The following is a 114,217-nucleotide window of genomic DNA, read 5'->3' as shown; positions in this document are numbered from 1 at the left end:
GGATCGTGTGGTGCCTACCGGGGTAGAACTCAAACACGCCAGGTCTGCGGCCGATGTTGCTGCTTTAGGATTGGCCATCCCAAAATCACAGCCACGGATTTTTAAATCGCTCGGGCCTTGTGGCCCATTGGCGTTGGGGTCAATGGAAACGTATCCGGCGCTTTGAATATTTCTCGCGAGCAGGTTCAGCGCAAATCGGCCGCTTTCCTCCATTTGCGAGTTTTCGGTGACTGCGTTGAAGGCCTGCTTGGAATACAGATAGGTTGACGAGGCAACGATGGCCAGGACAAGTCCGATGACCAGACCAACCATCAACTCGATCAATGTCAAGCCCGAGTTTTGTCTCGGCCGGGAGCTCCGTAAAGCTTGAATGGGGCGCATGGTCGTGCTCATGGAATGATGTCGGTTCTAAAGCACCGGACCCCTGCAGGCACTGCTGCCGCTGCCGGGCAACAATTTCGCCAGGCGATGCCGCTGGTTGTGCTGGTACAAGCGGTGGACGATTGAAGGACGCCTGAGGCGTTAACAAACTCCTTGTCCATGTACATGGCTGTAACGATAAAGCCGGTATTGCTGGCACCCTCAAGATTGACGGCGCCTCCGGGAAGGGCTGCTTGCGCTTTTGCCAGCCACGATGCCAAGTCGTCACCGGCAATCTGCGCTGTTGTGCAGGCAGCGCCCGAGGTGCGGCAGTTATTGCTGGTGATGTTTGCCGCCTTGGCGGTTGTGTAGTTGGCCGTGTAGGTGTAGTAGTTATTGGTGGCGCCAAGAGGGTTCGCCCTGATGCGCTCGGCGATGTCGCCGGTCAGCTCGGCAATTCGGTGTATTGCCCAGGAGGATTTTTGGTAGGCCAGCGCATTCGCCTGCAAACTGGCCATACCTAACAAGCCCAGCGACAAGACCAGAATCGAGACGAGAGCCTCAATCAGTGTGGCGCCGCGCTCGTGACGATGGAATAACTGGATTTTTTGTTTCTGTTTCATGGTGAGGTCATGGTCAAAATGCATCACATTGGTTGGCGGAAAATGGGATAACCCGGACGCGTCCTGGCTTGCTTATGCAAACAGATCTTCCATACTTGAATTCGTATTCGGTGTCTGATGCCGCCACGGCGTGGATATCGAAACGGTGAGCAGTTTGCGACATACCCACCGCGCCAAACTTGATGTTTCCAACACCTGCGGGCCTGACGAAAGCAGTTTCGATCCCATTTACATCCATCGCAGGTACGGTTTTGAGCAGGATGTCACCGGCGTTTCGGGTATCGCTACCATCTACGTCCACGAACACCTGGATTTCGTATTCATTCCAGAGTTGGGAAGAGGCACAGGTATTGGCGCCGTTACTTTTTGGGCAAATGATCACCGATTGATTCCGTACAAGGGCTTCACTGCGAGCGTAGTTAATCAGCCCTACAAATCCGTTGACGTTGGAGGACAGCCGGTTGCTAACAATGAACGACCTCAGGTTTGGCAGCGCCACGGCCATTAAAACGCCCAGAACGGTCACGGTGATCAATAGTTCGATCAACGTGAAACCCTTTTGAAGGCGATCAGTGCGCAATGTGTGAAGACTCATTTACGCAGTGTAAGCAAGCCCTACAAAAAGAACGCTGCCGCCCATCGCGACCAGTGCGCCACCTGTCGGCGCCAGGGTTTTCCCTTAGCGCCGGACCTCGTCCACCAGCGTCTTGAACTCGTCAATATCCTCAAAGCTGCGGTAGACGCTCGCAAAGCGGACATAAGCGACCTTGTCGAGCTTGCGGAGTTCACGCATGACGAGCTCGCCGATGCGGTTGGACGGCACTTCGCGCAGCCCCAGGCTCAGGAGCTTTTCCTCGATGCGTTCAACCGCCGAATCGACCTGCTCGGTGCTGACGGGCCGCTTGCGCAGCGCCAGGTTCAGGGACGCCAGGACTTTGCTGCGCTTGTACTCGATGCGCCTGCCGTCCTTCTTGACGATGGACGGGAAGGTGACATCGGGCCGCTCATAGGTTGTGAAGCGCTTTTCACACGCACCGCACTGGCGGCGGCGGCGTATGAATTCGGCGTCTTCGCCCACCCGCGTTTCCACGACCTGGGTTTCAAGGTGGCCGCAGAACGGGCATTTCATGAGAGGTAGCCCGAATTTGAAGGTATAAATTGGCCTCCAGCCCAATCAGGACGAGCGCAAGCAGCTATCAAAATCATAGTGCCTGCGCTGTCCGTCATGATCAGCGGTAGACCGGGAAACGGCTGGTCAGGGCGTGGACCTTGGCACGGACCGCTTCAATGTTGGCCGCGTCGCGCGGGTTGTCCAGCACGTCGGCGATCAGGTTGGCCGTGGCGCGGGCTTCTTCGTCCTTGAAGCCGCGGGTCGTCATGGCCGGGGTGCCGATGCGCACGCCGCTGGTGACCATCGGCTTTTCAGGGTCGTTCGGGATGGCGTTCTTGTTGATCGTCATGTGGGCGCTGCCCAGCACGGCTTCGGCTTCCTTGCCGGTGATGCCCTTGGCGCGCAGGTCAACCAGCATGACGTGGCTTTCAGTACGGCCGCTGACGATACGCAGGCCGCGCTGCGTCAGGGTGTCGGCCACGATCTGCGCGTTTTTCACGACCTGCTGCTGGTAAGCCTTGAACTCGGGCGCCATGGCTTCCTTGAAGGCCACGGCCTTGGCTGCGATCACGTGCATCAGCGGGCCGCCCTGCAGGCCTGGGAAGATGGCGCTATTGATGGCTTTTTCGTGCTCGGCCTTCATCAGGATGATGCCGCCGCGCGGGCCGCGCAGGCTCTTGTGTGTGGTCGACGTCACGATGTCGGCGTGCGGCACCGGGTTGGGATACACGCCCGCAGCCACCAGGCCGGCGTAGTGGGCGATGTCGACCATGAAGATCGCGCCGACGGCCTTGGCCACCTTGGCGAAGCGCTCGAAGTCGATGCGCAGGCTGTAAGCCGACGCGCCCGCGATGATCAGCTTGGGCTTGGTCTCGTGAGCCTTGCGCTCCATTGCGTCGTAGTCGATCTCTTCCTTGTCGTTGAGGCCGTAAGAGACGACGTTGAACCACTTGCCGCTCATATTCAGGGCCATGCCGTGCGTCAGGTGGCCGCCTTCGGCCAGGCTCATGCCCATGATGGTGTCGCCGGGCTTGAGGAAAGCCAGGAACACGGCCTCATTGGCTGAAGCACCGCAATGCGGCTGCACGTTGGCGGCCTCGGCGCCGAAGATGGCCTTGATGCGGTCGATGGCCAGCTGCTCCGCCACGTCAACGTGCTCGCAGCCGCCGTAGTAGCGGCGGCCGGGGTAGCCTTCGGCGTATTTGTTGGTGAGCTGCGAGCCCTGCGCGGCCATGACGGCGGGCGAGGCGTAGTTTTCGCTGGCAATCAGCTCGATGTGGTGTTCTTGCCGGGCATTTTCAGCCTGGATGGCGGCGAAGATTTCGGGATCGGTTTGTTCGACCAGGATGTTGCGGTGGTACATGGCAGTCCTTAAAGACGTGGTCCCTGCTATTGAAACAAGGGCTGCCCAGGCGAACGGCTGAACGCTTCGGCCCAACGGCTTTCAGCGGTGCGCTTCCCAGTGGTGTCCCACGTCAGCTCCAATGGTTGCGAAAACCTTGAGCCTATCGCCAGTCGCGCACCTCGCTAGTGTAACTGAGCGCGCCCAAAACCTGCCGCCTCCGGGGTTCTTCACCTGCAGCCCGAAAAGCAAAAAGCCGGGGCGCTGGCAGCGGCCCGGCTTTTTGGCAGTGCATGGGGTGAAAAGGCCCCCACAAAGCGGCCGAATCAGGACTGGTTCAGCAGCGCCACCTTGTCAGGCGTCTTGCCTTCAGCGTCGGGTGTGGCCGGCAGGGAGGCCGGTACCGGGCGCGACGTGCCACCGGGTGTGGTGAAGAAAGGCGAGGGCGCACCGCGCTTGGAGGCAGACGCCACCACGGCCAGCAGGCGGGCATGTTCGCCCATCACCTTGCCGGCGTACCCGCCGTCGTCGTCCATGTTGGCTGCGCCCACATAGTATTTGAGGCCGCCCTCGACAGAGCCGGCGCGGGCGATGCATTCCTGCAGCACCTTGACGCCTACGCGCAGGTTGGTCACCGGGTCAAACGCCGCCAGCTTGCCGCCGAAGTTGTCGTACTTGTCGTGGTGCACCTTGGTCATGACCTGCATCAGGCCCTGGGCGCCGACCGGGCTCTGCGCAAACGGGTTGAAACCGGACTCGATCGCCATGATGGCCAGGATCAGGGTGGGGTCGAGCTTGGCTTTCTGGCCGATCTCGAAGGCCTCGGCCACCAGCACGCTCAGCGGCTCGGGCGCGACGCCGTACTTCTTGCTCAGCCAATAGGCCACTGCCGCCTGTTGGGCGGGCAGGTCTTTCGGGTTGGACGCCGTGGCGCGCTCAATGGCGGCCGGCTCGGTAAAACCGATGGCAGCCTCCTGGCGCTGCTGCAGCCAGGTCATGAGCTTGAATTCACCGGCCTGACGCAAGTCGGGCCGGGCTGTCAGGGTGATCACCGCAAACACGACCGCCAGGCCCAGAAGGGCGAAGCTGTTGTGGGTAATCTCGAAAAAGCCTTGGGAGATGTCGTCAACAATGTTTGAAACACTGCTTCGCACATTCTTGATGTGTGCGTTGACATTCAGGTTAAGGCCGAATTGTCCTAGCGCTGTCATAGCACTCCTTTCTACGCTTGCAGGCCCTTTGGGGGCCAGGCAGGCTTTGATTGGGTCGCCATCAAACCAAGGCAAGCCTTGTGGGTGTTGACCCTTGTTTGACGTTGCCGGCTTCTTTGAGGAATAGGGCAGCGGGTTCGGGTTGTCCCTAGGATTCGTGGGACTGGCGGGATTCTATGGGGTTGGTTAATAACCTGTCAATAATAACAAATCAATTCTTTATATCAAAAAGTCAAATAAAAACCTTGATTTCCGGCAAAACCGGCCTGAATCAAGGTGTTTACGGGCTTTATTTGAGATGGAGCTCTAAGTTAAGTTTTGCCTCTAAAAAGCGCGATCAGCCTTTCGCGGCTGCGGTTGTAGGCCGTTTTCCATGTTGCATGTAGTCGCCGGATCGGCGCCTGCGGCCGGCCTGGGTTGCCTGGGAGCACACAAAAAGGCAGCGGCAATCACATCCTGCGCTGTGATTGAAAAGATGGTCTTGCTTGCGGGACGGCAGGGGTTTAACCTGCAATTGCGTGTTCACTCACGCATCAACCGGGTAACCAACCCCGGAAAATCTGGAAGCAATCACTTGCTTTCATCGCACTGGAGACGATAACTCTCTTCTTTGCGGAACCCCGACGGCATGAGCATAAACGCCCGCCGTCAACCCCGGTCGGTCTAACTGCCCGGGGTTTTTTCTTTTGAGGCGCCGCTTTTCACAGGCTTCAATGCCCTTCGATTGACCGTCTTTTTCAAATAAATCATTGACCTGGCGGCCCCGGCGCTAAAAACTCGACGGCTATGGCAATCAAAGATTTGAAGAAAAAATGGCAGGAATTCAACTGGCGCGAGACCAATTGGCGGGAAATCGGCAAAACCCTGCCGGCACGGGCGGCCGCTGTGGGCCGGTCGCCGCTCTGGCAGCGTCGCGCGGCCTGGGCGGTGGGCAGCTTGGTGGTGTTGTGGGTGGTGGCCTATGCGGCCGTGCCGCCCATCCTCAAATCGCAGCTGGAGAAGATCGCCTCTGAAAAGCTGGGCCGGCAGGTCACTGTGGGCGAGGTCGACTTCAAGCCCTGGTCGCTCGAACTGACTCTTCGCGACCTGGCCGTCGCCCGTGCCGGCCCTGTGGGTGGCGCTTCGGCAGCTTCTCCCCAGGCAACGCCCCAGTTTTCCGTCAAGCGCCTATATATAGATGCAGAGCTGGAGTCCCTGCTTCGCCTCGCCCCAGTGGCCGACGCTGTTCAGGTGGACGAACCCATCGCGTTTCTTACCCATCAAGGTGAGGGTCGTTACGACATCGACGACATCCTGGAGCGCTTCAAAACACCCGCAGATGCCCCTGCCGGCGACCCGCCGAAGTTCGCGGTCTACAACATCGTCGTCAGCGGCGGGCGCATGGACTTCACCGACCAGTCCGTCGGCAAGACCCATGAACTGCGGGAGCTGGGCCTGTCGGTGCCTTTCCTGAGCAACCTCAAATCGCAGCGTGAGGTCAAAACCTCGCCGCACCTGGCCTTCAAGCTCAATGGCAGCAGCTTTGACACCGCTGCCGAAGGCACGCCCTTTGCCCAGACCCACAAAACCGACGCCACCTTCACGCTGCGCGGTTTTGACCTGAACCCTTACCTGGCCTACTGGCCGGCGAGCCTGCCCGTCAGGCTGCAAAGCGCGGTGCTGCATGCCGACGCCAAAGTCGCGTTTGAGCAGACACCCGCCACGGTGGTGCGAATTTCCGGAACCGTGACGGCGGAAAAGGTTCGTGTGCTGGCTGCGCAAACGGTCGGGCAGTCGCCGGCTGTGGCGCCGGCGCGGGCTGCAAAACCCGGTGCATCCGGCAAGCGCGCTGCAGACGGCGAAGCCCAGCCACCGGCCCGCGCCGACTTGCTGGCCTTTGAGCGCCTGCAGATCACGATGGACGACGTGCGCCCGCTGGAGCAGTTCGTCAAACTGTCTGCGGTGGAGCTCACGGCCCCCACGTTGTCCCTCGCCCGGGACCGGGCAGGGCGGCTGAATCTGCTGTCGCCTGCGCCGGATGCTATTAAAAAAGGAGCTGGTGGCGCACAGCCAGAAAGGGCTACAGGCCAAAACTCTTCCGATATTCAAGCCCAGGCACCTGCCGGTGCGGCTTCGGCTGGCGCCCCGGCGTCTGCACCTTCAACTAAAACCACGCCTTCGTCCGCCCCCTGGAAAGTGCAGATCGCCCGCGTGGCGGTGCGTGCCGGCCATGTGAACTGGCTGGACGAATCACTGGCCTCACCCGCTGACATCCGCCTGGCTGGGCTGACGCTCGATGCCTCCGGCATCGCCATGCCTTTTGCGGCTAACGCGCCCCTGCGGTTCAATGGTTCGCTGGGACTGGAGCCAGCAGCCATAGCGCCGGCACCCGCGCCGGCAAAAACCGGCGCCAAACAACCGGCCAAAACATCGGCCTCATCTGCGGCATCCACTGCGCAAGCGATTGCAACACCGGCGCTGCTCACCTTTAGCGGCACAGCCACCGACCAGGCCGCCCAGGCTACGGCCACCGTGGCCGCCTGGCCCTTGGGCATGGCCGCCAAATACGTCGGCCAGTTCCTGCTGCCGGCGCTGAACGGGCAACTGGACGCCCAGCTCGGCGTGAACTGGCAGGCGCCCAGCGGTGACAAGCCGCAGCAATTGCAGGTCACCGCCCCGCAACTGGCTGTCAGCGACATCCTGCTGGCGCAGGGCAAGGTGTCGCTGGTGTCCGTCAAGCGTGTCGAACTCGCGCAGGTTGACATCGACGTGACAGGCCAGTCCTTCAAGGCCGCCAAAATGCAGCTGGACCAGCCCAAAGCCAAAGTCGACCGCGACACCGACAAGCGCTGGATGTACCAGCGCTGGATGGCGAGCCCGGGCACCGCAACGCCGGCGCCGCCCCCTACCGACGCGGCAACACGCGCGGCGGCGCCTTCATGGGCCGTGGCCATTGCCGATGTGCAGCTGGACGGCGGCGCCATGTCGTTTTCCGACCAGTCGGGTAGCAAGCCGGTGGCGTTTGAAGTGACCGCCGCCAAAGCCCAGCTGGGCGGACTGGTGCTGGACGACAGGCCGGACGCCAAAGCGCAAGCCGCCAAACCCATGCCGCTGACCGCCTCCCTGCGCCTGGCCACCGGCCGGTTTGAACCCGGCAAGGTCGACTTCAACGGCAATCTCGGCTTGAGTCCGGTGCAGGCGCAGGGCCGGCTGGTGGTCGACAGGCTGCCGGTGCAGGCCTTCGAGCCCTACCTTGCCGATGTACTCAACATCGAACTGCTGCGCGCAGATGCCAGCTTCAAGGGGCGTGTGGCTTACCGGCAGACACCGGCCGGCCCGCAGGCGCAGGTGGCCGGTGATGTGTCGCTGGAGGAATTCAGGGCCAACACGCTGGCGCCCAGCGAAGACCTGCTGGCGTGGAAGGCCCTGAACCTGCGCGGCCTGAATGTGGCGCTGGACCCGGCCAAAGCCACCCGGGTGGACGTGCGGGAAACCGTGCTCACCGACTTCTTTGCGCGCGTGATCATCCTGCCCGATGGCCGCATCAATTTGCAGAACCTGGTGAAGCCCGGCAAAGACGCCGTGGCCGCTGGTGCGGAAGGCGGAACGGCCACCCTGGCCCTTTCGCCATCATCGGCGTCATCTTCACCGCAAGCTTCATCTGCTACTGAAACGATAGCTGCTGGCGCACAGCCATTGCCGTCTGGCGGCCAAAAAGGCTCAAAATTCGTGTCAACAGCGCCGGTCAGCCCGACGGCCCCCGCCGCGGCGGCTGGCGGCTCCCCGCCGCCCATCGTTAACTTCGGACCGATCAGCCTGATCAACGGCAAGGTGTTGTTCTCCGACCGTTTCGTCAAGCCCAACTACTCGGCCGACCTGAGCGACCTGACCGGCAAGCTCAGTGCTTTTTCATCGGTGGCGCCCACCGTGCCGGGTACCACGGCCACCGTGCCCAACATGGCCGACCTCGAGCTGCGCGGGCGCGCCGAAGGCACGGCTTCGCTGGAAATCCTCGGCAAGCTCAACCCGCTGGCCAAGCCGCTGGCGCTCGACATCAAGGGCAAGGTGCGCGACCTCGAACTGCCGCCGCTGTCGCCATATTCGGTCAAGTACTCGGGCTATGGCATCAACCGCGGCAAGCTCAGTGTGGACGTGGGCTATGTGGTGCAACCCGACGGGCGGCTCACCGCCACCAACAAGGTCATCCTGAACCAGCTCAGTTTTGGCGACAAGGTGGAGGGTTCCACCGCCAGCCTGCCGGTCAAGCTGGCGGTGGCGCTGCTGGCCGACCGCAACGGCGTGATCGACATCGACCTGCCCATCAGCGGTTCGCTCAATGACCCGCAGTTCAGCCTCGGGCCCATCATCGTCAAGGTCATCCTCAACGTGATCGTGAAAGCCATCACCGCGCCTTTCAGCCTGCTGGCGAATGCGCTGGGCGGCGGCGGGGAAGAACTCAGCACCGTGGGCTTTGCCGCCGGCAGCGCCGAGCTGGGCCCGGAAGCCAAAGCCGGCCTCGACAAGGTAGCCAAAGCGCTGGTTGACCGGCCATCGCTGCGGCTCACCGTGGTGGGCACCAGCAGTGTCGACGCCGAGCGCGACGGTTTCAAACGCGAGCGGCTCGACGCCCTGGTGCGCGCTGAAAAGCGCCGCGCCACGGCCAAAGAGGGCGGCACCGCCACAGCGGCGGTGAGCATCAGCCCGGCCGAATACTCGGCCTTGCTCAAGGAAGTCTATAAACGCGCCGACATGCCCAAGCCCCGCAACCTGGTCGGCCTGGCCAAAGACCTGCCCGTGCCCGAAATGGAAAAGCTGCTGCTGGCCGACATTAAAGTGAACGACGATGCCATGCGCGAACTCGCCGTGCAGCGCGGCGTGGCGGTGAAAGACTACCTGGCTTCGCGCGATTTACCGCCTGAAAGGCTCTTTCTGGGGGCAGCCAAAGCCGTGCCGCCGGAGGCCAAATGGACACCGCGCGCGGAGCTGAATTTGGCGATGCCGTAAAAACAGCGAAAATAGCGTCAGTGCTTTATTGATAAAGCTTTTATGGGCTTCAGGGCTCACGCGCGCAACAGGGGTTGCGCGGCGCGGCCCCCCATCCACTCCAACACCTGCCGTCACCCTGCAAAGCCCTCCATTCCCGAGGGCACCTTGTGCTTGGCGGCACCTTTTTTTTTGACCTTGCGTTCCCATGTTTAAATCTTCCAAACCTGAAACCCCCGCCGTGAAAACGCCCACCACCAAGCAGGCTGAAGCCCATCCGCTGGACGGCCTGACCGGCGGCGCTTTCTCCGCGCCCACATCCGGTGAACGCACGGCGCGCATCCGCACCTGGCTGGCCACCGAGCCCACCGCCGAGCAGATGGCCGAGGTCTACAAGGATCTGGCCAACCGCGACAAGGGCGCCGCCAAACCGCTGAAAGAAAAGCTCGACGAACTCAAGCGCAGCAAGGGCCAGGAAGCCGTGGCCGCCGAATGGGCCGAAAAAGCCCAGGCGCTGCTGGCCGTGCCCAAGCTCAACCTGGCCGACGCCCTGGCCTGGCAGCGTGACGCCGCCAAGGCCGGTGCGCCGCTGTCCAAAGAACCGCTGGCCGGTTTGAAAGTGCAGCTCGCCGACCGCGTCAAGACGATTGAAGACCTGCAGCACCGCACCCAGGTGCAGCGCGAAGCCGCCGTGCTGCTGGCCCAGCGCACCGAAGTGCTGTCGCTCAAGCCCTGGCGTGATGCCGAAGCTGCCCTCGAATCCCTGCGCGGTGACGTCACGCACTGGCAGTCGCAGGCCGATGACATCACGCATGACGCCAACTGGGCCAGCGTGGACGCCAAATTCCCGCCGCTGCTCGACGCATCTCGCGCGCAGTTACTGGCCGTGTGGGAGGCCTTTCAAGGTGCGCTCGCGCAGGCCCAGAAGGCTGCTGTAGACACGGCAGCGCCGCTGCCCGCCGTGCCGGTGTGGGCCGACGAGCTGCGCGCCGCGCGTGGCCTGCCCCCTGCAGCGGGTGAGCAGCCTGCACGTGCACCCAAAGCCAAAATCGATCCGGCCGTGCTCAAAGACATGCGCGAAAAATCTTCCGCCATCGTGCAGGAAGCCCTGAAGCGGCTTGAGCATGAAGTCGGTGAAGGCCATGGCAAGTCCACCCCCAAGGTAGCGGCCGACCTGCGCCATGCGCTCAAGGAACATATCCGCAACATCGACAGCAAGCTCGAAGCCGCCGCGCACGCCGCATTGACGGCCGCCGGCGAACTCGAAGGCTGGCAGCGCTGGCGCGCCGACCAGATCCGCGAGGAGCTCGTCGTGAAAGCAGAAGCCCTGGTGGCCAAGCCGCTGGGCGGGCGCAAGCAGCAGGAAGCCCTGCGCGCCATGCGCGAACAGTGGAAGACCAGTGACCAGGGCGGCACACCCAACCACGCGCTGTGGAAGCGTTTTGACGACGCTTGCAACGAAGCACACAAGGTTGTTGAAGCCTGGCTCGAGAAGGTGAAAGAACAAAGCGAAACCGTCAAGGCCGAACGCAAGCTGCTGATTGATGAAGTGCTGGCATGGGCCGAAGCCAACAAGGACAATACCGACTGGAAGCACCACATTCGCAGCCTGAACGGCTTTGTTGAAAAATGGCGTGAGGCCGGTCATCTGGGTGAAAAGGCGTTTGCCGAAATCCAGCCGCAGTGGAAAGCCGCGATGGATGCCGCAGACGCTCCGCTGACCGCTGCGCGCCACGACAGCATTGCACGCCGCAAGGCCATGATTGAAGAAGCCAATGTGCTGGGCGCCGAGCCGATGCTGCGCATCGATGCCGTCAAGTCGCTGCAACAGCGCTGGCAGCATGAAGCGCAGGCCGTGCCGATCGAGCGCAAGCAAGAGCAGAAGATGTGGGACGCTTTCCGCAAACCCATCGACGACGCCTTCCAGCGCAAGACCGCCGAACGCGAAAAAGCCGCCGCGGCGCTGGGCGAATACGACCGCATGGTGCTGGACGCCTCCAAGGCCGTTGAAGCCGCCACCGCCAGTGGCGACGTGCAGAAAATCCACGCGGCCGCCAAGGCGCTGGAAGCCATCGTGCGCGGGCAAGTGCCTGTGCCCGCACCGGCGTCAGCACCTGTTGCCGCACCGGCAGCGCCGTCGGTTGAAGCTGCACTGGCTGACACCAACGCTACCCCCGTTGCAAAGGAAAATGAGGCTGCAGCCCAAGCAGAACCTGCGCAGGCAGCTACAGAAAACGTAGCAGATGCGCCCGCTGCCACGGAAGCTGCCGCAGAAGCAGCGGCCACCGAATTTGCCGAAGCAGGTGAGCCGGCCAGCCCGCCCGCCGAGCCGCCACCCGCACCCAAGCCTGCGCCCAAACCGGTGGTGGCGCGGCGCGGCGACGACCGCCCGGGCATGAAGAAGCCCGAGCCGGCAGCCGCAGGGCGCGGCGGAAAGTTTGGCGACCGCAAGGACTCGCGCCCGGGCAGCAAGCCCGGCGGCCCGCGCCAAAGCACTGACAACAAGTTTGAGCCTTACCGTGAAGGCCGTGACGACCGTGGCTCGCGCGGTAATGATCGGGGAGACCGTGGGGACCGCAACGCACGCCCCGCCTTCGAAGAGCGCGGCCCACGCCTGGGCGATGCCGCTTTCCGTGCCCAGCGCGAAGCCTTTGAGGCCGCCAACCAGGCGCTCAAGAAACTCGCGATGCAGGCGCACGGTGAAGTGCTGACGCACTTGCTCACCGCTTGGGAAAAGCGCGACCCCGCGCAACTGCCGAGCGCGCAGGACCTCGGCAAAGCCGTGGCGCCGGCCGTGCGCAACCGCTGGGTGCAGGCCGTCAGCACACCGTCGGGCAAAGACGCATCCGAAGCGCTGCTGCGCCTGGAAATCGCCGCCGAGCTGCCCACGCCTGCCGAGCACATCAGTGCGCGCCGCATGCTGCAGCTGCAGCTGCTGACCAAACGCAATGCGCCCGCGCCGGCTGAAACCTGGGGTGAAGACACCGCCCAGGTGCTGGCCGCCGACTTTGACGCCGGCAACGCCAGGCGTGTGCAGAACGTGCTGAAGGCATTGCTCAAACGATGACCACAGCCGCCGCTGTGGCGTTGCCGCAAGACCGGCAACAGACGCTGGGCGAGGAAATCGCCAACAGCGTGAGCCACGGTCTCGCGCTGCTCGCTGCGCTGGTGTCGGCGCCTTTCCTGGTCATCGCCAGTGCGCGCGACGGTGATGCGCTCGATGTGGCGGCGGTCTGCGTTTTTGCCGCCACCATGGTGGTGCTGTATTTCACCTCGATGCTGTACCACGCCTTGCCCGCCATCCGGGCGATGCGTGCCAAGCGGGTGTTCCAGGTCCTGGACCATGGCGCCATCTACCTGCTGATTGCCGGCACCTACACGCCGTTCACGCTCGGCGTGTTGCGCGGGCCCTGGGGCTGGACGCTGTTCGGCCTGGTCTGGGCCATGGCGCTGGCTGGTGTGGCGGTCAAGGCCTTCGCGGGCGTGCGCTGGCCACGGCTGTCCACCATCCTCTACCTCGCCATGGGATGGATCGCCGTGATCGCCATCAAGCCGATGCTGGAGCTCATTCCGGGCTGGGGACTTTTCTGGCTGGTGGCCGGTGGGCTTTTTTACACGCTCGGTGTCGGCTTCTTCGCCACCGATTCACGGCTGCGCTACGGCCACTTTGTGTGGCATCTGTTTGTCGCGGCCGGTACCGCTTGCCATTTTGTGGCGGTGCTGTATTACGCCGGCTGAAATTTCCAGCCTGTAGCTGCTATTGAATACATAGCTGCTTGCGCCCGCCAGTACTGGGCTGGAAGCCGATCTGCTTTGTAAGTCCGCGGCGCAGTGCCGCTCCGGCGCTCAGGAAGCCGCTTCAATCAGGTGGGCAATCCCGTCAAAGCCCAGCCGCCGCGCGTGCTGCAGGGCGTTGAGCCCTTCCTGATCCACCAGCGCCGGGTTGGCCCCGGCTGCCAGCAGGCGCTGAACCACGGCGGTGTGGCCTTGCATGACGGCCAGGATCAGCGGCGTGCGGCCTGCCGTATCGGCTGCGTTGACGGGGGCTCCTTGCTGGAGCAGGCGTTCCAGCAGCTCCAGGCGTCCTGCACGGGCAGCGTCCTGCAGAGCCCCGGCCAGACGGTTGGGCCCGGCACCCGTTTCTGCACGCGGTGCGCGGTATTGCAGGGCGCCTTCCTGTTTTTGCAGTGGCGTTACGGCGCGTGCTGCAGGCGCGGCAGGCGCAGCTGCGGCAGCAGCAGCGGGCGCGGGTGCCTGACGCGCAGCCGGCGCCGCGGCTAACATGTCGGCCTGCGATGGTGTTGCCGACGGAGATCCGCTCCCTATGCCCGCCATGTGCGGCGCCTGCCCGGGCCAAGGCTGCGCATTTTCCTGGATGGGGGCGACAGGTGCAGGAGCGGGCATGGCAGCGGGCGCTGGAATGGCAAACGGCGCAGTTGAGGGCGCTGTGGTGTCCATTGGCGCCCTGGTTTCTTTTTTCCGCGTGGCTGGCTCATTCGCTGCGGGTGAGGCCACTGCTTTGTCCTGCGCCGAAGATGCCGGCGATTTCAACGCCGGCTTGGCAGTTTCGGCAGACCGCTTCCGGGCATCGGGTTCCGGTGCAGGCGTTTGCGGCGCTACAGGATCGGGAGTCGCGGCCATCGGTGGCGAAACCGGTGGTGCTGTTCCTGTTGCTGCCGAAGGCGCAGCTGCCGGCGACGACTGCGCCGCAGGACTGGGCTGGCCAAACGCCAGTTCTTTTTCCTCGTCGGTGCCGCGGTCAAATTGCAGCACCAGCAACCCGGTCAGGCCGGCCAGCGCAAAGCCCGCCAGCGCGGAGATTTTCCAGCGCGACTGGTTGGCTGCCGGGCGCTGCGCTGCATCGGTGTTGGCGACAGCTTGCGACGCACCGGCCTGCTTGCCGGCTTCGATCACCATCTGCGCGTGGGCGCGCACGGCGTCACGCACATGCGCGCCGGGGCGGCGTGTGTCGTCTGCGCTGGCCTCCCGGTAGCGCTGCAACAGCTCGTCGCCGTGCTGGCTGTGATCAGGCTCTGTCATGCAAACTCCTGTAGCTGCTGGCGCAGGCTGTTGCGGGCATAGCGCAGTCGGCTCTTGGCGGTTTCAAAGCTGACGCCGGTCGCGGTGGCGATGTCTTCCACGCTCATGCCGGCTTCGGCTTGCAGCAGGAAGGCTTCGCGCTGTTCGTGGGGCAAGCGTTCGACCGCGGCAATCAGCGCGGCTGCCTGCTCGCGCGACTGCAGCTGCCGCACCGGGCCGAAGCCCGAGTCGGCCGCCAGCGTATCGCCAAGGCCCAGGCCTTCCTCATCGTCGCCGCGTCCATCGATGCTGACGTGCTGCTTTGCCGTGCGGAAGTAATCGACCATCCGGTTGTGCGCCATGGTGAACAGCCACGTTTTGAACTTCGCCGTCACCGTATAGGTGGCGGCGCTGCGCGCCACGGCAAACCAGACATCCTGCAGCAGGTCGTCGGCCACCGCCTGCACCCGCACGCTGCGAAACACATAGCGCCACACCCCCAGTTCATGCCGCGCATACAGCACGTCAAAAGCCGACATGTCACCGGCCGCATAACGCAGCATCAGCGATTCGTCGCTGTCTTCGGCTGCATGGTCGGTCGGCGTGGCGCTGGGCATGTACCAGATTATCACGGCGCAACGCGCGATCTTTCTCACGACAACAGACCACCGCGCAGGGGCTCTCCAGACCAGCAGGGGCCGCGGAACCGGCTTTGCCGGGCCGCAGGCGCAGCGCCCCCTCGGGGGGCAGAGAGTTACACGAAGTGAACGACCGTGGGGGCTCAATACCTTGGAGGGTCAGGTACATAAGACGGGTTTCCTGACTGCGGGAACGGATCCGGGATGGGGTTGCGCGCCACGGGTTCGCGGATCACGCCGCTGGCGATCAGGTTCTCGCGGCTGTCGTAGCGGATGCGGATGACCTCGTTGGGCTGTGTTTGCAGGCGCGCGAAGGTGGTCTGTGACACCAGTGAGTTTTCCCGTGCGCCGTGGCCCGTGCCGAGCCTGGCGGCAGGCAGGGGTGTAGACGGCAGCCTTCTGACCCGGTCTTCGGACAAGGCAGAAGCTTCCACGCCACCGCTGGCGCGGTCGGCCAGCGCGGATTTTCCGGCGGTGGATGATTCCGCCAAAGGTGCCGGTGAGGCTGATGAAGGCGAGGGGGCGTTTCGCAGGCCCAGCGATGCGTCGGCCTCGCGCTCCTTACGGCTGGAATAGGCGGGCGCCTGGGCGACCGGCTCGGGAGCTTGCTCCCTGAAGAGCGCCACACCGATCACGCCGACGTTGCCGGGCCTGCCGGTGCGGCCGGCGTACGAATCCCCGAGTGCGGAAAATTCAAATGCGGCGATCTCGCTGCTGCTTTTGCGCCAGCCGGTGACCTGGTACTGCTGCCAGGGCGAAAACACATAACCGGTCTGGTCCCAGGCGGCGGTTTCGCCGCTCAGCACGTTCACGCCGTCGACGGCGGTCACGGCCAGCACCCGTTCACCGAGCTTGTTGCGCACGGCGATGGCGTATTTGGCGCCGTATTGGCCGGCCACCCAGTATTCGCCGCGGTGGTGGTACAGCGGCAGCGTGGCGCCGGTGTTGCGGTCAATCACGGTCACGTCGGCCAGCCGGCCGATGGCCTGCGCGGGCAGGGCGGCCATGGTGAGGATGGCCAGCAGGATGGAAGAGGCAAGAAGGGGGGGTTTCACGTGAGCTCCAGAAAGTGGTGGAGCCCATTGAAACGAAGGGGCGGGGAAAATGGGGTTAAGCCGGCCTGAAAAGAGGCAAACCGGGCCGGCCTGTTGCTATGTATTTGATAGCTGCTTGCGCCCGTTCAGATTGGGTTAAGGGGCGATTTTCCTCTCGAAAATTGTCAGCGTGGCGCCGGAAAGCCGCTGTAGGCTCATTTCGGCATAAAAAACTTGTCGAACAGCACGGTCAGGGGCGCGAAGTCCTGTGTGAAGCGTGTGCGGTTCACAAAATAGGCTTCGCACGCCACGGCAAAAAATTCGGCCGGTGACCGGGCCCCATAGCTGTCCAGCCATGGCGGCTCGGCGCCGAAACGTGTGGCCATGGCGACTTTTTCGCAGAACCCGTCGTAAGCCGGCTGCATGACCGCATGCCACGAGGTGAGGGCACTGCGCGTGGGCAAGGGCGGGCAGCCGTCGGCGGCGCCATCGCGCATGTCGATCTTGTGGATGAATTCGTGAATTACCACGTTGTGGCCGTGCTCGGCCGAGTCGCCCGCGCCGGCCACGTCCTGCCAGCTCAGTGTGACGGGGCCGCCCTGCATGGCTTCGCCCAGCAGCTCTTCGCTGTAGTGGTGCACCACGCCGGCCTGGTCGGTGACCTGGCGGCGCGCCAGCATGGCGCCGGGGTGAACCACGATGCCCTTGAAGTCGTCGTACCAGCGCAGGCCCAGGTGCAACACCGGCAGGCAGGCTTGTGCGGCAATCGCGACCGCCATTTCATCGGTGACCTTCAGGCCGTGCGCACCGGTAAATTCCTTTTGCTTGAGGAATTTTTCTGTCAGGGTGTTCAGCTGTTGAAGCTCCGCAACCGGCCGCCGGCCCAGGAAAGGAAACCGCAGCAGGGTGTCTACCCACAGGGTTTCGGGGATGGTTTTTTCAGGGGCCTTGGCGCCGCCAAGTGTTCGTAACCAGTTCAGCATAAGGTGGAGGTGGTGGTTAAACGAAATGAAACAAGGGTCAGCACAGCGTAATCCGTTGCAGCCCGCCGGCCGTCAGGCGCAGCACTTCCGCGCGCGGCACCGGGGCGCCCAGGTCCCAGTCGCTGAGCACCACGCGCGACAGGCCGCCGCCCAGGTCATGCACGGCGGGCTTGTGCGTGTGGCCATGAATCAGCGTGCGGGAATTGGCCGCTTGCAGCCATTGGCGAGCGGCCTGGGTGTCGACGTCGGCATATTGTGCGCCGGACTGCTTGCGCGCTTCGCTTTGCTCGCGCAGCCCGCGCGCAATCGCCTGGCGTTCGGCCAGCGGCCTGGCCAGGAAGGTGCGCTGCCATTCGGGGCTGCGGACCTGGCTGCGAAAGTTCATGTAGTCGACATCGTCCAGGCATAAGGCGTCACCATGCGACAGCAACCAGCGCCGCCCGGTGCCGGCGGGAAAGACCAGCACGGTCGGGTCTGTCAGCAGGGTGGCGTTGCACAGGTCCATCAGGGCCTGGCCCACCAGAAAGTCACGGTTGCCGTGCATGAAAAACAGGGCCAGCCGGCCGGCAGCATTGCCCATGGCCTGCACGCAGCGCGCGTCAAAGCCGGCGGCAGGGTCCAGCAGGTCGCCTTCCACGGCGTCATCACCGACCCAGACCTCAAACAGGTCGCCCAGGATGAAGACCGCGTCTGCGGGCGTGGTTTCAAGGTAGTGCTGCCAGGCCGCAAACGTAGCCGGCTCCGAGGCCTGCAAATGCAGGTCGGAAATGAAATCGACCGTGCGCCACACGGGCGGGGCCGGCAGCTCCGCCATGGGGGGCACGGCCTGGGGGTTGTTCACCGGCTGGATTTCGGCAAGCGCGGCCCGAAAGGGCACTCAGGCCACTGCTACGGCTTTTTGGATGATCACGTCTTCCATCGGAACGTCGTCATGGAAGCCCTTGCGGCCGGTCTTGACGGCCTTGATCTTGTCGACGACGTCGGTGCCGGCCACTACCTTGCCGAACACGGCATAACCCCAGCCCGATGCGTTCGGTGCGGTGTGGTTCAGGAAGCCGTTGTCGGCCACGTTGATGAAGAACTGCGAGCTGGCCGAGTGCGGTGCATTGGTACGCGCCATGGCCACGGTGTAGTTGTTGTTCTTCAGGCCGTTGTTGGCTTCGTTCTCGATTTCGCCGTCGGTAGGCTTTTGTTTCATGCCCGGCTCAAAGCCGCCGCCCTGCACCATGAAGCCCGGGATGACGCGGTGAAACACCGTGTTGGCGTAATGGCCCTTGTTGACGTAGTTCAGGAAGTTGGCAACGGTCTTGGGTGCCTTGGCGGCGTCGAGCTCCAGCGTGATGACGCCGTATTCGGCAATGTGGAGGTCTACTTTGGGATTGCTCATGATGGTGTCCTGTAGGGCTGTGTCAATTAATTGACGAGGGTTGCTGATTTGATGAGGACGGGTGTCTTGGGAACGTCCGTCGGGAAGGGGCCGCCGGCGCCGGTGGGCACGGTCTTGATCTTGTTCACGACGTCCATGCCGCTGACCACCTTGCCGAACACGGTGTAGCCAAAGAGCTGGGGTGCGTTGACGAGCTGGGCTCGCGGGGTGTTTTCATAGACGCGGCCCTGGTATTCAAACTTCGGAACCGGGTCTCCGGGGGGAATCACCGTGGGGTTCAGGAAGTCGTTGTCCTTCACGTTGATGAAGAACTGCGACGACGCGGAATTGGGGTCGTTGGTGCGCGCCATGGCCAGCGTGCCGACCACGTTTTTGGGGCCGCCCTTGGCGAGCGCCTCGCGGCCTTCATGGGGCACCGGCGGGCGCGKTTTCTTTTCGGCGTAGGTGGCGTCGTAGCCGCCGCCCTGCACCATGAAGTTGGGGATCACGCGGTGGAAAATCGTGCCGTCATAGTGTTTGTCCTTGACGTATTGCAGGAAATTTTCAACGGTCTTGGGCGCCTTGTCGGGATAGACCTCGACCACGAAGTCACCTTCGCTGGTGACGAACTTGACTTTGGGTGCGCTTTGCGCGAGCGCCGGGCCGGCCAGAAGGGCCAGACTCGCCGCGGCTACCGTTGCGAATGCGGCGCGGCGCAAGGGAGAAAACACCGCGAGTGCGGCAAGCGTCCTGTGAACTGCCATCAAATGGTTCCTTCGAAAAATATCTTCCACTGGCTACCCTGGCGGATCCAGTACTGGCGTTTGGTGCGGCCGGTTTTGGCGCCCTTGATCAGTTCGCCAAAGGTTACCACCATCGTATCGGTGCTGTCGGTCCAGCGCAGGTAAGACACGTCCTTGAGCAGGATGTCGCGCCCACCGAGTTGCTTGAGCTCACTTTGCAGCAGCGGCGTCCATTCAGCCAGCGTCTTGCCGTAACTTGTGAAATCGGGTGTGTACCAGCTTGTAAGTTTGGCCATGTCGCCGCTGGACTTGGCGTGGTGCCAGCTTTGCAGTGCGGTTTCGAACGACCGGGTGTCGGCCGCCAGCGATTGCGGCGCCACCCATTTGAGGCTGTGGGCAATCACGACGGGCGTGCTGCGCACTTCGACTGTGCGGATGATGCGCTCCAGGTCGGGGTTGGCCAGCACGACGCATCCGTCGGTGGACAGCGGTGCCCGGGAAAACTGCGTCGGTGGCGTGCCGTGCAGCCAGATGCCGCCGCCGGTCTTGCCGCGTTTGACGTCGAGCTGGTTGGGGTAGTTGATGGGCAACGCGCCCGAGCCGTAAAAGTCGCGCAGCGATTTGGGGTTCAGGTTGCTGGTGATGTAGTAGACGCCGACCGGCGTGCGCAGGTCACCTTCGACGGATTTTTCAATGCCGGATTTGCCGACCGAGATGTAGTAGTCCGCCACGAGTTTGAGACCCGCGCTGGTGTTTTCAAACAGGTAAAGGCGTGACCTGGACGCATCGACGGCAATGGCGTGTTTGTTACGCGATGACAGCACCAGGAATTGCGACGGCACCAGGCCGGGGGCGGGCCGCTCGCGCAGCGCGCGCAGGCGCAGCAGCGACTCCTGCCGCAACTCGGCCAGCAGGGCTGCCGCAGTCTTGGCAGCGGCATCCGGAACGTCGCCTGGCGTGCGCACAGGGCGTGTAAAGCCGGCCAGCAAGTCGCCGTAAACCAGTTGGGCCAGCTGGAAGTTGGGGTGGTCCTTCACGAGGCCTTCGGCCTTGCGCAGGGCTTCGCGCGAATTCGCCTGGCCGATCAGTTTGTAGATTTCAATCAGCCGGGCTTCCGCTTCGCCGCCGCGCGCCTCATGCGGGGCGGAGGCTTTTGCCGGGGCGGGCCGCTTGGTTGTGTGCGCGCGGGTTTCAGCCCGCGCAGGCGAAAAGGCCAGCACCAGGCACGGTGCGATGAAGAGAAGCGTTGCGGCCGCTTTTTTCATGCGGGCTTCCACGAAAGTTTGCCGGCCAACACAGACGGACAGGAACAGGCTGAACAATGCACTTGGGTCAGGCCGGCCGCCAGCGATCAGCCGCCTGTGGATTCCTTGACGATGACCCAGCGATCACCGGCCTTGGCCATCTCCAGCGTCTTGCGGCTGGAAATATTGATGGAGTCGGCGCTGTAGTCCTGCTTGAACCTGGCTGTGGCCTTGGCGCCCTGTACGGCGACGGCCAGGTCGGAGAGCTTGACGCTGATGCGCGACTTGCCGACGATGCGCGCACGGCGGTCTTCTTCCCAGGCTTTGCGTGCCTGTTTGCCGGGAGGCGCAAAGTTCTGGCCGTAGCTGCTGAGGTAGCCGTTCATGTCCTTGTCGGACCAGGCCTGGGCCCAGCTGCGCACGGCTGCTTCGACTTCTTTTTCGGCGCCTGCGGTGGCAGCCGGTGCTACGGGTGTTGCCGGCGCGGCAGGAGCAGGCGCTGCGGCCACCGGGGCTGCCGGCGCTGGCTTGGCAGCCGCCGCGGGAGCCGCAGGGAGTGTTGTAGCCGGGCCGGACGTCGGCGCGCCGGCAGCCGGCTTGGTGGGGTTTTTGGATTCGGCGGAGAACAGGGTGCGGATCAGTGCCAGCTTGGGTGGAACGGCAGCGTTGCCGCCGTCGAGCTGCAGGGCCTTGCTATAGGCCTGGCTGGCGAGCCTGGCGTAGACGTCGCCCAGGTTTTCATGTGCGGTGGCGTAGCTGGGGTTGGTCCGGATCGCCATTTCAAGCGCCGCCCGGGCCTTGTCGAACTGGCTCTGGCCGGCATACAGCACGGCCATGTTGTTGTAGGGCTCAGGCAGCTCGGGGTAGTCTTCGGTGATTTTGGTGAAGGTCGCGATCGCGTCGTTGGTCTTGCCGGTCTCGGTCTGGATCACGCCCTTGAAGAAACGCATTTGCGGGTCGCGTGGCTTGCTGGCGAGGTATTGGTCAACCTTGGCCTGCGCCTCGGCATACTGGCCGGCACGCATCAGGCGGCTGACGTCGGCGTAGTCGTCGGCATGGGCAACGGACACCGACAGGGTGACCGCCACGGCCAGCATGCGCAGGGCGGCGGACAGCGGATTGCGTGTAAGGAAGTTTGGCGTGGGCATGGCACTCTCGCGATTTGTTTTAAAGCCCCCGGTGCTGTTTTGGCAGCCGTTGGGCGGAAAGTCAACATAAACAGCCAGGCTTTTCAGGGCGCTCCGGGAGCCGCTGAACGTTGTCGGACGGGCTGGATATACTGGGCGATTGTAACTGAGGGGGGTATAGTTCATGGCCCCCAGAATTGCGTACTTTCCGTTTTTATCGCACGTTTTCGCGTGTACGCCGAATGGCCCTTGCCCGCCTGCGGCGTCCGTGAGATAAAGCTTCTTTCCTTTGCCTGACCACCGGCTGCTTCCGGCCGATGCCAGGCCCCGCAGCATAATTTTCATGAGCCTTCGCATTTACAACACGCTGTCGCGTGCCGTGGAAGAATTTTCCCCGCTTGATCCCGGCCATGTGCGCATGTATGTGTGCGGAATGACGATTTACGACCTCTGCCACATCGGCCATGCGCGCATGATGATGGCGTTCGACGTGGTGCAACGCTGGCTCAAGGCAAGCGGCCTGAAGGTTACGTATGTGCGCAACATCACCGACATCGACGACAAGATCATCAAGCGGGCGGTTGAGCGCGGCATCACCATCCGCCAGCTGACCGACGAGATGATCGCGGCCATGCATCAGGACATCGGCGCGCTGGGTATAGAGCCTCCATCGCTGGAACCCCGTGCGACTGAGTACGTGCCGCAGATGCTGGGCATGATCGCCACGCTGGAGGAAAAAGGCCTGGCCTACAAGGGCTCCACCGGTGACATGAATTACGCGGTGCGCAAGTTTCCCGGCTATGGCAAGCTCTCGGGCAAGTCACTCGACGAGCTGCGCGCTGGCGAGCGCGTCGCTGTGCTCGACGGCAAGGAAGACCCGCTGGACTTTGTGCTCTGGAAAAGCGCCAAACCCACCGAGCCCGACGACGCCAGGTGGGAGAGCGCCTATGGCCCCGGCCGTCCAGGCTGGCACATCGAGTGCTCGGCCATGTGCCGCGGCACGCTGGGCGAGACCTTCGACATTCACGGCGGCGGTGCCGATTTGCAGTTCCCGCACCACGAAAACGAGATCGCCCAGAGCGAGGCGGCCAACGGGAAGCCGCTGGCCCGCTTCTGGGTGCACAACGGTTTTGTGCGCGTTGACAACGAGAAGATGTCCAAGTCGCTTGGCAACTTCTTCACCATCCGCGAAGTACTGGCCAAATACGATGCCGAAACCGTACGGTTTTTCATTGTTCGCGCCCACTACCGCAGCGCCCTGAATTACAGCGACGCCCATCTGGACGATGCGCGCAACTCGCTCAAGCGGCTTTACACATCGCTCGATCTGGTCAAGCCGGCAGCGCTGCCGACCGACTGGGCCCATCCGTTTGCGCAGCGCTTCAAGGCGGCCATGGACGAAGACTTCGGAACGCCGGAGGCCGTGGCTGTGTTGTTTGAGCTGGCCGGTGAAGTCAACCGGACCGGCTCTGCCGAACTCGCAGGGCTGCTGAAAAACCTGGGTGGCTGCCTGGGCCTGCTGCAAGGTTCGCCCGGCGCCTACCTCCAGGCCGGCGCCGGCCTTGACGACGCCAGCGTCCAGCAACTGATCGCGCAGCGGGCAGCCGCGAAGCTGGCAAAAGATTTCGCCGAAGCCGACCGCATCCGCAAGGACCTGCTGGCCAAAGGCATTGTGTTGAAGGATTCGCCCGCCGGCACCACCTGGGAGGTGCAATCATGAGGTTCTGGACGGCTCTTTTACCCTGTTTTTCATGCCATTTCGGCCCGCAGACCAATAAGGGCGGGCGCAAGCAGCTATGAAAAAGATAGTAAAAAGCGGCCCAGCCAGCGCTGAGCTGGCCGACGTTGCCGAGCCGGCCACCACGGTGCCCGAGTATTGGGCCGATGCTTGCAAACACCTGGTGAAAAAAGACCGCGTGATGAAGCGGCTGATTCCCTTGTTCGGCGACGCCTGCTTGCAAACCCGCGGCGATGCTTTTGGCACCCTGGCGCGCAGCATCGTGGGCCAGCAAATTTCGGTCAAGGCGGCGCAAAGCGTCTGGGCCAAATTTTCTGCGTTGCCGAAAAAAGTGACGCCTGCCAACGTGCTGCGCCTCAAAGTTGACGACATGCGCGCGGCCGGCCTGAGCGCCCGCAAAGTCGAATACCTGGTGGACCTGGCGATCCACTTCGACGCAGGCACCGTCCACGTCAAGGATTGGGCAGCGATGGACGATGAGGCCATCATTGCGGAGCTGGTTGCCATTCGCGGCATCGGCCGCTGGACGGCCGAGATGTTTTTGATTTTTTACCTGATGCGACCGAATGTCCTGCCGCTGGACGATGTGGGGCTGATCACCGGCATCAGCCAGAATTACTTTTCGGGTGAATCCGTCAGCCGAAGCGACGCGCGAGAGGTGGCTGCCGCCTGGTCGCCATACTGCAGCGTGGCAACTTGGTATATTTGGCGCTCTCTGGACCCATTACCGGTTCTGGGTACCCCCACGGGTACCGAGCAAATTTAAGTTTCATGAAGCCCTGAGGAGCAGCACATGGCGAAGAAGACCTTCCTCGATTTCGAGCAACCGATTGCGGAGCTTGAAGGAAAAATTGAAGAACTGCGCTACGTACAGACCGAGTCGGCTGTCGATATCTCTGAAGAAATCGACCAGCTGGCCAAAAAGAGCCAGCAGCTCACCAAAGACATCTACAGCGACCTCACGCCCTGGCAGATCACCAAGATCGCCCGCCACGCGGAACGTCCCTACACCCTGGATTACGTCAACGAAATCTTCACGGATTTTGTTGAGTTGCACGGCGACCGGCATTTTGCCGACGACCTGTCCATCGTGGGCGGCCTGGCGCGCTTCAACGGCACCGCCTGCATGGTGCTGGGCCACCAGAAGGGCCGCGACACCAAGGAACGCGGCCTGCGCAACTTCGGCATGAGCAAGCCCGAGGGCTACCGCAAGGCGCTGCGCCTGATGAAGACCGCCGAGAAGTTCAAGCTGCCGGTGTTCACCTTTGTCGACACGCCCGGCGCTTACCCCGGCATTGACGCCGAAGAGCGCGGCCAGTCCGAGGCCATCGGCCGCAACATCTTTGAGATGGCGCAGCTCGAAGTGCCCATCATCACCACCATCATCGGCGAAGGCGGCTCCGGCGGCGCGCTGGCCATTTCAGTGGCCGACCAGGTGGTCATGCTGCAGTACTCGATCTACTCCGTCATCAGCCCTGAAGGCTGCGCGTCCATCCTCTGGAAGACGTCTGACAAGGCGCAGGAAGCCGCAGAAGCTTTGGGCATCACCGCGCACCGGCTCAAGGCGCTCGGTGTCATCGACAAGATCGTCAACGAGCCCGTGGGTGGCGCCCACCGCGACCACAAGCAGATGGCCGCTTTCCTCAAGCGCGCCCTCAACGACGCCTTCCGCCAGGTCAGCGACCTGAAGGTGAAGGAACTGCTGGACCGCCGCTACGAGCGCCTGCAAAGCTACGGCCGCTTCACCGACACCAAGGCCGACGCCGGCAAGTAAGCCGCCCCGGCACAAGCTGGAGCGACAAGACGATGGCCCGCCACCATGCGAAACCCCATGGTGCTGAGGCCGAGAGTGACAGCGCCGCGATCGCTGTCGCCGAAGCGATTTCCCGATTTCAACCTTCTTTCCCACTGGCCGTTGCGCTCAGCGGCGGCGCAGATTCTGTCGCCTTGCTGGTAGCCTGCGCCGAGAATTGGCCGGGGCAGGTGCATGCCATCCATATCCATCACGGCCTGCAGGCGGCGGCGGATGAGTTTGAGCGGCACTGCGTTGACCTGTGTGCGCAGTTCAAAGTCCCGCTCACTGTCCGGCGCGTGGATGCCCGCCACGCCTCCGGTGAGAGCCCGGAAGACGCGGCACGCAAGGCGCGTTATGCGGCGTTTAAGGCTGCAGCCCAGGAAGAATCTGCGCAAGCAGCTATTAAAAGCATAGCAATTGCCCAGCACGCCGATGACCAGGTGGAAACCATGCTGTTGGCGTTATCACGCGGAGCGGGGCTGCCCGGGCTGGCCGCCATGCCGGCGCAATGGGAGCGTGACGGCATGACCTATTACCGTCCGCTGCTGACGGTGCCCGGGGCATTGCTGCGCGATTGGCTGGTGACGCGCGGCATCACCTGGGTGGAAGACCCGACCAACACCGACGAGCAGTTCACGCGCAACCGCATCCGGGCCCGCCTGCTGCCCGCGTTGGCGCAAACCTTTCCGCAGTTTCGTGAAACCTTTGCACGCAGCGCGCGCCACGCGGCCCAGGCGCACGGGTTGCTGGTCGAGGTGGCACAGCAAGACCTGGCTGCCGTGGGAACCCCCCCGGTGATCAAATCCCTGCAATCCCTGTCACAGCCGCGGCAGGCCAATGTGCTGCGCTATTGGCTGACGCTGCAGCAAGCCACACCCAGTGCAGCGCAGCTCGACCAACTGCTCCTGCAAATCGCCGCCTGCACCACGCGCGGGCACCAGATCCACCTCAAGGTGGCTACCGGGCATGTCACGCGCGCTGGTGCGGTGCTGAACTATGCGGCTGCGGGGGATAAGGCGAGCTAACCAGGTAGTAGTCCCTAGGTATAATTGAAGGCTTTGCTGGCGGAGCGCACCTTTTTGAGCCTCTTTGATGTGCGTAGGGCGTTCTAGAAATCCAGCTTTTCGGGATGAAGTGCGAGGCGCCCGGAGCGCAGCAACCGGAATGTACTTCGGTACATGAGGATTGCGAGCACCGCGCAACGACGCAATTCGCCCGAAAAATGGATTTATAAACGCCCGGGCCTGAAACCAAACACCTCTGAGTGACCCTGAAAATGGCATTGATCGTTCATAAATACGGCGGCACGTCGATGGGCTCCACCGAGCGCATCCGCAATGTCGCCAAGCGCGTGGCCAAATGGGCGCGGGCCGGCCACCAGATGGTGGTCGTTCCCAGTGCCATGAGCGGCGAAACCAACCGTTTGCTCGGCCTGGCCAAAGAACTGGCACCCGCCAGGACAAGCGATGCTTATGGCCGCGAGCTCGATGCGCTGGCCGCTACCGGCGAGCAGGCTTCCAGCGCACTGCTGGCCATTGCGCTGCAGGCCGAAGGCATGCCGGCTGTGAGTTACGCCGGCTGGCAGGTCACCATCAAGACCAACAACGCCTACACCAAGGCCCGCATCGAGTCGATCGACGACGAGCGTGTGCGTGCAGACCTGGACGCCGGAAAAGTTGTCATCATCACCGGCTTTCAAGGGGTGGACGAGGCCGGCAACGTCACCACGCTGGGCCGCGGCGGTTCCGACACCTCGGCCGTGGCCATTGCCGCGGCGCTCAAGGCGCACGAATGCCTGATTTACACCGACGTCGACGGCGTTTACACCACCGACCCGCGCGTGGTGCCTGAGGCGCGCCGCCTGCACACCGTGAGCTTTGAAGAGATGCTGGAGATGGCCTCCATGGGCTCCAAGGTGCTGCAGATCCGCTCGGTCGAATTTGCCGGCAAATACAAGGTGCCGCTGCGCGTGCTGTCCAGCTTCACCGAATGGGACATCGACATCAACGAAGAAGCCAAGTCAGGCACTTTGATCAGCTTTGAGGAAGACGAAAACATGGAACAAGCCATCGTATCGGGCATCGCTTTCAACCGCGATGAAGCCAAAATCTCCGTGCTCGGCGTACCCGACACCCCTGGTATCGCGTACCAGATCCTGGGCGCCGTGGCCGATGCCAACATCGAAGTCGACGTGATCATCCAGAACGTCAGCAAGGACGGCAAGACCGACTTCAGTTTCACGGTTCACCGCAACGATTACTCCAAAGCCATCGACCTGCTGAAAACCCAGGTGGTGCCCAAGCTGGGCGCGCAGGAAGTCACCGGCGACGCCAAGATCTGCAAGGTCAGCATCGTCGGCATCGGCATGCGCAGTCACGTCGGCATCGCCAGCAAGATGTTCCGCGTGTTGAGCGAAGAGGGCATCAACATCCAGATGATTTCCACCAGCGAAATCAAGACCTCGGTCGTCATCGACGAGAAATACATGGAACTCGCCGTGCGGGCCCTGCACAAGGCTTTTGACCTGGACCAGCCCGCCACCTGAAAATGGCCGGGAAGTCGTGAGATAATCGATTTATTGGAAACGTGACCGAGTGGCCGAAGGTGCTCCCCTGCTAAGGGAGTATGGGGTGTAGAGCCTCATCAAGGGTTCGAATCCCTTCGTTTCCGCCAAGACAAACTGCCGCCTTCGGGCGGCTTTTTTGTTTCCGCGTTTTGAGGGGGCGTATCCCTCCGTTTCCGCCAAGACTACCGACTTTCTCCCGCATGGGGCAGAGTCGGTTTTTTGCGCCGGATTTCTGCGATTGTTTCAAGAATGGGTAACCTTGCTTTCAACGCGAAGCGTCCGTCGCGCTGTTACCTTGCCACGCTCTTGGACTCAAGCTTTTCCAGGTCAGATACCGGCACGGGCATGAAAATCAATCAACGACCACGCAAATATGGCCGTCCATTTTTCTTTGCTACGGCACGGGAGGACTGCTGTCCGCCAGCTCGACTTCCACGTCATAGATTTCAGTGATTTTCCAGTGCGAACCGTCATGGCTTGCCTGGCCGAGTACTTTTACAAGGAATGAACTGCGCTGCTTCTCCGTCTGCAGTGTGATTTCGCAGATGAAGTCGAGCTTTTCGGGACCGTCGGGAAGCGCCCCAAGGAGTTGATAACCAGCCCGGCTGAACCTGCCCTCTTTTCTTCGCTGCCGTAATTTTTCAATCTCAGGCGTGTGAAGAACGAGGGCAGTGAGGTGGTCGATAAGTTCATCGATCACTACCTGCGGGTTTATTTTCATGTTGTATGTGAACTCTTCTAGGAATCTCCTGATTATCGATCTTTAGTATTACATTTTTCTATCTCTGTTGTAACCAATCTCTAGTTAATACGGTATTTCGTTTTCAATAATTTCATCAATTGCAATAGAAAATTCGTCGGAACCAACGTTTTTGTTAAGCGCCAAACCCCGGCAATAGACTGCAGGCTCTCATGCCCGACCTCTTTACCTTGGTGACAGCGTTGCCGTTTGAGAATGTGTTTCCCCGCAACGCAAAAAAGTCGCCCGGAGCGGCCAACTATGTTGTCTCGTGTTCTCAAGCTGGCGTGGCCAAAGAAGCCGCCAATTGACCGGCCTTTGCCACGATGGCCTCGCGTTCCTCCAGGGGCTTTGGGCTCCCGGTCAAATACACCGTGATCACCACAGGCGCGCATCCCGCAGGCCACAAAACGCCGATATCGTTGGTGGTGCCATGGGCGCCTGTACCCGTCTTGTCGCCAACCAGGCAGTCCCTCGGCAGCAGGGCGCGCAATCGCCGGTCGGATGTCTTGCTGGCGATCAGCCACTGGCGCATCTGCTGGCGCGAGGTGTCTGACAGCGCATTGCCCAGCACGATTTTTTGCACGGTGCCCAGCATGGCGGCCGGCGTGGTGGTGTCGCGTGGATCGCCGGGCGTGGCTTCATTCAGCGCGGTTTCAATGCGATCCAGTCGTGTCATGCGGTCACCGAGCGAGCGCGCGTAGTCGGTCAGGCCCTTGGGCCCGCCGAAGCTGGCCAGCATCAGGTTGGCGGCCGTGTTGTCGCTGACGGTGATAGTGGCTTCGCACAACTCCGCGAGCGACATGCTGCCACCGGCTCTTGGCCCGGTGACCGGTGAATGGGAAACCAGTGCCGCGCCGTCAACAGGCAGCAGGCGGTCCAGCCGTTCCTTTCCGATGTCTACCCGGTGCAGCACCAGCGCAGCGGCCAGCAGCTTGAAGGTGCTGCACATGGGGAAACGTTCCGCGGTGCGGTGTCCAAACTGCACGCCGGTGCCGGTGTTGAGGATGGCAACGCCCAGCCGGCCGCCGCTTTCCCGTTCAAGGGCTTTGAGCTGCACGGTGAAAGAACTTGAGTCCGTAGCTTGCGTTGCGGTGCCCATACCCAATAAATTCTGGGCATGAGTTGAGACCATGCCAGCCATCATGAAGCTTCCCAGTGCGCCGGTAAATTGTCGTCTCTGCATCATTTTTCCTCTCGGGTTGGTGTGAAAGCGATAACGATATTGAATGGCTGCAATTCCGGCAAACGGCAATAATCGAGGTGACTCATAAGTAAATCTTGGGCTTGAACAGATGCACCTTCCTTTGAATGCCTTGCGCGCCTTTGAGGTGTCCGCGCGTCACCTGAGCTTCACGCGGGCCGCCGACGAATTGAACGTTACGCAAACTGCGATCAGCCAGCACGTCAAAAATCTGGAAGAGCGCATGGGTGTTCCACTCTTTCGGCGGCTCCCGCGCGGTTTGGCCTTGACGGATGAGGGGCTGGCATTGCTGCCTGCCCTGGCGGAGTCGTTCGGCCGCATCGGCGCCTTGCTGGAGCAATTCCGCGATGGCCGTTTTCGGGAAGTCCTGAGCGTCGGGGCTGTCGGTACTTTTGCCGTGGGCTGGTTGATCCCGCGGCTGGCGGCGTTCCAGCAGGCGCACCCTTTCGTTGATTTCAGGTTGTTCACCAACAACAACCGCGTGGACCTGGCCGGTGAGGGTCTGGACTACGCCATACGCTTTGGCGACGGCGCATGGCACGGCACCGAAGCTGACCTGCTTTTCCCGTCACCGCTGTCACCCGTGTGCTCACCTGCAACGGCTTCCCGCCTGCGAGAACCTGCTGACCTGGCTGGTGAGGTGCTGCTGCGCTCTTACCGGTCCGATGAATGGGTGAGCTGGTTTGCCCTGGCCGGTGTGGACTGCCCAGTGGTCAGGGGGGCGGTGTTTGATTCGTCCCTGACCATGGCGGAAGCTGTCGTGCAGGGCGCTGGCGTTGCCTTGCTCCCGGTGAACCTGTTTGCGCGAGAGCTGCGCGAAGGGCGACTGGCAAGGCCGTTTCCACTGGAAATTGAAAACGGCAGTTACTGGCTGACCCGGCTCAAATCCCGACGCGTGACGGGGGCCATGGGCGTTTTTCGTGACTGGATCACCCGCACATGCTGCGCACGATAATTGCTGTGCTGAGCCTGCACCATCCCGCCTGAACACGCACCACGGAACCACCCATGCGCCTGCGCCACATCGAAGTTTTCAACGCGGTCATGCTCACCGGTAGCGTCAGCGGGGCGGCCCGCCTGATCAATGTCACCCAGCCCGCCGTCAGCCGCATCCTGCAGCATGCCGAGCTGCAGCTGGGTTTTGCCCTCTTCCAGCGCAGCAAGGGCCGGCTGACGCCGACCTCCGAAGCGTTGACGCTGTACCCGCACATCGAGCGGCTGTTTGCCCAGCTCGATGAAGTGCAGCGCCTGGCGGCCAACTTGAAAACCGGCGAAAGCGCCAGGGAACTCCGCATCCTGACGGTGCTGGCGCTCAGCTACGAAATCCTGCCCCACGCGATCAAGCTCTTTCGGGTCAAGCATGCTGACGTGGCGATTACCGTGCGGGCGTTGCATTCGCCGCAAATTATCTCGGCGCTGGCGCTACAGGAGGGGGATGTCGGTTTCCTTTTCAGCCCGGCAGCGCATTCGGCGCTGGCACAGGAACACCTGGCCGACGGCCGCATGGTGTGCGTGGCGCCCAAGGGCATGCTGCCTGCGCGCCTGGTCAAGCGTGGCAGTGTCACGCTTGAGGACCTCACCAAGGTACCGGTCGTCGGGCTTGATGTGATGGACCCGGTGGGCCGCAGCCTCAACCAGGCCTGCCGCGAGGCAGGGGTGGGCCTCGAATTCCATATCACCGTGCAGACCTACCACTCGGCGCTGGCGCTGGCCCACCACGGGCTGGGCATTGCGGTGATTGACACGTGCACAGCGGCGTCCGCCGATCTGACGCGTGTGGACCTGCTGGAACTGGAACCCTTGATCCCGGTGCCGATCAATGCGCTGTTGCCCGCAGGCAAACCCGGCTCGGTCATCGTGCGGTCATTTGTGAAGTGTTTTCAGCAAGCCCTGACGCAGCGCGCTTCAACTCCCGCGTTGCGCAAAGCCTGAAGGTCAGCGCTCCAGCATGCGGCTGATGCGCTGCGCAGAGCCGAACGCCAGGGTGAAACCCAGGGCGCCATGCCCGGTGTTGAACAACAGGTTGGCCGGGCCTTTGGCATGCGTGCCAATGACCGGCAAACCGGTGGGCGTGGCGGGGCGCATGCCGGCCCAGGGGCTCAGGGTCTCAAAGTTGCTGCAACCGGGAAAAACCGTTTGGGTCGACGCTTTCAGCGAAGCAATCTGTGCCGGGTCGACGGCGGTGTCGTAGCCCGAAAGCTCGGCCATGCCTGCCACGCGCAGGCGCGAACCGATGCGGGCAAATACCACCTTGCGGGCGCTGTCGGTCACGCTCACCTGCGGTGCTGCGCCATCGCCAGGTGCGACATCCACCGTGATGCTGTAACCCTTCAGCGGGTAGACCGGAAGGTGCACACCCAGCGTTCGCGCCATGTGCGCAGACCCGGCGCCCATCGCCATCACATAACGGTCTGCTTCGAGATGGCCTTGCGGCGTCGCGACAGCTGCAACCTGGTTGCCGCGCACCACGAGCTGTTCCACGGGAGTGTCCAGCAGGAAGCGCACGCCTTCCCGGCGCAGCACCGCGAACAAGCCATCGCAGGTCTTCTGGCAGTCGGCCGCACACTCGCCTGGTGTGTAGATGGCGCCGGCGATTTGTCCGTGGCGGTTTTTGAGCGCGGGCTCGATCTCCACGCAGCGGTCGGCGCTGACCGCCTCCTGGGTACTGCCCAGTTCACGTTGCAGCAACATCTGCCGGCGCGCTGCAGCGAACGCGGCATCGCTGGCGTACAGCACCAGCTTGCCCGTGGCCGAGAAATCGCAATCCAGTTTTTCTTCGGCCATCATCGCGTCAAAAGACTGGCGGCTGAGCGCCGCCAGCGACAGCAAATGGCTGGTGGTGTTGCGTGAGGTCTTGCTGTTGCAGGCCGCCAGAAACTGCGCGCCCCACAACCACTGGCGCACATCCAGGCGAGGCCGCAGCTTCAACGGGGAAGAGGGCGACAGCAGCAGCTTGGGAAGCTGCCGCCAGATGGCGGGATCTGCCAGCGGCTGCACGTAGGAGTAGCTCAGTTGTGCGCCGTTGCCGCCGCTGGCGCCGCTGCCGGGGCTGGCGCGGTCCACCACTGTCACCTCGTGGCCGGCCCGCCGCAAGCTGTAGGCGGTTGCCAGTCCCACGATTCCTGCACCGAGCACACACACATGCATAGAAGCCTCTTTGTTCCCTGAAAGAGCGCCACTTTACGCAGTGGGTACAGGTTTGAACAATGCTGAATGCGCGAGGGTCATGACGTGTGGTTATGCCCTCCTGCGAAGGGTGGCCGAAGGGATTCTGGGTAAACCATGAGTTTTGGTCATGGGTTTGCCGCGAAAATGAATGACACGCCAGACGCTGCTGTTCCTACACTAGCGATGCCAGCTTCCCGAAACTACCAACCCACCGCCCCCCGAAAGGACAAGCATGAAATTCACTATCCTCATGACCGCCGTGCTGCTGACAGCCGGCCTGGCCACCACTGCCGGCGCGCAAACGGTGCCGACCCTGAAAAAGATCGCCGACAGCAACAAGATCACCGTGTCCTATCGCGAAGCTTCGGTGCCTTTCAGCTACCTGATCGGGTCCAAAACCTCGGTGGGTTTTTCGGCAGAACTGACAGAAGCCATCATTGACGACATTCGCAAGAAGGTGAAAAAACCCAATCTCGAAGTCGCCTACATGCCCGTGACCTCGCAAAACCGCATCCCCTTGCTGGTCAACGGCACCTACGACCTCGAGTGCGGCTCGACCACCAACAACAGCGCGCGTGGCAAGGACGTGGCATTTGCCATCAACCACTTCTATACCGGCACCCGCCTGCTGGTCAAAAAATCATCCGGCATCAAGAACTACGCCGACCTGGCCAAAAAGACGGTGGCCAGCACGACCGGCACCACCAACGCGCAAGTGATCCGCAAGTACAGCGCCGACAAAAAGCTCGACATGCAGCTCATCCTGGGCAAGGACCACGACGATTCGCTGCTGCTGGTCGAGAGCGATCGCGCCCTGGCTTTTGCCATGGACGACATCCTGTTGTTCGGCCTGATGGCCAACTCCAAGAATCCGGCGTCGCTGGAAGTGGTGGGTGATTCGCTGCAGGTGGAGCCCTATGCCTGCATGCTGCGCAAGGACGACCCTGAGTTCAAGAAGCTGGTGGACGGCACGATCATCCGCCTGATCAAGTCCGGCGACTTTGCCAAGATGTACGCCAAGTGGTTCACCTCACCCATCCCGCCAAAGGGCGTGAGCCTGAACCTGCCGATGAGCGAAGAGCTGAAGGCCAACCTCAAGGCGCTGAGCGACAAGCCGGCCATGTAAGCACCAGACGGGGAGCGCCTGCGCGCCGCTCCCCGTCCTGCTTTCACAGCTGCCGCGCCCGATCGGGTCCGCAGCTTCTCCTCCCCCAGAAATCCCCAACCCGGAGCCTTTGGCGCCAGTGGGTGGGTGCGCGCCTTGAATTTTGTTTTGGAGTTTGAGCCATGAGCAGCACTGAAAGACAGGCCCTGCACAGAGCCCATGTGGTCGGCATCCTGGGCGGCATGGGCCCGGCGGCCGGCGCGGACTTTGCGCGGCTGTTTGTCCAGGCGTGCGCGGATCACATGCGGTCGCTGCAGATTCCCGTGTCTGACCAGGCATTTCCCGAGCACTGGCTGGCCCAGGTACCGGTGCCGGACCGCAGCAACGCGCTGGGTTCACCGGGGCCGGGCGGCCATCAGCCCCTGGATCCCATGTTGCAAGCGATGGGAAAACTCGCCGCGTTAGGTGCCACCACCGTCGCGGTGGCGTGCAACACGGCCCATGCGTGGCACGCCGAATTGCAGGAGCGCTTTCCCCAGCTTGAAGTGCTGCACGTGGCGCGTGAGGTCGCGCAAAACCTGGCCGGCCGCGGGGTGGGGCAAGTAGGTTTGCTGGCGACCGAGGGTACGTACCGGGCAGGCCTCTACGACCAGGCCTTGCGCCAGGCGGGGCTGCAATGCCACATTCCTTCCGTTGAAGAGCGCGAGCGCCTGATGCGCGGCATCTATGAGGGCGTGAAAGCCGGCAACATGGCTTTGGCGCGTGAGTGTTTTGCGGGCGTGGCCAGCGCGCTTGCCGGGCGGCACGGCCTTTCAGTGCTGGTTCTGGGCTGCACCGAGATTCCGCTGGCACTCAGCGCGGTGCCTGGCATGGATTCACTTGAGCTGGTGGACCCGGCGGCCCTGCTGGCGCGGGCGCTGGCGCAGCGAGCGTATGCCTGAGCGTCCATCACCATCCTGCATGGCTCAAAACAGCCAATTTTTGAATCAAATAGGCCTCTGACCCAATGGAAATGGGCGCGAGTAGCTACAAAAATGATAGCGAAAACGGGGTGACTCTCCAGTCCCTCAATCGGCTGATGCGCTCCAGCGGTTGTCCCAAGCCTTGTCGAGCGTGCGCCGGTCGCGTTTGGTGGGGCGTCCATGTTCCTGGCTGCCGGCCGGATCGGCTGCCACCCGGCGCTGCTCGGCGGCCTCGGCTTTGAGGCGCAGGCTTTCTTCGGTTTCTTCGTAGAGCTGCTGGGCCACCGGGGCCGCGCCCCGCTGCTTGCTGATGCCGCGCACCATCAGGGTACGGGTGTAGGGGCCTTGCCGCAGCGTCACGGTGTCACCTGGTTTGACTTCACGCGCGGGCTTGGCTTCGATGCCGTTGACGCGTACGCGGCCTTTGTCAATTTCTTCCACGGCCAGGGCACGGGTCTTGTAAAAGCGGGCGGCCCACAGCCACTTGTCGATTCGCAATTTGTCCATTGGGCGCTATTCTGTACCAAGGCATGGGGCGCTGTGTAGGATGGCGCCGCGTTTGGATCGTGAACAGGGTCTCACGTCGTGGGCAGGCGTACCGTGGCGTCCAGGCCCGTCACACGGCCGTGCACGACGCGGTTTTCCAGCGAAATGCTGCCATGCATGGTTTCGGTGATCTCGCGGCAAATGGCCAGGCCCAGGCCGGAGCCGTGGCGCACGTTGCCTGCGGAAAAAGGCTGGTAGAGCCGCGCCGACAACTCCGACGACACACCCGGTCCGCTGTCGCTGATGGTCATGGCGACAACGCGGGCGTCGCACACGATGCGCACCGCCAGCGTGCCGCCGGCCGGTGTGTGCTTGATGGCGTTGTGCAGCAGGTTACGTGTGAGTTCGCCCAGCATCCATTCATGCGATGTGACGCGCGCCGGCACGGTTTCTATCTCGAAATCGATGTCTTTCTCGGCGATCAGGGGCGAGAGGTCCAGTGCCACGGAGCGCACCACCTGCGCCAGGTCGATGGCCTGCAGGTCGGCCTGCTGGCGCAATTGCTCCACCTTGGCCAGCGCCAGCATCTGGTTGGCCAGGACGGTGGCGCGGTCCACCGTCTGGTTGATTTCGACCAGCGCCTCACGGGCGTCCATGTCGCCGCGCAGCGCGGACTGCACCTGCACCTTGAGCACCGCCAGCGGTGTGCGCAGCTGGTGGGCCGCATCCCGGACAAAGCGCTTCTGGTTGTCCAGCAGATGCTGCAGCCGGCCCATAACCTCGTTGGTGGCATCCACCAGCGGCAGAAGTTCGCGGGGTGCATCGGGCGCGGTAATTGCCGTCAGGTCGCCTTCGGGACGGGCCTGCAGCTCGGCGCTGAGGCGCCGTACGGGCCGGGTGGCACGCTGCACCACGACGACCGCCACCAGGGCGATCACCGCCAGCAGCAGGGCCTGGCGCCATAGTGTGTCGAACAGGATTTTGCGGGCCAGTGTTTTGCGCAGTTCCAGGGTTTCTGCTACCTGGATTACCGCCATGGCGCGGCCTTTTGCGCTGGACACAGGCTGGAGCAGAACCGCGACCCGCACATCGTCGCCCATGAAGACGTCATCATAAAAATCCACCAGCGCCGAATAGGGGGGCCGTGCCGGGATGCGCCCGTGCCAGAACGGCAACTCCGAAAAACCGGACACCATGCTGCCGCCGAGGCTGGAGACCCGGTAAAAAAGCCGGCTCTGGTTGTCAGCTTCAAAAGCTTCCAGCGCCGCGTAGGGCACTGTGACGCGCAGCTCGGACTGCTCGTCGTAGCCCGTAACATCGAGCTGCTCGCCGATGGATTTGGCAGAAGCCAGCAGCGTACGGTCATAAGCCGTGTTCACCGCGCCCAATGCCTGCTGGTACAGGCTGAAGGTGTTGGCCACTACCAGCAGGCCCACCGGCAAAAGAATGCCGATGAGCAGGTATCTGCGCAGGGAGATGGCGCTTGCGCCGGGTTTTGTTTCGGGTGCTGCGGGGGGAACTACCTGAACGTCCTGTCGCGGCTGCGGGGAGCTCATGCATCCACTTTCAGCAAATAGCCCAGGCCGCGCAGCGTGACCAGCGTGACGCCGGTTTGCGCCAGTTTCTTGCGCAGGCGGTACACCACCACTTCCACCGCCTCGTATTGCACGTCCGCCTCGCCGGGAAACACCAGCTCGAACAAGCGCTCTTTTGACACTGCATGGCCGGGTTTGGCGATCAGGGCCTGCAGCAGTGCCAGTTCGCGGGGCGTCAGCTCCAGCACCTGGTCGCGGTGGTAGATGGCCCCGCTGTCTTTTTCATAGCGCAACTCGCCCACGATCTGTGCGCCGGCGTCGTTTTCCGCGGGAAGAGCGGTTGCCGCGCGCCGGCGGCTCAGGGCGCGCAGACGTGCTTCCAGTTCGTCCAGGTCGAAAGGTTTGGGCAGGTAGTCGTCGGCCCCGGTATTCAGCCCCATGATGCGGTCGCCTACCGTGCCGCGAGCGGTCAGGATCAGCACCGGTGTGGCAAGGCCCTTGAGACGCGCCTGTTCGAGCACCTGCAAGCCGTCCAGGCCGGGAAGGCTGAGGTCCAGCACCACCACATCGGGCTGGGTGTCCGTCCATTGCGCCAGCGCCAGGCGCCCGTCGGTGCAGCTGAAAACCTCCATGCCGCGGCGGCCCAGTGTCCGCTGCAGCGCGGCCTGCATCGAGGCATCGTCTTCGATCAGTAACAATTTCATGGGGGGCAACATGTTAGGGCCTGTTAACACTATGTTTGCAAATGCGAATGGGGTGAGAAAGCCGCCACTCGGCGTTGCGCTCCTAGCCCAGACGAAGGTCTGGGCGTCGTCACGCGCCTTGATTGGCGGCTTTCTCACCCCATTCCCTCCGGGTTGCGATCAAAAAGGCCCTGCGCGGCGTTGCAAAGCCTTGACGGGGTTCACCCCGCCTGCGTTTTGCGCCTTGCTCAAGGCCTTTTTGACTCGCAACGCATCTTGCAAACATAGTGTTAACAGGCCCTAGACATTAGCACTTTCCCCAATGCTTCCGGACAGCCGTTTGACAGAAACGAAGCGCATGATAAGCCCGTGATCGGCTGGATGCCTTCGCCAGCCCGGCAAGCTCAACAATTTCACAATCCTATTTTCAAGGAGACATTCATGCGTCGCGATACCTTTCTCAAATCCCTGGCAGCCATGGCGGCTGCAGGCGCCTTGCCCCTGCCGGCTTTTGCCGCCGCCAACGTCAAGATGATGATTCCCGCCAATCCCGGCGGCGGATGGGACACCACGGGCCGTGCCCTGGGCAAGGCCCTGACGGACTCCAAGGCCGCCGATACCGTGACCTATGACAACAAGGGTGGCGCCGCTGGCGCACTGGGCCTGGCCCAGTTCGTCAACGGATCCAAGGGCGACCCCAACGCACTGATGGTGATGGGCGCCGTCATGCTGGGCGGACTGATCACCGGCAAACCGCCGGTCAGCCTGTCGCAAGCCACCCCGATTGCACGCCTGTCCAGCGAATACAACGTGTTTGTGCTGCCCGCCAACTCGCCATTCAAGTCCATGAAGGACGTGGTCGAGCAGCTCAAGAAAGACCCCGGCAGTGTGAAGTGGGGCGGCGGTTCGCGCGGGTCTACCGAGCACATTGCAGCGGCCATGATCGCGCAGAAGGTCGGTGCCGATCCCTCGAAGATCAACTATGTGGCTTTCCGCGGCGGTGGTGAAGCCACGGCAGCCATCCTGGGCGGCAACGTCACGGTGGGCGGCAGCGGCTACAGCGAATTTGCCGAGTACATCAAGGCCGGCAAGATGAAGGCCATTGCGGTGACCTCGGGCAAGCGCCTGCCCGGTGTGGATGTGCCGACACTCAAGGAGCAGGGCATTGACGTCGAAATCGGCAACTGGCGCGGCGTCTATGGCGCGCCCGGCATCACGGACGCGCAGCGCAAGGCCCTGACCGACATGGTGCTGGCCGCGCTCAAGTCGCCCGCCTGGGCTGAGGCCGTCAAGAAGAACGACTGGACTCCCGCAGTCCTGACAGGCGAGGCATTTGCCAAGTTTGTGGACGACGACTTTGCGGCGCTGCGCGCCACGATGGTCAAGTCCGGCATGGTCTGATCCTCAGCGTTACGTCTCCCACGTTTTCGCGTATCAGCGGCGCGCGGCCCCGTCGAATCTGATGAAGATTTGACGAAATGCCCGCGTGCCCCCAGACTGCTCATGTCTGGCCAACCTTCCCCGCCTTTCGGGAACTATAACGATGACAACTTCAGATCCCTCGGCCGTCTGGCCGCAAACTCTGGTCGGTGCCGGTGTGCTGCTGACCGGCCTGGCGCTGGCCTTTGGTGCGATCAGCATTTCTTCCGAGGCAGGTTATGGCGGTGTAGGCCCCAATTTCCTGCCCTGGGTGGTGTCGGTGGGCCTCGCCATTTGTGGCGCCTTCATCATCTGGGAAGCGCAGAGTGGCGGCTTCCGGGACATGGACCTGCCTTCCGGTGCGGCACAGGCCTGCTGGCCGGGTTTTGTATGGGTCTCGGCGGGCTTGTTGCTTAATGCCGCCCTCATCACCACCATCGGTTTTATCCTGAGCTGCACGCTGTGTTATTTGCTGGCTGTGCAAGGCCTGCGCCGTGCGGGTGGCCAGGCAAGCGTCAATGCGCCGCTGACCTGGGTCACCGATTTTGGGGTGGGTTTCGCGATTTCTGCGCCGGTGTTCTGGATGTTCACGAAATTCCTGGCGATTAATTTGCCAGGCCTGACCAGCACGGGGTGGATCTGATGGATATCTTCAATGCCCTGATGGCGGGTTTCGCGACAGCGATCACGCCGGTGAATTTGCTCTGGTGCCTGGTGGGTTGCGCCCTTGGCACGGCCGTGGGTGTTTTGCCCGGCATCGGCCCTGCGGTGGCAGTGGCCATGCTGCTGCCCATCACCGCCAAGGTCGACATCACCGCTTCGATGATTTTTTTCTCGGGGATTTACTACGGCGCGATGTACGGCGGCTCGACCACGTCCATCCTGCTGAACACGCCCGGCGAGACCGCCAGCATGGTCACCGCCATGGAGGGCAACAAGATGGCCAAGAGCGGGCGCGCGGGCGCGGCGCTGGCCACGGCTGCTATCGGCTCGTTTGTGGCGGGCACGATTGCCACCGTCATCGTCACGCTGTTTGCGCCTTTTGTGGCCGAGTTCGCAGTCAAGCTGGGTCCGCCGGAATACTTCCTCTTGATGCTGCTGGCCTTCACCACGGTGAGTGCGGTGCTCGGCAAAAGCACCTTGCGCGGCATGACAGCGCTGCTGGTCGGCCTGGCCGCCGGCTGCGTGGGACTCGACCAGATATCCGGCCAGGGCCGCTATACCGGCGGCATCCCGGAGCTGCTGGACGGCATTGAAATCGTGCTGGTGGCGGTGGGCCTCTTTGCGGTTGCCGAAGTGCTCTATGCGGTGCTGTATGAAGGCCGCATGGTGGAAGAGCAGAACAAGCTCAGCCGCGTGCACATGACCAAGGCGGACTGGAAGCGGTCGATCCCCGCCTGGTTGCGTGGTACGGCCATCGGCACGCCCTTCGGGTGCATCCCGGCGGGTGGCACCGAGATCCCTACTTTCCTGAGTTATGCAACGGAAAAGAAGCTGGCCCAAAACCAGCCGCACAGTGCGGAGTTCGGCACCAAGGGCGCCATCGAAGGCGTGGCCGGCCCCGAGGCTGCCAACAATGCGACCGTGACGGCTGCGCTGATCCCGCTGCTCACATTGGGCATCCCGACCTCGAACACCACCGCCATCTTGCTGGGTGCGTTTCAGAACTATGGCATACAGCCCGGCCCGCAACTGTTCACCACGTCAGCGGCCCTGGTGTGGGCACTGATCGCTTCGCTTTACATCGGCAACGTGATGCTGCTGGTGTTGAATCTGCCCATGGTGGGCCTGTGGGTCAAGCTGCTGAAAATTCCCAAACCGCAGTTGTACGCAGGCATCCTGATTTTTGCGACGGTGGGCGCATACGGCATGCGGCAAAGTGCCTTCGACCTCTTTTTGCTGTACGCCATCGGCCTGCTCGGTGTCCTGATGCGCCGCTTTGACTTTCCGACTGCCCCTGTGGTGGTGGGCATGATCCTTGGCCCGCTCGCTGAGGCTCAATTGCGCAATGCCATGTCGATTGGCGAGGGCAGCCCCGCCGTGTTTTTCCAGCGCCCCATGTCGATCACGCTGGTCGTGATTGTGGTTGCGGTGCTGGTGCTTCCGCGTATGGCTAAATTCTGGAAAGCGAAAAAACCTGCAGGTTGATATTTACTACAAAGGAGACGACATGCTGAACATCAAACGACGCACCGCACTGGGTGGGCTCGCCGGGTTGGGCCTGACCACATTGGGCAGTACATTCCCTGCATTGGCGCAATCCGCCAAGGCACCGGCAGCTGTCGCTTCTCCAAAAGGCAAGGCCGCCAAGCTTGCTTCGAAACTGCGCATCGTGATACCGGCCAACGCAGGCGGGGGCTGGGACCAGACCGGCCGTGCGCTGGGTACGGCCTTGCTGGGTGTCGGCGCCGCTGACGAGATCGAATACGAAAACAAGGGTGGGAAGGGAGGCACCATCGGCTTGGCTTACTACGCCGAGAAGTACGGCAACGATCCCAACACCCTGTTGATGGGCGGTATGGTCATGGTGGGTGCGGTTGCCTTGCAAAAACCCGCGGTCGACATGACTCGCATCCAACCGATAGCCCGCCTGACCAGCGACTACCTTGTGGTGGTGGTAGCTGCCAGTTCGCCGATCCGTACCGTTGCCGATCTTGCCAGCCGGCTGCGCACCAACCCCAAAGACGTGCCGATCGCCGGGGGGTCGGCCGGTGGTGTGGATCACGTGTTTGCAGGGGTGCTGACCCGAGCCTCGCAAAGCAAACCGGAAGAACTGGTGTATTTGCCTTTCGCCGGCGGTGCCGAGGTGGTGCAGGCCGTGCTGGGTGGCAAGGCAGTGGCCGGCATATCGGGCTATAGCGAGTTCAGCGACGAACTCGCAAGCGGGAAATTGCGTGCCATTGGCGTGTCGTCCAAGCGCACGGTTTTTGGCATTCCCTCGATTCGCGAGCAGGGGCTCGATGTGGACATGGCCAACTGGCGTGGCGTGTTTACCGGCCAAAACGTGGCACCCGCCCGCCAGGCCGAAATGGTCGAAGCGGTGAAAGCCGCCGCAGGGTATGAGTCCTGGCAAAAAACACTGAAGCAGAACCACTGGGACTCTTCGCTGCTCTCGGGGCCCGGTTTTGCCAGCTTCATTGACTTTGACCTGACGACCTCGCGAGTTATGGTGCACCTGCTCAAGCTCAAAGCCTGACGCTCTGCGGCAGGGTTTTCGAAAGGGGCGACCGCGTGGGTCACCCCTTTTTTCTCCGGCGTCCATCTGATGGATGGCATGGAAAGTGCTGTACCTGTTGGGGGAACCGGCGCATGCCGGCCTGCTGCCTGATACATGCCACACCGCTGGAGAATCTCATGCCGACTGTTCGACGACGTATTTTTCTCGGGGGGCTCACGTGCCTGGGCGCAGCTGCCGCCGGCGTTGTCCCTGCACCCTTGTGGGCACAGGCTGCCGTGAAGGGCAAGCTTGCGCCCAGATTGCGCATCGTCATACCAGCCGCCTCGCGCAGCACGCTGGACGAAGCGGGCCGTGCCCTCGGCGATGCCCTGGTCGGCCTGGGCCTGAGCGACGAGATTGAATACGAAAACAAGGAGGGGCACGGCGGCACCACAGGGCTGGCCTGGTATGCCGGCAAGTACGGCTCCGATCCCAATGCGCTTTTCATGGGCGACAGCAACCTGGTCGGCGCAGTGGCTTTGCAAAAACCAGCCGTGGACCTGACCCGGCTCCGCCCGGTGGCCCGCCTGACCAGCGACTACCTGGTGGTGGTGGTCGCCGGCAACTCGCCCATCAAGACCGTCAACGAACTGGCTGAGCGCCTGCGCACCAGCCCCAGGTTGACGCCCATGGCGATTGGTTCTGTTGGAGGTGCGGACCACGTGTTCGCCGGCCTGCTGGCCAAGTCGGCCGGTAGCCGCCCTGAAGATCCGGTGTACCTGCCCTTTGCCCGCAATTTTGAATTGGTGGATGCGGTATTGACTGGCAAGGCGGTGGCCGGCGTTTCCGGATACGGAACTTTCAGCGCAGAACTGACCAGCGGCAAGCTGCGCGCCGTGGGTGTGTCATCCAAGAAAACAAGCTACGGTGTGCGGTCCGTGCGGGAGCAGGGGCTGGATCTGGACATGGCGAACTGGCGGGCTGTCTTCACCGGTCAGGGCGTCACGCCCGCGCGCCAGTCGGAGATGGTTGAAGGCGTCAAGGCGTCGCTGGCCTATGAGCTGTGGAAAAAAACGCTCAAGGAAAGTTACTGGGAGCAGTCCTGGCTGTCCGGGGCTGACCTCACCAACTTTATCGACTTTGATACCAAGACCACACAGCTGATGATGCAGCTGCTCAAGCTCAAGGCTTGATAGCCACCGCAAGGAATATGGCTTATTGGGTGGCGCCCAGGGCCCGCGCGCGCTGGCGTGTGCTGGCCAATTCCGCGGTGTCTGCACCGGCCGCCGGCCAGCCTGAAAGATGCTGCTGCGCCAGCTCGGCAAGCCCCGCAATCCATTCATGGCTGTCGTTCAGGCAAGGGATGTAGTTGAATTCCTTGCCGCCCGCATGCAGGAAAGCCTCGCGGGCTTCCATGTTGATTTCCTCCAGTGTTTCGAGGCAGTCGCCGGTAAAGCCGGGGCAGATCACATCGACCCGCCCGATACCTGCCTTTGCCAGGGCCACCAGTGTGGGCTCGGTATACGGCTCAAGCCATTTGGCCTTGCCAAAGCGCGACTGGAAGGTCACCTTGTACTGCGCAGGCTGCAGGCTCAGTTTGGTGGCCAGCAGCCGGGCGGTTTTATGGCATTCACAGTGATACGGGTCGCCCAGCTTCAACGTGCGTTCGGGCACCCCGTGAAAGCTCATGACCAGCTGTTCGCCGCGGCCGGCAGTGCGCCAGTGTTCGCGCACGCGTGCCGCCAGCGCGCTGATATAGCCCGGATGATCGTGGTAGTGGTTGACAAAGCGGAACTCGGGGATGCGGCGTATGCGCGCGGCCCAGGCGTAGACCGCATCAAAAACGCTGGCCGTGGTGGTGCCGCTGTATTGCGGATAGGCTGGCAGGATGAGAACGCGCGTGACGCCGTCGGCCTTGAGCTGATCAAGCTGCGAGGCGATGGATGGATGGCCGTAACGCATGGCGTAACGCACCTCGACGGGCAGTCCGCGCACTGCCAGGTAACCGCGCAGCATGACAGCCTGCTTTTGCGTCCACACCCGCAGCGGCGAGCCTTCCTTCATCCAGATGCTGGCGTACTTGGCCGCAGACTTTTTGGGCCGCACGCGCAGGATGATTCCGTGCAGGATCAGCCACCAGAGCGCTCTGGGGATCTCAACCACGCGCGGGTCGCTTAAAAACTCCGCGAGGTAGCGGCGCAATGCCGGTGCCGTCGCCTCATCGGGCGTACCCAGGTTGCAGAGCAGGACAGCCGTGCCGCAGGCCGTGGGCGTGGCCGGCGCTGCACCGTGCGTGAAGGGGGGCTCGGGGTTGAAAGGTGTGAGGATGCGCGAGCGAAAAGACATGGGTTATTCTCGCCTATCCCATTGACGCTGCCTATGCTTGACCTGTCCACCATAAAAGCCATCACACTTGACCTCGATGACACCCTGTGGCCCATCTGGCCTGCCATTGAAAGGGCCGAGAAAGCACTGGACGACTGGCTCAGCCAGCATGCACCGATGACCGCGGCGTTGTTTTCCAATCCGGCGGCGCGCCATGAGATCCGGGAGCACGTCACACGCTCGCGCCCGGAGCTCAAATACAACCTGAGCGCAATACGCCGGGAGGCGATACGGGTGGCGCTGTACCGCTCCGGCGAAGACCCGTTGCTGGCGGAAGCCGCGTTCAACGTCTTCTTTGAAGAGCGCAACAGGGTCACCTTGTTTGAAGACGCGGTGCTGGCGCTGGAATTCCTGTCTGGGCGTTACCCGCTGGTGGCGGTTTCCAACGGCAACGCGGACGTTGAACGAATCGGTATAGGCCGGTATTTCAGGGCGGCCATCAGCGCCCAGCAGTTCGGTGTGGGCAAGCCCGACCCGCGCATTTTTCATGCGGCAGCTGGGGCGGTGGAGGTGCAGCCCCAAGAAGTATTGCATGTGGGTGACGACGCCACGCTGGACGTGCTGGGCGCGCTTAATTGCGGCATGCAGACGGTGTGGGTGAATCGCTCCGACCAGATGTGGGCACACCCCGCGGTGCCGCACGAAACGGTGACCACGCTGACCGAGCTGTGCGATTTGTTCCCGCAGTGAACGGTTGACTTTCAAGAGGGCGCTTGCGATGACACTCAAAATCTACGGCACAGCCGCTTCGCGCGCAGCGCGTCCCCTGTGGACGGCACAGGAAATGGGCCTGGCCTATGAGCACATTGCGCTGCCGTATGTGGGTGGCGCCACGCGCACGCCGGAGTTTCTCGCCATCAACCCGAACGGCCGGATCCCCGTGGTGGATGACGATGGGGTCCTGGTCTGGGAGTCCATGGCCTGCGTGCTTTACCTGGCCGAGCGATTCAAAAAAACCAATGCGCCAGGCCTTGCTGCGCAGAACCCCGCGGAGCAGGCAGACATCCTGCGCTGGAGCTTCTGGGTGGTGACCGAGTGCGAAAAAGACGCCCTGGCGTTCCTGATGCATCGCATCATGATGCCGGCAGAGCGCCGCAAGCCCCAGTTGGCCGAGGATGCCGAGCGGCATCTGCTGGGCCCGCTGCGGGTGCTCGAACAGCATTTGCAGTCGCGCAGCTACCTGGCGGGTGAACGCTTTACGGCGGCCGATATCTGCGTGGCTTCCGTGCTGGCGTGGATTCAGGGTGCTGCCAGTCTGATGGCGCAATGCCCGGCAGTGGACGAGTGGCTCAAGCGCTGTCTTGCGCGTCCGGCGTACCGTGCGGTGAGATTGATGGCGAAAAGTGCCTGAAACCAATTATGGCTATGCGCAAGCAGCTATTTAATTGATAGCAATACGGGTGGCGTGACTGCAATGACCGCGAACCGCGGATGTGCCGGGACAGATCAATGCAGGCGCTGCGCCGCTTCCAGCCCCGAGCGCACGGCGCCTTCCAGTGTGGCTGGATACGGCCCGGCGATGTAGTCGCCACAGGCATAAAGACCTGGTGCTACGTCGATTGCCGGGCGCAGCAGGCCCGGCGTGCAGGCAAAAGTCGCGCGCTTTTCCACGATGGTTTGCACCACCTGCAAGGTGTCCAGGCCCAGCTGCTGTGCCGCCTGCGCCAGCACCTGTGCAGCCAGCGTCGCGCCATCGCCTGTGCTGGCGCTGATCACAAAAGCCAGCAGGCCGGTGGGCCCGCCCAGTTGCCCACGGTCGAACACAAATTGCGCGGGTGCGGTCGCATCGGCGGGTAAGGCCAGCATGGGCTGCTGAAGGCGAACGCCTGCCGCCCAGGCGTAGACCGTGGTCAGCGCTTCGTGTTGAAGGCCTTTCACCTGCGCCAGCCAGTCGCCGGGTTGCAGGCCGCTGCCTTCCACAAGCCGCGCCGCTTCATGGGGCGGGCAGGCCAGCACCACGCAGTCGAAGGCTGCGCTGATGTCGGTACTGACCACCCAGCTCGAACCAAGAGGCGCAATGGATTGCACGCGGGCGCCCAGCCGCACGATGCTGCCCTGGGCCGCCAGCCAGCGCAGGGCGGCGTCGGGCAGCAGCGCGCTGAGGTCGGCGCGCGGCAGCAAGAGGTTGGAGCCGCCGCTTTCCGAAAACAGCGAGTCGTGCATCACGCGCAGGAAAACCTGGCCGCTGGCGCGTTCAGCGGGCGTGTTCAGCGCCGAGACGCAGAGGGGCTCGATCAATGAGGCCATGGCACCGGGTGACAGGCCGCGGCACAGGTCGGCCACGGACACGCCGGGATCGCACTTGAATTTAGCGAGCTGCCAGCCGACGGCGACCTTGAACATCGAGAGTTTGTCGGCCCAGGACCAGCCGCGCGCCAGGACGATGCCGGCCAGCGCATCGAGTGGGGCCGGCAGTTGCGGAAGCTTCAGGCCGCTGCCGTCCGGAAACCGCAGCGTCAGCGGCAGCCGCAGCAAGGAAGCGGCTGCGTCGACACCCACCTCCTTCATCAGGCGCAGCGTTTCGGCATAAGCGCCAATCAGGATGTGCTGGCCGTTGTCGAGCACCACCGGCTCGCCTGCCAACGTGCCGCCCACGCGGCGCGCACGTCCGCCGGCGACGCGGGTGGCCTCAAACAACGTGACCTGGTAACCCAGCCGCGTGGCCTCGACAGCCGCAGCGCATCCGGCCCAGCCGGCGCCGATCACGGCGACTCTCATGATGGGCACGGTTGCGTGCAGGTGATCGTGTGAGTTCCATACCAGCCGGGGCCGCGGAACTGGCTTTGCCAGGCCGCAGGCGCAGCGCCCCCGCGGGGGGTAGCGAACCACACGAAGTGGGGAGCGTGGGGGCTCATTGGATTTTGCCGAAGGCCTGGGTCTTCCACGCCAGCCAGAATTTGCGCAGCGGTGTGAGGCTGACGCGCTGGTGCAGCACCTGGTAGCCGTCGGCGGCGATTTCCCGCAGCAGCGTGCGGTAAATGCTGGCCATCATGAGGCCGGGTTTCTGGGCGCGGCGGTCGGCTTCGGGCAGCATGGCCAGCGCTTCGTCGTAAAGTGCCAGCGCGCGGTCGGTCTGGAATTTCATCAGCGCGCTGAAGCGGTCGGAGTACTGGCGCTTGAGGACCTCATGCGCCTTTACGTCAAATTGCTGCAGCTCGTTGACGGGCAGGTAGATGCGGCCGCGCATCGCGTCTTCGCCGACGTCCCGGATGATATTGGTGAGCTGGAATGCCAGGCCGAGCTTGTGCGCGTAGGCGGTGGTCGCTTCGTCGGTCTGGCCGAAGATGCGCGCCGCCACTTCGCCCACGATGCCGGCAACCAGGTGGCAATACTGCCGCAGGCCGGGAAAGTCCAGGTAGCGGTTTTGCTCCAGGTCCATCTGGCAGCCGTCGATGACAGCCTGCAGGTGGCGCGCTTCGATGCGGTAGGTGGCGGCGTGCGGCATCAGCGCTTTCATCACCGGATGCGTCGGGTTGCCGGCATAGGCATTGAGCACCTCGCCTTGCCACCAGGCGAGCTTGGTACGCGCTACGCCGGGGTCGGTGATTTCGTCGACGACGTCGTCGATCTCGCGGCAAAAGGCGTAGAACGCGGTGATGGCGGCGCGCCGTTCTTTGGGTAAAAACAGGAAGGCGTAATAGAAACTGCTGCCGGATGCGGCGGCTTTTTGCTGGACATATTGCTCAGGCGTCATGCGGTAATTGTCACATGGGACTTGTTGGCCGGATTGGTATCAGGATGCCTTGGGGGCAGTGCGTTCGGCGAAGTAAAGCTTCAGCGCAAGCACCACGGCAATCAGGACGACCCAGACGATCAACACATCGCCGAATTGCCAGAAGAGCCAGAACGGGGAGCCTAATTGACCCAGCAAGGGCAGCAGGAACGGCTGCAGCCGGGGTGTCCAGAAACCGGGGCTGGACATGCAGGCCGATACCAGGGGATCAAAGCTGCCGGGGTTACATCCGAGGGCCTGCAGTATTTCGCGCGATACATACGTGCTCAGGAAGGGCGTGCCGAAGGCGATGCAAAACGCGATCAACCCCAGCAGCAAAATCCAGAAGCTGACTTGCAAAAACTGGTGCAACCTTCGTTGCGGTGACATTGCCGTGGCGGCAGGTGCATGCCGGGCGGTGATGGCCTTGCGGGGATTTTGGTACGCATGGCGGCTCCAGCCGATCACGGCCAACCAGGCCAGGATGAGCCACCAGAAGTTGCGCAACAGGATAAAGGGGTAATCCAGCGGAGTCTGCGCAGACAGAAAAGGTGTGAGCCTTGAGGCCAACGCGTTCTGGAAGAAGGAACACGTTCCGGCTCGCGGGTCTGCATGGAATTGGCAATTGAGAGCGGCCAGGGCCTGCTCTGCGATGACGCCGCCGATCAGCGCGAAGCTGATGCAAAAGAGGAAGAGGCCCCACACCAGCGCGCGATGGAGGCCCGAAGGCGGCAGTTTTGCCTGTGGCATTGCCATGTGGCTTCCTGTTGGTGTGTTGATTGATCTGTCCGTCCCTGGTGCGATCCGGCTGGTTGGCTACATGAACAGCGCACGCCAGCCCATCACCAGCACATCCCGGGGGCCCAGCTTGGGGCGCCGCTGCAGGGTATTGAATCCTTGGGACTCGATCTTCTCAAGGATGCGTAGCCCGCCTTGCACCACCAGGCGCAGCTCCCAGCCGCCGCGGCCCGGTATTTTTTTTGTGAGTGGCAAGCCTTTTAGCATCGTAGCCCTTGCAGAGCGTGCGCAAGCAGCTATCAAATTGATAGTGGAGGGGTTGGCATCCAGCGCCAGCAGCTGCGCTTCGTCAACGCCGTGGCGGGTCCAGGCATCGGCCGGCAGGTAAATACGCCCGCGCGGAATGTCCACGCTGAGGTCTTGCCAGAAGTTGATGAGCTGCAGGGCGGTGCAAATGCAGTCGCTCATGTGCAGCGAGGCGGCGTCATGGATGCCGTACAGGTGCAGTAGCAGCCGGCCCACGGGATTGGCCGAGCGGTTGCAGTAATGGAGCAGCTCGGCCTCATCGGCATAACGCTGTTTGACGACGTCCTGCTCAAAAGCGCTGAGTAAATCGGCCAGCAGGTTTACCGGCAACTGGAATTCCGCCATCATGGGCGTCAGCTGGGCAAACACCGGCGCCCAGCGAGGCGAGGGCGCCAGGCCTGTGGAGGCCGCCACCAGGTCGGCGCGGTAGGCGGCGAGGTCGGCCAGGCGTGCCGCCGGTGGGGCATCGCCTTCATCGGCGATGTCATCCGCCGTGCGGGCAAACCAGTAGATCGCCGCGATGGGCGGGCGCAGACGCGGCGGGCACAGCAGCGACGCTACCGGGAAGTTTTCATAGTGCGCCACACCCTGCAGAGACGGCGTCAGGGTGGCTGGCGATTGGGAGCCTTGGGTCATGCGGGCGATTGTCGCTTGACAAGCCTCGGCAATTATCCTAGATTACTAACCGGTCAGTCAGTAGCAGTTCCCTGACTCTTTATTTGCCCTGCTATCCATGCGGGTTTCACCCCGAACCAGATCATGAACAAAACCGTTTTCTCCCTGGTGGGCGCCGCCGTCCTGCTGGCAGCCTGTTCCAAACCCGCCCCGCCAGAAGAGCCGGTCCGCGCCGTCAAGGTGATCACTGTCGGGACCAATGCCTTTTCATCGAGCCACGAATATGCCGGCGAGGTCCGCGCCCAGGTGGAGTCGAGACTCGGCTTTCGGGTTGCGGGGAAGATCATCAAGCGGCAGGCTGAACTGGGCCAGCGCGTCAAGGCCGGGCAAGTGCTTGCCAACCTCGATCCCCAGGATTACAAGCTCGCGGCCGATGCAGCCCGTGCGCAGGTCGCCGCCGCCGCCACCAACCGCGACCTTGCTGCCGCTGATTTCAAGCGCTACAGGGAGCTGAAAGAGCAGAATTTCATCAGCGGTGCCGAGCTTGAGCGCCGCGAAACCACGCTGAAGGCGGCCCAGGCGCAACTGGAGCAAGCCCAGTCCCAGCTGGCTGTGCAGGGCAACCAGGCCAACTACGCGGCGCTGGTCGCGGATGTGTCGGGGGTTGTCACCGCCATCGAGGCCGAGCCGGGCCAGGTCGTGACGGCCGGCGCGCCAGTGGTGCGGATTGCCGCGGATGGTGTGCGTGATGTGGTGTTCTCTGTGCCCGAAGACAAGGTGGCGGCGATCAAGGTTGGCTCGCCGGTCAGTATCCGTGTGTGGTCCCAGACCGCTGAATTGACCGGAAAAGTGCGCGAAGTGGCGGCCAGCAACGACCCCGTTACGCGGACCTACACCGTCAAGGTTTCCGTTGACGCAAAAGAACCGCCGCCGCTAGGCGCCACGGTGTATGTGGTGCCGCAGGCCGGCAGCGTGGTGGGTGCGCCGGTCATCAAGCTGCCGACAACAGCGCTGCGCCAGGAAGGCAAGGCCACGGCGGTATGGGTGGTTGACAAGGCCACCATGACCGTCAAGCCGCAACTCATTCAGGTTGCCACGGCAGACGGCAACGACGTGGTGGTGGCTTCCGGGCTGCAACCCGGGATGCTGGTGGTCAGCGCCGGCGTGCATGTGCTCTCGCCGGGCCAGAAAGTCAGTATTTACCAGCCGAGTGTGGCTGTAGCCGGCGCCAGTCCGGCGCAAACGGCTATCAATTCTGTAGCAACACCTGTGGCGGCACCGGCTGCCGCTTCCGCTGCTTCTGCCGCGAAGTGAAAACGGCATGACGCAACCCCATCCAGACAGCAGCAGCGCTGCCGGCGAACTGGCTTCGCCCTCGACCCGGTTCAACCTTTCCAAATGGGCGCTGGACCACCCGGCGCTCACGCGTTATCTCCTGCTGGTGCTGATGATTCTGGGCTTTGCCGCCTACTTCCAGCTCGGGCAGGACGAAGACCCGCCTTTTACCTTTCGCGCCATGGTGGTGCGCACCTACTGGCCGGGCGCCACGGCGCAGCAGGTGGCCGAGCAGGTGACCGACAAGCTGGAGCGCACGCTGCAGGAGGCGCCTTATGCCGACAGGATTCGCAGCTACTCCAAGCCCGGTGAATCGCAGATCATTTTTCAGATCAAGGACTCGTCCAAACCCGGTGATGTCGCCAATGTCTGGTATTCGGTGCGCAAGAAAATCGGCGACATGCGCGGGACGCTGCCGGGCGGCATCCAGGGCCCGTTCTTCAACGACGAATTCGGCGATGTGTATGGCGTGATCTACGCGCTGGAAGCTGACGGTTTTAATTACGCCGAACTCAAGACCTTTGCCGACGATGTGCGCCAGCAACTGCTGCGTGTGCCGGACGTGAGCAAGGTGGAGCTGTTTGGTGTGCAGGACGAAAAAGTCTACATTGAGATTTCGCAAAAACGCCTGGCGCAACTGGGGCTGGACCTGAACCAGGTGCTGGCGCAACTGAGCCAGCAAAACGCGGTGGAATCTGCTGGTGCGGTACAGACGCCGCTGGATGTGGTGCAGGTGCGCGTGGCGGGCCAGTTCGAGGCGATTGAACAATTGCGCATCATGCCGATTCGCGGCAGCTCCGGCAACCAGCTGCAGCTGGGCGACATCGCCGAGATCAAGCGTGGCTATGTGGACCCGCCATCCGTCAAGGTGCATTACCAGGGCAAAGAGGTGATTGCGCTCGGCGTTTCGATGGCCAAGGGCGGCGACATCATCGCACTGGGCAAGTCGCTCACGACCCTCTCGGACCGCATCGAGAAATCCCTGCCGGCCGGCATCAAGCTGGTGAATGTGCAGAACCAGCCCAAGGCGGTAGCTACCTCGGTGAATGAGTTTGTGCGTGTGCTGATCGAGGCCGTGGTGATTGTGCTGGCGGTCAGCTTCATCAGCCTGGGGTTCCACAAGCGCCCGCACAATGGTCCCGGCCAGTTGCCGTTGTGGAAGCGCTATTACATCGACATGCGGCCCGGCCTGGTGGTGGGCATCACCATCCCCCTGGTGCTGAGCCTGACCTTTCTGGCCATGTGGTACTACGGTATCGGGCTGCACAAGATTTCGCTGGGCTCGCTGATCATCGCGCTCGGCCTGCTGGTGGACGACGCCATCATTGCCGTGGAGATGATGGTGCGCAAGATGGAGGAGGGCTATGACAAGGTGCGCGCCGCCACCTTCGCCTACGAGATCACCGCCATGCCCATGCTGACGGGTACCCTGATTACCGCCGCGGGCTTTTTGCCCATCGGCCTGGCCAAGTCCACTACTGGTGAATACACCTTCGCGATTTTTGCGGTGACCGTGATCGCGCTGGTGCTCAGCTGGATTGTCTCGGTGTATTTCGTGCCTTACCTGGGCACCTTGCTGCTCAAGGTGCCGCCGCACGTGCAGGAAGTGGCCGCCGGCCAGGACAGCCCGCACGAGATGTTCGACAGCGCGTTCTACAACACCTTTCGCAAAACGGTGAACTGGTGCGTGGAGCACCGCTGGATCACCATCGGCTCGACGGTGCTGATTTTTGCGCTGGGCATTGTCGGCATGGGCAAGGTACAGCAGCAGTTCTTCCCTGATTCGAGCCGGCCCGAGATCATGGTCGATATCTGGTTCCCTGAAGGCACTTCCTTTGCCGCCAATGAGGCGACCGCCAGGCGGGTGGAGCAGCGCCTGATGCGAGAGGAGGGCGTGAGCTCGGTCAGTACCTGGCTGGGCTCGGGCGTTCCACGCTTTTATTTGCCGCTGGACCAGGTCTTTCCGCAAACCAACGTCTCGCAAATGATTGTGCTGCCCAAGGACTTGAAGGTGCGCGAGTCGCTGCGCATCAAGCTGCCGGCCCTGCTGGCCACCGAATTCCCCGAAGTGCGCGGCCGGGTCAAGCTGCTGCCGAACGGCCCGCCCGTGCCTTACCCGGTGCAGTTCCGCGTGGTCGGCATTGACCCGCTGGTGCTGCGTGACCGCGCTGACGAGGTCAAGGCGGTGATGCGCGAGAGCGGCAACACCCGCGGTGTGAACGACAACTGGAACGAGTCGGTGAAAGTGCTGCGGCTGGAAGTGGACCAGGCCAAGGCGCGCGCGCTGGGCGTGACCAGCCAGTCGATTGCTCAGGCTTCACGTACCATCCTGGCGGGCACCTCGGTTGGCCAGTTCCGTGAAGGTGACAAGCTGATCGACATCGTGCTGCGCCAGCCGCTGGACGAACGCAACGCGATCACCGACATCGGCAACGCTTACCTGCCCACGGCTTCGGGCAAGTCGATTCCGCTGACGCAGATTGCCAAGCCGGTGTTCACCTGGGAGCCGGGCGTGATGTGGCGCGAGAACCGCGACTACGCCATCACGGTGCAAAGTGACATCGTCGAAGGCCTGCAGGGTGCCACGGTGACGCAGGAGTTGATGCCCAAACTCAAGGCGCTGGAAGCCAAATGGCTGGACAAGGGCATGGCGGGCTACCGTATCCAGGTGGCTGGCGCGGTGGAGGAAAGCAGCAAGGGTTCGTCGTCGATCGTTGCCGGCTTGCCCATCGCGGGCTTCCTGATACTGACCCTGTTGATGCTTCAATTGCAAAGCTTCAGCCGGACCATGCTGGTCTTCGTGACGGGTCCATTGGGCATTGCCGGTGTGGCCGCGGCGTTGCTGCTGCTGGGGCGGCCGTTTGGTTTCGTCGCTTTGCTGGGTGTGATTGCGCTGATGGGCATGATCCAGCGCAATTCCGTGATCCTGATTGACCAGATCGAACAGGACCGCGCGCGTGGTGTGCCGGCCTGGGACGCGATTGTCGAATCAGCCGTGCGCAGGCTTCGGCCCATCGTGTTGACTGCCGCCGCTGCGGTGCTGGCCATGATCCCGCTGTCGCGCAGCGTGTTCTGGGGGCCTATGGCGGTTGCCATTATGGGCGGCCTGGTGGTGGCGACGGTGCTGACCTTGCTGGCCCTGCCTGCCATGTATGCAGCGTGGTTCCGTGTCAAACGGGAAGATAAGCTGAAAATTAAGCCACACATGGGCGAAAAGCCACAGCCGGCCTGATTCTCTCCAGCCGTCGGTTCCGGACGAAAAACCGGGCCCGATAACGGCTAAAATAGAGAGTTGACCGATTTCAAGCGGGGATTCGGAGGTTTTTCGGATTCCCGTTTTTATTTCAGGCGCGCGGGTGGCGAAATTGGTAGACGCACCAGGTTTAGGTCCTGACGTCCGCAAGGATGTGCGGGTTCGAGTCCCGCCCCGCGCACCACCCTGAGGCTTGTGGGCGGCCCTGTTGCCCCTCCTTGCTTTCAGTCGTTGCGGCAAACCCCGCAACATGCCAGGTGAAAACCTGTTTTGACTATTTTTGATCTTAGGAACCATCATGGCCGTGACTGTTGAAACCCTTGAAAAGCTCGAGCGCAAAATGACGCTCTCGCTGCCCGTCAACACCATTCAGTCGGAAGTTGACACCCGTCTGAAGAAGCTGGCCCGTACGGTCAAGATGGACGGCTTCCGTCCGGGCAAAGTCCCCATGAACGTGGTGGCCCAGCGTTACGGCTATTCGGTGCACTACGAAGTCATGAACGACAAGGTCGGTGAAGCTTTTGCGGTGGCCGCCAATGAAGCCAAGCTGCGCGTTGCCGGTCAGCCCCGCATCAGCGAAAAAGAAGGTGCGCCTGAGGGCGAACTGGTGTTTGACGCGGTGTTTGAGGTTTACCCTGAAGTCAAGATCGCCGACCTGTCGGGCGCCGAAGTCGAAAAGGTCAGCGCTGAAGTCAGCGACGCCGCCATCGACAAGACCCTGGATATTCTGCGCAAGCAGCGCCGTACCTTTGCCCAGCGCGCAGCCGATGCGCCGGCGCAAGACGGTGACCGCGCCACCATCGACTTCGAAGGCAAGATCGACGGCGAGCCTTTCGCAGGCGGCAAGGCCGAGGACTACCAGTTCCTGATCGGCGACGGGCAGATGCTCAAGGAATTTGAAGACGCCGTGCGCGGCATGAAAAGCGGTGAAAGCAAGACTTTCCCCCTGAACTTCCCCGCCGACTACCACGGTAAAGATGTGGCCGGAAAACAGGCCGATTTCCTCGTGACGGTCAAAAAGATCGAAGCAGCTCACCTGCCCGAAGTCAATGAAGCACTGGCCAAGTCCTTGGGCATCGCTGACGCCACGGTCGAAGGCCTGCGCACCGACATCAAGAAAAACCTCGAGCGCGAAGTCAAGTTCCGCCTGCTGGCCCGTAACAAGAACGCAGTGATGGACGCGCTGGTCGCCAACGCCGAACTCGACCTGCCCAAGTCCAGCGTGCAGGCCGAGCTGGACCGCATGATCGAAGGCGCCCGCGCTGACTTGAAGCAGCGCGGCATCAAGGACGCCGACAAGGCGCCGATTCCCGAAGAAATCTTCCGTCCCCAAGCCGAAAAGCGCGTGCGCCTGGGCCTGGTGGTGGCTGAATTGGTGCGCAGCAGCGACCTGCAGGCCAAGCCCGAGCAGCTCAAGGCGCACATCGAAGAGCTGGCCGCCAGCTACGAGAAGCCGCAAGACGTGGTGCGCTGGTACCTGAGCGACAACCGCCGCATGGCCGAAGTCGAGGCTGTTGTGATTGAAAACAACGTGACCGACTTCGTGCTGGGCAAGGCCAAAGTCAGCGAAAAAACCATCTCCTTCGACGAGCTGATGGGCCAGAACTGATTCTTCAGCGCCTTTGCTGACATTGGGGCTTGTGCTTTGCGGCACAGGCCCCAATTTCTTTGAGCTACGGCACAACAGCTCGCGAATCTGTTGTCAGCCATCGCCGAAACTCCCTGGGGGAGTTTTTGGGTACAGTACAAACATCTCTGGAGAAAACATGATGGTCCGAAACAGTATTTACGGCGGCGCTTATACGGCCCCGCAAGCCGGCGCGCAGGATGCACAAGGCCTGGGCATGGTGCCCATGGTCATCGAGCAATCCGGCCGCGGCGAGCGCTCTTACGACATTTATTCGCGCCTGCTCAAGGAACGCGTGATTTTCCTGGTGGGGCCGGTCAATGACCAGACGGCCAACCTGGTGGTGGCCCAGCTCCTCTTCCTGGAAAGCGAAAACCCGGACAAGGACATTTCCTTCTACATCAACTCCCCCGGCGGTTCCGTGACGGCCGGCATGGCGATTTACGACACCATGCAATTCATCAAGCCCGACGTTTCCACCCTGTGCGTGGGCATGGCGGCCAGCATGGGTGCTTTCCTGCTGTCGGCCGGCACCAAAGGCAAGCGCTTTTCGCTGCCCAACTCGCGTGTCATGATTCACCAGCCATCCGGTGGTGCGCAAGGCCAGGCGTCGGACATTGAAATCCATGCCCGCGACATTCTCAAGACGCGGGACCAGCTCAATCGCATCCTGGCGGCCAATACCGGCCAGCCTATCGAAAAGATCGAGCGCGACACCGAGCGTGACTATTTCATGTTTGCGGAAGATGCCAAAGAGTACGGGCTGGTCGACCAGGTCATTTCCAAGCGGCCCTGAGCGTCGAAAGCTCTTCAGTTGCACTGCAACAACGGCGTTTTCTGTAACAGGAACGCCGTTTTTTTATTGGTTATCATTAGGTAACAGTTCCCCTCCAGGCTCCTTAAAGGCATCCCCCCAATGGCCGAGAAAAAAGGCTCCTCCAGCGAAAAGACTTTGCACTGCTCCTTCTGCGGTAAAAGTCAGCACGAAGTCAAAAAACTGATCGCTGGCCCTTCGGTTTTTATCTGTGACGAGTGCATCGATCTTTGCAACGAGATCATTCGCGACGAACTCCCCGCTGGTGACGACGTTCGTGAGACGCGCACCGACCTGCCCACGCCCTCAGAGATCAAGGGAACACTGGACGGCTATGTTATTGGCCAGGAACCGGCCAAGCGCACCCTTGCAGTGGCGGTGTACAACCATTACAAACGCCTGCGCCATAAGGAAAAAGCCAAAAAAGACGATGTGGAGCTGACCAAAAGCAATATTTTGCTGATCGGCCCCACCGGTTCCGGCAAGACCCTGCTGGCCCAAACGCTCGCGCGTACGCTCAACGTTCCCTTTGTGATGGCCGACGCTACTACGCTGACCGAAGCCGGTTATGTCGGTGAGGACGTCGAAAACATCATCCAGAAGCTGTTGCAGAGCTGCAATTACGAAGTTGAACGTGCCCAGCAGGGAATCGTCTACATTGACGAAATTGACAAGATTTCGCGCAAGTCCGATAACCCGTCCATCACGCGTGACGTGTCAGGCGAGGGTGTGCAGCAGGCGCTGCTCAAGCTGATTGAAGGAACGATGGCGTCGGTGCCGCCACAGGGCGGCCGCAAGCACCCCAACCAGGACTTCTTGCAGGTGGACACCACGAATATCCTGTTTATCTGCGGCGGTGCATTCTCAGGTCTGGAAAAGGTTATCGAGAACCGGACCGAAGCTTCCGGGATCGGTTTTGGCGCCGCCGTCAAGAGCAAGAAGGCCCGCAGCCTGACCGAAGCCTTCAAGGATGTCGAGCCTGAAGACCTGATCAAGTTCGGGCTGATTCCTGAGCTGGTCGGCCGGATGCCGGTCGTGGCGACGCTGGCCGAGCTCACAGAAGACGCACTCGTGCAAATCCTGACAGAACCCAAAAATGCCGTGGTCAAACAATTCAGCAAGTTGCTGGCCATGGAAGGGGTTGATCTGGAAATCCGGCCCTCCGCACTCAAAGCCATTGCCCGCAGGGCGCTGGCCCGTAAAACCGGTGCGCGCGGCTTGCGTTCCATCCTGGAGCAGTCGCTGATCGACACCATGTTCGACCTGCCGAATGCCAGCAATGTGGATAAAGTGGTGGTGGACGAGTCCACAATCGAAGAAAACAAAGCTCCCTTGCTTGTGTACCGTGAAGCGGCCAAGAAAGCCTGAACACCCCAAAAGGCTGGCCGGAATGCTTGAAAAGCGCCTCCTGCGCCCCATGTCTGGGTTGATTGTGTTTCGCCGGGCCATGCAACTGGCTGCCACGGCCAACGTTTAAGGTTTATATGTCCGGACAAACTTCATTGCCTTCCACCCCCATTGACCTTCCTCTCCTGCCTCTGCGGGATGTGGTGGTCTTTCCGCACATGGTGATCCCGCTGTTCGTGGGTCGCCCCAAGAGCATCAAGGCGCTGGAGTCGGCCATGGAAGCCGAGCGCCGCATCATGCTGGTGGCACAAAAAGCCGCTGCCAAGGATGAGCCTTCGGTGGAAGATATGTTCCAGGTGGGCTGTGTTGCCACGATCCTGCAACTGCTCAAATTGCCTGACGGTACCGTCAAGGTTTTGGTGGAAGGACAGCAGCGCGCCAGTGTTAACAAGATCGAAGAGGGCGAGCAGCATTTCACGGCCAATGTCACACCTGTTGAGCCGGTGGTGGTGATCGCCGGTGACAAGACCAGTGAGATTGAAGCTCTGCGCCGTGCCGTGATGCAGCAGTTTGACCACTACGTCAAACTGAACAAGAAAATTCCGCCCGAGATACTGACCTCGATTTCCAGCATCGACGATGCGGGACGCCTGGCCGACACGATCGCCGCGCACCTTCCCCTCAAGCTGGATGCGAAGCAGGTGATCCTGGATCTTGACAATGTCAAGGCCCGGCTGGAGAACCTGTACGAACAGCTTGAGCGTGAGGTCGACATCCTCAACGTCGACAAAAAAATCCGTGGGCGTGTGAAGCGTCAGATGGAAAAGAACCAGCGCGATTTCTACCTCAACGAGCAGGTCAAGGCCATCCAGAAGGAACTAGGCGAAGGCGAAGAGGGGGCGGACATCGAAGAGATCGAGAAAAAGATCAAGACCGCCAAGATGCCGCAGGAAGCCCGTAAAAAGGCCGAGAGCGAGCTCAAAAAACTCAAGCTCATGTCGCCCATGTCCGCCGAGGCGACCGTGGTGCGCACCTATATCGATGTGTTGACCGGCCTGCCGTGGAGCAAAAAGACCAAGATCAAGCACGACCTGGGCAACGCCGAGAACGTTCTTAACGAAGACCACTACGGTCTTGAAAAAGTCAAAGACCGCATTGTTGAGTATCTTGCGGTGCAGCAGCGCGTGGACAAGCTCAAGGCTCCGATCCTGTGTCTGGTTGGGCCTCCGGGGGTTGGTAAAACCTCCCTGGGCCAGTCGATCGCCAAGGCCACGGGCCGCAAGTACGTGCGTATGGCTTTGGGCGGCATGCGCGATGAGGCTGAAATTCGCGGCCATCGCCGCACCTATATCGGCGCCTTGCCGGGCAAGGTTCTGCAGAGCCTGACCAAGGCCGGCACGCGCAATCCGCTGTTCCTGCTGGATGAGATTGACAAGCTGGGCACCGACTTCCGTGGTGACCCCTCCAGCGCGCTGCTGGAGGTGCTTGACCCTGAGCAGAATCACACCTTCGGTGACCACTATGTCGAGGTGGACTTCGACCTGAGCGATGTGATGTTCGTGGCCACCTCGAACTCGATGAATATTCCGCCGGCCTTGCTGGACCGCATGGAGGTGATTCGCCTGTCCGGTTACACCGAAGACGAAAAGACCAGCATCGCGATGCGCTATCTGTTGCCCAAGCAGGTCAAGAACAACGGCGTGAAGGAAGAAGAGCTTGAAGTGCAGGAGCAGGCCGTGCGCGACATCGTGCGTTACTACACACGTGAAGCCGGCGTGCGCTCGCTTGAACGCGAACTCTCCAAGATCTGCCGCAAGGTGGTCAAGGGAATCCAGCTCAAAAAGATGACACCCAAGGTCGTCGTGACACCCGATAACCTCAACGATTTTCTGGGGGTGCGCAAGTTCAACTATGGCCGTGCCGAACAACAAAACCAGGTCGGCCAGGTGGTGGGGCTGGCCTGGACGGAAGTCGGCGGCGACTTGCTGACGATTGAGGCTGCCATGATGCCCGGCAAGGGCGTGATCACACGTACGGGATCGCTGGGCGATGTCATGAAGGAATCCGTCGAAGCCGCACGCACGGTGGTGCGCAGCCGCTCCAAGGTTCTCGGCATCAAGGACGAGATGTTCGAAAAGCGCGATATCCATATCCACGTACCGGACGGTGCGACGCCCAAGGACGGTCCAAGCGCGGGCGCCGCGATGACCACTGCTTTTGTTTCCGCGATGACGGGTATCCCTGTGCGTGGTGATGTGGCCATGACGGGTGAGATCACCCTGCGCGGCGAGGTCACGGCCATCGGCGGGCTCAAGGAAAAGCTGCTCGCCGCCTTGAGGGGTGGCATCAAGACCGTGCTGATCCCCGAGGAAAATGCCAAGGACCTGCAGGAGATTCCAGACAACGTCAAGAGCGGCCTGGAGATCGTGCCGGTGAAATGGATCGACCAGGTGTTGCAGGTTGCGCTCGAGCGCCAGCCTGTTCCGCTGACCGACGAGGAAGCCGCTGTTGTTGCGCCGGCTGCTGTGGTTCCGCCTGCGGAAGCAGCCGGTACGGTGAAGCATTAATGAGGCCTTTCGCAAAGTTTTTTGCGGCTTTTGGAAAAGCCCAAAAAACTACGCTATAATTTGAGGCTGTAATCGCGGGAGTAGCTCAGTTGGTAGAGCGCAACCTTGCCAAGGTTGAGGTCGAGAGTTCGAGACTCTTCTCCCGCTCCAATTCAAAGGGCAGCACTTTAAAAATGCTGTCCTTTTTCATTGGGGGTTTCGTTGGATTATTGGGTAAAGCCATCGGGCTTTATCAAGCAGACAGAATACGGCGCGGTAACAAAGCGGTTATGTACCGGATTGCAAATCCGAGTAGGTCGGTTCGACTCCGGCCCGCGCCTCCATCACAGCTCCCTGCAACCAGCCCCAGTTAAGGGGCTTTTTTGTTTGACAATACGCTGCCGGCCGTTTGAAAACGGCGTTTGAGCCTGAGTGGTGAAATAGGTAGACACAGCGGACTTAAAATCCGCCGCTTCGTGAATAACGGGCGTACCGGTTCGATTCCGGTCTCAGGCACCACGATTGGGCGGCTCACCCACGCGCCGGGCGCGCTTTTGAAAACTGGGTAAGATAAATTCCATCATGTCCCGCTACAACACACCTTTTGAGATCCACGTCCACGGCGAAGTGCCATTGCGCGCGGACGTCAATTTTGAACAGCTGCAGGAGGCCCTCAAGCCGCTGTGGAAATACACCGGCTCCAAGTCCCTGGCGGCCGGTGCTGCCAGCGCTTATGAGGAAGAGCCGGGAATCCGGTTTGATGCACAAAAACATTTGCTGCAAATGTGCTGGACAGTCCCTGGCGACGAAGACTTTCGCCAGGCGCTCGACGAAATGTGCATGGGCCTGAACGACCTCGCTGAAGCGGGTGCTCCCATCGAAGTGACCTTCTACGACTCCGACTTTGACGAAGATGAAGGCGCGGACGAAGAGGAAGCCCGTGATGACTTCGCGATGTATTTTGTGGGCCCCACGCCGGCAGCCATCATGCAGGTGCAGCGCGATCTCCTTGTCCAGGACATGATCGGCCTGATGGAGCGCCACTTTGACGGATCAGAGCTCGGTGAGGTCGTTGCGGCCGTCGACAAGCTGTTCGAGCAGCGCTTTGATGCACTGGTGAACTCCATGCAACTCGGTAAACCGCCGCGCGGCCTGGGCGGCCCCCAAGGTGGCTCCGGCCACGGCGGCGGTGGCCGCAAGCCCCGGCATTTGCACTAAGCCGGTTTGGGTGAGCCTGAGGCTGCTGGCGAGCCAGGAAAGCCGAGTCCTCGCAGGTAAACGTCAATCGCATGTTGACCAACCTCCAGCAGGTCAAAGACCCCGGGATCCAGCAGCCAGTTCTGTATCAGCCCATCGATCAGCGCATGCAACCCCTGCGCCGCCACTGAAGTCGGCACTGGCAATTGGAGGCGCATTTGTTCAGAAGCTGTTTCCATGCTTTGCTGGATGCCGGATAAAAAACCACCGCGCACTGCCAGGTGACGCAGGCGAACCGCCTGGAGTTCTTCCACATACTCGACCTTCTGGGTTGCCACTTCAAAGACCCGCCGCGTTTGCGCGTCAGTCACAATTTGTCGCAGCGCGTTGGCAGCGGAACGTCGTATCCTGTCCATCGGATTGAGGAAGTCCTCGCCGGGATGCTGTTGCGGGTCAATTTCCTGGTTGAACGCGTTCTCCATGGGCAGGGTGACCCGCTCCATCATGGCGTTGAACAGGTCTGCCTTGTCCTTGAAATGCCAGTAGACCGCACCGCGTGTGGCGCCTGCGCGGCGTGCAATGTCCTGCAGGCTTGTGCGTGAGACACCTTGCGCCTGAAACAGGTGTTCAGCGGCATCCAGCAGCTTGTGCCGGGTCGCCATGGCTTCTTCTTTTGTCCGACGGGCCAATCCATGTCTCCTGCAAGTCAATTTAGCGGGTTGTCGTATACATTCACAAATGTATGTAAACTATATCACTCGTAAAAACCCTTATTCTTTTTGTTTTCGGCAAAACGATGACTTGCATCAAATGCCGCTCACATATTCCGTTTTCCGCTTTTTTCCCAAATTTTGAGGATCAGCATGCCCAAGTCTCGCATTGTCTATTCGCCTTTATTCTCCCCGTTTGCGCCATACCAGCCTCTCGTCCTGGTTGCTGCACTCACATTGTTCCTGGCCGGATGCGGCAAGGGGGCCGGCGCTCCCGGCGGGGCACCGCCTCCTGCGGAAGTGGGTGTGGTGACAGTTACCCAGGGTGACGTCGGTTTGGTGACCGAGCTGCCGGGCCGCCTGGAGGCTTCACGCGTGGCACAGGTCAGGGCCCGCGCGGCCGGTATCCTGCAAAAACGGCTGTTCCGTGAAGGCAGCGACGTAAAAGAAGGGCAGGCGCTGTTCACGATTGATCCCGCACCGTATGCCGCCGCCGCTGCCAGCGCGAAAGCGGGCCAGGCGCGCGCCGAGGCCAACCTGGCGCAGGCCGCCGCATTGGCCGAGCGTTACAAGCCGCTGGTAGAAGCCAACGCCATCAGCAAACAGGAATATGCCAACGCTGTCGCGGCACAAAAGCAGGCGGAGGCCGACGTTGCCGTGGGCAAGGCGAATGTGCAGACAGCCAGCATCAACCTGGGCTATGCCGCAGTGACAGCCCCGATCTCGGGCCGCATTGGCCGCGCATTGGTCACCGAAGGTGCGCTGGTTGGCCAGGGTGAGGCCACCCAGCTGGCCGTGGTTCAGCAAATCAACCCCATGTACGTGAACTTCACACAATCCGCGCCTGAAGTCATGAAGCTGCGTGCCGCCATGGAAAGCGGGCAGTTCAAACGCGCCACCGGCGCGGAAGCAGCCAGCGTGCGCATCGTGCTCGAAGACGGCACCGAATATGCCCGTCCCGGCCGACTGCTGTTTTCCGACCTGACGGTCGACGCCACGACGGGGCAGATCACGCTGAGGGCTGAAGTGCCCAATCCCGGCGGCCAGTTGCTGCCCGGCCTCTATGTACGCGTACGCCTGGAGCAGGCGCAGGCCAGCAACGCCATTACCTTGCCCCAGCAAGCTGTCACGCGCACTGCGCAGGGCGACACTGTCATGGTGGTGGGTGACGATGGAAAAGTCAGCCCGCGTCCCATCAAGATCGGCTCCGCCAAGGGCAACCAGTGGGTGGTGCTCGACGGCCTGAAGACTGGCGAAAAAGTCATGGTGGATGGGTTCCAGAAACTGCAGCCAGGTGCACCGGTGAAGCCCGTGCCATGGCAACCGGCCGGTTCGAAGCCGGCGGATGCGGCTTCTGCCCCGACATCCGCCGCCTCCGGCTCGCAAGCTGTTGCGCCCGCTGCCTCCGCTGCTTCTGCAGCAGCGAAGTAAGGAGCCAAATACATGGCCAAGTTTTTCATTGATCGGCCGATCTTTGCCTGGGTGATCGCACTGTTCATCCTGGTGGTCGGCGGCGTGGCGATCACGCAGTTGCCGATTTCCCAGTACCCGCCCGTCGCGCCGCCCTCGATTGTCGTCAACACCGCCTATCCGGGCGCCTCTGCCCAGACGCTCGAAGACAGCGTGTTGTCGGTGATCGAGCGCGAAATGAACGGCTCACCCGGGCTGATCTACATGGAGTCGGTGGCGCAGGCTGACGGCTCCGGCAGCATCACGCTGAGCTTCGAGCCTGGCACCAACCCCGATCTCGCGCAGGTGGATGTGCAGAACCGCCTGTCGCGCGCCTCACCGCGGCTGCCCGCCGCCGTCACGCAGCAAGGCGTTCGCGTCGACAAATCACGCTCCAACTTCCTGCTGTTCATCATGCTGTCGTCCGACAATCCCGCGCACGACCCCGTCGCGCTCGGTGATTACGCTTCGCGCAACATCGTGCCCGAGATCCAGCGTGTCAAAGGAATCGGCCAGGCCCAGCTCTTCGGCAGTGAGCGCGCCATGCGCATCTGGCTGGACCCGGCCAAGCTCACGGGTTTCAGCCTGTCGGCAAATGACGTTAACAACGCCATCCGCGCGCAAAATGCGCAGGTGTCGGCCGGCAGCATCGGCGACCGCCCCAATGTAGCGGGACAAGGCATTGCTGCCACCGTGGTAGTCACCGGCCAGCTTGCCAATGTCGAGCAGTTCGGCAACATTGTCCTTCGCGCCAACACCGACGGTTCATCGGTGCGCCTCAAAGACGTGGCCCGCATCGAACTGGGTGGCCAGACGTATGCCACGTCGGCTCGCCTGAACGGCAAGACGGCGATCGGTATCGGTGTTCAGCTGGCCCCCAGCGGCAACGCGCTTGCCGCTGCCAAGGCCGTTCGAACCAAGATGACCGAGCTCGAGCGCTATTTTCCGCAAGGCATGAAGTGGAGCATCCCCTACGACAGCTCGCGCTTCGTCAAGATTTCGATCTCCCAGGTCGCCGAAACATTGTTCGAGGCCGTGGCCCTGGTGTTCCTGGTCATGTTCCTGTTCCTGCAGAACTGGCGCTACACCATCATCCCGACCATCGTGGTGCCGATTGCATTGCTAGGGACTTTTGCCACCTTGCTGGCGCTCGGTTTCTCGATCAACGTGCTCACCATGTTCGGCATGGTATTGGTGATCGGTATCGTCGTCGATGATGCGATCGTGGTCGTCGAAAACGTCGAACGCATCATGACCGAAGAGGGCTTGCCGCCGCTGGAGGCCACGCGCAAGGCGATGGGCCAGATTTCGGGCGCCATCATTGGCGTGACCGTGGTGCTGATTTCCGTGTTTGTGCCTTTGGCATTCTTCGCGGGCTCGACCGGCAACATCTACCGCCAGTTCTCCGCCGTGATGGTTTCATCCATCGGCTTTTCCGCCTTCCTGGCCCTGTCGCTCACGCCGGCACTTTGCGCCACGCTGCTCAAGCCGGTTGAGGCCGGGCACCATCACGAAAAGAAGGGCTTTTTCGGTTGGTTCAACCGGGGGTTCTCGCGCACCGCAAAAAGCTATGAAGGCATGGTTGCGCGCATTCTCAAGCGCGCCGCGCGTTACCTGGTGATCTATGTGGCCATCATTGCTGCTGTGGCGGTGGTATACCTGCGTTTGCCCACATCCTTCCTGCCCAATGAAGACCAGGGCAACCTGCTGGTGAACGTGCAGTTGCCGCCGGGCGCAACTTACGAGCGCACGCTTTCCGTGATGGAAAAAGTCGAAGGTTTCATGCTCAAGCAGCCGGAAGTCGAAAGCATGGTCGGCGTGCTTGGCTTCAGCTTTTCCGGCCAGGGCCAGAATGCCGCGCTGGCGTTCGTGACGCTCAAGGACTGGAACGAGCGCGACGGCGAAGCGCATTCGGCCTCAGCGATAGCAGGACGGGCTTTCGGCGCCCTCATGGGTGTGCGTGATGCCTTCATCTTTCCGCTCAGCCCTCCACCCATTCCCGAACTGGGCACGGCCTCGGGCTTCAGCTTCCGCCTGCAGGACCGCGGCGGTGCGGGCCATGATGCGCTTATCAACGCACGCAACCAGCTTTTGGGCATGGTTGCCAAGAGTCCGGTGCTCACACAGGTACGGCCCGACGGCCTGGAAGATGCGCCGCAGCTGCAGCTGGACATAGACCGCGACAAAGCCAATGCGCTGGGCGTGCCGTTTGACGCGATCAACGCGGTCCTGTCCACTTCGCTGGGATCCAGCTATGTGAACGACTTCCCCAACCAGGGACGCCTGCAGCGCGTGGTGGTCCAGGCCGACGCGCCTTCGCGCATGCAGCCCGACGACCTGCTCCGGCTCAACGCCATCAACAGCCGCGGCCTGCCGGTTCCGTTGTCGTCGTTTGCCAGCACGCGGTGGATCAAGGGTGCCATGCAAACAGTGCGTTACAACGGCTACCCCGCCGTGCGTATCAGCGGCAGCGCCGCGCCAGGCTACAGCTCGGGCGCAGCGATGGCCGAGATGGAAAAGCTCGCAGCGCAGCTGCCGCAGGGCTTCGGTTTCGAATGGACGGGCCAGTCGCGCGAGGAAAAACTTGCGGGCTCGCAAGCCATGTTGCTCTATGGTTTCGCCATCCTCGCGGTGTTCCTGTGCCTTGCGGCCCTGTACGAAAGCTGGAGCATTCCGCTCGCGGTGATTCTGGTGGTGCCGTTAGGCGTGATTGGTGTATTGCTGGCAACGCTGCTGCGCAGTTATTCGAATGACGTGTACTTCCAGGTGGGGCTGATCACCATCATCGGCCTGTCGGCGAAGAACGCGATCCTGATCATCGAGTTCGCCAAGGACCTGCAGGCGCAGGGCAAGGGCGTGATCGAGTCGGCACTGGCCGCCGCGCATCTGCGGTTCCGACCCATCGTCATGACGTCGCTGGCCTTCGGCTTGGGCGTGCTGCCCCTGGTGCTGGCTTCGGGCGCCGGCTCCGCGAGCCAGCGCGCCATCGGCACCGGCGTGATCGGCGGCATGATCACCGGCACGATCCTGGCTGTGATTTTCGTTCCGGTGTTCTTTGTGGTCGTGCGCGGCCTCTTCAAGGGCAGCGAGCGGCAAAACAGGATGTATTCGGAGCATGCCAAAGCAGCAGGCATCACCGGAGAAGAAGGAAGTGAAGGTAAAGCTCATGAGTAAATCCAGCATGAAACCCAGGTTTCCGCAGCTCTTGGCGGTAGGTGCCGCGGCACTGCTGGCCGGCTGCTCGATGATCCCGAAGTACGAGCGTCCGGCTGCGCCCGTCGCAGACCAGTGGCCGGCTGTTTCCGGTTTCACCACCGGTTCCACGCAGGCGCAGCCTGCTGCTACCGCACCGGCTCCGGCCGTCGCGGCAGCCGACATCGAGTGGCAGGCTTTTTTCAGCGACCCCAAACTGCGGCAGCTGATCGAGGCCTCGCTGCGCAACAACCGCGACCTGCGCATCGCCGTGCTCAATATTGAACAAGCCAGGGCCCAGTACGGGATCCGGCGTGCCGACCAATTCCCCACGATCAATGCCGGCATCACCGGTTCGCGCCAGCCCAATGCCAACGGTAACGGCAGCATCACCAGCTCCTACACCGGCGGTTTGTTGATGCCGTCCTATGAGCTCGACTTTTTCGGCCGGGTCTCCAGCCTGAAAGAGGCGGCATTGGCGCAGTATCTGGCAACGGAAGAAGGGCGCAAGACGGCACAGATCAGCCTGATTGCGTCGGTGGCCAATACCTACCTCAGCTTGCTGGCCGACGAAGAACTGCTGGCCATCACGCAGCAGACGCTGGCTACACGGGAAGAGTCCTTCAAGCTCAGCAAGCTGCGCTTTGACAACGGCGTAGCTTCCGAGCTGGATTTCCGCCAGGCCGAGTCATTGACCGAAGCCGCCCGTGCATCGCTGGCCCAGCTGGTGCGCCAGCGTGCGCTGGACCAGAACGCATTGACCCTGCTGATCGGCCAGCCGCTCAGCGGTGACCTGGCGGTGGCCTTGCCTGCCGGCAAAGGCCTGGCCGACGCACCCATGATGGTGGACGTGCCGGCGGGGCTGCCGTCTGATTTGCTGGAACGCCGCCCTGACATCCGCCAGGCCGAGCAACAGCTGCTGTCTGCCAACGCCGATATCGGCGCTGCCCGTGCGGCTTTTTTCCCGCGCATCTCGCTCACGGCTTCTGCCGGCAGCGCCAGCTCGCACCTGTCGGGTTTGTTCAAGAGCGGGTCCTACGGCTGGACGCTGGCGCCGCAGCTGATCCTTCCGATTTTTGATGCAGGCCGTAACCGTGCCGGGCTGGATTCGGCCAACGCCGGGCGTGACATTGCCATCGCCCAGTACGAAAAGTCCATCCAGACAGCTTTCCGTGAAGTCGCCGATGCGCTGGCGGGCCGCGACACCCTGGGCGAGCAACTGCGTGCCCAGCAGGCGCAGGCCAATGCCGAGGCGACGCGTTTCAAGCTGGCTGATCTGCGCTACCAGAACGGTGTGGCCAGCTACCTGGACCAGCTCGATGCGCAGCGTTCGCTGTTCGCCGCACGTCAGGCGGTGGTGCAAACCCGGCTGGCCCAGCTGCAAAGCCAGGTCACGCTGTACAAGACCCTGGGTGGCGGCTGGAAAGAGCCGCCTGAGGAAGCCTTGAGCCTGAAGGCGTCCACCCAGCTCAGCCGCTGAGATCACCGGGGAGCCAGCCGCCCGGTTCACCCGGGCGAGCCTGGAGGCGCTATCTATTTGATAGCTGCTCGCGCTCGTCGGGTAAGGGTTTCTGGCTGATTTGATATAAATTTTCGGGTAACGGGATATGGATGCGTATCCGTTTTTACCTTGAATTTCTAGTGTATTTTGTGCCTGTGAGCCAGGCGGGACGAGCGCAAGCAGCTATCAAAACTATAGCGGACTGCCTCGGGCCCTCAGGATGCGCGGGCACACCACAAACACCGCCGCCAACCACGCGGCCTCCATCGCGATACCTGTCCATGATCGGTAGCTGGCGTCGCCAGCCATTCAGTTGTGAGGAAGTGTTCCGGATGTATCCACCTGACTTTCGTCCCTCCAACGGCCTCGCGAAGGCACGGTAATTGCTGAAGGGTTACTCCCTACGGGGCCGCGTCTGGTGCGGCGGTATATTCGCTGCCGACTGACAGGCAAACGTGGACTCTCTCATGGGAGGCGAAGCGTTCCATCAACCATGGCGGGCCACAAGCCCGCCAATTTTCTATTCGGGGTGCAACAAGCATGAACTCAACCTGGACGATGAAGGCGCTGACCGGCGCCATGCTGCTGGCCTCGGCCGGCCTGGCTGCCGCAGCCACGGTGCCTGCGGGCGTGAAGCTGCATGAAACGCAGGAACTGGTTCGCAACAACGGTTCCGAGCCTGAAACCCTGGATGCCGCATTGGCGACCGGCGTTCCGGCCAACAACGTGATCCGCGACATGTTTGAGGGGCTGGCGGCTGCCGACCAGAATGGCAAGATCGTCCCCGCTGTGGCAGAGAGCTGGAAGCAGGTCGACCCCCAGACCTGGGTTTTCAAGCTGCGCAAGAACGCCAAATGGTCCAACGGCGACGCAGTGACCGCCGAAGACTTCATCTACAGCATGCGCCGCTTCGTTGACCCGGCGACTGCCTCCAAATACGCTTCCACCTACGGCGTCTTCCTGCTCAATGCCAAAGAGATCATTGAAGGCAAGAAGCCCGTCACCGAACTCGGCGTCAAGGCCATCGATCCCTATACCCTGGAGATCAAGACGCCTTTCCCGGTCGGTTTTCTGCCCGAGGTCGTCTCCAATCCCCAGCTCGCGCCCTTGCATAAAGCCACGATCGAGAAATTCGGCAAAGACTGGACCCGGCCCGCCAACATGGTGAACAACGGCGCGTTCTCCCTGAAAGACTGGCAGGTCAACAGCAAGATCATCCTGGTCAAGAACCCGGCATACTGGGACGCGAAGAATGTCCAGCTCACCAAACTCACCTACCTCTCGGTCGAAGACGGCAATGCCGATGTGAAGCTCTATGAGTCGGGCGAGAACGACTGGGTGTACCAGTTGCCGCCCGGCACCTTCGACAAGTACAAGGCGCAATACCCCAAGGAAATCCGCAACACCGACATGCTGGGCCTGCGCTATTACTCGCTCAACAATGCAGACCCGGCACTCAAGGACATCCGTGTGCGCAAGGCGCTGTCGATGGCGCTGGACCGCGACATCCTCGCGCAGCGCGTGACGGCCGACGGCCAGACGCCTGCTTACGGTGTGATCGTCAAAGGCACTTCGGGCGCCGACGTCACCTCTTACGACTGGGCCAAGTGGCCCGCCGACAAGCGGATCGCCGAAGCCAAAAAGCTCCTGAAGGAAGCGAATCTTCCACCCGGCACCAAGCTCAAGTTCTCCTACAACACCAGCGACTATCACAAGAAAATGGCCATCTTTGCAGCCTCTGAGTGGAAGACCAAGCTGGGCCTGGACGTTGAACTCGAAGCGATGGAATTCAAGGTGCTCATCAAGAAGCGCACCGACAAGGACTACCAGATCGCCCGCAACGGCTGGATCGCCGACTACAACGACGCCACCACCTGGCTCACGCTGGTGCAGTGCGATTCCGACCAGAACTACCACAACAGCTGCAACCGCAAGGCCTCGGCGCTGATCGATGAAGGCAACCAGGCTATGGACCCGGCCAAGCGCAAGGTGCTGCTGACGCAAGCCGCAAAGATGATCATGGAAGACTATCCCATCATCCCTTTGCTGCAATACACCGTACCGCGCCTGGTCAAGCCCTATGTGGGGGGTTATTCGACCACCAACGCGCTGGACCGCTACCGCGGCAAGGACCTGTACATCATCAAGCATTGATGTCCGAATGGCGGGCGCCGCCGTGCGCCTGCCTGTCCTTGGCCTGCTTCTTGCGCCGCAAGTTCCGCTGCACTCCGATATTTTCTGATGCCACGCAGGTCGTTCGGGGCTAAGCTGTGGTCGGCAGAGCCATTCATGCGTTCACATTGACCTAGCCCGGAGATATTCCCCATGTGGTCCTACACCTTCAGGCGCATCCTGGCGACGATTCCCACCTTGCTGGCCGTCGTCACCGTCTGCTATCTCCTGCTGCACGGCACGCCCGGCGGGCCTTTCGACGACGAACGCAAGGTGTCCGCTGCGGTGCTGGCCAACCTGCAGGCCAAGTACCACCTCGATCTGCCACTGTGGCAACAATACCTGTATTACCTCAACAGCCTGCTGCACGGCGACCTGGGCGCTTCGTTTCGTTATGCCGACTGGTCTGTCAATGAACTGGTGGCCAATGCGCTGCCGGTGTCCGCGGCGATAGGTGGGGGCGCCATCGTCATCTCCTTCTTTCTCGGTGTGTTCCTTGGCACGGTGGCCGCCGTGCGCCAGAACAGCGCGGTCGACTACCTCGTGATGCTGCTCGGCAACGCCGGGCATGTGTTTCCCTCGTTTGTGATCGGCCCCGTCCTGATTCTGGTGTTCGCCGTCTGGCTCAAGTGGGCGCCGGCCGGGGGCTGGAATGATTTCGCCCCGCGTTTCATGATCCTGCCCATGCTGTTGCTGATTTTCATCAACGTGGCCACCATCGCGCGCGTCATGCGCGGCAGCCTGATTGAGGTGCTGCACAGCAATTTCATCCGCACCGCGCGCGCCAAGGGCCTGCCCATGCGCACCGTCATCCTGCGCCACGCCCTCAAGCCCGCATTGTTGCCGGTGGTGTCCGTCATGGGCCCCCTGGCGATCTCATCGATCACGTCGGCTATCGTGACCGAGTCGGTGTTCTCCCTGCCGGGCATCGGCAAGCTGATCGTCAACGGCGCCGCCAACCGCGACTACACGCTGGTACTGGGCCTCGTTGTGCTGGTGACCGTGATTGCCGTCACGCTGAACCTGCTGGTGGACCTGGCCTACGCCTTGCTCGACCCGAAGATCCGGTACTGAGCAGGGACTGCATGTTGTTTGAACAAAAAACCAGGCAAGACCAGCTCGCCGCGGCTGTCGGCCAGACGCTGGCTGACGCCGAGATCCACGGCCGAAGCCCCTGGGCGGATGCGCGCGTACGCTTCATGCGCAACAAGGCCGCGGTGTTCAGCCTGTACCTGCTGGCATTCATTACGCTGTGCTGCATCGTCGGGCCCTGGTTGCTGCCGCATGCCTTCGATGCGGCCGACTGGGGCGCGATGAGCCTGCCGCCCACGCTCAAGAATGCCCATTTTTTCGGCACCGACGAGTCCGGCCGCGACCTGCTGGTGCGCAGCCTGGTGGGCGGCCGCGTGTCGCTGCTGGTGGGGTTCCTCGCGACTATGTCAGCCGTCACGCTGGGCATTGTGTGGGGTGCGACAGCCGGCTTCATCGGCGGCAGGGTAGACGCCTTCATGATGCGCGTCGTCGACATGATGTACGCCGTGCCTTACCTGCTGATCGCCATCCTGATGGTGACCATATTGGGGCGGGCCTTTTACCTGGTGGTGATCACCATCACGGTGTTTTCCTGGATGAACATGGCACGCGTAGTGCGGGGCCAGACGCTGTCGCTGCGTTCCAAGGAGTTCATTGAAGCGGCCCGCGCGCTGGGCGTGCCTACACGGCGCATCATCTTCCAGCACATCGTTCCCAACCTTCTGGGGATCGTCGCGATCTATACCACGGTCACCGTGCCGGCCGTGATCCTGGTCGAGTCCGTGCTGTCGTTCCTGGGGCTGGGCATCCAGGAGCCCATGACAAGCTGGGGCGTCCTGATCCACGACGGTGCATCCGTCATGGAAGTCTCGCCCTGGATGCTGTTGTTTCCGGCGGGCATGCTTTCGCTGACGCTGTACTGCTTTAACTACATCGGGGACGGCCTGCGCGATGCGCTCGACCCCAAAGACCGCTGAGCCGCACCATGAGCCTGATTGAAGTCAATAACCTCGGGGTTCAGTTCCAGACCCAGGACGGGCTGATCTACGCCGTCAACGGCATCAACTTTTCGCTGGAGCGCGGCCAGACCCTGGGCATCGTCGGCGAGAGCGGCTCCGGTAAAAGCCAGAGCGTGCTGGCCATGATGGGCCTGCTCGCCGGCAACGGCAAAGCCACCGGCCAGGCCTTGTACAAGGGTCAGGATCTGCTGGCCATGAAGCCGGCCGAGCTCAACAAGATACGCGGCAACCGCGTGGCCATGATCTTCCAGGACCCGATGACTTCGCTGAACCCTTACCTGACGGTGGAGCGGCAGATGACTGAAGTGCTGCAGTTCCACAAGGGCCTGGACCGGAAGTCCGCCCGCGCCAGGTCGGTGCAACTGCTCGATGCGGTCAAGATCCCGGAAGCCGCTCGCCGCATCACCATGTACCCGCACGAGTTTTCGGGCGGCATGCGCCAGCGCGTGATGATCGCCATGGCCTTGCTCTGCGAGCCCGAAGTGTTGATCGCCGACGAGCCCACCACGGCGCTGGACGTGACGGTGCAGGCGCAGATCATCGCCTTGCTGCGTGACCTGCAGCGTGACTTCGGCACGGCGATCGTCATGATCACGCACGACCTGGGCGTGGTGGCTGGCTTGTGCGATGAGGTGATGGTGCTGTATGGCGGCCGCGTGATGGAGCAGGGCAGTGCCGACAGCATTTTTTATGGTGCGTCCCATCCGTATACCGTGGGCCTGCTGGGCGCCATACCGCGCCTGGACGCGGACGACGAAGCGCTTGTGGCCATCCCCGGTGCACCGCCCAACATGGCGCGGCTTCCCAAGGGCTGCCCGTTCAGCGAGCGTTGCGTGCTGGCCAGTGAGCAGTGCCGTGACGTGATGCCCGCGCTGCTGCCGGCCTCGCACAACCCGGCGGTGCTGAGGGCCTGTCACAAATCAAGCGAGGCTGTGTCTGAACTTGCGGCCAGGGGAGCCGTCCATGCGTGATGCCTCTCAACCTATTTTGTCGGTGCGCGACCTGAAGGTGCACTTCAGGATCAAAAGTGGCGCCTGGCCCTGGTCGCCGGCGCGAATCCTGAAAGCCGTGGACGGCATTTCCTTCGACATCCATGCGGGCGAAACGCTGGGCGTGGTGGGTGAGTCGGGCTGCGGAAAATCCACCTTGGCGCGTGCGGTGCTGAACCTGATTCCTGCCACCGCCGGCAACATTGTGTGGATGGGGCAGGAAATGACCGGCGCCTCCCCCCGGGCCTGGCTGGGCGTCAGGTCAGACATCCAGATGATCTTCCAGGACCCGCTGGCTTCGCTGGACCCGCGCATGACCATCGCGCAGATCATTGCCGAACCTTTGCGCACGCATCGGCCGCGCATGCCCGAGGCCGAAGTGATGCAGCGCGTTAAAACCATAATGAGCCGCGTCGGCCTGATGCCGCAGCAGATCAACCGCTACCCGCATGAATTTTCAGGCGGCCAGTGCCAGCGCATCGGCATCGCCCGGGCGCTGATCCTGGAGCCCAAGCTCATCATCTGCGACGAGCCGGTGTCGGCCCTGGATGTCTCGATCCAGGCGCAGATCATCAACCTGCTCAAGGCCCTGCAAAAGTCCATGGGCCTGGCGCTGATCTTCATCGCGCATGACCTGGCGGTCGTCAAACACATCAGCGACCGCATCCTGGTGATGTACCTGGGGCATGAAATGGAAGTGGCAAAAAAGAAGGCGCTGTATGCCGCGCCGCGCCACCCCTACACGCAGGCATTGCTGTCGGCGATCCCGATTCCCGATCCTGCGCTGGAGCGAAAGAAGGTGATTCAGTTGCTGCAAGGCGACCTGCCGTCGCCCATGTCCCCGCCCTCGGGGTGTGTATTCCGAACGCGCTGCCCGCAGGCCATTGCGCGTTGTGCCGAAGAGGTGCCCGAGCTTCGCCGCCTGGACGACCAGACTGAAGCGGCTTGCCTGCTGGCTTGAGGGGTTTTATGGCTGCAGCCTAATAAGGGCGGGCGCGAGCAGCTATTAAAACAATAGCGATCTGGTTCAGGCCCGAAGAACGCAGAGGTACGCGGCGAACACCGCGGCGAGCCACACGGTTTCTACCAGCATCAACGCCATGGGCCGCCAGCCTAGCCGCACCAGTTCCTCGAACGAGGTTTTAATGCCCAGCGCTGAAATAGCGATCACCAGGCAGACCCGGGAGACATGGCCCAGCGCGTTTGTGAGCTGCTGAGTGACAACGCCCACGCTATTCAGCAGTACCAGCGCCATGAACCCCACCAGAAAAAAAGGCAGCAAAGGGGTGCGCCGGCCGGCATTGCCTGGTGTGCTGATCTGGCGCCGCCAGTAATACGCGAGCACCGCTACCACCGGCACCAGCAGCGTGACACGGAAAAGCTTGACGATCACCGCCACATCGCCGGCATCATGGGAAATCATCAGGCCAGCACCCACCACTTGCGCCACGTCGTGGATCGTGCCGCCCAGAAAGATGCCGGCGCTGGTTTCGTCCAGGCCCAGCACCTTGACCAGCAAGGGGTAGACCACCATTGCCAGCGTCGACAAGCCTGTTACGCCGACCACGGTGAGCAGCGTGTGGCGCTCGTTCTCCTCGGTTTTCGGCATGACGGCCGCAACCGCCAGTGCCGCCGACGCGCCGCAGATGGACACGGCTGCACCGCAGAGCAGGCCGAAGTCGGTGGCAAGGCCCAGGCGCCGCGCCAGCCAGGCGCCCAGCGCAATGGTGCTGGCAACCCCCAGCAGGGCGGTGGCCAGCGGGCCGATGCCGAGCTGGCCGATTTGCGCTAGCGTGATGCGCGCGCCCAGCAAGGCCACACCGATGCGCAGCAGGGTTTTGGCACAGAACTCGATGCCGGGTCGGCAACGCGCATCCTGGTACAGGAAATGAAACGCCAGCCCGAACAGCAGCGCGTACAGCAGCTGCGGGCCGCCGTAATGCTCGGACAGGAAACTGGCGCCCAGCATGATGAGAAGCGGCGAGGCAATGCCGGGCCAGAGATTGCGGGTGTGTTGAAGCCAAAGGTGTGCGTGGCTGGGCATGGTGATGCAAACCTGAAGAAAAAGGGCAGGAGAAATCCGCCGCGAAAAGGCGGATGAAAAGGAAGTGAATGAGTGAAGGAGAAAGAGGCTAGGGGTAAGAGCTAGGAGAGAAGCAAAGGCAGGAGGTAAAACCCTCAGGCAGCCAATGCGTCAAACCCCTGCTGCAAGTCGCTCACCAGGTCGGCCGGGTCTTCCAGCCCGATGTGCAGGCGCACGATCTGGCCGTGGCCCGACCAGTCGGTCACGCTGCGGGCGCCGCGCATGTTGGTCAGCGTAACCAGGCTTTCATAGCCGCCCCATGAAGCGCCCAGGCCAAACAGCCGCAGGCCGTCGATCAGCCGCTCGGCGGCAGCCTGGTCGAAGGTGGGCTGAAGCTCGAAGGACAGCAGGCCATTGGTGCCTTTGCAGTCGCGTTGCCAGATGGCGTGGCCTGGATGGTCGGGCAGGGCCGGGCAGAACACGGTCACCACTTCGCTGCGCGTTTGCAGCCAGGCCGCTACCTTCAGGGCGCCGCTTTCGTGCAGGGCCAGGCGCGCGGCCATGCTGCGTGTGCCGCGCAGCACCAGGTAGGCATCGTCGGGGCTTACCGTCATGCCGAAGGCATCGCTGCGTTCGTTCAGCGCCTGCCAGGCGGCTTGCGTGGTGGCTACGGTGCCCATCATCACGTCGGAGTGGCCCGACAGGTATTTGGTGGCCGCCATGATGGACACGTCGGCGCCCAGCGCCAGCGGCCGGTATTGGTAGCCTGAGCCCCAGGTGTTGTCGGCCACCAGCAGCAGACCCCGCGCACGGGCAATGCCGGCCAGGCGCGGCAGGTCGCACATTTCATACACCAGCGAACCCGGGCATTCGGCATAAATCATGCACGTGCCGGCCTCGATTTTTTCTTCCACGTCACTGCCGTCGGCTGCGAAGAAGGTGCAGCGGATGTTGTAGGGCGTGAGGAAGGATTCCACCAGCTTGCGCGCCGGTTCGTAGACGCTGTCCGACATCAGCAGGTGGTCGCCGGGCTTGAGGTAGGACAGCAGCGTCATCGCGATGGCGGCCAGGCCTGTAGGGAAGAGACGCGTACGGTACGCGCCTTCAAGCTCGCTGACCATGTCTTCCAGCGCGTAGTTGGTCGGGTTGCCGCGCGCCCCGTAGGTGAACACGCGCTCCTCGCCGCGGCGCAGGCGCATCTCGCGCTGGTGCGCTGTGTTGTCAAACAGCACGGTGCTGGCGCGCACCACGGCCGGGTTGACCGGCCGGCCGCCGTCATAGGCAGGCTGCTTGCCGGCGTGGACCAGGCGGGTCAGAGGTGACGCACTGGGTGCGGTGGCCGGTGGTGTTTTTTTGCTCATGTCGGGGCGGTTTGATGAATCCGGGATCAGTCTAGCTTGGCGCCCGAGAGCTTGACGACGCGCGACCAGCGGGCGATGTCTGCCTTGAGCTGCGTGGCAAAAGCTGCCGGTGTGTTCCCCACCACTTCGCTGCCGCCATCGGTGATCAGCTTGCTGACTTCCGGCGACTTGAGCGAGCGCACGATGCTGTCATGCAGGTAAGCCACGCGTTCGGGCGGCGTGCCAGCCGGTGCGAAGAAACCGTACCAGTCTTCAAAGGTCGTGTTCTTGTAGCCCAGCTCTTCCAGCGTCGGCACCTTGGTGAACACGCCGATGCGGCGCGGGCTGGTGACGGCCAGGGCGCGCATCTTGCCGTTCTGGATGAAGCTGGACACCGAGGCGGTGGAGGTGATGAGCACGTCCACCTGGCCGCCCAGCAGGTCGGTGATGGCCGGGGCTGCGCCCTTGTAGGGCACATGGGTCATGCTGATGGCGCTGTCTTTTTCCAGAACCACGCCGACGAGGTGCGAGAGTGTGCCATTGCCGGGCGTGGCATAGGTGACTCGCCCGCCGGGGGCTTTGGTCTGCGCGGCGAGGTCGGCAAAGCTTTTCAGGGGTGAGTTGCTGGCCACTACCAGCACTAGCGGTGCGGCGTTGATCTGGGTGATGGGCAGGAAGTTCTTCAGCGGATCGAACCCCGGCGAGGCATACAGCGAGGGGTTGACGGCCATCAGTGAGACCTGGCCCGTGAGCACTGTGTAGCCGTCTGGCTTGGCGTCGGCCACGGCCTTGGCGCCGATGTTGCCGCCGGCGCCGCCGCGGTTGTCGACGATGGCGCTCTGGCCGGTGATGTCGGACAGGCGGCTCGTCACGAAGCGCGTGGTGGCGTCATTGCCGCCGCCGGCCGGGAAAGGCGACACAAACTTGATGGCCTGGTTCGGGAAGCCGCCGACCTGCGGCATGGGTTGGGCTGACGCGGCGCCGTGTACGGAGAGGAGGGCGCAGCACAGCGAGGCTGCGGTCAATTTCAGTTTGGCAAGCATGGGGGCTCCTGAATGAATTGGGGCAAAAGATGAATTAAAAAATGAGGCGGCGCGGGGCCAAATCGGTATTACGCGGGGTGGGTGGCCGCGGCATCGGGCAACTGGAAGGCCTTCAGTTCCAGTGCGTCGAGCTGCCCGATCAGGTTCACTTCCCAGGCCAGGTACTGGCGGGCTGCTTCCTTGTTGCCGTCGTGCCGGTCATGCACGAAGAAAAGGTAGTCGATGCAGTCGCTGTCGGCCGGCATGTTGTCAGTGGCCTGCAGCGCAAAGCCGGCGGCGCGCCAGGCATCGAGGCCGCCTTCGAGCAGGCTGGCCTTCAGTCCCAATGCCTGGAGGTCAACGGCCGCGCAGGCGGCCGCAGCGGGCTCGTCGGCAACCAGCACCACCGGGCGGTGTTCACCGGCCAGAGCCTGTGCCAGGCGCGGCCGTATGGACCAGCGTGTACCCGCGATATGGTTTTGGCGAAACTGCATGCTGGGACGCAGGTCGATGGCGACCACGGTGCCATCGGCCAGCCCGGCCGACAGGGCGTGCGCGGTGGTGGCAGGCAGCGCGGGCAGGGCCACGGGCGCCGGGGCGGGCAGCGCCAGGCCACTGGCCAGGCCCTGGTCCAGCACGCTGGCGTCGTGGCCCAGCTGGCGCAGCCAGCTGGCGACCGTCAGGGCGCGTATGCCGTCCGTATCAAACAGCACCAGCCGGGCCTGGCGCACGCCCACATACTGGTCGGTGGCCTGGATCAGCTGGCCGCCCGGCGTGTGCTGCGCGCCCGGCAGGCTGCCGCGTGCAAATTCTTCGGGGCTGCGGACATCGCACAAAAAGAGCGTGCGCTGCGCGTCGCCGGCCCAGCCGCGTACAGTCTGTGCGTTGACGACAGGTACATCGAAACGCTTTGCCAGCGCCTGGGCTGCCGCGCGCATGCCGGCGGGCTCTGTGGGCTGGGCCGAGTCCTTGTAGCGGCGCGTGCCGCCGTGCTCGAGTTTGAAGTCTGCCAGGTACCAGCCCTGGGTACCGTTTTCCAGCGCCGATACGGGGTTGCGCAAGCCGAGGTTGATCAGCGTTTGCGCGCCGATGATACTGCGCGTGCGGCCTGCGCAGTTGATCACGATGTGCGTGCTTTCGCTGGGGACCAGGTCGCGGATGCGCAGGGCCAGCTCGCCGTTCGGGCAACTGATCGCCGTCGGGATGTTCATCTTGCGGAACTCCGAAAACGGCCGACCGTCGAGCACCACCACGTCGTCTTGCCGCTCCAGCATGGCTGCAAGTTCAGTCGCACTGACGCGGGGCGTGTGATAGACCTGCTCGGCCAGTTCGCCGAAAGTTTTGGACGGCACGTTGACGCCGGCAAACAACGGGAAGCCAGCGACTTGCCAGCCGGCTGTGCCGCCCTGCAGCACCTGCACATCGCTGTAGCCGAGTGCACTGAAGCGGCGCGCGGCCAAAGGCGCTGCGCCGCTGCCGTCGTCGTCATACACCACCAGCCGCACACTGCGGCGCGGCGCCAGGCGCGGTGCGTCCAGCTCAAGCCGGCTGTAGGGCAGGGGGATGCCGTAAAACAAATGCGACTGGCCGTACTGGCCGTGCTCGCGCACATCAAACAGGGCGATTTCCGCGCCGTCGTGCAGCCAGGCTTTCAGCGTGGCCGCGTCTACAAAACGTGTCATGGGATAGGGGCGTGTAGGTTCGGAAAATTCAGGGAAGGGGGTAGAGGCGCGCTGGTGTTCAGCGGCGCGTCTGCACGCCGATGCCCATGGTTTCGTACGTACCTTTTTCCAGGTCGTAGCCGGTGCGCGTGTTCAGCGTTTCAAGCGCGCGGCCATACATGTGCAAGTGGCGTATCACCTGGCCGGCCGGAATCTCCACCGAGTGGATGTCTTCGGGCATCAGGGCGATGCCCGTGCCGGGCTCGACCACGACGGAGTTGACCTCTTTGAGCTGCGCCTTGCCCGGCACTGAGCCATCGTCCTGGCGTTCGTACACGCGGTTGATCTCGGAGCCTTCCACGGCACTGATGCAGGCCCAGGTCGTATGGTTGTGCGGCACGATGCGTTTGCCGGGACGCATCACGTTGAGGTAAAGCGCGAAGCTCTGGTCGGCGTCTTCAGCGATCAGGTAGCGCGCCTGCAGTTCGGGGCTTTCGGGCGCAGCGAAATCCGTAGCGTTCCACAGCTCCTTCTGGCCGGCCAGCTGGTTCAGGACCGCGAGCACTTTGGCCAGCGACTGGCGATTTGCTTCGCCGCTCCCAACAATAATCTTAATGTTTTGAATGGCGGCGCCAACTACCTGGTTGCGCTCGGCTGCTGCGGTCATGGGGCATCTTCCTGAGTGAGGTTTTGGGTTTACTTGGCCTAATATAGTCAACTCGTATTTCTGAAACAACTCAGAAATAGAGATAAATACATTAGCATTTGTAATAAGTAGATATTTGCAAAACGCCTGGAAATGAAAACCCTTGATCTGGAATTGCTGCGAGCGCTGGTGGCCATCGACGAGCAGGACAGCTTTGCCAGCGCCGCCGTGCAGCTGGGCAAAACACAGTCGGCGGTGACGCAGCAAATGCAGCGGCTGGAAGACCAGATCGGCCACCCGCTGTTTGAAAAGCATGGGCGCCAGAAGCGCCTGACGCCGCATGGGTTAAAGCTGCTCGGTTATGCGCGCCACCTGCTGGCCATCAATGACGACGCCTTGCGCAGCCTGCAGCAAGGCAACCTGGAGGGTGTACTGCGCATAGGCGCGCCGCACGACGTGGCCGACACCATGCTGCCGACGCTGCTGGCACAGGTGGCGCGTGCTTCGCCGCTGCTGCAGCTCGACATCCATGTGGGGCGCAGCCCTTTCCTGATGGAATCCCTCAAGCGCGGCGAGATCGACATGACTATCTCCAACCGCAACGACCCGGCACTCGACGGCGTGGTGCTGCGTACCTCACCCACGGTGTGGTTGTGCTCAGCCAGCTACGTACATGACCGCGCCAAGCCGGTGCCGCTGATCCTGGTGGAGGGCCCCAGCGTATTTCACAGGCTGGCACGCGAGGCGCTGGACGCTGCCGGAATTCCCTGGTCGCCGAGCTATACCGCTTCCAGCCTGATCGGCATCAAGGCTGCACTGCGTGCGGGTTTGGGCGTGACTGCGCGCGGCATCGAGATGGCGGGCAGCGACCTGCGCGTGCTGGGCGAAAACGATGGACTGCCGCGCTTGCCTGAGCTTGATTACTACCTGTTCGTTCGAAAGAATGTCATTAACCCGGTGACACGCAAGGTGTTCGAGATGCTGAAATCCAACCTCGGTTTGATTCGCAGCGCGGCGGACCCGGCTATCCCTGCCGCGCGTGCTGATCGGGAAATTTAAGCAGCGTCGGGAAAAATAAACGGCCAGAATTCCGGCGGAAAAACGCATCCACGATGCACTGCAGACTTTTTGATTACTTTGCTAAAAATAATCGCGTGTGAATTTTCGGTGTCGCGAGATCACAAAAAATAAACGCGCGAAAAACGTTGGACGCGAGCCACAAGTAGCGCCTGTATCTGCGTGGTAACACGGTGCAGGCGTCATCTGCGGTGTACGCTCGCCGGACGCTGACGATGCCCACGAGGAGGTGGGGTTGTCTCGCGTATCCGATCAATGCAAGGAGAGTTCATGTCAGTTTCAACATTCCCCATCAAGCGGCGCACGCTGCTTGCTGGTTCCGCAGCCACCCTGGCGCTTGGCGCTGCGCCCGCATGGGCTGCCTACCCCGACAAGCCCATCAAGATCATCGTTCCCTGGGCAACGGGCGGTAGCACCGATGCCATTACCCGCGTGCTCGCACAGCGGCTGAGCGAAGGGCTGAAGCAACCCGTGATCGTCGACAACAAGCCGGGTGGCGCGGGCCACGTGGGGATTGACCAGGCCGCCAAGTCGGCACCCGATGGCTATACGCTGGCGATCGTGGAGTTGTCGCACGTGTACGCGCCCGCAGTTGTTGCCAACCTGCCTTACGACATGCTGCGCGACTTCACGCCGATCACGCTGGTGGGTACATCGCCCATGGTGCTGTTTACCGGCATGGGCCCCGAAAACAGCGACTTCAAGACTTTCCTGAAAGCTTCTTCGACCGCCAAGGGCGGGCCTCCTGCCATGGCGAACAGCGGCACAGGGTCTATCAGCCACCTGGTGGGCGAGCTGTTTTCCCAGGAGACCAAAATCAAGTTCAACATGGTGCCTTACCGCGGCGGCGCGCCGGCGATGGTGGACCTGGCTGCCGGCCAGGTGTCTTCTTACTTCGCCACGCTGGCGACCGGCTCCAGCCTGATGGCCTCCGGAAAGGTCAAGGCGCTCGCAGTGACGGGTCGCAAGCGTTCGGACGTTCCCATCCTGCGCTCCTTGCCGACGATGACTGAGCTCGGCTTGAAGAACATGGATGTTGCGCAGTGGTGGGCGCTTGTTGCGCCAGCGACCACGCCGCTTGAAGTCACCGAGCGGCTTCGCCTCGAACTCCTGAGTGCGATGTCGGATTTCAAGGTGGTGGAACGTATGTCCGCTTTGGGCGTGGAAATGAAAGGTACTTCGCGCGACCAGTTGCGTGGATTCCTTCGGGCGGAGTCGGAGCGCTGGCGCACCCTGGCGCGTAACGTGGGACTGAAGCCGCAATAACTTCAGTTGCTTCAACGGATTCGGCTCATCACCGAGTCGATGCGTACCAGCGCCGGCGAGTCCGGCCGGCGCTGCGGTGCTATAGCTGCAGGCCCAGCCAGCGTCGCGCGGCTGCGTTCAGCGACTCCTGCTGACCCGTTGTCAGCAAAGTGATATGGCCGGGTGCGTCGCCTTGCCGCAGCTGCCCGGCGGCTTCGAGCAAACGGCGGGTCTGCCGCGCGACCGGCTCGCCGGTCTCGATCAGGCGGACGTCGGTGCCCACCATTTTCTGCAGTGTGTCCCACGCGAAGGCGTAATGCGTGCAGCCCAGCACCAGGGTATCGACCTGCCCGGCTTGGCCGCCGAAGGGCCCGATCGCTTGCGTGTATCCACGGCATAAAGCACTGATCTGCGCAACATCATGGTTCTGGATCGCATCGGCCAGCCCGTCGCACGGCTGCAGGATGAACTCGGCCTGGCCTTTCAGCGAATCGTGCAGGGCGCGCAGCTTGGCGCTTGCCACCGTGCCGCGCGTCGCCATGACGCCGATGCGGCCTGTCCTGCTCAACGCGACGGCCGGCTTGAGTGCCGGCTCGACGCCGACCAGCGGCAAGTCCGGGTGCTCGGTTCGTACGAGGTGAACGGCGGCCGCCGTCGCGGTATTGCACGCGATCACCAGTGCCTTGATCGCATGCTCTTCGCGCAATTTGCGCACGACGGCGCGTGTGCGCTCAATGACAAAAGCGTCGCCGCGCTCGCCATAAGGCGCGAAGCCCGCGTCGGCCAGGTAGACGAAGGACTCCGCGGGCAATTCGGCCCGCAATGCCTTGAAGACGCTAAGGCCACCCACGCCGCTGTCGAACACGCCGACCGGCCGGTCGGCGCCGGCATGGCCTTCGCTCACGCGGCTGCGACGGGAATGTTTTTGAACTCGCCGGTGGCGATTTTCTTTTGCCACTCGGCCGGGCCGGTGATGTGCGCGCTGGTGCCGCCCGCATCCACCGCCACGGTCACCGGCATGTCAACCACGTCGAATTCATAGATCGCTTCCATGCCCAGATCGGCAAAGCCCACCACCTTGGCGGTCTTGATGGCCTTGCTGACCAGGTAGGCCGCACCGCCGACGGCCATCAGGTAGGCGCTCTTGTGCTTCTTGATGGCTTCGATGGCGACCGGGCCGCGCTCGGACTTGCCGATCATTGAAATCAAACCGGTCTCGGCCAGCATCATTTCAGTAAAGCCGTCCATGCGGGTGGCAGTGGTCGGGCCGGCAGGTCCTACGGCTTCATCGCGCACTGGATCGACCGGGCCGACGTAGTAGATGACGCGGTTGGTGAAATCCACCGGCAGCTTTTCGCCCTTGCCCAGCATGTCTTGAATGCGCTTGTGCGCGGCGTCGCGGCCGGTCAGCATCTTGCCGTTGAGCAGCAAGGTCTGGCCGGGCTTCCAGCTGGCAACTTCTTCCTTCGTGAGCGTATTGAGATCGACTTTTTTGCTCTTCTTGTAGTCGGGCGTCCAGTTCACGTTGGGCCAGAGATCCAGCGAAGGCGGGTCCAGGTAGACCGGGCCGCTGCCGTCCATCACGAAGTGCGCGTGGCGCGTGGCGGCGCAGTTGGGGATCATCGCGACAGGCTTGCTGGCGGCGTGCGTCGGGTACATCTTGATCTTGATGTCGAGCACGGTGGTGAGGCCGCCCAGGCCTTGCGCGCCTATGCCCAGCGCGTTGACCTTCTCAAACAGTTCAAGTCGCAGCTCTTCGGTCTTGGTCATTTTGGCGCCAGAAGACGATTTGGCTTGGAGCTCGTACATGTCCAGGTCGTCCATCAGGCTTTCCTTGGCCATCAGCACGGCTTTTTCGGCGGTGCCGCCAATGCCGATGCCCAACATGCCGGGCGGGCACCAGCCGGCGCCCATGGTGGGCACGGTTTTGAGCACCCAGTCGACCACCGAGTCGCCGGGGTTGAGCATGACCATCTTGCTTTTGTTTTCACTACCGCCGCCTTTGGCCGCCACGGTGACGTCAATCTTGTTGCCGGGCACCAGCTCGGTGAAGATCACGGCCGGTGTGTTGTCTTTGGTGTTCTTGCGGTCGAACTGCGGGTCAGCCACCACGGAGGCGCGCAAGGTGTTGTCAGGGTGGTTGTAGCCGCGGCGCACGCCTTCGTTGATAGCGTCGTCAATGCTGCCGGTGAAGCCTTCCCAGCGCACGTCCATGCCGACTTTAAGGAACACGTTGACGATGCCGGTGTCCTGGCAGATGGGGCGCTGGCCCGTCGCGCTCATCTTGCTGTTGGTGAGGATCTGTGCAATCGCGTCCCTGGCGGCCGGGCTTTGCTCGCGCTCATAGGCGCGAGCCAGGTGCGCGATGTAGTCGGTGGGGTGGTAGTAGCTGATGTACTGCAGGGCAGCGGCTACGGATTCGATGAGGTCGGCTTGCTTGATCGTGGTCATGGTGGGTCGTCGTTATGAGGGCGTTTCGGGGAAATTTCGGGCAAACCCCGCAATTATCCGCCCTTGGGCGGGCGACTCGGGCATGTCGGGCGAGAGGATCCAAAACCCTTCAGATGAGAATCTTTCTCGTCTGCGGTCATACTAGGACTCTTAACCATCTTTTTTGACGCGCAGGATATTTCCATGACGACAAGCAGCACGCGCACGGAGCGCGATACCTTTGGCCCTATCGAGGTGCCGGCCGACAAACTCTGGGGTGCGCAGACGCAGCGCTCGCTGCAGAATTTCGACATCTCGGGCGAGCAGCAGCCACGCGAAATCATCAAGGCGCTGGCGCAGGTCAAGCGCTCATCGGCCAGGGTCAACCAAGCGTTGGGCCTTCAGGACGAGAAAAAAACCAAAGCCATCGTGGCCGCAGCCGACGAGGTGATCGCGGGCGGGCATGCGGACGAATTCCCCCTGGTGGTATGGCAGACGGGCTCCGGCACGCAGACCAATATGAATGTCAACGAAGTGCTGGCCAATCGCGCCAGCGAAATTCTGGGCGGTGAGCGCGGCGAGGGCCGCCTGGTGCATCCCAATGACGATGTCAACCGCAGCCAGTCGTCCAATGATGTGTTTCCTACCGCCATGCATGTGGCGGCTGTGGAGGCCATGACCCACAAGCTCCTGCCAGCGATTGCGAAGTTGCGCGCGACGCTGGCGCAAAAAGCCAAAGACTTCGACAGCATCGTGAAGATTGGACGTACCCATCTGCAGGATGCGACACCACTCACCCTGGGCCAGGAGTTCTCGGGTTATGTCGCGCAACTGGACCATGGTGAAAAGCATGTCCGCGCGGCCTTCCCGCATTTGTATGAGCTTGCACTCGGCGGCACCGCCGTTGGTACGGGGCTCAATGCACCGAAGGGGTATGCGGAGCAAGTGGCGGCCGAATTGGCCACGCTCACGGGCCTGCCTTTTGTGACCGCACCCAACAAGTTCGAGGCGCTGGCCTCGGTCGACGGCCTGGTGCATGCGCACGGCGCCCTCAAGACATTGGCCGCCAGCATGATGAAAATCGCCAACGACGTGCGCTGGCTGGCCAGCGGCCCGCGCAGCGGCATCGGCGAACTCAGCATTCCCGAAAACGAGCCTGGCTCGTCCATCATGCCGGGCAAGGTCAACCCGACGCAGAGCGAAGCCGTCACCATGCTGGCGGCGCAGGTGTTCGGCAACGATGTGGCCATCAACTTCGGCGGTGCCTCGGGTAACTTCGAGCTCAATGTGTTCCGGCCCATGGTGGTGCACAACTTTTTGCAAAGCGTGCGCCTGCTGGCCGATGGCATGGTGAGCTTTAACGACCATTGCGCCGTGGGCATCGAGCCGAATCGCGAACGCATCGCCGAACTGGTTGACCGCTCGCTGATGCTGGTGACGGCGCTGAACACGCACATCGGCTATGACAAGGCCGCCTTCATCGCGAAGAAGGCCCACAAGGAAGGCAGCAGCCTGCGCGATGCGGCACTGGCTTCCGGTCATGTCACGGCCGAGCAGTTTGATGCCTGGGTGCGGCCTGAAAAAATGGTGGGCTGACGCTGACCACACCCGGTTTGGGGGGGAGCTGGTGGGTTGAAGGATTCAAGGGTTTACCCTAAGATTGCACCCGTGAATGTTCACGCCACAAAGGAAATTCATGACCGCCTTCGCCTTGTATTTGAGGATTGCCCGGCCCGCCGCCATTGCGCGCGTACGCCTTGTGCTGCGTGAGTTGATTGCTGCTACGCCGCTGTCTATTTTTATCAGCGCGCTGCGGGCCCGCTAATTTGATTGCTGCCGGGCGGTTTGCGCCGCCGGCAGTAGACCGCACCACGCGGTTGCTCTTTTTCTCTTGTTTTCTTTTCAGTGCCGCCGGTGCAATGCCGGACACTTGCTGATTCTGCATTGCGCGCTCAGGCTCAGCGCCGCTAACACGCGCACTCCCCATTCTGTAAATCAAATCCATCGCAGTGGCCGGGGTTTGGGATTGCACGATTCTTTCAACTCGCTTTCGTTTTTTTGAGCGATGTGTAAAGTTTTTTTCAAACTTGATCGCGGTCAATGGGCTCATAAATGTCCGCTCTCACAATCCGCTCACAACAACAGCATCAACGATTGCAATTGCAATTTCCACGGCATAAAAGCGACAGGAGACATCAATGACATACGCCACTACGGCAACCCGTGCGCCATCCACCGCCCATCGCTGGATACAGCTTCTCTTGGGCATCGTTTGCATGGCGATGATTGCCAACCTGCAATATGGCTGGACCCTTTTTGTGAATCCGATTGCCGACAAGCACGGCTGGAGCAAGGCCGCCATTCAGGTGGCCTTCACGATTTTTGTGTTGACCGAAACCTGGCTCGTGCCGATTGAAGGCTATCTCGTCGACCGTTTCGGGCCACGTCCGGTGGTCATGGTCGGTGGCATTCTTTGCGGCGTGGGCTGGGTGATCAATTCCTTTGCCGATTCACTGATGCTGCTCTACATCGCTGCTGCGATCAGTGGCGTTGGCGCGGGTGCGGTGTACGGTACCTGTGTCGGCAATGCCTTGAAGTGGTTTCCGGATCGCCGAGGCCTGGCTGCGGGTCTCACGGCTGCAGGTTTTGGCGCGGGCTCCGCGCTCACTATTCTTCCGATCTCGGCCATGATCAAGGGCAGCGGCTACCAGTCTGCCTTCCTGTACTTCGGGATCATTCAGGGCGTGATCGTATTTGTCGTGTCGTTCCTGTTGACGCGGGCACCGGCGAACCTGGCCAAGAGCGGCTCGATCTCCACGATCAATGTGCAGCAGAGCCGGCGCGACTACACACCGTCCGAAGTCCTGCGTTCACCGGTGTTCTGGGTGATGTACGTCATGTTCGTGATGGTGGCGGCCGGCGGGCTGATGGCTACGGCCCAGCTCGGACCTATCGCCAAGGATTTCAACGTCGGCGACGTGCCCGTCAGCATCATGGGTCTGGCGCTGCCGGCGCTCACATTTGCCCTGGCCATTGACCGCGTGCTTAACGGGCTCACCCGTCCGTTCTTTGGTTGGGTGTCGGACCAGATCGGCCGTGAAAAAACGATGCTGATCGCCTTTGGCATCGAGTCGGTGGGCATCCTGGCGCTCTATCAGTTTGGCCACAACCCGGTTGCCTTCGTGGTACTGACGGGCATGGTGTTCTTCGCCTGGGGCGAAATCTACAGCCTCTTTCCCTCAACCTGCGCCGATACCTTTGGCTCCAAGTACGCCGCATCCAACGCCGGCCTGCTGTACACCGCCAAGGGTACGGCGTCGCTGCTGGTTCCACTGTCCAGTGTGCTCACTGCGATGACCGGCAACTGGCACGCTGTCTTTATTGTTGGCAGCGTCATGAATGCGATTGCGGCGCTGATGGCCTGGTATGTGCTGCGCCCGATGCGGCGTGCCGAGATGGAAAAGGCCGTGCTGCCTGCGGCTGCTTCCGACAAGGCTCCCAGCTTCGGTCCTCTTCCGCAGTCCGCGCAATAGAGAGCAGCATTGCGGCCCGGAGCCTGCGGCGCGATGGGCCGCCATCCTGCGGGTCTGGGACAATAGGGCATGCTGAAGCTTGTCCACCGTACCCTCAACCAGTTCATCAATTCGCAATCGCTTTCGGGCGTGGTGCTGGCGCTGGCCGCTGTGGCTGCGCTGCTGCTGAGCAACTCGCCATGGAGTGAGGTTTACAACCGGTTTGTGCAACTGCCAGGCGAACTGCGGGTAGGTGGTGATCTGCTGGTGCTCTCCAAGTCGTTATTACACTGGGTCAATGACCTGTGGATGGCGGTGTTTTTCTTTCTGGTGGGCCTGGAGATCAAGCGCGAGCTGATTGAGGGCGAGTTGGCCTCACCTGCTCAGGCGCTGTTGCCGGCAGGTGCCGCGTTGGGCGGTATGGTGGCGCCGGCGCTCATCTACATGGCGATCAATGCTGGCGACCCGGTCGCGATGCGCGGCTGGGCGATTCCGGCTGCCACCGACATCGCCTTTGCGCTGGGCATTCTGGTGTTGCTGGGTAGCCGCGTGCCGGCATCGCTCAAGGTGTTTTTGACCGCTGTCGCCATCATTGATGACCTGGGTGCCATCCTGATCATTGCGTTTTTCTACACCGAGGGTTTGTCGGTGATGGCGTTGTTGGCCGCCGGGATCGGTGGGTTGCTCTTGCTGGCCTTTAACCGGGCGAAGGTGATGGCCATAGGGCCCTACGTGGCAGTGGGCCTGGTGATCTGGCTCTTTGTTTACAAGTCCGGCATTCATGCAACGCTGGCGGGCGTCATTACTGCGCTGGCGATTCCCCTTTCAGACGGCAAAGACGGTTCGCCGCTTAAAACAGCTGAACATACGCTGCACCCCTGGGTGGCTTTTGCTGTGTTGCCCATGTTTGCCTTCGCCAACGCAGGGGTGTCGCTTCAGGGTGTGACGCCAGGAACGCTCCTTCAAAGCGTGCCCCTGGGCATCGCCGCAGGCCTGCTGGTGGGCAAGGCTGTCGGCGTGTTTGGCGCTTCCTGGCTGTTGATCCGCTTTGCCGGTGCCCGCTTGCCTGCAGGGGCCGGCTGGAGCCAGTTTTTCGGAGTCTGCCTGCTGTGCGGCGTGGGCTTCACCATGAGCCTTTTCATCGGTGCGCTCGCATTCGCCGGCCAGGATGCGGCATACGAGACGCAACTGAAGCTGGGTGTGCTGTGCGGTTCGTTGTTGTCAGGGGTGCTGGGTGCGCTGATGCTGCTGCGCACAAGCGCTGCCGAAAAGGCGCCGGGCTAGGACCGCCCGGCGTGACGCGGTCAATGCTTTTGTGCGGCGATCGCGGACATGATCTTGTCGGTGTAGGCGATCGCAATCGCCGACAACAGGAAGGTGATGTGGATCACCGTTTGCGCAATCAGGACCCTGTCGGTGTAATTGTCGGCATTAATGAAGGTCTTCAGCAAGTGGATGGAGCTGATGCCGATGATGGCCGTTGCGAGCTTCACTTTCAATACTGAGGCGTTCACGTGGCTCAGCCATTCGGGCTGGTCGCGGTGGCCTTCGAGGTTCATGCGGCTCACGAAGGTTTCGTAGCCGCCCACGATCACCATGATCAACAGATTCGAGATCATGACCACGTCGATCAGCGCCAGCACCACCAGCATGATGACCGTCTCGTTGAGCGACACGATGGGCGTGGAGGTCTTGTAGCCGATGCTGGTGATCAGCGACTGCAGTGCGGTCTGGCTGCCGAAGGCGGCTTCAATCAGGTGCCACAACTCCACCAGAAAGTGCAGCACGTACACGGCCTGCGCGGCGATCAACCCGAGGTACAGCGGCAATTGCAGCCAGCGGCTGGCAAAAATCAGGTTGGGCAAGGGGCGCAGGGGCGAAATTTTGGCGGGAGTGGGGGATTGGGTGGGTTCAGTCATGATGGCGTAAGCTGGGGGTTTGCGGCATTGTAGGGGGAGTGCAGGTACCCCCTGAATTGCAGAAGTTGTAAGGTTCAAGCCAGTCAGTGGCTTGTAAGTGCGGCAGAAGACAGTACCACGCATTCAGTGACAAACAGGAGACAAAACCAATGAGCGCCCCTTCATCCGCGATCGAATCCACCCTGGTTGAAAATCGCATCTTTCCGCCGACACCGGCCACCGTAAAGGCCGCGCGTATTTCGGGTATGCCGGCTTACCAGGCGCTGTGCACCGAAGCCGAGAAGGACTTTGAAGGGTTTTGGGCTCGCCTGGCGCGCGAAAACCTGAGCTGGAAGAAGCCATTCACCCAGACATTGGATGAGTCCGATGCTCCGTTCTACAAGTGGTTTGCCGATGGTGAACTCAACGCTTCCTACAACTGTCTGGACCGCCATCTCGGTACACCGGTCGAAAACAAAAAAGCCATCATCTTTGAAAGCGACGACGGCAAGGTCACCAACGTCACTTACAAAGAATTGCATGCCAGGGTCAGCCAGTTTGCGAGCGCGCTGAAAGGCGCCGGCATCAAAAAGGGCGACCGCGTCATCATCTACATGCCAATGACGGTCGAAGGCGTGGTGGCCATGCAGGCTTGCGCGCGCATAGGCGCCACGCATTCGGTGGTTTTCGGCGGCTTCTCGGCCAAGAGCCTTCAGGAGCGCATTCAGGACGCCGGCGCCGTGGCCGTTATTACCGCCAATTACCAGTTGCGTGGCGGCAAGGAGTTGCCGCTCAAGGCCATCGTCGATGAAGGCATCGCCATGGGCGGCTGCGAGTCAATCAAGAACGTGATCGTCTACCAGCGCACCGCCACCGCCTGCAACATGGTGGCCGGCCGCGACAGCCTGATGCACGAGATCACCGCCAAGGCAGCTCCGGTGTGCGAGCCCGAGTTCGTCGGCGCGGAGCACCCGCTTTTTATCCTTTACACCTCGGGCTCGACCGGCAAGCCCAAGGGCGTGCAGCACAGTACCGGCGGCTACCTGCTCTGGGCCAAACTCACCATGGACTGGACCTTCGACATCCAGCCCGCCGACGTGTTCTGGTGTACCGCCGACATCGGCTGGATCACCGGCCACACCTACGTGGCCTACGGCCCGCTGGCTGCCGGCGCAACGCAGATCATCTTTGAAGGAATACCGACCTTCCCGAATGCGGGCCGCTTCTGGCAGATGATCGAAAAACACAAGGTCACGATTTTCTACACGGCGCCTACGGCCATCCGTTCATTGATCAAGGCCGCCGAGGCTGATGAGAAGGTGCATCCGGCCCGCTCCGACTTGAGCAGCCTGCGCATCCTGGGCTCTGTTGGCGAGCCGATCAACCCGGAAGCCTGGATGTGGTACTACAAGAACGTGGGTGGCGAGCGCTGCCCCATCGTCGACACCTTCTGGCAAACCGAAACCGGTGGCCACATGATCACGCCGCTGCCCGGCGCCACGCCGCTGGTGCCCGGCAGCTGCACGCTGCCATTGCCCGGCATCATGACCGCCATCGTCGATGAAACCGGCAAGGACCTGCCCAATGGCGCGGGCGGCATGCTGGTCGTCAAGCGGCCTTGGCCGTCCATGATCCGCACGATCTGGAACGACCCTGACCGCTTCAAGAAAAGCTACTTCCCCGAAGAAATGGGCGGCACGATTTACCTGGCCGGCGACGGGGCAGTGCGCAATGTCGATAACGGCTATTTCCGCATCACCGGCCGCATCGATGACGTGCTGAATGTGTCGGGCCATCGCATGGGCACCATGGAAATCGAATCGGCGCTGGTAGCGCACTCTACGCTGGTGGCCGAGGCCGCCGTGGTGGGGCGGCCCGATGACCTGACGGGCGAGGCCATTGTGGCCTTTGTAGTGCTCAAGCGTTCACGCCCGACGGGTGAAGAAGCCAAGGCGATTGCCAAGGAGCTGCGCGACTGGGTGGGCAAGGAAATCGGCCCGATCGCCAAGCCCAAGGACATCCGCTTTGGCGACAACCTGCCCAAGACCCGAAGCGGCAAGATCATGCGCCGCCTGCTGCGCGGCATCGCCAAGGGCGAGACCATCACCCAGGACACCTCGACGCTTGAAAACCCTGCCATTCTCGATCAGCTGTCTGAAAAGCAGTGATCGAGAACGTGGCGTAGCCGCGTCAGCGAAGCTGGGGCAGGGTTGGGGGACACTCATATCGCGAAGCGATGTGACGTGGCCACAAAACCCTGCCATTCTCGATCAGCTGTCTGAAAAGCAGTAGTTCTGAAGCTGGCATAAAAAAAACCCGTCATTGACGGGCTTTTTTATGGGCCTAAAGCCCTCGGTTATTTCTGGGTCAGGATCCAGGCGACCAGCTTTTTGGCTTCGTCTGGGCTAACCTGGGCGTTGGCTGGCATGGGCACCGGGCCCCAGACGCCTGAACCACCCTTGATGACTTTGGCGGCCAGCTTGTCGGCTGCGTCTTTTTGCCCTGCATATTTGGCTGCGACATCCTTGTAGGAGGGCCCAACCAGTTTCTTGTCAACGGCGTGGCAAGCCATGCAGTTTTTCGCGGTTGCCAGTTGCAGATCCGCCAGTGCAGGGGTTGATACTGCAAAAACTGCAGCCATGGAAGCGATGACCGAAAGAATGCGTTTCATGGATTGTCCTCGTGGGGAGTTGTGGATTCGGTTACAGTCAATTAACGTCATTGTAGTGGTGCCGGTTGACCTGGGTTTCAAGGGTTGACCCGGCCAAACCATCACATATTCAGAGGAGTTACAGATGTTTTTTCTATTGGTTGGAATTGCTGCATTGGCACTGAAGTATCTCGAAATCGGTCCCGTTGCCACATTGAGCTGGTGGATTGTGCTTTGTCCATTCGCGCTTGCAGCCCTCTGGTGGTGGTGGGCGGATGCAACGGGCTATACCAAACGCAGGGAAGTGGACAAGATGGACAAACGCAGGCAAGACCGCATCGACAAACAGCGCGACGCCATGGGCATGCTTTCGGCGAAGAAAAAGAAATAGCTGATACAGCACAACTAGCTAAGGCGCCAGTCAAGTTACCCGGTTTTCGCAACTGGCAGCTGGCCCCAAAGCAAAGAGCCCGTGAAGTCTGTAACTTCACGGGCTCTTTGGGCTTCGGAGGATCAAATCAATAGTCGTCCAGCACCGCACCCTTGCTGGCACTTGATGCATTGAAAGCGAACTTGGCCTGGACGCCGCGGGTATAGCGTGGCGCTGGGGCTTTCCAGCCGACCTTGCGTTTGGCCAATTCGGCATCACTGATATTCAGCTGCAACAGGAGTTGCTTCGAATCGATGGTGATCGAATCTCCCTCATTGATGAAGGCGATGTTGCCACCAGCCGCAGCTTCGGGTGCCACGTGGCCAACCACCATGCCCCAGGTGCCGCCCGAGAAGCGGCCGTCGGTGATCAGGCCCACACTCTCGCCCAGGCCGGCGCCAATCAGCGCGCCGGTGGGAGCCAGCATTTCAGGCATGCCTGGCCCACCCTTGGGGCCCAGGTAACGCAGCACCATCACGTCGCCAGCCTTGATCTTGCCAGCCAGGATGGCGGCCAGAGCAGACTGTTCATCATCAAATACACGGGCCGGACCGGTCATGACGGGATTCTTCAGACCGGTTATCTTCGCCACGCAGCCTTCGGGCGAAAGGTTGCCCTTCAGGATGGCCAGGTGGCCCTGTGCATACATGGGGTTATTGATGGGGCGAATGACGTCCTGGTCGGCACGTGGCACTTCAGGAACGTCCTTGAGAGTCTCGGCGATGGTTTGGCCAGAAATTGTCAAACAGTCGCCGTGCAGCAGTCCCGCAACCAGCAACGTCTTCATGACCTGGGGAATGCCGCCTGCGCGGTGCAGGTCGACTGCGAGGTATTTGCCGGACGGTTTCAGGTCGCACAGCACGGGTGTGCGCTGACGCACACGTTCAAAGTCGTCAATCGTCCATTCGACACCGGCCGTGTGGGCGATGGCCAGAAAGTGCAGCACGGCATTGGTCGAACCGCCGGTCGCCATGATCACCGCCACGGCGTTTTCAATCGCTTTTTTGGTGACGATGTCGCGCGGCTTGATGTCCTTCTTGATCGCTTCAACCAGAACCTTGGCCGACTCTTTGGCCGAGTTCATTTTCTCGTCATGCGGATTGGCCATGGTGCTGGAGTAGGGCAGCGAAATGCCGAGCGCTTCAAAAGCGCTGGACATGGTGTTGGCCGTGTACATACCGCCGCAGCTGCCGGTGCCCGGAATGGCGCGGCGCTCGATCTGCAGCAGGTCTTCGTCGCTCATGCGGCCGGCGGCGTTTTCGCCCACGGCTTCAAACACGCTGACGATGTTCAGGTCTTTGCCCTTGTAGGTGCCTGGCAGGATGGTGCCGCCATAGACGTAGATCGCCGGCACGTTGGCGCGCAGCATGCCCATCAGGCCGCCCGGCATGTTCTTGTCGCAGCCACCAACCACCAGCACGCCGTCCATCCACTGGCCCTGCACGCAGGTCTCGATGCAGTCGGAGATCACTTCGCGGCTCACGAGGGAGTACTTCATGCCCTCTGTGCCCATGGCCATGCCGTCGGAAATCGTGGGTGTGCCGAATACCTGCGCGTTGCCGCCAGCTTCCTCGATACCGGCAATTGCCGCGTCGGCCAGTTTTTGCAGGCCGCTGTTGCAGGGCGTGATCGTGCTGTGCCCATTGGCCACGCCGATCATGGGTTTTTTGAAATCGTCGGCCTCGTAGCCCATGGCGTAGTACATGGAGCGGTTGGGCGCGCGCGATTTGCCCTCGGTGATGTTCCTGCTGCGTGGGTTGGCAACGATGTTGACGGTTTTGGTTTCCATGGGGTGTCTTGTGGTGTTGGCTACTGTGGCTTGCCCGTGTTTGACCTTGGGCATGCATCGGGAGAAACAGAGTATGCGTGCTTTAACTGATTCTTTCCAATCCATTATTAATCATCTATTAATATGTATGGCATATGAAAGATGTTCTCGGCACCACGGGCATGGCTTCCCGTAAACCGCCCTTGATCGAGCTTCGCCTGTGGCGCCAGTTCCTGGCAGTGGCCGAGGAGCTTCACTTCGGCCGCGCTGCCAAAAGCCTCAACATGACCCAGCCGCCGCTCACGCAGGCCATTGCGCAGCTGGAGGCGCATTTGGGCCTCAGATTGTTCGACCGCACCAAGCGCAGCGTGCAGCTCACGACGGCAGGTGCTGCCCTGGTGCCCGAAGCGCGTGACCTGCTGACACGTGCCTCGGCTCTTCCGGCATATGCGCGCGCCAGCGCGGACGGCGAGGCCGGGCGCTTGCGGCTGGCTTTTGTGTCTACGGTCGGTTTTGAATTGCTGCCGCGTTGGGTGCTGGCCTTTCGCGAGCAATACCCCAAGGTGCAGCTGGAATTGATAGAGGCGACCGGCGACGTGCAGCTGCAGGCTTTTGAGCGCGGAGAGATCGACGCGGGCTTCATGCTGCATTCCCCTGGTTTCGCGCCGCCAGGCCTGGCCTGCCGGCGCATCAGCCAGGACCCGTTGGTGGTGGCGCTACCCGGGCAGCACTCGCTGGCAAGCAAGGCGACGCTTGCGCTCCCTGATCTGCTGGGCGAGTCTTTAGTGATCTTTCCGCGGCGAATCGTTCCGTCACTCTACGACGCGATTTTTGCGATGTATCACGCCGCAGGGCAATTGCCGCAGGTTGCCCAGGAAGCCATCCAGATGCAGACCATCGTGAACCTGGTATCCGCCGGGCTCGGCGTGGCCTGGGTTCCCGAGAGCGTGCGGCAGTTTCAGCGCCCTGGTGTGGTGTATCGCAGCCTGCCTGTTGGCAGGCCTTCCATGCGTAATGGTGCGCGGGGCGCTTCGGCCGTGGTGCCTGGTTGTGAGACCAGTCTGGTCTGGCCGCGGGCCAGCGCCAACCCGGCGCTTGCCCGCTTTATCGCCTTTATCGGCGCATAGACCGCTCGAAGGCTTCTTCCCGTTCGCGTTGCCGGCGCGCCGCCACCGCATTTTGCTGCTGCTGCCTTTCTGCGGCGGTAAGTTCGCGCTGCTCCATTCTTCGTTGGGCTATTTCGCCGGCACTGCTGCAGCGGGCGCCGTGGTTGGCTTCGCAATTGGCAATGATCTGTTTGTCGGAGGCCTGCGCCTGGGTTTGGGCACCGCCTTTGCGCAGGCCGCCCAGTGCCGAGGGCATGGCCTGGCGCGATCCGCCGCTGGATCGGTCAGCAGCAGCTGCCCGTGCATTCGCCGCAGCGTTTTCCGCCGCCCAATCCTTGGGTGCCGCGGCGGCTTTGCCATTGCCATAAAGCACGCCGGGCACGCCTGTTACAGGTGTGCCGTCAGTTGATGCTGGTGCCGCGGCAAGGGCCGGTGCGCGGACAATGAGCTTTTCATTGCCACCGCCACTGGTCGCACAGGGCGTTTGTGAAAACACCTTTTTGCTGGCCGAATCAAGGCATTGGTAGACCTGTGCCGCAGCGGGTTGTATGCACAACAAACCCAAGCCTGAAACAACGGTAAAACAGAATAAATGACGCATGGTTTGATCCTGTACGGCGTTGCTCCCAGTTTATGCGAGCGGGCTCGCTGTAAGCCCTTTCCTACGAGCCCCGCATGCAAAAATACGGCCCATGCTTATTCATCCGCAAATCAATCCGGTTGCCCTGCAGTTGGGGCCCCTGGCCATCCATTGGTATGGCCTGACATATCTGGCGGCTTTTGGCCTCTTCTTCTTCCTGGCTACGCGGCGCCTTCGCCACGAGCCCTATGCGTCCATCACCGGCCCCGGCGCCTGGTCGCGCAGGGACATTGAAGACATCCTGTTCCTGGGCGTCATGGGGGTGGTGATCGGTGGGCGGCTCGGTTACTGCCTTTTTTACAAGCCCGGTTACTACCTGTCGCATCCGCTTGAGATCTTTTTTGTGTGGCAGGGCGGTATGAGCTTTCACGGCGGGATGCTGGGTGTGCTGGCCTCGCAATGGTGGTTTGCCCGTTCGCGCCAGCGGCCTTGGCTGCAGGTCATGGACTTCGTCGCGCCTTGCGTACCGACCGGGTTGGCGGCGGGGCGCGTTGGCAACTTTATTAACGGTGAGCTCTGGGGACGCTTCAGCGACCCTGCTTTGCCCTGGGGCATGGTATTTCCGGGCAGCGGCGCCATGCAGCCGCGTCACCCCTCACAAATCTATCAATTCCTGATGGAGGGCTTGTTGCTGTTTGTGCTGCTCTGGTTGTACGCGCGCAAGCCGCGTAAGGTGGGGCAGGTCTCCGGGGCCTTCCTGGTCGGCTACGGCGTGTTTCGTTTCATCGCCGAGTTTTTCCGTGAGCCAGACGACTTCCTCGGCATCCTCGCCCTGGGCATGAGCATGGGCCAATGGCTTTGCGTGCCCATGATCGCAGCGGGTGTCTGGCTCTGGGTGTGGGCTTCCCGGCAGGGTCAACCCCGAAAATCCATCGCAGGCAGCTATTGATTTGTGGCGATAGCTCCGGGCGTCAGGACTGTCTGGTGCCCTGAGCCTCTCGCTTCGGGGCGCTAGGGTTTCTCCCTGTCGTTTTCAGGCACAACTCACTTGTCTGAGTGCTTTTTAACTCTCATAATTATGTGTAATTACTTGAAATTACCGCTGAAATTCTGAAAACTCCAGACGCTGCCGGGGCAGTTGTATGGAAGCAGGTGGATTTTTCGGGACGTGCCGGGCCACCGCAGTTGCCGGGTTCGGTGGATGTGTCGTGTATTTGGGTTCATTGCGTCAGCCGGTCAAAAGGGGTCTGTCATGCGTCTGGTCCAGAGTTCATTGCATCAGGAGGTCGCCAATACCCTGCGCGAGCAGATTTTTGCCGGCCAGCTGGCGCCCGGGAGTTTTCTGGACGAGGTGGCGCTATGCGAACGGCTGGAAATCTCCCGCACGCCACTGCGCGAGGCGCTCAAGGTACTGACCTCGGAAGGGCTTCTGCGCCACGAACCCCGGCGTGGTTGCTTTGTCAATGAGGTGACCGAGCAAGACCTGGACGACATTTTCCCGGTCATCGCCTTGCTGGAGGGGCGCTGCGCCTATGAGGCGGCACGCAATGCCACCGACGCCGATCTGGCTGCGCTCACTACTTTGCATGAGCGGCTTAACAGCCACGCCAAAGCCGGCCGGATCAATGACTATTACGCGACCAATTTCGCCATTCACGAGGCCATCATCCTGCTGGCCAACAACCGCTGGCTCGCGCAGGCGATTGCGGACCTGCGAAAAATATTGAAGCTGGCGCGGCTCCAGCAGTTGCACGCGCCGGGCCGGCTGGCGCAAAGTCTTTCAGAGCACATGACGGTGTTTGCGGCCCTCAAAAGCCGTGACAGCGAAGGTGCCGATGCCGCCATGCGCACGCACCTGACGCGCCAGCGCGAAGCGCTGCGTGACCTTTCCCGCAGCCAGCGCTCCAGGGTGGCCTCATGAGCGCCGCAGACTGGCTCAGCCGCAATGTTTCGCGGCTCACGGCAGGCGAGAAAGGCCTTACAGAAAAAACGGCCGCAGGGCAAACAGACCGTGCGCAAGCAGCTACAAAAAAGATAGCAGCTAGCGTCGAATTGCCCGCACGAAGCACGCATGAACGGCTTCTGGCAACTTTGAGCCATAAGGACGAAGCGCTGTCGCCGCGCGTGCTTCGCCGCACCTTGCAAGAGCTGCAGGCCATCATCGACCCACGCGTGAGTGAGGTGGAAGGCGGCCGGCGCGCCATGGCCATTGCGGCCTGGTACCAGGGCGCCACCCCGGCTCGCCGGCGCGACCTGTGGATGCTGATGAGTGAGCAGTTCGTCGCCAATCCGCAGAAGGTCAAGGCTGCGCAGGCGCAGTTTGCGGCTGCAGTGGGCACACCCGAAGAGGCAGTGGCCGAGGTGCGTTACCGCCGTGCCACAGTCTCGCCGCGCCGGCGTCTGCTGCAGCGCTTCAGCGTCTATCCGGGCGGCATCCAGTTCCTGGTCGAGATGCGTGCCGACATGCAGCCCAGCCTCAAGGCCGACAAGCGCTTGCTGGCTCTGGATGTCGAAATGGAATACATGTTCTCCACATGGTTCGATGTCGGTTTCCTTGACCTGCGCCGCATCACCTGGGATTCACCGGCATCACTGATTGAAAAACTGATCAAGTACGAAGCGGTCCATGACATCAAGGGATGGGCGGACGTCAAAAACCGGCTCGACAGTGACCGTCGCTGTTATGGCTTCTTCCACCCGCGTCTTCCGGAGGTACCGTTGATTTTTGTCGAGGTCGCGATGGTCGAGACGATTGCGGGCGACATCATGCCTTTGCTCGATGAGCTGGCAGCGCCCTCGGACCTGAGCCGTGCGACCACTGCGATTTTTTATTCCATCAGCAATACGCAAGCCGGCCTGCGCGGCGTGAGCTTTGGCGATTCACTGATCAAGCGTGTGGTGGAGACCCTGAAAGAGGAGTTTCCCAAGCTCAAGACCTTTGCCACCCTTTCGCCTATTCCGGGGTTTCGCAGCTGGCTGGGCAAGAACGCGGCTGCCATGCTGGAAACGCTGGGAGACAAGGAGCTTGCCGCCCTGGGCCGGGCGGTGGGATTTGAGCCGCCTACTGCAGGGCACCTGCTGACCGCCGCAGAAAACCCACTGGCCCTCGGCGAAAAGTCGCCGGTGCGAAAGATGCTGCTGCACTGCGCCGCCCATTACCTGGGCCGGGCCCTGGAAGAGGGCAAGCCGCTGGACCCGGTGGCACGTTTTCATCTGGGCAACGGCGCGCGCGTGGAACGCATCAACTGGGCGGGCGACCCGACGCCCAAAGGGCTCAGGCAATCGTACGGCCTGATGGTGAATTACCTCTATGACCTCAAGCGCCTGGACAAGCATCGCGCCTTGCTGGCCCAAGGAAAGGTGGCTGTTTCCGGCGCTATTGAATCGCTTTTGTAGTTTTTTGCAGTTGCAGACGAGCAGTCGACAGATAAAAACGAAGGAGACAGACATGAGACCCGTTCACCTGCTGGGAAGGCTGGCGCTTGCGTGGCTGGCTGCCGTGTTGTTGCTGGGACATTCCGCCCAGGCCCGCGTCACGCGGATCGTGATTGACGAAACCGTTCCCCTGGCGGCAGACCTGTCAGGTGGTGTGGCCTTTGAACAGATTGCCGGCCGTGCGTTCGGCGAGCTGGACCCCAAGGCGCCTGGCAATGCCATCATCCAGGACATTGAACTGGGCAAAGAGGCCGATGGCAAGGTACGTTACGTGGCCACCTTTGTGTTGACCAAGCCGGTTGATCCGGCCAGGGCCAGCGGCCTGATGTGGCATGAGGTGCCCAACCGTGGTTTGCGCCGGCCTAATGTGGTGCAGGAGCGTGCATTGGGTGACATTGACCTCACCAGCGCCTGGCAGGGCGACAACGCCGGCGCCACCATGGTGCGGGCCACTGCTGCGGTCGAGCTTCCCCACTGGCTCAAGGTGCCGGTGGCAAGAAACGCCGATGGCTCACCTGTCACAGGCGAGGTGTTTGGCCGCATTGTCAATCGTACCGGCCCGGGTTCGCAACCGCTGGTCGTGCAAACAAATCCTGTTCCGTACAAGCCCATGAGCCTGGACACGCGCCAGTCGCGCCTGGTGTCGCGCACGGCTGAATCCACCCGCGGCGATGTGACCGGCGAGACAGTGATTCCTTCCGCCGACTGGGCCTGGGCCAAATGCGATGCAGCCAATCCTTTTCCCGGCGTGCCTGATGCAACGCAGATCTGCCTGAAGAACGGCTTCGATGCCAGCAAGCTCTACCAGGTAGTGTTCAAGGCCGCCGATCCTTACCTGCTGGGCGTGGGCTTTGCCGCCTGGCGCGATATGGGGGTGTTCTTCAAGACGGCCAGGGCGGATGACGCGGGCACACCGAACCCGGTGGCTGGGGTGGTGACCCACAGCATTGGCCGGGGCGTCTCGCAGTCCGGCAACTTTCTGCGCGGCTGGCTGCACCTGGGCTTTAACCGGGACGAGGCCGGGCGCCAGGTGCATGACGGCCTCTGGCCCATCATTGCGGGCCGGCGCATCGCGCTGAACTTCCGCTGGGCCCAGCCCGATGGTGTGCTGGAGCTGTACCAGGCCGGCAGTGAAGGGCCGCAGTGGTGGGCACGCGCGGCCGACCCGGTGCGCGGTGGGCCGGCCAGCGGCATTCTTGATCGTTGCGAAGCCAGCAAGACCTGCCCGAAAATCGTCGAGCACTTTGGCTCGGCCGAGGTCTGGGCCCTGAAACTTACGCCCGAATGGGTGGGTACCGATGCCAGGGCCGACCTGCCTCTGCCTGCCAACGTGCGGCGCTATTACATTGCCAGCTCCAGCCACGGCGGCGGGGCAGGGGGCTTTGACACCAGCCTGCCGGGCGTGGGCCTTCCAACGGCAGGCGCCAGTTGCCCGGGCAACAATTTCGGCACGGGTGTGTTACCCGCCAACCCGGTGCCGCATACCGAAACCGTGAACGCGCTGCGCGTGCACTTTCGCAACTGGGTGATGCGTGGCGCCGAGCCACCGCCCAGCCGCTGGCCTACCCTGGCGCCGCGTGCCGGCGAGCCGCGCGGCACGCTGGCGCTGGCCACCAAGGAAGGCATCGGCTTTCCCACGCTGCCGCAGTTGCGCCCCACCGTGCCCGAGCCGGACTTCATCATGCCGGTGCTTGACTATGACTGGGGCCCCGCGTTCAACCCTGCCGATGGCTCGGGCGTGGCATCCAATGCGCCGCCGCCCATCCGCCGGGTGCTGGCCATGCTGGCGCCGCGTGTGGACGCCGACGGCAATGAGCTGGGCGGCGTGCCGGTGGTGCTGCTCGAAGCGCCGCTGGGCACTTACCTGGGCTGGAACATCACGGCGGGCGGTGCCCGGCCATTCCACCAGGGGCAGATTTGCAATTACGTGGGCGGCATGGTGCCCTTTGCCCGCACGGCGCAAGAGCGCGGTGCCAACGGCGACCCGCGCCTGTCGCTGCAGGAGCGCTACGGCTCGCACGAGGGCTATGTGGCCGCCGTGCGCAAAGCCGCCGAGAAAGCACAGGCCCAGGGTTTCCTGCTGGCCGAAGACGCGGTACGCCTGATCAAGGCTGCCGAAGCCAGCGCGGTGCTGCGCTGAAGGCAATCTTTACCGAATATCATCCCGTAGTAAAACCCACCAAAGGAGACAAACCATGAATTCAATCAACCGGCGCGACGTCCTGCGCATCGCTGCGGCCAGCGCTGCAACCGCATCACCCCTGCTGCATGCGCAGTCAGCCTGGCCCACCAAGCCAGTGACGATGATCGTGCCGTTTCCAGCCGGCGGCGGTACCGATGCGTTCGCACGGCCGCTGTCGGCGCAGTTCGCCAAACTCACAGGCAAGCAGCTCATCATCGACAACCGCGGCGGAGCCGGCGGCACCTTGGGCGCGAGCATCGCCGCCAAGGCGCAGCCCGACGGCTATACGCTGTTCATGGGTGCCGTGCATCACACGATTGCACCGTCGATGTATCCCAAGCTGGACTACGACATCGAGAAAGATTTTGTGCCGCTGGCCTTGATGGCCAACGTGCCGCAGGTGCTGGTGGTCAATCCCCGCAACATGCCGTTTTCCGATTTCAAGGCTTACATCGCGGCCGTGCGCAAGGCTCCCGGCAGATACAACTATGGCTCCGCCGGTGCGGGTACTTCGCACCATCTGGCCGGGGAGCTCTTCAAGCAGCAAACCAAGACCTTCATCACGCACATCCCTTATCGCGGCGCGGGCCCTGCGCTGCAGGACTTGATTGGCGGCAACGTCGACATGATGTTTGACGGCCTGGGCTCTTCCGCCAACCACATCAAGGGCGGCCGCATCAAGGCGCTCATGGTGTCCGGCACCAAACGCAACCCGGCTTTCCCGGACGTGCCTTGCGCCGGCGAACTCGGCCTGCCCGACTACACCGTGACCACCTGGTACGGCATCTGGTCGCCCAAGGGCACACCCGCCGACGTGCAGGCACGCATCGTGGAAGATCTGCGCAAAGCCGCCACCAGCGATGAGCTCAAAGCCATCTGGGCCAACAACGGCGCGGACTTCGGCAACCTCACCCCCCAGCAGTTCGGCACGTTTGTGAGCAACGAGGTCAAACGCTGGTCGGCCGTGGTGAAAGCCTCCGGCGCCAAACTCGACTGATCCCTTGATGACCGGTGTCGTTTTACTGGAAGTGAAAGGCCCTGTTGCCTTTGTGACGCTGTCCCATCCCGGCAAGCTCAATGCCATGTCTCGCGCCATGTGGCGCGAGTTGCGTACGGCGTTTGAGCGCATCCAGCAAAGCGCAGCGTTGTGTTGCGTGCTGGTGCGGGGAGAGGGCGGGCAGTTTTGCGCGGGCGGCGACATCTCCGAATACGCCGGCTTTCGCTTTGAAGAAGCGGGCCTGCGCGCGTTTCATGAAGACGATGTATGGGGCGGCTTGCAGGCCATGCTGGACTGCGACGTCCCCATCGTCGCGCAGATCGAAGGCAACTGTATGGGCGCCGGCGTTGAGATCGCCAGCTGCTGCGATATCCGCATTGCCGGTGATACGGCAAAGTTTGGTGCGCCCATCGCTAAGCTCGGTTTCCCGATGGCGCCGCGCGAGGCTGCGCTGGTGATGCGTGCCGCCGGAGAGCTGACCGCTCGGGAGATGCTGCTTTCGGCTGCCGTTCTGGGGGCCGCCGAGATGAAGCAGCGCGGCTTTCTCAACCAGGTTGCGCCTGGCCAGGACGTCGAGGCCCTGGTTACGGCTTGTGTGGATCGTACCTGCGCCCTTGCGCCTGGCGCCGCGCGCCTGAATAAACAGGCATTCAGGGCTCTGGCGCCCATTGGATCGGCGCGACCAGCTACTGATTTGATAGCAACAGCCTACCGTTATGCACCTTCTGCCGAGCACCGCGAAGGTATTGCCGCCTTCACCGAAAAGCGCCCACCCCGGTTTGATCGCCGGGCGGCCGAAATTCCAACCATAGCCAGCCTGACCCATGAAAAACCATAACCTGTTTGCAGCGCTTCGAGCCGCGTTTCCTTCTTCGCTCAATGAAGTCGCCGTCGAAACCGACAACGGCCTCTGCTATTCGTGGCGCGACCTCGAGCGCGGCACCGCGATGATGGCCAACCTGCTGGCCTCGCTGGGGTTGCCTGAAGGGGCCAGGGTGGCGGTACAGGTTGAGAAGTCGGTGGAAGCCATGATGCTTTACCTGGCGACGCTGCGCGCCGGCTATGTGTTTTTGCCGCTCAACACCGCCTACCAGAGTGCCGAGATCGAATACTTCGTCGGCAACGCCGAACCTTCCGTCATGGTCTGCAGCAGCAAGAATTTTGGCTGGGTCAGCAAGATCGCCTTCAAGGCCGGCACGCAGAACGTGTTCACACTGGACGATGACCGCACAGGCTCGCTGCTGGACCGTGCGGCGCATTGCAGCGACCAGCATGAAGTGGTGGCACGGCAGGCGGACGACCTGGCCGCCATCCTCTACACCAGCGGTACCACGGGCCGCAGCAAGGGCGCCATGCTTTCGCACGGCAACATGCTGAGCAATGCGCTGGTGCTCAAAGATGCCTGGGGCTGGACGGCTACCGGAGGGCCCGAAGGCCGTGGCGATGTACTGATCCATGCCTTGCCCATCTTTCATGTCCATGGCCTGTTTGTCGCGATTCATGGCGCGCTGATCAACGGCAGCAAGATGATCTGGCTGGCCAAATTTGACCCCAAGCTGGTGGTGAAAAAGCTGCCCGAAGCCACGGTGTTCATGGGCGTTCCCACGTTGTATGTGCGCCTGTTGGCCGAGCCGGGGCTGACCCGCGAAGCCTGCCGTAACATGCGGCTCTTTGTGGCGGGGTCGGCGCCTTTGCTGATCGAGACCTTCAACGAGTGGAAAGAGCGCACCGGCCACACCATTCTGGAACGCTACGGCATGTCGGAAACCGTGATGCTCACGTCCAACCCTTACGAGGGTGCCGAGCGGCGCGGCGGTACGGTGGGCTTTGCGTTGCCCGGTGTCAGCCTGCGTGTGCAGGACGAAGGCGGTGAGTCCTTGCCGGCCGGTGAGATCGGCGGCATCCAGGTCAAGGGCCCGAATATTTTCAAGGGCTATTGGCGCATGCCGGAGAAGACAAAAGAAGAGTTCACCGCAGACGGCTACTTCAAGACCGGCGACGTGGGCAAGATCGACGAGCGCGGCTACATCGTCATTGTGGGCCGCAGCAAGGACCTCATCATCAGCGGCGGTTACAACGTCTATCCCGCCGAAATCGAAGGCTATATCAACGACATGCCTGGCGTGGCCGAAAGCGCGCTGGTTGGTGTGCCGCACCCGGATTTCGGCGAGGTCGGCGTGGCTGTCGTGATCGCCAAGCCGGGCGTAGTGCTGGAGGGCAGCATGATTGTGGGCGAACTGAAATCGAAGCTGGCCAACTTCAAGATTCCCAAGAACTGCTTTGTGGTCAGCGAGTTGCCGCGCAACACCATGGGCAAGGTGCAGAAGAATTTGCTGCGAGAGCAGTACAAGGGATTGTTCGCCCGGGCCGCGGCTTAAGAACAGGTTCTAAGGCGCAAAGTCGTCGACCTGGATCACCTTGTCGGCGGCGCGTAAATAAGCCAACGCCAGATCCGGGCGGCTTGAGGCTTGCGCGGCGTGCTCCATGGACTGATTGCTGCGCACGGCCTTGTTAAGCGCCACGGTTTCTTCGCCGAGCTGCGTTGCCAGATCGAGCGCATCCATCAGGTCGCGTAGCCCACCGCTGGTAGGCGTTGCCAAGTCAGGGCACAAGCGTTTCACCACGACGGGGTGGGTTCGCAGAAGTTTGGCCAGCTCCAGCAACTGAACATCGCGAAGCGGTGCCAGGCGTGTGCTGCGGTTTAGCACCAGCGCACCCACTACACGCCTTAGCGGCGAAGGAAAGTTGGCGTAGAGGGCCTCCAGCGTATTGCCGGCTTCATCGAGCTGCACGCGAATGGCCGCCTGCGCGACCGGCAGCATGTTCGTATCCTTGTCGAAGGCATAGTGCCAAAGGCAGGCGCTGGCCATGTAGAGATGGGCCAGCACATCGCCCAGCCTTGCCGACAGCAACTCCATGCGTTTGAGCTTGCCGCCCAGCAAGCCCATGGCCAGGTCGCAGGTCAATGCGTACTGGCTGCTCAGGCGGGCGATCAGCCGGGCTTCTTTTTCGAGGCCCAGGGGTGGCGTGCCTTGCACGGGTGCACCGGCGATGCTGTGCCAAAAGTTACGCAGCACGTGCCCGCCATGGCCGATCAGCGCTTCCCCCAGCGCCTGCGCATCGTTGCTCTGCACGGCTTGCATTTCCTTCATCACGTAGGGGTGGCAGCGCACCGCGCCTTGTCCAAAAATGATCAGCGAGCGGGTCAGGATGTTGGCGCCTTCCACGGTGATGGCAATAGGCGCGCCACGGTAAGCCACCGACAGCAGGTTGGATGGCCCCTGGATGATCCCCTTGCCGCCCAGGATGTCCATGCCGTGGTTGACGGCGCGCCGGCCAGCTTCGGTCAGGTGCACTTTCAGGATGGCGCTGGCCACGCTGGGCTGCTCGCCCTTGTCGAGTACGGCGGCGGTGTAGCGGCGTGCGGCGTCCGTCGCATAGAGTTCACAGGCCATTTCCGCAATCACGCCGGCAATCGCGTCGAAGCGGCCGATAGGCAGGCCGAACTGCTCCCGCACCTGGCCGTAACCGTTGGCCACGAAGAGCGCCGTTTGCTGCATTGCCGAGCCAAGCGCCGGCAAGGAAATGGCTCGCCCTGCCGCCAGGCATTCCATCAGCATGCGCCACCCCTGGCCGACCTGCTGCTCGCCGCCGATGATCCAGTCCATGGGGATGAAGACCTCCCGGCCTTCGATGGGGCCATTCATGAAGGCGGCGTCCATCGGCCGGTGCCTTCTGCCGATCTGCATGCCGGGCTGCGGCACCGGAATCAGCGCGCAGGTGATGCCCAGGTTGCGCGGGCCTTCGGGCAGGGTTTCGTCCACCGCGTTGAAGGCCAGGCCGACCACGGTGGCGACGGGCGCCAGCGTGATGTAGCGCTTGGAGAAGTCCACACTGAAGCCGCGCACCATGACGCCGTCGATCTTCCGTTCGACGAGGACGCCCCGATCGGGGATGGACGCGGCATCGGAGCCCGCATAAGGCGAGGTCAATCCGAAGCAGGGCAGGTCGCGGCCATCGGCCAGGCGTGGCAGGTAGTACTCTTTTTGCGCCGCCGTGCCATAGCGCAGCAGCAGCTCGGCCGGGCCAAGCGAATTGGGCACCATGACGGTCACGGCGGCTGAAATGTTGAGGGTGGCGATGCGCGTCACTACCGTGGCATGGGCGTAGTGGCTGAACCCGAGGCCGCCCCACTCCTCGGGAATGATCATTCCGAAGAAGCGCTTGCTGCGCATGAAAGCCCAGACTTCGGCCGGCAGGTCGCCAGCCTGGTCGATGGCGAAATCGTCCAGCAATGCGCACAGCGCAGTGACCTCGTTGTCCAGGAAAGCCTGCTCTTTGGCGCTGAGCAGGTTGGGTCCGGCAGCCAATAGGGCATCAAAATGGGGCGTTCCCGAGAACAGCTGGCCTTCGAACCCGACTGTGCCCGCCTCCAGCGCTGCCCGCTCGGTGTCGCCCATGACGGGCAGTGCACGGGCAAAGGGTTTCATGGCGGCCTGGCCTAACCATCGGGTCAATCCCATGGGTTTCTCCTGAGCTGAAAGTAAGGCAGTTGCCCCTAGCGTATGCAGCGCAGGCCAATTGGGCAGCCGTCCTTGGGCGTATATGGCTGTAGGCGAATTGGCCCAGATGCCGGGCTGCTGTGGAGGCCCCGGGGAGAAAAAGTTCCCGCGGCCCTAACCCTCTTATACAATTGCTCCGGTCTGATTTTTGCTTGAGTTTCCTGGTTTTTACTTCCAAGTTTTAAGAGGAGTTACGGACATTATGAAAAAGCATCTTGGCTATCTGGCGATTTCAACCATCCTGGCAGCCATGCTGGCCGGTTGCGGTAAAAAAGAGGAGGCACCTGTCGCTGCCGCTCCGGCGCCCGCAGCAAGCGCACCCGCCGCTGCTCCCGCCGAAGAAAAGGTGCTCAATGTCTACAACTGGCCTGACTATGTCGCCAAGGACATGATCGCCAACTTCGAAAAAGAAACCGGCATCAAGGTCAATTACCAGACCTTTGAAAACAACGAAGCCCTGCACGCCAAACTGGTGGCAGGCAATACCGGCTACGACATCGTGGTGCCCGGCGCCGTATTCGCCAAGCCGCAAATCGACGGCGGCCTGCTCGCCAAGCTCGACAAGTCCAAGGTCGCCAACTACGGCAACCTCGACCCGGCCATCATGGAAAAGCTGGGCACCATCGACCCGGGCAATGCCTACCTCGTCCCCTGGGCCTGGAGCTTCACCACGGTCGGCATCAACAAAGCCAAGGTGACCAAGGCGCTGGGCTCCACCCCCATGCCTGAAAACGCATGGGACCTGGTGTTCAACCCGGTCTACACCGCCAAGCTCAAGTCCTGCGGTATTGCTTACCTCGATTCGCCAACCGAAGTGCTGCCGCCCGCCATGCATTACCTGGGCAAAAACGCCTATTCGAACGACCCGGCCGACCACAAGGCAGCCGCTGAAATGCTGGCCAAGGTGCGTCCGCACATCCGCATGTTCTCCAGCACCATGATTGACGACCTGGCCGGCGGCAAGGCCTGCGTGGCACTGGCCTGGGCAGGCGACATCAACATCGCCCGCGGCCGTGCCCTTGAAAACAAGAGCGGCAATGATGTCGAGGCCCTGTTGCCGAGCACCGGCGGCCTGATCTTCTTTGACACGCTGGCCATTCCGAAGGATGCCAAGCACCCGAACAACGCGCTGGCTTTCATCAACTACTCGCTACGTCCGGAGGTGTCTGCATCTTTGACCAACGAGCTGGGTTACGCCACCGCCAACAAAGCCAGCCTGGCCAACGTCAAGCCCGAGATCGCCAAGGACAAGGCGGTATTCCCCGATGCGGACAATCTGAAGAAAATGGTGTCTCCGGCCAGCTTCAGCAACGAAGCGCGTGAATCCATGAGCAATGTGTTCACGGCCTTCAAAAAAGGCAAGTGACGCTCTACTGATCTCTGGCAAGCGCTGATTTCAGTGTGACCCCCGGCTGTGCATGCAATGTGTTGTGTGCGCAGCTTTTTTCTTGGTGAGAACCCCTGTTCATGAATCTACCCCTCCCGGTCGGTGACGGATTTTTGCGGACCGAGCAGCTGGTCAAGCGCTTTGATGGCGTGGCGGCGGTGGACGATGTGTCCCTGTCCATTCACAAGGGCGAAATCTTTGCGCTGTTGGGGAGCTCGGGCTGCGGCAAGTCGACTTTGCTGCGCATGCTCGCCGGATTCGAAAAGCCGACTTCCGGCGCGGTCTTCCTGGACGGTGTGGACATCGCATCGTTTCCGCCTTACGAGCGGCCCATCAACATGATGTTCCAGTCGTACGCGCTGTTTCCCCACCTGACGGTCTGGGACAACATTGCCTTCGGCCTCAAGCGCGAAGGCATGCCCAAGGGCGAGATCGAGGCGCGCGTGCAGGAGATGCTCAAGCTGGTTCAGCTTGAGACCTTTGCCAAACGCAAGCCGCACCAGCTTTCAGGCGGCCAACAGCAGCGCGTGGCGCTGGCGCGCAGCCTGGCCAAACGTCCCCAACTGCTGTTGCTCGACGAGCCGCTGGGAGCGCTGGACAAAAAGCTGCGCGAGCGCACGCAATTCGAGCTGGTCAACATCCTGGAGTCCGTGGGTGTAACCTGCGTGATGGTGACGCACGACCAGGAAGAGGCCATGGCTATGGCCTCCCGTATCGCCGTCATGAGCCATGGCCGTGTCCTGCAGGTCGGCACGCCCAAGGAAATCTACGAGCACCCCAATTGCCGGTTTGTGGCTGACTTTATCGGCAACGTCAACATGCTGGAGGGTGAGCTCACGCTCGATGAGCCGGACCGCTGCGAAGTCACGACCGACCAGGGGGTGGTGAACGTCGGGCACGGCATCAGTGGCACGCTCGGAATGTCCGCCGCCATTGCCGTGCGTCCGGAGAAGATCCATATCGCCAAAACACGGCCGGATGTGAACGTCAACCTGTTCACTGGCAAGGTGCGGGAGATTGCCTATTTCGGGAGCTACAACACCTTTATCGTAGAAACTGCCAATGGCCGCACGGTGAAGATCACAGAGACCAACACGACGCGCCATGAGAGCTCCCTGATCACCTGGGATGACCGGGTGTTCTTCTGGTGGGACGACTCAGCGCCGGTGGTATTGACGCAGTAGCCGGCCCATAACAACACCTGTGCGATGAGAATTCCTTCCTGGCTACAACTCAACCTGGGGCGGCGCTTCGTGATCGGCGTGCCTTACGTCTGGCTGCTGCTGTTTTTTGTATTGCCCTTCCTGATCCTGCTGCGGATCAGCGTGACGGACATGGGCAATGGCGTGGACCCCTTTGCGCCGCTGATCGAGACGGTCGAAGGTTCCTGGCATGTCATGCTGCGCTACAACAACTACGCCTCGATCTTCATCGACAGCGCGGCCGATGCAGTGGGCGGTTTCGGCAATACCATCTACATGGAGGCCTACAAGACCTCGCTAAAGTACGCCTTGCTCACTACGTTGTCGTGCCTGGTGATCGGCTACCCATTTGCCTATTTCATCGCCCGGTCCCGGCCCGCCATTCGCCCGGCCCTGTTGATGCTGGTGATGCTGCCGTTCTGGACGTCCTTTCTGCTGCGCGTGTACGCCTGGAAGGGCATCCTGGCCGACCAGGGTGTGCTCAACAACCTGCTGATTTCGCTGGGAATCATCCAGGAGCCGATGGTGATGCTCTACACCGACATATCCATGCTGGTGGGCATGACCTATGTGTATTGCCCCTTTATGATCCTGCCGCTTTACGCCAACCTGGTGAAGATGGACTTTCGCCTGCTGGAGGCGGCCCATGACCTGGGCGCCAGCGCCTGGAAGGCTTTCTGGCTGATCACTGTGCCGCTCAGCAAGTCAGGCATCATCGCCGGCTCGATGCTGGTGTTCATTCCCAGCGTCGGCGAGTTCGTGATCCCGTCGCTGCTGGGGGGCGCTGAAAACATCATGATCGGCCGCGTGGTGTGGGACGAGATGTTCAGCAGCAACAACTGGCCGCGCGCGTCCGCGCTGGCTGTCGTGATGATCCTCCTGATCCTGGTGCCGCTGGCGTTTTACTACCGCTCCAGCAGCGACCGCGGCGCGCAAGGACGGCATTGACATGAAAAACGTGTTGAGAACACTCCTCCGCTTTCTGGAAAACAACGTCAGCCGGATCTGGATGGGTCTGGTGTACCTGTTCCTGTACATCCCGCTGATTTTCCTCATCGTCTTTTCTTTCAACAGTACCCGGCAAGACGGTGTTTTCACCGGCTTTTCCACGCGCTGGTACGAGGCGCTGCTGTCGGACTCCCGATTGGTGGAAGGCTTTTTCCTGTCGCTCAAGGTGGCACTGATCACCGGCACTCTGTCGGTGGTGCTCGGCAGTTTTGCTGCATTCGTGCTGGTGCGTTATCTGCGCTTTACCGGACGCACCCTGTTTTACGGGCTGGTGAACGCCCCGCTGGTCATGCCCGAGGTCATCATCGGTCTGGCCTTGCTCCTCTTGATGGTCGCGGTGCAGCGGACCATCGGCTGGCCGGACCGGGGCTTCATCACCATCGTGACGGGGCACACGCTGCTGGGCATGGCCTACGCCACAGTAGTGATTCAGTCGCGCCTCAGTGAAATGGACCGCACCCTGGAGGAAGCCGCCATGGACCTGGGCTGCCGGCCGGTGCAGGTGTTCTTCCTCGTGACCCTGCCTAGCATTGCACCGGCACTCGTGTCGGCCTGGCTGCTGACCTTCACGCTGTCGTTTGACGACGTGGTGATTTCCGAGTTTTTGTCGGGCCCGGGGGTGACGACTTTGCCGCAGGTGATCTTCAGCTATGCCAGGCGCGGGGTGAACCCGTCGATTTACGCGGCCGCCACGATCCTGATCACGGTAGTGTCGCTGGGCATCATTGCCTACAGCGTTTCCGTGATGCGCCGGCAAAAACGGCTGGATCGGGAGATCAGTGCGGCGGCTCGACCGGAACAGGCGTTCCCGGACCCCGTCCGGGCAAAGTAGCCAGCACCACGCCCGTCAGGGCGATGGCAAAGGCGCCCATTTGCGTGGCATTGAGCTTTTCACCCAGAACCAGGACACCCACCGCTGCGGCGCTTACGGGCAGCAGTACGGTGAAAACGCCGGCCTGGTTCGCCGGAATCGTCCTGAGCCCGGTCATCCAGAGCCAGACCGTCCATACGCTGGCCGCCAGCGAATAAAACAGCAGCAACAGCCACGCGGAAGGCGCCACCTTGCCAAAGTCAAATCCCCAGGCCATCCAGAGGCCGAAAGGGGTGACAAGGGCAAACCCCCAGAGGTTGATCAACGCAGTGATGCGTTTGGGGCTGAGCACGCCCGTCAGTTTCTTGCCGATCACGGCATAGGCCGCTTCGCATAAAACTGCACCCACCAGCAGCAAATTGCCCAGCCAGGCATTTCTGTGTGCCAAATCGGCCTCCAGCCCAATACTGGCGGGCGCAACCAGCTCATTTTTTGATAGCGAAACCAGCCCGATGCCGATCACGGCGCAGGCTACTGCACCCCACACACGCGCACCGATGCGCTCGCGCAAAAAGAACCAGCTCATCAGCGCAACGGCTGCCGGAATGGACGCCATGATCACACCGGCCGCAACCGCGCTGGTCATGCTGACGCCAAACAGCATGCAAATGGAAAACAGGAAATTGCCCAGAAAGGATTCCAGGAACAGCAGTCGGCCGGTTTGCCGGCTCATGGGGACTTCGCCTGCCGGCTTTTTCAGCCAGTGCAGCATAGCCGTGCCCCCGATGCCGAAGCGCAGCCAGGCCAGCAAAAAAACGGGGAAGGCGATGACGAGGGGTTTGGAAAGCGCCACATAGCTGCCAACGAGAGACATGCTGAGTGCCAGGCAGGCGTAGGCCACGAATCGGTTCATTAAACTGGAGGCTCCTGTGGTGCGGAGCCGGCGCGGGCCCTGCGGTTGTGCTGGCCGGAAAGCGGTCAGGCAG

General features: G+C 62.0%; 94 protein-coding genes, 5 tRNA genes and 1 riboswitch (1 of these 100 cut by a window edge). Of the genes, 58 read left to right on the top strand and 41 right to left on the bottom strand.

What is annotated here, in order from left to right:
• The 6 genes from AC1D1J_RS05025 to AC1D1J_RS05000 all read right to left on the bottom strand — a co-directional run.
• A protein-coding gene (locus AC1D1J_RS05025; protein WP_477685325.1) for a PilW family protein crosses the window boundary here: on the bottom strand, positions 1-393 show its start. It extends 555 nt beyond the left edge of the window; the window shows 393 of its 948 coding nt (coding positions 1-393); it begins with the start codon at positions 391-393; its stop codon lies beyond the left edge, outside the window.
• Positions 390-983, bottom strand: a complete 594-nt coding sequence (gene pilV, locus AC1D1J_RS05020) for a type IV pilus modification protein PilV (protein WP_477685326.1) — start codon at positions 981-983, stop codon at positions 390-392. The genes AC1D1J_RS05025 and pilV overlap by 4 nt, the downstream gene beginning before the upstream one ends.
• Positions 984-996: 13 nt before the next feature.
• Complete coding sequence (locus AC1D1J_RS05015) at positions 997-1,578, bottom strand: GspH/FimT family pseudopilin (RefSeq protein ID WP_477685327.1); 582 nt, start codon at positions 1,576-1,578, stop codon at positions 997-999.
• A gap of 84 nt (positions 1,579-1,662) precedes the next feature.
• Positions 1,663-2,112 (bottom strand): transcriptional regulator NrdR, encoded by a 450-nt coding sequence (gene nrdR, locus AC1D1J_RS05010; RefSeq protein WP_457280253.1) that lies wholly within the window; start codon positions 2,110-2,112, stop codon positions 1,663-1,665.
• Between the two features lie 100 nt (positions 2,113-2,212).
• A complete protein-coding gene (glyA, locus tag AC1D1J_RS05005) occupies positions 2,213-3,457 on the bottom strand; it encodes a serine hydroxymethyltransferase (protein ID WP_477694029.1) in 1,245 nt (414 codons plus the stop codon).
• Between the two features lie 36 nt (positions 3,458-3,493).
• A riboswitch (ZMP/ZTP riboswitch) is annotated at positions 3,494-3,623 on the bottom strand.
• Between the two features lie 139 nt (positions 3,624-3,762).
• On the bottom strand, positions 3,763-4,647 hold the full coding sequence (locus AC1D1J_RS05000; RefSeq protein WP_457280255.1) for a lytic transglycosylase domain-containing protein: 885 nt from the start codon (positions 4,645-4,647) through the stop codon (positions 3,763-3,765).
• A gap of 786 nt (positions 4,648-5,433) precedes the next feature.
• Here AC1D1J_RS05000 and AC1D1J_RS04995 point away from each other — a divergent pair.
• From AC1D1J_RS04995 to trhA, 3 genes are all read left to right on the top strand, one after another.
• The gene (locus AC1D1J_RS04995) at positions 5,434-9,630 is read left to right on the top strand and encodes a DUF748 domain-containing protein (protein ID WP_477694028.1); all 4,197 of its coding nucleotides are present in this window, start codon (positions 5,434-5,436) and stop codon (positions 9,628-9,630) included.
• Between the two features lie 187 nt (positions 9,631-9,817).
• Entirely contained in the window at positions 9,818-12,676 is a 2,859-nt protein-coding gene (locus AC1D1J_RS04990) for a DUF349 domain-containing protein (protein WP_477685331.1), read from the top strand.
• Positions 12,673-13,347, top strand: coding sequence for a PAQR family membrane homeostasis protein TrhA (gene trhA / locus AC1D1J_RS04985; RefSeq protein ID WP_477685332.1), 675 nt, complete (start codon positions 12,673-12,675; stop codon positions 13,345-13,347). Before AC1D1J_RS04990 ends, trhA begins: the two co-directional genes overlap by 4 nt.
• Positions 13,348-13,455: 108 nt before the next feature.
• Here trhA and AC1D1J_RS04980 read toward each other — a convergent pair whose 3' ends face one another.
• The 9 genes from AC1D1J_RS04980 to AC1D1J_RS04940 form a co-directional block, all read right to left on the bottom strand.
• A complete protein-coding gene (locus AC1D1J_RS04980; protein ID WP_477694027.1) occupies positions 13,456-14,649 on the bottom strand; it encodes an ankyrin repeat domain-containing protein in 1,194 nt (397 codons plus the stop codon).
• Positions 14,646-15,245 carry a sigma-70 family RNA polymerase sigma factor gene (locus AC1D1J_RS04975; protein ID WP_477694026.1) on the bottom strand — a complete coding sequence of 200 codons (600 nt, stop codon included), beginning with the start codon at positions 15,243-15,245 and terminating at the stop codon, positions 14,646-14,648. Before AC1D1J_RS04975 ends, AC1D1J_RS04980 begins: the two co-directional genes overlap by 4 nt.
• A gap of 164 nt (positions 15,246-15,409) precedes the next feature.
• On the bottom strand, positions 15,410-16,321 hold the full coding sequence (locus tag AC1D1J_RS04970) for a hypothetical protein (protein ID WP_477694025.1): 912 nt from the start codon (positions 16,319-16,321) through the stop codon (positions 15,410-15,412).
• 194 nt (positions 16,322-16,515) lie between these two features.
• Entirely contained in the window at positions 16,516-17,283 is a 768-nt protein-coding gene (locus AC1D1J_RS04965; RefSeq protein ID WP_477685335.1) for a M90 family metallopeptidase, read from the bottom strand.
• A gap of 37 nt (positions 17,284-17,320) precedes the next feature.
• Complete coding sequence (locus AC1D1J_RS04960) at positions 17,321-18,097, bottom strand: UDP-2,3-diacylglucosamine diphosphatase (RefSeq protein WP_477694470.1); 777 nt, start codon at positions 18,095-18,097, stop codon at positions 17,321-17,323.
• A gap of 63 nt (positions 18,098-18,160) precedes the next feature.
• Positions 18,161-18,670 carry a peptidylprolyl isomerase gene (locus AC1D1J_RS04955; RefSeq protein ID WP_457280264.1) on the bottom strand — a complete coding sequence of 170 codons (510 nt, stop codon included), beginning with the start codon at positions 18,668-18,670 and terminating at the stop codon, positions 18,161-18,163.
• A 26-nt stretch (positions 18,671-18,696) separates the two neighbouring features.
• Positions 18,697-19,413 carry a peptidylprolyl isomerase gene (locus AC1D1J_RS04950; RefSeq protein ID WP_477694024.1) on the bottom strand — a complete coding sequence of 239 codons (717 nt, stop codon included), beginning with the start codon at positions 19,411-19,413 and terminating at the stop codon, positions 18,697-18,699.
• A complete protein-coding gene (locus AC1D1J_RS04945; protein ID WP_477694023.1) occupies positions 19,413-20,657 on the bottom strand; it encodes a L,D-transpeptidase family protein in 1,245 nt (414 codons plus the stop codon). Before AC1D1J_RS04945 ends, AC1D1J_RS04950 begins: the two co-directional genes overlap by 1 nt.
• An 86-nt stretch (positions 20,658-20,743) precedes the next feature.
• On the bottom strand, positions 20,744-21,784 hold the full coding sequence (locus AC1D1J_RS04940) for a L,D-transpeptidase Cds6 family protein (RefSeq protein WP_477694022.1): 1,041 nt from the start codon (positions 21,782-21,784) through the stop codon (positions 20,744-20,746).
• A 322-nt stretch (positions 21,785-22,106) separates the two neighbouring features.
• Between AC1D1J_RS04940 and cysS the strand changes: the two genes are divergently transcribed.
• The 6 genes from cysS to AC1D1J_RS04910 all read left to right on the top strand — a co-directional run bounded on the left by cysS (position 22,107) and on the right by AC1D1J_RS04910 (position 27,969).
• Positions 22,107-23,483: a cysteine--tRNA ligase gene (cysS, locus tag AC1D1J_RS04935; protein WP_477685339.1), complete on the top strand. Its 1,377-nt coding sequence runs from the start codon at positions 22,107-22,109 to the stop codon at positions 23,481-23,483.
• Between the two features lie 76 nt (positions 23,484-23,559).
• On the top strand, positions 23,560-24,267 hold the full coding sequence (locus AC1D1J_RS04930) for a DNA-3-methyladenine glycosylase family protein (protein WP_477685340.1): 708 nt from the start codon (positions 23,560-23,562) through the stop codon (positions 24,265-24,267).
• 27 nt (positions 24,268-24,294) lie between these two features.
• Positions 24,295-25,275, top strand: a complete 981-nt coding sequence (locus AC1D1J_RS04925; protein WP_092131429.1) for an acetyl-CoA carboxylase carboxyltransferase subunit alpha — start codon at positions 24,295-24,297, stop codon at positions 25,273-25,275.
• Positions 25,276-25,307: 32 nt separating this feature from the next.
• Positions 25,308-26,321, top strand: a complete 1,014-nt coding sequence (tilS, locus tag AC1D1J_RS04920; RefSeq protein WP_477694021.1) for a tRNA lysidine(34) synthetase TilS — start codon at positions 25,308-25,310, stop codon at positions 26,319-26,321.
• 251 nt (positions 26,322-26,572) lie between these two features.
• Positions 26,573-27,841 carry an aspartate kinase gene (locus tag AC1D1J_RS04915; protein ID WP_477685342.1) on the top strand — a complete coding sequence of 423 codons (1,269 nt, stop codon included), beginning with the start codon at positions 26,573-26,575 and terminating at the stop codon, positions 27,839-27,841.
• A gap of 35 nt (positions 27,842-27,876) precedes the next feature.
• Positions 27,877-27,969: transfer RNA gene (locus AC1D1J_RS04910), tRNA-Ser, on the top strand.
• A 287-nt stretch (positions 27,970-28,256) separates the two neighbouring features.
• Here AC1D1J_RS04910 and AC1D1J_RS04905 read toward each other — a convergent pair.
• Together AC1D1J_RS04905 and bla are read right to left on the bottom strand one after the other, a co-directional pair.
• Entirely contained in the window at positions 28,257-28,583 is a 327-nt protein-coding gene (locus tag AC1D1J_RS04905; protein ID WP_457280273.1) for a hypothetical protein, read from the bottom strand.
• Between the two features lie 295 nt (positions 28,584-28,878).
• Positions 28,879-29,787: a class A beta-lactamase gene (bla, locus tag AC1D1J_RS04900; protein ID WP_477694020.1), complete on the bottom strand. Its 909-nt coding sequence runs from the start codon at positions 29,785-29,787 to the stop codon at positions 28,879-28,881.
• A gap of 109 nt (positions 29,788-29,896) precedes the next feature.
• Here bla and AC1D1J_RS04895 point away from each other — a divergent pair, with 109 nt between their 5' ends.
• Positions 29,897-30,760 (top strand): LysR substrate-binding domain-containing protein, encoded by an 864-nt coding sequence (locus AC1D1J_RS04895; protein ID WP_477694019.1) that lies wholly within the window; start codon positions 29,897-29,899, stop codon positions 30,758-30,760.
• 53 nt (positions 30,761-30,813) lie between these two features.
• Positions 30,814-31,737: a LysR family transcriptional regulator gene (locus tag AC1D1J_RS04890; RefSeq protein WP_457306945.1), complete on the top strand. Its 924-nt coding sequence runs from the start codon at positions 30,814-30,816 to the stop codon at positions 31,735-31,737.
• A gap of 3 nt (positions 31,738-31,740) precedes the next feature.
• On the opposite strand, the gene AC1D1J_RS04885 is transcribed toward AC1D1J_RS04890, so the two are convergent.
• Complete coding sequence (locus tag AC1D1J_RS04885) at positions 31,741-32,952, bottom strand: D-amino acid dehydrogenase (RefSeq protein WP_477694018.1); 1,212 nt, start codon at positions 32,950-32,952, stop codon at positions 31,741-31,743.
• A gap of 253 nt (positions 32,953-33,205) precedes the next feature.
• On the opposite strand from AC1D1J_RS04885, the gene AC1D1J_RS04880 reads away from it, so the two are divergent.
• Entirely contained in the window at positions 33,206-34,099 is an 894-nt protein-coding gene (locus AC1D1J_RS04880) for a transporter substrate-binding domain-containing protein (protein ID WP_477694017.1), read from the top strand.
• A gap of 161 nt (positions 34,100-34,260) precedes the next feature.
• On the top strand, positions 34,261-35,019 hold the full coding sequence (locus AC1D1J_RS04875; protein WP_457280279.1) for an aspartate/glutamate racemase family protein: 759 nt from the start codon (positions 34,261-34,263) through the stop codon (positions 35,017-35,019).
• 126 nt (positions 35,020-35,145) lie between these two features.
• On the opposite strand, the gene AC1D1J_RS04870 is transcribed toward AC1D1J_RS04875, so the two are convergent.
• From AC1D1J_RS04870 to AC1D1J_RS04860, 3 genes are all read right to left on the bottom strand, one after another.
• On the bottom strand, positions 35,146-35,547 hold the full coding sequence (locus AC1D1J_RS04870) for an RNA-binding S4 domain-containing protein (protein ID WP_477694016.1): 402 nt from the start codon (positions 35,545-35,547) through the stop codon (positions 35,146-35,148).
• Positions 35,548-35,618: 71 nt separating this feature from the next.
• Positions 35,619-37,082, bottom strand: coding sequence for a sensor histidine kinase (locus tag AC1D1J_RS04865; RefSeq protein ID WP_477694015.1), 1,464 nt, complete (start codon positions 37,080-37,082; stop codon positions 35,619-35,621).
• Positions 37,079-37,777 carry a response regulator gene (locus AC1D1J_RS04860; protein WP_477685367.1) on the bottom strand — a complete coding sequence of 233 codons (699 nt, stop codon included), beginning with the start codon at positions 37,775-37,777 and terminating at the stop codon, positions 37,079-37,081. The genes AC1D1J_RS04865 and AC1D1J_RS04860 overlap by 4 nt, the downstream gene beginning before the upstream one ends.
• 408 nt (positions 37,778-38,185) lie before the next feature.
• On the opposite strand from AC1D1J_RS04860, the gene AC1D1J_RS04855 reads away from it, so the two are divergent.
• From AC1D1J_RS04855 to AC1D1J_RS04835, 5 genes are all read left to right on the top strand, one after another.
• Entirely contained in the window at positions 38,186-39,145 is a 960-nt protein-coding gene (locus tag AC1D1J_RS04855; protein ID WP_457280283.1) for a Bug family tripartite tricarboxylate transporter substrate binding protein, read from the top strand.
• 142 nt (positions 39,146-39,287) lie between these two features.
• Positions 39,288-39,806 carry a tripartite tricarboxylate transporter TctB family protein gene (locus tag AC1D1J_RS04850; protein ID WP_477685368.1) on the top strand — a complete coding sequence of 173 codons (519 nt, stop codon included), beginning with the start codon at positions 39,288-39,290 and terminating at the stop codon, positions 39,804-39,806.
• Positions 39,806-41,311: a tripartite tricarboxylate transporter permease gene (locus AC1D1J_RS04845; protein ID WP_477694014.1), complete on the top strand. Its 1,506-nt coding sequence runs from the start codon at positions 39,806-39,808 to the stop codon at positions 41,309-41,311. The genes AC1D1J_RS04850 and AC1D1J_RS04845 overlap by 1 nt, the downstream gene beginning before the upstream one ends.
• 22 nt (positions 41,312-41,333) lie before the next feature.
• Complete coding sequence (locus tag AC1D1J_RS04840; protein WP_477694013.1) at positions 41,334-42,359, top strand: Bug family tripartite tricarboxylate transporter substrate binding protein; 1,026 nt, start codon at positions 41,334-41,336, stop codon at positions 42,357-42,359.
• A 158-nt stretch (positions 42,360-42,517) separates the two neighbouring features.
• Positions 42,518-43,513 (top strand): tripartite tricarboxylate transporter substrate-binding protein, encoded by a 996-nt coding sequence (locus tag AC1D1J_RS04835; protein WP_477685371.1) that lies wholly within the window; start codon positions 42,518-42,520, stop codon positions 43,511-43,513.
• A gap of 22 nt (positions 43,514-43,535) precedes the next feature.
• Here the strand turns inward: AC1D1J_RS04835 and hemH are convergent, their stop codons facing one another.
• On the bottom strand, positions 43,536-44,666 hold the full coding sequence (hemH, locus tag AC1D1J_RS04830) for a ferrochelatase (RefSeq protein WP_477685372.1): 1,131 nt from the start codon (positions 44,664-44,666) through the stop codon (positions 43,536-43,538).
• Positions 44,667-44,699: 33 nt separating this feature from the next.
• Between hemH and AC1D1J_RS04825 the strand changes: the two genes are divergently transcribed.
• Together AC1D1J_RS04825 and AC1D1J_RS04820 are read left to right on the top strand one after the other, a co-directional pair.
• On the top strand, positions 44,700-45,395 hold the full coding sequence (locus AC1D1J_RS04825) for an HAD family hydrolase (RefSeq protein ID WP_477647662.1): 696 nt from the start codon (positions 44,700-44,702) through the stop codon (positions 45,393-45,395).
• Positions 45,396-45,423: 28 nt separating this feature from the next.
• The gene (locus AC1D1J_RS04820) at positions 45,424-46,056 is read left to right on the top strand and encodes a glutathione S-transferase family protein (RefSeq protein ID WP_477685373.1); all 633 of its coding nucleotides are present in this window, start codon (positions 45,424-45,426) and stop codon (positions 46,054-46,056) included.
• 95 nt (positions 46,057-46,151) lie between these two features.
• Here AC1D1J_RS04820 and hpnE read toward each other — a convergent pair whose 3' ends face one another.
• The 4 genes from hpnE to hpnC form a co-directional block, all read right to left on the bottom strand.
• Positions 46,152-47,423, bottom strand: a complete 1,272-nt coding sequence (gene hpnE / locus AC1D1J_RS04815; protein WP_477685374.1) for a hydroxysqualene dehydroxylase HpnE — start codon at positions 47,421-47,423, stop codon at positions 46,152-46,154.
• A 133-nt stretch (positions 47,424-47,556) separates the two neighbouring features.
• On the bottom strand, positions 47,557-48,399 hold the full coding sequence (hpnD, locus tag AC1D1J_RS04810; RefSeq protein WP_477694012.1) for a presqualene diphosphate synthase HpnD: 843 nt from the start codon (positions 48,397-48,399) through the stop codon (positions 47,557-47,559).
• A gap of 39 nt (positions 48,400-48,438) precedes the next feature.
• A complete protein-coding gene (locus tag AC1D1J_RS04805) occupies positions 48,439-49,173 on the bottom strand; it encodes a hypothetical protein (protein WP_477685375.1) in 735 nt (244 codons plus the stop codon).
• 60 nt (positions 49,174-49,233) lie between these two features.
• The gene (gene hpnC, locus AC1D1J_RS04800; protein ID WP_477685376.1) at positions 49,234-50,097 is read right to left on the bottom strand and encodes a squalene synthase HpnC; all 864 of its coding nucleotides are present in this window, start codon (positions 50,095-50,097) and stop codon (positions 49,234-49,236) included.
• A gap of 123 nt (positions 50,098-50,220) precedes the next feature.
• Between hpnC and AC1D1J_RS04795 the strand changes: the two genes are divergently transcribed.
• From AC1D1J_RS04795 to AC1D1J_RS04745, 11 genes are all read left to right on the top strand, one after another.
• Positions 50,221-51,390, top strand: a complete 1,170-nt coding sequence (locus AC1D1J_RS04795; protein WP_477647656.1) for an efflux RND transporter periplasmic adaptor subunit — start codon at positions 50,221-50,223, stop codon at positions 51,388-51,390.
• 7 nt (positions 51,391-51,397) lie between these two features.
• The gene (locus tag AC1D1J_RS04790; protein WP_477694011.1) at positions 51,398-54,643 is read left to right on the top strand and encodes an efflux RND transporter permease subunit; all 3,246 of its coding nucleotides are present in this window, start codon (positions 51,398-51,400) and stop codon (positions 54,641-54,643) included.
• 118 nt (positions 54,644-54,761) lie between these two features.
• Positions 54,762-54,848, top strand: a tRNA-Leu gene (locus tag AC1D1J_RS04785).
• Positions 54,849-54,962: 114 nt separating this feature from the next.
• Positions 54,963-56,273: a trigger factor gene (tig, locus tag AC1D1J_RS04780; protein ID WP_477685378.1), complete on the top strand. Its 1,311-nt coding sequence runs from the start codon at positions 54,963-54,965 to the stop codon at positions 56,271-56,273.
• A gap of 157 nt (positions 56,274-56,430) precedes the next feature.
• Positions 56,431-57,087: an ATP-dependent Clp endopeptidase proteolytic subunit ClpP gene (gene clpP, locus AC1D1J_RS04775; RefSeq protein ID WP_477669029.1), complete on the top strand. Its 657-nt coding sequence runs from the start codon at positions 56,431-56,433 to the stop codon at positions 57,085-57,087.
• A gap of 120 nt (positions 57,088-57,207) precedes the next feature.
• Positions 57,208-58,473: an ATP-dependent Clp protease ATP-binding subunit ClpX gene (gene clpX / locus AC1D1J_RS04770; RefSeq protein ID WP_457280299.1), complete on the top strand. Its 1,266-nt coding sequence runs from the start codon at positions 57,208-57,210 to the stop codon at positions 58,471-58,473.
• Positions 58,474-58,589: 116 nt separating this feature from the next.
• Positions 58,590-61,019: an endopeptidase La gene (lon, locus tag AC1D1J_RS04765; protein WP_477665737.1), complete on the top strand. Its 2,430-nt coding sequence runs from the start codon at positions 58,590-58,592 to the stop codon at positions 61,017-61,019.
• A gap of 74 nt (positions 61,020-61,093) precedes the next feature.
• Positions 61,094-61,169, top strand: a tRNA-Gly gene (locus AC1D1J_RS04760).
• A gap of 99 nt (positions 61,170-61,268) precedes the next feature.
• A tRNA-Cys gene (locus tag AC1D1J_RS04755) sits at positions 61,269-61,342 on the top strand.
• Positions 61,343-61,424: 82 nt separating this feature from the next.
• Positions 61,425-61,517 (top strand) — tRNA-Leu (locus AC1D1J_RS04750).
• A 63-nt stretch (positions 61,518-61,580) separates the two neighbouring features.
• The gene (locus AC1D1J_RS04745) at positions 61,581-62,216 is read left to right on the top strand and encodes a DUF6806 family protein (protein WP_457280301.1); all 636 of its coding nucleotides are present in this window, start codon (positions 61,581-61,583) and stop codon (positions 62,214-62,216) included.
• Here the strand turns inward: AC1D1J_RS04745 and AC1D1J_RS04740 are convergent.
• Positions 62,213-62,884 carry a TetR family transcriptional regulator gene (locus tag AC1D1J_RS04740; protein WP_477685379.1) on the bottom strand — a complete coding sequence of 224 codons (672 nt, stop codon included), beginning with the start codon at positions 62,882-62,884 and terminating at the stop codon, positions 62,213-62,215. The genes AC1D1J_RS04745 and AC1D1J_RS04740 overlap by 4 nt on opposite strands.
• A 174-nt stretch (positions 62,885-63,058) precedes the next feature.
• Between AC1D1J_RS04740 and AC1D1J_RS04735 the strand changes: the two genes are divergently transcribed.
• From AC1D1J_RS04735 to oppF, 8 genes are all read left to right on the top strand, one after another.
• The gene (locus tag AC1D1J_RS04735; protein WP_477694010.1) at positions 63,059-64,336 is read left to right on the top strand and encodes an efflux RND transporter periplasmic adaptor subunit; all 1,278 of its coding nucleotides are present in this window, start codon (positions 63,059-63,061) and stop codon (positions 64,334-64,336) included.
• A gap of 12 nt (positions 64,337-64,348) precedes the next feature.
• Complete coding sequence (locus AC1D1J_RS04730) at positions 64,349-67,528, top strand: efflux RND transporter permease subunit (RefSeq protein ID WP_477694009.1); 3,180 nt, start codon at positions 64,349-64,351, stop codon at positions 67,526-67,528.
• On the top strand, positions 67,521-69,026 hold the full coding sequence (locus tag AC1D1J_RS04725) for an efflux transporter outer membrane subunit (protein ID WP_477685382.1): 1,506 nt from the start codon (positions 67,521-67,523) through the stop codon (positions 69,024-69,026). Before AC1D1J_RS04730 ends, AC1D1J_RS04725 begins: the two co-directional genes overlap by 8 nt.
• 561 nt (positions 69,027-69,587) lie before the next feature.
• Positions 69,588-71,201, top strand: a complete 1,614-nt coding sequence (locus AC1D1J_RS04720) for a peptide ABC transporter substrate-binding protein (RefSeq protein ID WP_477694008.1) — start codon at positions 69,588-69,590, stop codon at positions 71,199-71,201.
• A 171-nt stretch (positions 71,202-71,372) separates the two neighbouring features.
• Complete coding sequence (gene oppB / locus AC1D1J_RS04715) at positions 71,373-72,293, top strand: oligopeptide ABC transporter permease OppB (RefSeq protein ID WP_477694007.1); 921 nt, start codon at positions 71,373-71,375, stop codon at positions 72,291-72,293.
• A gap of 11 nt (positions 72,294-72,304) precedes the next feature.
• A complete protein-coding gene (locus AC1D1J_RS04710; protein WP_477694006.1) occupies positions 72,305-73,228 on the top strand; it encodes an ABC transporter permease subunit in 924 nt (307 codons plus the stop codon).
• Between the two features lie 8 nt (positions 73,229-73,236).
• Complete coding sequence (locus AC1D1J_RS04705; RefSeq protein ID WP_477694005.1) at positions 73,237-74,241, top strand: oligopeptide/dipeptide ABC transporter ATP-binding protein; 1,005 nt, start codon at positions 73,237-73,239, stop codon at positions 74,239-74,241.
• A complete protein-coding gene (gene oppF / locus AC1D1J_RS04700; RefSeq protein WP_477694004.1) occupies positions 74,234-75,220 on the top strand; it encodes a murein tripeptide/oligopeptide ABC transporter ATP binding protein OppF in 987 nt (328 codons plus the stop codon). Before AC1D1J_RS04705 ends, oppF begins: the two co-directional genes overlap by 8 nt.
• Positions 75,221-75,286: 66 nt before the next feature.
• On the opposite strand, the gene AC1D1J_RS04695 is transcribed toward oppF, so the two are convergent.
• The 5 genes from AC1D1J_RS04695 to AC1D1J_RS04675 all read right to left on the bottom strand — a co-directional run bounded on the left by AC1D1J_RS04695 (position 75,287) and on the right by AC1D1J_RS04675 (position 80,972).
• Positions 75,287-76,303, bottom strand: a complete 1,017-nt coding sequence (locus AC1D1J_RS04695; protein ID WP_477685387.1) for a YeiH family protein — start codon at positions 76,301-76,303, stop codon at positions 75,287-75,289.
• A gap of 134 nt (positions 76,304-76,437) precedes the next feature.
• A complete protein-coding gene (gene metC, locus AC1D1J_RS04690) occupies positions 76,438-77,643 on the bottom strand; it encodes a cystathionine beta-lyase (protein WP_477694003.1) in 1,206 nt (401 codons plus the stop codon).
• Positions 77,644-77,669: 26 nt separating this feature from the next.
• A complete protein-coding gene (locus AC1D1J_RS04685) occupies positions 77,670-78,665 on the bottom strand; it encodes a Bug family tripartite tricarboxylate transporter substrate binding protein (protein WP_477685389.1) in 996 nt (331 codons plus the stop codon).
• A 68-nt stretch (positions 78,666-78,733) separates the two neighbouring features.
• Entirely contained in the window at positions 78,734-80,326 is a 1,593-nt protein-coding gene (locus tag AC1D1J_RS04680) for a rhodanese-like domain-containing protein (protein WP_477694002.1), read from the bottom strand.
• 58 nt (positions 80,327-80,384) lie between these two features.
• A complete protein-coding gene (locus AC1D1J_RS04675; RefSeq protein ID WP_457280315.1) occupies positions 80,385-80,972 on the bottom strand; it encodes a cysteine dioxygenase family protein in 588 nt (195 codons plus the stop codon).
• A gap of 132 nt (positions 80,973-81,104) precedes the next feature.
• On the opposite strand from AC1D1J_RS04675, the gene AC1D1J_RS04670 reads away from it, so the two are divergent.
• The gene (locus AC1D1J_RS04670) at positions 81,105-82,010 is read left to right on the top strand and encodes a LysR substrate-binding domain-containing protein (RefSeq protein WP_457280316.1); all 906 of its coding nucleotides are present in this window, start codon (positions 81,105-81,107) and stop codon (positions 82,008-82,010) included.
• A gap of 288 nt (positions 82,011-82,298) precedes the next feature.
• Entirely contained in the window at positions 82,299-83,294 is a 996-nt protein-coding gene (locus AC1D1J_RS04665) for a Bug family tripartite tricarboxylate transporter substrate binding protein (protein WP_477694001.1), read from the top strand.
• Between the two features lie 79 nt (positions 83,295-83,373).
• Here AC1D1J_RS04665 and murI read toward each other — a convergent pair whose 3' ends face one another.
• Complete coding sequence (murI, locus tag AC1D1J_RS04660) at positions 83,374-84,177, bottom strand: glutamate racemase (protein ID WP_477685392.1); 804 nt, start codon at positions 84,175-84,177, stop codon at positions 83,374-83,376.
• A complete protein-coding gene (locus AC1D1J_RS04655) occupies positions 84,174-85,724 on the bottom strand; it encodes a fumarate hydratase (RefSeq protein ID WP_477685393.1) in 1,551 nt (516 codons plus the stop codon). Before AC1D1J_RS04655 ends, murI begins: the two co-directional genes overlap by 4 nt.
• 183 nt (positions 85,725-85,907) lie before the next feature.
• Here AC1D1J_RS04655 and fumC point away from each other — a divergent pair, with 183 nt between their 5' ends.
• Positions 85,908-87,299 carry a class II fumarate hydratase gene (gene fumC, locus AC1D1J_RS04650; protein WP_477694000.1) on the top strand — a complete coding sequence of 464 codons (1,392 nt, stop codon included), beginning with the start codon at positions 85,908-85,910 and terminating at the stop codon, positions 87,297-87,299.
• 58 nt (positions 87,300-87,357) lie between these two features.
• On the opposite strand, the gene AC1D1J_RS04645 is transcribed toward fumC, so the two are convergent.
• Positions 87,358-87,813: a hypothetical protein gene (locus AC1D1J_RS04645; RefSeq protein WP_477685395.1), complete on the bottom strand. Its 456-nt coding sequence runs from the start codon at positions 87,811-87,813 to the stop codon at positions 87,358-87,360.
• Positions 87,814-87,901: 88 nt separating this feature from the next.
• On the opposite strand from AC1D1J_RS04645, the gene oxlT reads away from it, so the two are divergent.
• Both oxlT and nhaA read left to right on the top strand, forming a co-directional pair.
• Positions 87,902-89,236 (top strand): oxalate/formate MFS antiporter, encoded by a 1,335-nt coding sequence (gene oxlT / locus AC1D1J_RS04640; protein ID WP_477685396.1) that lies wholly within the window; start codon positions 87,902-87,904, stop codon positions 89,234-89,236.
• A gap of 69 nt (positions 89,237-89,305) precedes the next feature.
• Complete coding sequence (gene nhaA / locus AC1D1J_RS04635; RefSeq protein WP_477685397.1) at positions 89,306-90,499, top strand: Na+/H+ antiporter NhaA; 1,194 nt, start codon at positions 89,306-89,308, stop codon at positions 90,497-90,499.
• Between the two features lie 20 nt (positions 90,500-90,519).
• Here the strand turns inward: nhaA and AC1D1J_RS04630 are convergent, their stop codons facing one another.
• Positions 90,520-91,134, bottom strand: coding sequence for a YqhA family protein (locus AC1D1J_RS04630; protein WP_477685398.1), 615 nt, complete (start codon positions 91,132-91,134; stop codon positions 90,520-90,522).
• Positions 91,135-91,283: 149 nt separating this feature from the next.
• On the opposite strand from AC1D1J_RS04630, the gene acs reads away from it, so the two are divergent.
• Positions 91,284-93,281 (top strand): acetate--CoA ligase, encoded by a 1,998-nt coding sequence (gene acs, locus AC1D1J_RS04625; RefSeq protein ID WP_477693999.1) that lies wholly within the window; start codon positions 91,284-91,286, stop codon positions 93,279-93,281.
• A gap of 188 nt (positions 93,282-93,469) precedes the next feature.
• Here the strand turns inward: acs and AC1D1J_RS04620 are convergent, their stop codons facing one another.
• Positions 93,470-93,784: a c-type cytochrome gene (locus AC1D1J_RS04620; RefSeq protein WP_457280326.1), complete on the bottom strand. Its 315-nt coding sequence runs from the start codon at positions 93,782-93,784 to the stop codon at positions 93,470-93,472.
• Positions 93,785-93,908: 124 nt separating this feature from the next.
• On the opposite strand from AC1D1J_RS04620, the gene AC1D1J_RS04615 reads away from it, so the two are divergent.
• Complete coding sequence (locus AC1D1J_RS04615) at positions 93,909-94,154, top strand: TIGR04438 family Trp-rich protein (RefSeq protein ID WP_477693998.1); 246 nt, start codon at positions 93,909-93,911, stop codon at positions 94,152-94,154.
• Between the two features lie 127 nt (positions 94,155-94,281).
• Here the strand turns inward: AC1D1J_RS04615 and ilvD are convergent, their stop codons facing one another.
• Entirely contained in the window at positions 94,282-95,982 is a 1,701-nt protein-coding gene (gene ilvD / locus AC1D1J_RS04610) for a dihydroxy-acid dehydratase (protein ID WP_477685401.1), read from the bottom strand.
• 134 nt (positions 95,983-96,116) lie between these two features.
• Between ilvD and AC1D1J_RS04605 the strand changes: the two genes are divergently transcribed.
• Entirely contained in the window at positions 96,117-97,088 is a 972-nt protein-coding gene (locus tag AC1D1J_RS04605) for a LysR family transcriptional regulator (RefSeq protein ID WP_477693997.1), read from the top strand.
• On the opposite strand, the gene AC1D1J_RS04600 is transcribed toward AC1D1J_RS04605, so the two are convergent.
• Positions 97,075-97,668, bottom strand: coding sequence for a DUF4124 domain-containing protein (locus tag AC1D1J_RS04600; protein ID WP_477693996.1), 594 nt, complete (start codon positions 97,666-97,668; stop codon positions 97,075-97,077). The two genes, AC1D1J_RS04605 and AC1D1J_RS04600, sit on opposite strands and share 14 nt — an antisense overlap.
• A gap of 91 nt (positions 97,669-97,759) precedes the next feature.
• Here AC1D1J_RS04600 and lgt point away from each other — a divergent pair, with 91 nt between their 5' ends.
• The 7 genes from lgt (at position 97,760) to AC1D1J_RS04565 (ending at position 106,639) form a co-directional block, all read left to right on the top strand.
• A complete protein-coding gene (gene lgt / locus AC1D1J_RS04595; RefSeq protein WP_477693995.1) occupies positions 97,760-98,596 on the top strand; it encodes a prolipoprotein diacylglyceryl transferase in 837 nt (278 codons plus the stop codon).
• 303 nt (positions 98,597-98,899) lie between these two features.
• A complete protein-coding gene (locus AC1D1J_RS04590; protein WP_457280332.1) occupies positions 98,900-99,568 on the top strand; it encodes a GntR family transcriptional regulator in 669 nt (222 codons plus the stop codon).
• Positions 99,565-101,043 carry a malonyl-CoA decarboxylase domain-containing protein gene (locus AC1D1J_RS04585; RefSeq protein WP_477693994.1) on the top strand — a complete coding sequence of 493 codons (1,479 nt, stop codon included), beginning with the start codon at positions 99,565-99,567 and terminating at the stop codon, positions 101,041-101,043. Before AC1D1J_RS04590 ends, AC1D1J_RS04585 begins: the two co-directional genes overlap by 4 nt.
• 52 nt (positions 101,044-101,095) lie before the next feature.
• Complete coding sequence (locus AC1D1J_RS04580; RefSeq protein WP_477693993.1) at positions 101,096-103,222, top strand: alpha/beta hydrolase domain-containing protein; 2,127 nt, start codon at positions 101,096-101,098, stop codon at positions 103,220-103,222.
• Positions 103,223-103,277: 55 nt separating this feature from the next.
• Positions 103,278-104,261 carry a Bug family tripartite tricarboxylate transporter substrate binding protein gene (locus AC1D1J_RS04575; protein ID WP_477685407.1) on the top strand — a complete coding sequence of 328 codons (984 nt, stop codon included), beginning with the start codon at positions 103,278-103,280 and terminating at the stop codon, positions 104,259-104,261.
• Positions 104,262-104,268: 7 nt separating this feature from the next.
• Positions 104,269-105,099 (top strand): enoyl-CoA hydratase/isomerase family protein, encoded by an 831-nt coding sequence (locus AC1D1J_RS04570; RefSeq protein ID WP_477693992.1) that lies wholly within the window; start codon positions 104,269-104,271, stop codon positions 105,097-105,099.
• Positions 105,086-106,639, top strand: a complete 1,554-nt coding sequence (locus AC1D1J_RS04565; protein ID WP_477685409.1) for a malonate--CoA ligase — start codon at positions 105,086-105,088, stop codon at positions 106,637-106,639. The genes AC1D1J_RS04570 and AC1D1J_RS04565 overlap by 14 nt, the downstream gene beginning before the upstream one ends.
• A gap of 9 nt (positions 106,640-106,648) precedes the next feature.
• Here the strand turns inward: AC1D1J_RS04565 and AC1D1J_RS04560 are convergent, their stop codons facing one another.
• Complete coding sequence (locus AC1D1J_RS04560; RefSeq protein ID WP_477693991.1) at positions 106,649-108,784, bottom strand: acyl-CoA dehydrogenase; 2,136 nt, start codon at positions 108,782-108,784, stop codon at positions 106,649-106,651.
• A 241-nt stretch (positions 108,785-109,025) separates the two neighbouring features.
• On the opposite strand from AC1D1J_RS04560, the gene AC1D1J_RS04555 reads away from it, so the two are divergent.
• The 4 genes from AC1D1J_RS04555 to AC1D1J_RS04540 all read left to right on the top strand — a co-directional run bounded on the left by AC1D1J_RS04555 (position 109,026) and on the right by AC1D1J_RS04540 (position 113,252).
• Positions 109,026-110,189 (top strand): extracellular solute-binding protein, encoded by a 1,164-nt coding sequence (locus AC1D1J_RS04555; RefSeq protein WP_477685411.1) that lies wholly within the window; start codon positions 109,026-109,028, stop codon positions 110,187-110,189.
• 101 nt (positions 110,190-110,290) lie between these two features.
• The gene (locus AC1D1J_RS04550) at positions 110,291-111,394 is read left to right on the top strand and encodes an ABC transporter ATP-binding protein (protein WP_477693990.1); all 1,104 of its coding nucleotides are present in this window, start codon (positions 110,291-110,293) and stop codon (positions 111,392-111,394) included.
• A 24-nt stretch (positions 111,395-111,418) separates the two neighbouring features.
• Positions 111,419-112,360: an ABC transporter permease gene (locus tag AC1D1J_RS04545; RefSeq protein WP_477693989.1), complete on the top strand. Its 942-nt coding sequence runs from the start codon at positions 111,419-111,421 to the stop codon at positions 112,358-112,360.
• 61 nt (positions 112,361-112,421) lie between these two features.
• Entirely contained in the window at positions 112,422-113,252 is an 831-nt protein-coding gene (locus AC1D1J_RS04540) for an ABC transporter permease (RefSeq protein WP_477694469.1), read from the top strand.
• Here AC1D1J_RS04540 and AC1D1J_RS04535 read toward each other — a convergent pair.
• Positions 113,197-114,144, bottom strand: a complete 948-nt coding sequence (locus tag AC1D1J_RS04535; protein ID WP_477693988.1) for a DMT family transporter — start codon at positions 114,142-114,144, stop codon at positions 113,197-113,199. The genes AC1D1J_RS04540 and AC1D1J_RS04535 overlap by 56 nt on opposite strands.
• Between the last annotated feature and the right edge of the window lie 73 nt (positions 114,145-114,217).

Source organism: Polaromonas sp. P1_F8, from assembly GCF_056405635.1.
Note: the sequence above shows the minus strand (reverse complement) of the source record. Positions and strands in the feature narration are given on the sequence as shown.

What these genes read in the sequence shown, in the direction of transcription:
- pilV (WP_477685326.1), bottom strand. Translation starts at nt 983, where the DNA reads ATGAAACAGAAACAAAAAATCCAGTTATTCCATCGTCACGAGCGCGGC.
- AC1D1J_RS05015 (WP_477685327.1), bottom strand. Translation starts at nt 1,578, where the DNA reads ATGAGTCTTCACACATTGCGCACTGATCGCCTTCAAAAGGGTTTCACG.
- nrdR (WP_457280253.1), bottom strand. Translation starts at nt 2,112, where the DNA reads ATGAAATGCCCGTTCTGCGGCCACCTTGAAACCCAGGTCGTGGAAACG.
- glyA (WP_477694029.1), bottom strand. Translation starts at nt 3,457, where the DNA reads ATGTACCACCGCAACATCCTGGTCGAACAAACCGATCCCGAAATCTTC.
- AC1D1J_RS05000 (WP_457280255.1), bottom strand. Translation starts at nt 4,647, where the DNA reads ATGACAGCGCTAGGACAATTCGGCCTTAACCTGAATGTCAACGCACAC.
- AC1D1J_RS04995 (WP_477694028.1), top strand. Translation starts at nt 5,434, where the DNA reads ATGGCAATCAAAGATTTGAAGAAAAAATGGCAGGAATTCAACTGGCGC.
- AC1D1J_RS04990 (WP_477685331.1), top strand. Translation starts at nt 9,818, where the DNA reads ATGTTTAAATCTTCCAAACCTGAAACCCCCGCCGTGAAAACGCCCACC.
- trhA (WP_477685332.1), top strand. Translation starts at nt 12,673, where the DNA reads ATGACCACAGCCGCCGCTGTGGCGTTGCCGCAAGACCGGCAACAGACG.
- AC1D1J_RS04980 (WP_477694027.1), bottom strand. Translation starts at nt 14,649, where the DNA reads ATGACAGAGCCTGATCACAGCCAGCACGGCGACGAGCTGTTGCAGCGC.
- AC1D1J_RS04975 (WP_477694026.1), bottom strand. Translation starts at nt 15,245, where the DNA reads ATGCCCAGCGCCACGCCGACCGACCATGCAGCCGAAGACAGCGACGAA.
- AC1D1J_RS04965 (WP_477685335.1), bottom strand. Translation starts at nt 17,283, where the DNA reads ATGCTGAACTGGTTACGAACACTTGGCGGCGCCAAGGCCCCTGAAAAA.
- AC1D1J_RS04960 (WP_477694470.1), bottom strand. Translation starts at nt 18,097, where the DNA reads ATGGCGGAGCTGCCGGCCCCGCCCGTGTGGCGCACGGTCGATTTCATT.
- AC1D1J_RS04955 (WP_457280264.1), bottom strand. Translation starts at nt 18,670, where the DNA reads ATGAGCAATCCCAAAGTAGACCTCCACATTGCCGAATACGGCGTCATC.
- AC1D1J_RS04945 (WP_477694023.1), bottom strand. Translation starts at nt 20,657, where the DNA reads ATGAAAAAAGCGGCCGCAACGCTTCTCTTCATCGCACCGTGCCTGGTG.
- AC1D1J_RS04940 (WP_477694022.1), bottom strand. Translation starts at nt 21,784, where the DNA reads ATGCCCACGCCAAACTTCCTTACACGCAATCCGCTGTCCGCCGCCCTG.
- cysS (WP_477685339.1), top strand. Translation starts at nt 22,107, where the DNA reads ATGAGCCTTCGCATTTACAACACGCTGTCGCGTGCCGTGGAAGAATTT.
- AC1D1J_RS04930 (WP_477685340.1), top strand. Translation starts at nt 23,560, where the DNA reads ATGAAAAAGATAGTAAAAAGCGGCCCAGCCAGCGCTGAGCTGGCCGAC.
- AC1D1J_RS04925 (WP_092131429.1), top strand. Translation starts at nt 24,295, where the DNA reads ATGGCGAAGAAGACCTTCCTCGATTTCGAGCAACCGATTGCGGAGCTT.
- tilS (WP_477694021.1), top strand. Translation starts at nt 25,308, where the DNA reads ATGGCCCGCCACCATGCGAAACCCCATGGTGCTGAGGCCGAGAGTGAC.
- AC1D1J_RS04915 (WP_477685342.1), top strand. Translation starts at nt 26,573, where the DNA reads ATGGCATTGATCGTTCATAAATACGGCGGCACGTCGATGGGCTCCACC.
- AC1D1J_RS04905 (WP_457280273.1), bottom strand. Translation starts at nt 28,583, where the DNA reads ATGAAAATAAACCCGCAGGTAGTGATCGATGAACTTATCGACCACCTC.
- bla (WP_477694020.1), bottom strand. Translation starts at nt 29,787, where the DNA reads ATGCAGAGACGACAATTTACCGGCGCACTGGGAAGCTTCATGATGGCT.
- AC1D1J_RS04895 (WP_477694019.1), top strand. Translation starts at nt 29,897, where the DNA reads ATGCACCTTCCTTTGAATGCCTTGCGCGCCTTTGAGGTGTCCGCGCGT.
- AC1D1J_RS04890 (WP_457306945.1), top strand. Translation starts at nt 30,814, where the DNA reads ATGCGCCTGCGCCACATCGAAGTTTTCAACGCGGTCATGCTCACCGGT.
- AC1D1J_RS04885 (WP_477694018.1), bottom strand. Translation starts at nt 32,952, where the DNA reads ATGCATGTGTGTGTGCTCGGTGCAGGAATCGTGGGACTGGCAACCGCC.
- AC1D1J_RS04880 (WP_477694017.1), top strand. Translation starts at nt 33,206, where the DNA reads ATGAAATTCACTATCCTCATGACCGCCGTGCTGCTGACAGCCGGCCTG.
- AC1D1J_RS04875 (WP_457280279.1), top strand. Translation starts at nt 34,261, where the DNA reads ATGAGCAGCACTGAAAGACAGGCCCTGCACAGAGCCCATGTGGTCGGC.
- AC1D1J_RS04870 (WP_477694016.1), bottom strand. Translation starts at nt 35,547, where the DNA reads ATGGACAAATTGCGAATCGACAAGTGGCTGTGGGCCGCCCGCTTTTAC.
- AC1D1J_RS04865 (WP_477694015.1), bottom strand. Translation starts at nt 37,082, where the DNA reads ATGAGCTCCCCGCAGCCGCGACAGGACGTTCAGGTAGTTCCCCCCGCA.
- AC1D1J_RS04860 (WP_477685367.1), bottom strand. Translation starts at nt 37,777, where the DNA reads ATGTTGCCCCCCATGAAATTGTTACTGATCGAAGACGATGCCTCGATG.
- AC1D1J_RS04855 (WP_457280283.1), top strand. Translation starts at nt 38,186, where the DNA reads ATGCGTCGCGATACCTTTCTCAAATCCCTGGCAGCCATGGCGGCTGCA.
- AC1D1J_RS04850 (WP_477685368.1), top strand. Translation starts at nt 39,288, where the DNA reads ATGACAACTTCAGATCCCTCGGCCGTCTGGCCGCAAACTCTGGTCGGT.
- AC1D1J_RS04845 (WP_477694014.1), top strand. Translation starts at nt 39,806, where the DNA reads ATGGATATCTTCAATGCCCTGATGGCGGGTTTCGCGACAGCGATCACG.
- AC1D1J_RS04840 (WP_477694013.1), top strand. Translation starts at nt 41,334, where the DNA reads ATGCTGAACATCAAACGACGCACCGCACTGGGTGGGCTCGCCGGGTTG.
- AC1D1J_RS04835 (WP_477685371.1), top strand. Translation starts at nt 42,518, where the DNA reads ATGCCGACTGTTCGACGACGTATTTTTCTCGGGGGGCTCACGTGCCTG.
- hemH (WP_477685372.1), bottom strand. Translation starts at nt 44,666, where the DNA reads ATGTCTTTTCGCTCGCGCATCCTCACACCTTTCAACCCCGAGCCCCCC.
- AC1D1J_RS04825 (WP_477647662.1), top strand. Translation starts at nt 44,700, where the DNA reads ATGCTTGACCTGTCCACCATAAAAGCCATCACACTTGACCTCGATGAC.
- AC1D1J_RS04820 (WP_477685373.1), top strand. Translation starts at nt 45,424, where the DNA reads ATGACACTCAAAATCTACGGCACAGCCGCTTCGCGCGCAGCGCGTCCC.
- hpnE (WP_477685374.1), bottom strand. Translation starts at nt 47,423, where the DNA reads ATGAGAGTCGCCGTGATCGGCGCCGGCTGGGCCGGATGCGCTGCGGCT.
- hpnD (WP_477694012.1), bottom strand. Translation starts at nt 48,399, where the DNA reads ATGACGCCTGAGCAATATGTCCAGCAAAAAGCCGCCGCATCCGGCAGC.
- AC1D1J_RS04805 (WP_477685375.1), bottom strand. Translation starts at nt 49,173, where the DNA reads ATGGCAATGCCACAGGCAAAACTGCCGCCTTCGGGCCTCCATCGCGCG.
- hpnC (WP_477685376.1), bottom strand. Translation starts at nt 50,097, where the DNA reads ATGACCCAAGGCTCCCAATCGCCAGCCACCCTGACGCCGTCTCTGCAG.
- AC1D1J_RS04795 (WP_477647656.1), top strand. Translation starts at nt 50,221, where the DNA reads ATGAACAAAACCGTTTTCTCCCTGGTGGGCGCCGCCGTCCTGCTGGCA.
- AC1D1J_RS04790 (WP_477694011.1), top strand. Translation starts at nt 51,398, where the DNA reads ATGACGCAACCCCATCCAGACAGCAGCAGCGCTGCCGGCGAACTGGCT.
- tig (WP_477685378.1), top strand. Translation starts at nt 54,963, where the DNA reads ATGGCCGTGACTGTTGAAACCCTTGAAAAGCTCGAGCGCAAAATGACG.
- clpP (WP_477669029.1), top strand. Translation starts at nt 56,431, where the DNA reads ATGATGGTCCGAAACAGTATTTACGGCGGCGCTTATACGGCCCCGCAA.
- clpX (WP_457280299.1), top strand. Translation starts at nt 57,208, where the DNA reads ATGGCCGAGAAAAAAGGCTCCTCCAGCGAAAAGACTTTGCACTGCTCC.
- lon (WP_477665737.1), top strand. Translation starts at nt 58,590, where the DNA reads ATGTCCGGACAAACTTCATTGCCTTCCACCCCCATTGACCTTCCTCTC.
- AC1D1J_RS04745 (WP_457280301.1), top strand. Translation starts at nt 61,581, where the DNA reads ATGTCCCGCTACAACACACCTTTTGAGATCCACGTCCACGGCGAAGTG.
- AC1D1J_RS04735 (WP_477694010.1), top strand. Translation starts at nt 63,059, where the DNA reads ATGCCCAAGTCTCGCATTGTCTATTCGCCTTTATTCTCCCCGTTTGCG.
- AC1D1J_RS04730 (WP_477694009.1), top strand. Translation starts at nt 64,349, where the DNA reads ATGGCCAAGTTTTTCATTGATCGGCCGATCTTTGCCTGGGTGATCGCA.
- AC1D1J_RS04725 (WP_477685382.1), top strand. Translation starts at nt 67,521, where the DNA reads ATGAGTAAATCCAGCATGAAACCCAGGTTTCCGCAGCTCTTGGCGGTA.
- AC1D1J_RS04720 (WP_477694008.1), top strand. Translation starts at nt 69,588, where the DNA reads ATGAACTCAACCTGGACGATGAAGGCGCTGACCGGCGCCATGCTGCTG.
- oppB (WP_477694007.1), top strand. Translation starts at nt 71,373, where the DNA reads ATGTGGTCCTACACCTTCAGGCGCATCCTGGCGACGATTCCCACCTTG.
- AC1D1J_RS04710 (WP_477694006.1), top strand. Translation starts at nt 72,305, where the DNA reads ATGTTGTTTGAACAAAAAACCAGGCAAGACCAGCTCGCCGCGGCTGTC.
- AC1D1J_RS04705 (WP_477694005.1), top strand. Translation starts at nt 73,237, where the DNA reads ATGAGCCTGATTGAAGTCAATAACCTCGGGGTTCAGTTCCAGACCCAG.
- oppF (WP_477694004.1), top strand. Translation starts at nt 74,234, where the DNA reads ATGCGTGATGCCTCTCAACCTATTTTGTCGGTGCGCGACCTGAAGGTG.
- AC1D1J_RS04695 (WP_477685387.1), bottom strand. Translation starts at nt 76,303, where the DNA reads ATGCCCAGCCACGCACACCTTTGGCTTCAACACACCCGCAATCTCTGG.
- metC (WP_477694003.1), bottom strand. Translation starts at nt 77,643, where the DNA reads ATGAGCAAAAAAACACCACCGGCCACCGCACCCAGTGCGTCACCTCTG.
- AC1D1J_RS04685 (WP_477685389.1), bottom strand. Translation starts at nt 78,665, where the DNA reads ATGCTTGCCAAACTGAAATTGACCGCAGCCTCGCTGTGCTGCGCCCTC.
- AC1D1J_RS04680 (WP_477694002.1), bottom strand. Translation starts at nt 80,326, where the DNA reads ATGACACGTTTTGTAGACGCGGCCACGCTGAAAGCCTGGCTGCACGAC.
- AC1D1J_RS04675 (WP_457280315.1), bottom strand. Translation starts at nt 80,972, where the DNA reads ATGACCGCAGCAGCCGAGCGCAACCAGGTAGTTGGCGCCGCCATTCAA.
- AC1D1J_RS04670 (WP_457280316.1), top strand. Translation starts at nt 81,105, where the DNA reads ATGAAAACCCTTGATCTGGAATTGCTGCGAGCGCTGGTGGCCATCGAC.
- AC1D1J_RS04665 (WP_477694001.1), top strand. Translation starts at nt 82,299, where the DNA reads ATGTCAGTTTCAACATTCCCCATCAAGCGGCGCACGCTGCTTGCTGGT.
- AC1D1J_RS04655 (WP_477685393.1), bottom strand. Translation starts at nt 85,724, where the DNA reads ATGACCACGATCAAGCAAGCCGACCTCATCGAATCCGTAGCCGCTGCC.
- fumC (WP_477694000.1), top strand. Translation starts at nt 85,908, where the DNA reads ATGACGACAAGCAGCACGCGCACGGAGCGCGATACCTTTGGCCCTATC.
- AC1D1J_RS04645 (WP_477685395.1), bottom strand. Translation starts at nt 87,813, where the DNA reads ATGAGCCCATTGACCGCGATCAAGTTTGAAAAAAACTTTACACATCGC.
- oxlT (WP_477685396.1), top strand. Translation starts at nt 87,902, where the DNA reads ATGACATACGCCACTACGGCAACCCGTGCGCCATCCACCGCCCATCGC.
- nhaA (WP_477685397.1), top strand. Translation starts at nt 89,306, where the DNA reads ATGCTGAAGCTTGTCCACCGTACCCTCAACCAGTTCATCAATTCGCAA.
- AC1D1J_RS04630 (WP_477685398.1), bottom strand. Translation starts at nt 91,134, where the DNA reads ATGACTGAACCCACCCAATCCCCCACTCCCGCCAAAATTTCGCCCCTG.
- acs (WP_477693999.1), top strand. Translation starts at nt 91,284, where the DNA reads ATGAGCGCCCCTTCATCCGCGATCGAATCCACCCTGGTTGAAAATCGC.
- AC1D1J_RS04620 (WP_457280326.1), bottom strand. Translation starts at nt 93,784, where the DNA reads ATGAAACGCATTCTTTCGGTCATCGCTTCCATGGCTGCAGTTTTTGCA.
- AC1D1J_RS04615 (WP_477693998.1), top strand. Translation starts at nt 93,909, where the DNA reads ATGTTTTTTCTATTGGTTGGAATTGCTGCATTGGCACTGAAGTATCTC.
- ilvD (WP_477685401.1), bottom strand. Translation starts at nt 95,982, where the DNA reads ATGGAAACCAAAACCGTCAACATCGTTGCCAACCCACGCAGCAGGAAC.
- AC1D1J_RS04605 (WP_477693997.1), top strand. Translation starts at nt 96,117, where the DNA reads ATGAAAGATGTTCTCGGCACCACGGGCATGGCTTCCCGTAAACCGCCC.
- AC1D1J_RS04600 (WP_477693996.1), bottom strand. Translation starts at nt 97,668, where the DNA reads ATGCGTCATTTATTCTGTTTTACCGTTGTTTCAGGCTTGGGTTTGTTG.
- lgt (WP_477693995.1), top strand. Translation starts at nt 97,760, where the DNA reads ATGCTTATTCATCCGCAAATCAATCCGGTTGCCCTGCAGTTGGGGCCC.
- AC1D1J_RS04590 (WP_457280332.1), top strand. Translation starts at nt 98,900, where the DNA reads ATGCGTCTGGTCCAGAGTTCATTGCATCAGGAGGTCGCCAATACCCTG.
- AC1D1J_RS04585 (WP_477693994.1), top strand. Translation starts at nt 99,565, where the DNA reads ATGAGCGCCGCAGACTGGCTCAGCCGCAATGTTTCGCGGCTCACGGCA.
- AC1D1J_RS04580 (WP_477693993.1), top strand. Translation starts at nt 101,096, where the DNA reads ATGAGACCCGTTCACCTGCTGGGAAGGCTGGCGCTTGCGTGGCTGGCT.
- AC1D1J_RS04575 (WP_477685407.1), top strand. Translation starts at nt 103,278, where the DNA reads ATGAATTCAATCAACCGGCGCGACGTCCTGCGCATCGCTGCGGCCAGC.
- AC1D1J_RS04570 (WP_477693992.1), top strand. Translation starts at nt 104,269, where the DNA reads ATGACCGGTGTCGTTTTACTGGAAGTGAAAGGCCCTGTTGCCTTTGTG.
- AC1D1J_RS04565 (WP_477685409.1), top strand. Translation starts at nt 105,086, where the DNA reads ATGAAAAACCATAACCTGTTTGCAGCGCTTCGAGCCGCGTTTCCTTCT.
- AC1D1J_RS04560 (WP_477693991.1), bottom strand. Translation starts at nt 108,784, where the DNA reads ATGGGATTGACCCGATGGTTAGGCCAGGCCGCCATGAAACCCTTTGCC.
- AC1D1J_RS04555 (WP_477685411.1), top strand. Translation starts at nt 109,026, where the DNA reads ATGAAAAAGCATCTTGGCTATCTGGCGATTTCAACCATCCTGGCAGCC.
- AC1D1J_RS04550 (WP_477693990.1), top strand. Translation starts at nt 110,291, where the DNA reads ATGAATCTACCCCTCCCGGTCGGTGACGGATTTTTGCGGACCGAGCAG.
- AC1D1J_RS04545 (WP_477693989.1), top strand. Translation starts at nt 111,419, where the DNA reads ATGAGAATTCCTTCCTGGCTACAACTCAACCTGGGGCGGCGCTTCGTG.
- AC1D1J_RS04540 (WP_477694469.1), top strand. Translation starts at nt 112,422, where the DNA reads ATGGGTCTGGTGTACCTGTTCCTGTACATCCCGCTGATTTTCCTCATC.
- AC1D1J_RS04535 (WP_477693988.1), bottom strand. Translation starts at nt 114,144, where the DNA reads ATGAACCGATTCGTGGCCTACGCCTGCCTGGCACTCAGCATGTCTCTC.